The 115,343-nt window shown below is 66.5% G+C and carries 93 protein-coding genes, 2 pseudogenes and 2 riboswitches (2 of these 97 only partly in view); of the genes and pseudogenes, 31 read left to right on the top strand and 64 right to left on the bottom strand.

The window, feature by feature from the left end:
* From M9902_RS01580 to rpsF, 6 genes are all read right to left on the bottom strand, one after another.
* Positions 1-1,376: the 5' portion of a wax ester/triacylglycerol synthase family O-acyltransferase gene (locus M9902_RS01580; protein ID WP_297172277.1), read on the bottom strand. It extends 124 nt beyond the left edge of the window; the window shows 1,376 of its 1,500 coding nt (coding positions 1-1,376); its start codon is at positions 1,374-1,376; its stop codon lies off the left edge, out of view.
* Between the two features lie 109 nt (positions 1,377-1,485).
* The gene (gene alr / locus M9902_RS01585; protein WP_297220718.1) at positions 1,486-2,613 is read right to left on the bottom strand and encodes an alanine racemase; all 1,128 of its coding nucleotides are present in this window, start codon (positions 2,611-2,613) and stop codon (positions 1,486-1,488) included.
* Positions 2,614-2,681: 68 nt separating this feature from the next.
* Positions 2,682-4,100, bottom strand: coding sequence for a replicative DNA helicase (locus M9902_RS01590; protein ID WP_297172283.1), 1,419 nt, complete (start codon positions 4,098-4,100; stop codon positions 2,682-2,684).
* 255 nt (positions 4,101-4,355) lie between these two features.
* Positions 4,356-4,811 (bottom strand): 50S ribosomal protein L9, encoded by a 456-nt coding sequence (rplI, locus tag M9902_RS01595; RefSeq protein WP_297172287.1) that lies wholly within the window; start codon positions 4,809-4,811, stop codon positions 4,356-4,358.
* A 200-nt stretch (positions 4,812-5,011) separates the two neighbouring features.
* On the bottom strand, positions 5,012-5,242 hold the full coding sequence (gene rpsR / locus M9902_RS01600; protein WP_297172290.1) for a 30S ribosomal protein S18: 231 nt from the start codon (positions 5,240-5,242) through the stop codon (positions 5,012-5,014).
* Positions 5,243-5,253: 11 nt separating this feature from the next.
* A complete protein-coding gene (rpsF, locus tag M9902_RS01605) occupies positions 5,254-5,679 on the bottom strand; it encodes a 30S ribosomal protein S6 (protein WP_297172292.1) in 426 nt (141 codons plus the stop codon).
* A gap of 272 nt (positions 5,680-5,951) precedes the next feature.
* Between rpsF and asnS the strand changes: the two genes are divergently transcribed.
* Together asnS and M9902_RS01615 are read left to right on the top strand one after the other, a co-directional pair.
* On the top strand, positions 5,952-7,352 hold the full coding sequence (gene asnS / locus M9902_RS01610) for an asparagine--tRNA ligase (protein ID WP_297220721.1): 1,401 nt from the start codon (positions 5,952-5,954) through the stop codon (positions 7,350-7,352).
* Positions 7,353-7,365: 13 nt separating this feature from the next.
* Complete coding sequence (locus tag M9902_RS01615; protein ID WP_297172299.1) at positions 7,366-7,683, top strand: hypothetical protein; 318 nt, start codon at positions 7,366-7,368, stop codon at positions 7,681-7,683.
* A gap of 94 nt (positions 7,684-7,777) precedes the next feature.
* Here M9902_RS01615 and M9902_RS01620 read toward each other — a convergent pair whose 3' ends face one another.
* Complete coding sequence (locus M9902_RS01620; RefSeq protein ID WP_297220724.1) at positions 7,778-9,700, bottom strand: hypothetical protein; 1,923 nt, start codon at positions 9,698-9,700, stop codon at positions 7,778-7,780.
* A gap of 15 nt (positions 9,701-9,715) precedes the next feature.
* Entirely contained in the window at positions 9,716-10,345 is a 630-nt protein-coding gene (locus tag M9902_RS01625; protein WP_297175555.1) for an NfuA family Fe-S biogenesis protein, read from the bottom strand.
* 136 nt (positions 10,346-10,481) lie between these two features.
* Here M9902_RS01625 and M9902_RS01630 point away from each other — a divergent pair, with 136 nt between their 5' ends.
* Positions 10,482-10,820 (top strand): 4a-hydroxytetrahydrobiopterin dehydratase, encoded by a 339-nt coding sequence (locus tag M9902_RS01630; protein ID WP_297220726.1) that lies wholly within the window; start codon positions 10,482-10,484, stop codon positions 10,818-10,820.
* 3 nt (positions 10,821-10,823) lie between these two features.
* Here the strand turns inward: M9902_RS01630 and M9902_RS01635 are convergent, their stop codons facing one another.
* Together M9902_RS01635 and M9902_RS01640 are read right to left on the bottom strand one after the other, a co-directional pair.
* Positions 10,824-11,321: an SRPBCC family protein gene (locus M9902_RS01635; protein ID WP_297220728.1), complete on the bottom strand. Its 498-nt coding sequence runs from the start codon at positions 11,319-11,321 to the stop codon at positions 10,824-10,826.
* Between the two features lie 310 nt (positions 11,322-11,631).
* Positions 11,632-12,591, bottom strand: a complete 960-nt coding sequence (locus M9902_RS01640; RefSeq protein ID WP_297220730.1) for an RluA family pseudouridine synthase — start codon at positions 12,589-12,591, stop codon at positions 11,632-11,634.
* A 453-nt stretch (positions 12,592-13,044) separates the two neighbouring features.
* On the opposite strand from M9902_RS01640, the gene M9902_RS01645 reads away from it, so the two are divergent.
* Positions 13,045-16,077 (top strand): Rne/Rng family ribonuclease, encoded by a 3,033-nt coding sequence (locus M9902_RS01645; protein ID WP_297221000.1) that lies wholly within the window; start codon positions 13,045-13,047, stop codon positions 16,075-16,077.
* Positions 16,078-16,327: 250 nt separating this feature from the next.
* Here the strand turns inward: M9902_RS01645 and M9902_RS01650 are convergent, their stop codons facing one another.
* From M9902_RS01650 to M9902_RS01660, 3 genes are all read right to left on the bottom strand, one after another.
* Complete coding sequence (locus M9902_RS01650) at positions 16,328-16,981, bottom strand: response regulator (protein ID WP_297171726.1); 654 nt, start codon at positions 16,979-16,981, stop codon at positions 16,328-16,330.
* Positions 16,982-17,104: 123 nt separating this feature from the next.
* Positions 17,105-20,464 (bottom strand): PAS-domain containing protein, encoded by a 3,360-nt coding sequence (locus tag M9902_RS01655; RefSeq protein WP_297220732.1) that lies wholly within the window; start codon positions 20,462-20,464, stop codon positions 17,105-17,107.
* Positions 20,458-21,078 carry a hypothetical protein gene (locus M9902_RS01660; protein WP_297220734.1) on the bottom strand — a complete coding sequence of 207 codons (621 nt, stop codon included), beginning with the start codon at positions 21,076-21,078 and terminating at the stop codon, positions 20,458-20,460. Before M9902_RS01660 ends, M9902_RS01655 begins: the two co-directional genes overlap by 7 nt.
* Positions 21,079-21,107: 29 nt before the next feature.
* Here M9902_RS01660 and M9902_RS01665 point away from each other — a divergent pair, with 29 nt between their 5' ends.
* Positions 21,108-21,551 carry a hypothetical protein gene (locus M9902_RS01665; RefSeq protein ID WP_297220736.1) on the top strand — a complete coding sequence of 148 codons (444 nt, stop codon included), beginning with the start codon at positions 21,108-21,110 and terminating at the stop codon, positions 21,549-21,551.
* 183 nt (positions 21,552-21,734) lie between these two features.
* Here M9902_RS01665 and M9902_RS01670 read toward each other — a convergent pair whose 3' ends face one another.
* Positions 21,735-24,074 (bottom strand): TonB-dependent receptor, encoded by a 2,340-nt coding sequence (locus M9902_RS01670; protein WP_297220738.1) that lies wholly within the window; start codon positions 24,072-24,074, stop codon positions 21,735-21,737.
* Between the two features lie 158 nt (positions 24,075-24,232).
* Between M9902_RS01670 and M9902_RS01675 the strand changes: the two genes are divergently transcribed.
* From M9902_RS01675 to M9902_RS01690, 4 genes are all read left to right on the top strand, one after another.
* Positions 24,233-25,636 carry a GntP family permease gene (locus tag M9902_RS01675; protein WP_297173472.1) on the top strand — a complete coding sequence of 468 codons (1,404 nt, stop codon included), beginning with the start codon at positions 24,233-24,235 and terminating at the stop codon, positions 25,634-25,636.
* A gap of 50 nt (positions 25,637-25,686) precedes the next feature.
* A complete protein-coding gene (locus M9902_RS01680) occupies positions 25,687-26,985 on the top strand; it encodes a hypothetical protein (RefSeq protein ID WP_297220741.1) in 1,299 nt (432 codons plus the stop codon).
* A gap of 31 nt (positions 26,986-27,016) precedes the next feature.
* Complete coding sequence (dinB, locus tag M9902_RS01685) at positions 27,017-28,108, top strand: DNA polymerase IV (protein WP_297220743.1); 1,092 nt, start codon at positions 27,017-27,019, stop codon at positions 28,106-28,108.
* 67 nt (positions 28,109-28,175) lie between these two features.
* A complete protein-coding gene (locus M9902_RS01690; protein ID WP_297220746.1) occupies positions 28,176-28,361 on the top strand; it encodes an oxidoreductase-like domain-containing protein in 186 nt (61 codons plus the stop codon).
* A gap of 36 nt (positions 28,362-28,397) precedes the next feature.
* Here M9902_RS01690 and M9902_RS01695 read toward each other — a convergent pair whose 3' ends face one another.
* From M9902_RS01695 to clpS, 3 genes are all read right to left on the bottom strand, one after another.
* On the bottom strand, positions 28,398-29,081 hold the full coding sequence (locus M9902_RS01695) for a 4'-phosphopantetheinyl transferase superfamily protein (RefSeq protein WP_297220748.1): 684 nt from the start codon (positions 29,079-29,081) through the stop codon (positions 28,398-28,400).
* A 10-nt stretch (positions 29,082-29,091) separates the two neighbouring features.
* Complete coding sequence (clpA, locus tag M9902_RS01700; protein WP_297173459.1) at positions 29,092-31,371, bottom strand: ATP-dependent Clp protease ATP-binding subunit ClpA; 2,280 nt, start codon at positions 31,369-31,371, stop codon at positions 29,092-29,094.
* A 120-nt stretch (positions 31,372-31,491) separates the two neighbouring features.
* Positions 31,492-31,815, bottom strand: a complete 324-nt coding sequence (gene clpS / locus M9902_RS01705) for an ATP-dependent Clp protease adapter ClpS (protein ID WP_297173457.1) — start codon at positions 31,813-31,815, stop codon at positions 31,492-31,494.
* Between the two features lie 55 nt (positions 31,816-31,870).
* Here clpS and M9902_RS01710 point away from each other — a divergent pair, with 55 nt between their 5' ends.
* From M9902_RS01710 to hflD, 3 genes are all read left to right on the top strand, one after another.
* On the top strand, positions 31,871-32,341 hold the full coding sequence (locus M9902_RS01710) for a hypothetical protein (protein WP_297220751.1): 471 nt from the start codon (positions 31,871-31,873) through the stop codon (positions 32,339-32,341).
* A gap of 135 nt (positions 32,342-32,476) precedes the next feature.
* Positions 32,477-33,604, top strand: coding sequence for a tRNA 2-thiouridine(34) synthase MnmA (gene mnmA / locus M9902_RS01715; RefSeq protein WP_297220753.1), 1,128 nt, complete (start codon positions 32,477-32,479; stop codon positions 33,602-33,604).
* 5 nt (positions 33,605-33,609) lie between these two features.
* Positions 33,610-34,224: a high frequency lysogenization protein HflD gene (hflD, locus tag M9902_RS01720; RefSeq protein ID WP_297173445.1), complete on the top strand. Its 615-nt coding sequence runs from the start codon at positions 33,610-33,612 to the stop codon at positions 34,222-34,224.
* Between the two features lie 273 nt (positions 34,225-34,497).
* On the opposite strand, the gene M9902_RS01725 is transcribed toward hflD, so the two are convergent.
* The 3 genes from M9902_RS01725 to M9902_RS01735 all read right to left on the bottom strand — a co-directional run bounded on the left by M9902_RS01725 (position 34,498) and on the right by M9902_RS01735 (position 35,871).
* On the bottom strand, positions 34,498-34,839 hold the full coding sequence (locus tag M9902_RS01725; RefSeq protein ID WP_297173442.1) for a hypothetical protein: 342 nt from the start codon (positions 34,837-34,839) through the stop codon (positions 34,498-34,500).
* Positions 34,840-35,211: 372 nt separating this feature from the next.
* Entirely contained in the window at positions 35,212-35,616 is a 405-nt protein-coding gene (locus tag M9902_RS01730; protein ID WP_297173439.1) for a type II toxin-antitoxin system VapC family toxin, read from the bottom strand.
* 6 nt (positions 35,617-35,622) lie between these two features.
* Positions 35,623-35,871 (bottom strand): AbrB/MazE/SpoVT family DNA-binding domain-containing protein, encoded by a 249-nt coding sequence (locus tag M9902_RS01735; RefSeq protein WP_297173437.1) that lies wholly within the window; start codon positions 35,869-35,871, stop codon positions 35,623-35,625.
* Between the two features lie 154 nt (positions 35,872-36,025).
* On the opposite strand from M9902_RS01735, the gene acnA reads away from it, so the two are divergent.
* Positions 36,026-38,776, top strand: a complete 2,751-nt coding sequence (acnA, locus tag M9902_RS01740) for an aconitate hydratase AcnA (protein ID WP_297173435.1) — start codon at positions 36,026-36,028, stop codon at positions 38,774-38,776.
* Positions 38,777-38,850: 74 nt separating this feature from the next.
* Here the strand turns inward: acnA and M9902_RS01745 are convergent, their stop codons facing one another.
* Positions 38,851-39,309: a nuclear transport factor 2 family protein gene (locus M9902_RS01745; RefSeq protein WP_297220757.1), complete on the bottom strand. Its 459-nt coding sequence runs from the start codon at positions 39,307-39,309 to the stop codon at positions 38,851-38,853.
* 119 nt (positions 39,310-39,428) lie between these two features.
* Between M9902_RS01745 and M9902_RS01750 the strand changes: the two genes are divergently transcribed.
* A complete protein-coding gene (locus tag M9902_RS01750; RefSeq protein ID WP_297173429.1) occupies positions 39,429-41,108 on the top strand; it encodes an AMP-binding protein in 1,680 nt (559 codons plus the stop codon).
* A 57-nt stretch (positions 41,109-41,165) separates the two neighbouring features.
* Here the strand turns inward: M9902_RS01750 and M9902_RS01755 are convergent, their stop codons facing one another.
* Complete coding sequence (locus M9902_RS01755; RefSeq protein ID WP_297173427.1) at positions 41,166-41,831, bottom strand: rhomboid family intramembrane serine protease; 666 nt, start codon at positions 41,829-41,831, stop codon at positions 41,166-41,168.
* Positions 41,832-41,872: 41 nt separating this feature from the next.
* Positions 41,873-42,217, bottom strand: coding sequence for an MGMT family protein (locus tag M9902_RS01760; protein WP_297173424.1), 345 nt, complete (start codon positions 42,215-42,217; stop codon positions 41,873-41,875).
* Between the two features lie 44 nt (positions 42,218-42,261).
* On the opposite strand from M9902_RS01760, the gene M9902_RS01765 reads away from it, so the two are divergent.
* Entirely contained in the window at positions 42,262-42,672 is a 411-nt protein-coding gene (locus tag M9902_RS01765; protein WP_297173420.1) for a hypothetical protein, read from the top strand.
* Between the two features lie 10 nt (positions 42,673-42,682).
* Here M9902_RS01765 and M9902_RS01770 read toward each other — a convergent pair whose 3' ends face one another.
* Positions 42,683-43,804 carry an inorganic phosphate transporter gene (locus M9902_RS01770; RefSeq protein WP_297173417.1) on the bottom strand — a complete coding sequence of 374 codons (1,122 nt, stop codon included), beginning with the start codon at positions 43,802-43,804 and terminating at the stop codon, positions 42,683-42,685.
* A 17-nt stretch (positions 43,805-43,821) separates the two neighbouring features.
* On the bottom strand, positions 43,822-44,448 hold the full coding sequence (locus M9902_RS01775) for a pit accessory protein (RefSeq protein ID WP_297173481.1): 627 nt from the start codon (positions 44,446-44,448) through the stop codon (positions 43,822-43,824).
* 218 nt (positions 44,449-44,666) lie between these two features.
* On the opposite strand from M9902_RS01775, the gene M9902_RS01780 reads away from it, so the two are divergent.
* A complete protein-coding gene (locus M9902_RS01780; RefSeq protein WP_297220760.1) occupies positions 44,667-45,986 on the top strand; it encodes a hemolysin family protein in 1,320 nt (439 codons plus the stop codon).
* A 15-nt stretch (positions 45,987-46,001) separates the two neighbouring features.
* Here the strand turns inward: M9902_RS01780 and M9902_RS01785 are convergent, their stop codons facing one another.
* The 3 genes from M9902_RS01785 to M9902_RS01795 are packed head-to-tail and all read right to left on the bottom strand — an operon-like array spanning position 46,002 to position 49,916.
* Positions 46,002-48,128 carry an EAL domain-containing protein gene (locus tag M9902_RS01785; protein WP_297220763.1) on the bottom strand — a complete coding sequence of 709 codons (2,127 nt, stop codon included), beginning with the start codon at positions 48,126-48,128 and terminating at the stop codon, positions 46,002-46,004.
* Positions 48,125-49,060 carry a phosphate/phosphite/phosphonate ABC transporter substrate-binding protein gene (locus M9902_RS01790; RefSeq protein ID WP_297173409.1) on the bottom strand — a complete coding sequence of 312 codons (936 nt, stop codon included), beginning with the start codon at positions 49,058-49,060 and terminating at the stop codon, positions 48,125-48,127. The genes M9902_RS01785 and M9902_RS01790 overlap by 4 nt, the downstream gene beginning before the upstream one ends.
* Positions 49,061-49,097: 37 nt before the next feature.
* Entirely contained in the window at positions 49,098-49,916 is an 819-nt protein-coding gene (locus M9902_RS01795; protein ID WP_297220764.1) for an RNA methyltransferase, read from the bottom strand.
* Between the two features lie 92 nt (positions 49,917-50,008).
* Here M9902_RS01795 and M9902_RS01800 point away from each other — a divergent pair, with 92 nt between their 5' ends.
* A complete protein-coding gene (locus M9902_RS01800) occupies positions 50,009-50,875 on the top strand; it encodes an inositol monophosphatase family protein (protein ID WP_297220768.1) in 867 nt (288 codons plus the stop codon).
* A 287-nt stretch (positions 50,876-51,162) separates the two neighbouring features.
* Here M9902_RS01800 and secF read toward each other — a convergent pair whose 3' ends face one another.
* From secF to M9902_RS01835, 7 genes are all read right to left on the bottom strand, one after another.
* Complete coding sequence (secF, locus tag M9902_RS01805; RefSeq protein ID WP_297173074.1) at positions 51,163-52,125, bottom strand: protein translocase subunit SecF; 963 nt, start codon at positions 52,123-52,125, stop codon at positions 51,163-51,165.
* A 13-nt stretch (positions 52,126-52,138) separates the two neighbouring features.
* On the bottom strand, positions 52,139-54,007 hold the full coding sequence (gene secD, locus M9902_RS01810; RefSeq protein ID WP_297173071.1) for a protein translocase subunit SecD: 1,869 nt from the start codon (positions 54,005-54,007) through the stop codon (positions 52,139-52,141).
* Between the two features lie 61 nt (positions 54,008-54,068).
* On the bottom strand, positions 54,069-54,410 hold the full coding sequence (gene yajC, locus M9902_RS01815; protein ID WP_297173068.1) for a preprotein translocase subunit YajC: 342 nt from the start codon (positions 54,408-54,410) through the stop codon (positions 54,069-54,071).
* 144 nt (positions 54,411-54,554) lie between these two features.
* A complete protein-coding gene (tgt, locus tag M9902_RS01820; RefSeq protein WP_297220772.1) occupies positions 54,555-55,679 on the bottom strand; it encodes a tRNA guanosine(34) transglycosylase Tgt in 1,125 nt (374 codons plus the stop codon).
* Between the two features lie 231 nt (positions 55,680-55,910).
* The gene (queA, locus tag M9902_RS01825) at positions 55,911-56,951 is read right to left on the bottom strand and encodes a tRNA preQ1(34) S-adenosylmethionine ribosyltransferase-isomerase QueA (RefSeq protein WP_297220774.1); all 1,041 of its coding nucleotides are present in this window, start codon (positions 56,949-56,951) and stop codon (positions 55,911-55,913) included.
* A gap of 87 nt (positions 56,952-57,038) precedes the next feature.
* Complete coding sequence (locus tag M9902_RS01830) at positions 57,039-57,392, bottom strand: PDZ domain-containing protein (RefSeq protein ID WP_297220776.1); 354 nt, start codon at positions 57,390-57,392, stop codon at positions 57,039-57,041.
* Between the two features lie 6 nt (positions 57,393-57,398).
* A complete protein-coding gene (locus M9902_RS01835; RefSeq protein WP_297220778.1) occupies positions 57,399-57,830 on the bottom strand; it encodes an Lrp/AsnC family transcriptional regulator in 432 nt (143 codons plus the stop codon).
* A gap of 134 nt (positions 57,831-57,964) precedes the next feature.
* Between M9902_RS01835 and M9902_RS01840 the strand changes: the two genes are divergently transcribed.
* Both M9902_RS01840 and upp read left to right on the top strand, forming a co-directional pair.
* Positions 57,965-59,458 carry an aminotransferase class III-fold pyridoxal phosphate-dependent enzyme gene (locus M9902_RS01840; RefSeq protein WP_297220780.1) on the top strand — a complete coding sequence of 498 codons (1,494 nt, stop codon included), beginning with the start codon at positions 57,965-57,967 and terminating at the stop codon, positions 59,456-59,458.
* 73 nt (positions 59,459-59,531) lie between these two features.
* Positions 59,532-60,164, top strand: a complete 633-nt coding sequence (gene upp / locus M9902_RS01845) for a uracil phosphoribosyltransferase (protein WP_297220782.1) — start codon at positions 59,532-59,534, stop codon at positions 60,162-60,164.
* A 117-nt stretch (positions 60,165-60,281) separates the two neighbouring features.
* On the opposite strand, the gene M9902_RS01850 is transcribed toward upp, so the two are convergent.
* From M9902_RS01850 to rsmD, 5 genes and pseudogenes are all read right to left on the bottom strand, one after another.
* Positions 60,282-61,169 (bottom strand): MBL fold metallo-hydrolase, encoded by an 888-nt coding sequence (locus M9902_RS01850; RefSeq protein ID WP_297220784.1) that lies wholly within the window; start codon positions 61,167-61,169, stop codon positions 60,282-60,284.
* A 366-nt stretch (positions 61,170-61,535) separates the two neighbouring features.
* Positions 61,536-63,182, bottom strand: a pseudogene (gene ggt / locus M9902_RS01855) (gamma-glutamyltransferase); the annotation flags it as partial.
* Positions 63,183-63,345: 163 nt separating this feature from the next.
* A complete protein-coding gene (locus M9902_RS01860) occupies positions 63,346-63,834 on the bottom strand; it encodes a hypothetical protein (RefSeq protein ID WP_297220786.1) in 489 nt (162 codons plus the stop codon).
* A 58-nt stretch (positions 63,835-63,892) separates the two neighbouring features.
* Entirely contained in the window at positions 63,893-64,393 is a 501-nt protein-coding gene (gene coaD, locus M9902_RS01865; protein ID WP_297173038.1) for a pantetheine-phosphate adenylyltransferase, read from the bottom strand.
* Between the two features lie 8 nt (positions 64,394-64,401).
* On the bottom strand, positions 64,402-65,013 hold the full coding sequence (rsmD, locus tag M9902_RS01870) for a 16S rRNA (guanine(966)-N(2))-methyltransferase RsmD (protein ID WP_297221005.1): 612 nt from the start codon (positions 65,011-65,013) through the stop codon (positions 64,402-64,404).
* A gap of 253 nt (positions 65,014-65,266) precedes the next feature.
* On the opposite strand from rsmD, the pseudogene ftsY reads away from it, so the two are divergent.
* From ftsY to M9902_RS01890, 4 genes and pseudogenes are all read left to right on the top strand, one after another.
* Positions 65,267-66,115: pseudogene (ftsY, locus tag M9902_RS01875) on the top strand (signal recognition particle-docking protein FtsY); the annotation flags it as partial.
* Positions 66,116-66,177: 62 nt separating this feature from the next.
* Positions 66,178-67,392: a hypothetical protein gene (locus M9902_RS01880; RefSeq protein WP_297220789.1), complete on the top strand. Its 1,215-nt coding sequence runs from the start codon at positions 66,178-66,180 to the stop codon at positions 67,390-67,392.
* Between the two features lie 68 nt (positions 67,393-67,460).
* Entirely contained in the window at positions 67,461-68,537 is a 1,077-nt protein-coding gene (mutY, locus tag M9902_RS01885; RefSeq protein ID WP_297221007.1) for an A/G-specific adenine glycosylase, read from the top strand.
* The gene (locus M9902_RS01890) at positions 68,534-68,806 is read left to right on the top strand and encodes an oxidative damage protection protein (protein WP_297220790.1); all 273 of its coding nucleotides are present in this window, start codon (positions 68,534-68,536) and stop codon (positions 68,804-68,806) included. The genes mutY and M9902_RS01890 overlap by 4 nt, the downstream gene beginning before the upstream one ends.
* Positions 68,807-68,849: 43 nt before the next feature.
* Here M9902_RS01890 and M9902_RS01895 read toward each other — a convergent pair whose 3' ends face one another.
* On the bottom strand, positions 68,850-69,257 hold the full coding sequence (locus tag M9902_RS01895) for a DUF6491 family protein (protein ID WP_297220792.1): 408 nt from the start codon (positions 69,255-69,257) through the stop codon (positions 68,850-68,852).
* Positions 69,258-69,586: 329 nt separating this feature from the next.
* On the opposite strand from M9902_RS01895, the gene thrA reads away from it, so the two are divergent.
* The 3 genes from thrA to thrC are packed head-to-tail and all read left to right on the top strand — an operon-like array spanning position 69,587 to position 74,324.
* A complete protein-coding gene (gene thrA, locus M9902_RS01900) occupies positions 69,587-72,073 on the top strand; it encodes a bifunctional aspartate kinase/homoserine dehydrogenase I (protein ID WP_297220794.1) in 2,487 nt (828 codons plus the stop codon).
* Complete coding sequence (locus M9902_RS01905; RefSeq protein ID WP_297220796.1) at positions 72,070-72,996, top strand: homoserine kinase; 927 nt, start codon at positions 72,070-72,072, stop codon at positions 72,994-72,996. The genes thrA and M9902_RS01905 overlap by 4 nt, the downstream gene beginning before the upstream one ends.
* The gene (gene thrC, locus M9902_RS01910) at positions 72,993-74,324 is read left to right on the top strand and encodes a threonine synthase (protein WP_297220798.1); all 1,332 of its coding nucleotides are present in this window, start codon (positions 72,993-72,995) and stop codon (positions 74,322-74,324) included. Before M9902_RS01905 ends, thrC begins: the two co-directional genes overlap by 4 nt.
* Positions 74,325-74,732: 408 nt before the next feature.
* Here thrC and M9902_RS01915 read toward each other — a convergent pair whose 3' ends face one another.
* Both M9902_RS01915 and M9902_RS01920 read right to left on the bottom strand, forming a co-directional pair.
* Positions 74,733-76,265 carry an RHS repeat-associated core domain-containing protein gene (locus tag M9902_RS01915; RefSeq protein WP_297220800.1) on the bottom strand — a complete coding sequence of 511 codons (1,533 nt, stop codon included), beginning with the start codon at positions 76,263-76,265 and terminating at the stop codon, positions 74,733-74,735.
* 182 nt (positions 76,266-76,447) lie between these two features.
* Positions 76,448-80,599: an RHS repeat-associated core domain-containing protein gene (locus tag M9902_RS01920; protein ID WP_297220802.1), complete on the bottom strand. Its 4,152-nt coding sequence runs from the start codon at positions 80,597-80,599 to the stop codon at positions 76,448-76,450.
* A gap of 349 nt (positions 80,600-80,948) precedes the next feature.
* On the opposite strand from M9902_RS01920, the gene M9902_RS01925 reads away from it, so the two are divergent.
* Positions 80,949-82,958 (top strand): M2 family metallopeptidase, encoded by a 2,010-nt coding sequence (locus M9902_RS01925; RefSeq protein WP_297220804.1) that lies wholly within the window; start codon positions 80,949-80,951, stop codon positions 82,956-82,958.
* A 37-nt stretch (positions 82,959-82,995) separates the two neighbouring features.
* Positions 82,996-83,093, top strand: a riboswitch (glycine riboswitch).
* A gap of 1 nt (position 83,094) precedes the next feature.
* A riboswitch (glycine riboswitch) is annotated at positions 83,095-83,219 on the top strand.
* Between the two features lie 36 nt (positions 83,220-83,255).
* The gene (gene gcvP / locus M9902_RS01930) at positions 83,256-86,156 is read left to right on the top strand and encodes an aminomethyl-transferring glycine dehydrogenase (protein WP_297220806.1); all 2,901 of its coding nucleotides are present in this window, start codon (positions 83,256-83,258) and stop codon (positions 86,154-86,156) included.
* A gap of 263 nt (positions 86,157-86,419) precedes the next feature.
* Here gcvP and M9902_RS01935 read toward each other — a convergent pair whose 3' ends face one another.
* From M9902_RS01935 to rlmE, 14 genes are all read right to left on the bottom strand, one after another.
* A complete protein-coding gene (locus M9902_RS01935; RefSeq protein ID WP_297220808.1) occupies positions 86,420-89,092 on the bottom strand; it encodes a M1 family metallopeptidase in 2,673 nt (890 codons plus the stop codon).
* 142 nt (positions 89,093-89,234) lie between these two features.
* On the bottom strand, positions 89,235-89,903 hold the full coding sequence (locus M9902_RS01940; protein ID WP_297220810.1) for a hemolysin III family protein: 669 nt from the start codon (positions 89,901-89,903) through the stop codon (positions 89,235-89,237).
* 106 nt (positions 89,904-90,009) lie between these two features.
* A complete protein-coding gene (locus M9902_RS01945) occupies positions 90,010-91,302 on the bottom strand; it encodes an adenylosuccinate synthase (protein ID WP_297173497.1) in 1,293 nt (430 codons plus the stop codon).
* A 336-nt stretch (positions 91,303-91,638) separates the two neighbouring features.
* Positions 91,639-91,827 carry a DUF2065 family protein gene (locus M9902_RS01950; RefSeq protein WP_297173499.1) on the bottom strand — a complete coding sequence of 63 codons (189 nt, stop codon included), beginning with the start codon at positions 91,825-91,827 and terminating at the stop codon, positions 91,639-91,641.
* Between the two features lie 105 nt (positions 91,828-91,932).
* Positions 91,933-92,799 (bottom strand): protease modulator HflC, encoded by an 867-nt coding sequence (hflC, locus tag M9902_RS01955; protein ID WP_297173501.1) that lies wholly within the window; start codon positions 92,797-92,799, stop codon positions 91,933-91,935.
* Positions 92,796-93,869, bottom strand: a complete 1,074-nt coding sequence (gene hflK / locus M9902_RS01960) for an FtsH protease activity modulator HflK (protein WP_297221009.1) — start codon at positions 93,867-93,869, stop codon at positions 92,796-92,798. The genes hflC and hflK overlap by 4 nt, the downstream gene beginning before the upstream one ends.
* Before the next feature lie 41 nt (positions 93,870-93,910).
* Positions 93,911-95,227: a ribosome rescue GTPase HflX gene (gene hflX, locus M9902_RS01965; RefSeq protein ID WP_297221011.1), complete on the bottom strand. Its 1,317-nt coding sequence runs from the start codon at positions 95,225-95,227 to the stop codon at positions 93,911-93,913.
* A gap of 72 nt (positions 95,228-95,299) precedes the next feature.
* Positions 95,300-95,587 carry an RNA chaperone Hfq gene (hfq, locus tag M9902_RS01970; protein ID WP_297173504.1) on the bottom strand — a complete coding sequence of 96 codons (288 nt, stop codon included), beginning with the start codon at positions 95,585-95,587 and terminating at the stop codon, positions 95,300-95,302.
* A gap of 80 nt (positions 95,588-95,667) precedes the next feature.
* Positions 95,668-96,720 carry a tRNA (adenosine(37)-N6)-dimethylallyltransferase MiaA gene (miaA, locus tag M9902_RS01975; protein WP_297221013.1) on the bottom strand — a complete coding sequence of 351 codons (1,053 nt, stop codon included), beginning with the start codon at positions 96,718-96,720 and terminating at the stop codon, positions 95,668-95,670.
* A gap of 73 nt (positions 96,721-96,793) precedes the next feature.
* Complete coding sequence (putP, locus tag M9902_RS01980) at positions 96,794-98,296, bottom strand: sodium/proline symporter PutP (RefSeq protein WP_297220814.1); 1,503 nt, start codon at positions 98,294-98,296, stop codon at positions 96,794-96,796.
* Positions 98,297-98,357: 61 nt separating this feature from the next.
* Complete coding sequence (folP, locus tag M9902_RS01985) at positions 98,358-99,251, bottom strand: dihydropteroate synthase (RefSeq protein ID WP_297220817.1); 894 nt, start codon at positions 99,249-99,251, stop codon at positions 98,358-98,360.
* 157 nt (positions 99,252-99,408) lie between these two features.
* Positions 99,409-101,523: a hypothetical protein gene (locus tag M9902_RS01990; RefSeq protein ID WP_297220819.1), complete on the bottom strand. Its 2,115-nt coding sequence runs from the start codon at positions 101,521-101,523 to the stop codon at positions 99,409-99,411.
* A 201-nt stretch (positions 101,524-101,724) separates the two neighbouring features.
* Positions 101,725-103,620: an ATP-dependent zinc metalloprotease FtsH gene (gene ftsH / locus M9902_RS01995; protein ID WP_297171049.1), complete on the bottom strand. Its 1,896-nt coding sequence runs from the start codon at positions 103,618-103,620 to the stop codon at positions 101,725-101,727.
* 30 nt (positions 103,621-103,650) lie between these two features.
* Positions 103,651-104,298, bottom strand: coding sequence for a 23S rRNA (uridine(2552)-2'-O)-methyltransferase RlmE (gene rlmE, locus M9902_RS02000; protein ID WP_297171053.1), 648 nt, complete (start codon positions 104,296-104,298; stop codon positions 103,651-103,653).
* 67 nt (positions 104,299-104,365) lie between these two features.
* On the opposite strand from rlmE, the gene yhbY reads away from it, so the two are divergent.
* The 3 genes from yhbY (at position 104,366) to rnk (ending at position 105,643) form a co-directional block, all read left to right on the top strand.
* Entirely contained in the window at positions 104,366-104,671 is a 306-nt protein-coding gene (yhbY, locus tag M9902_RS02005) for a ribosome assembly RNA-binding protein YhbY (protein WP_297220822.1), read from the top strand.
* 15 nt (positions 104,672-104,686) lie between these two features.
* Complete coding sequence (locus tag M9902_RS02010; protein ID WP_297220824.1) at positions 104,687-105,079, top strand: Mth938-like domain-containing protein; 393 nt, start codon at positions 104,687-104,689, stop codon at positions 105,077-105,079.
* Between the two features lie 135 nt (positions 105,080-105,214).
* Positions 105,215-105,643: a nucleoside diphosphate kinase regulator gene (gene rnk, locus M9902_RS02015; RefSeq protein WP_297220826.1), complete on the top strand. Its 429-nt coding sequence runs from the start codon at positions 105,215-105,217 to the stop codon at positions 105,641-105,643.
* A 19-nt stretch (positions 105,644-105,662) separates the two neighbouring features.
* Here the strand turns inward: rnk and recO are convergent, their stop codons facing one another.
* The 7 genes from recO to lepA all read right to left on the bottom strand — a co-directional run.
* Positions 105,663-106,388 (bottom strand): DNA repair protein RecO, encoded by a 726-nt coding sequence (gene recO, locus M9902_RS02020; RefSeq protein WP_297220828.1) that lies wholly within the window; start codon positions 106,386-106,388, stop codon positions 105,663-105,665.
* Positions 106,389-106,556: 168 nt separating this feature from the next.
* Positions 106,557-111,002: a hypothetical protein gene (locus M9902_RS02025; RefSeq protein ID WP_297220830.1), complete on the bottom strand. Its 4,446-nt coding sequence runs from the start codon at positions 111,000-111,002 to the stop codon at positions 106,557-106,559.
* Between the two features lie 223 nt (positions 111,003-111,225).
* A complete protein-coding gene (gene era, locus M9902_RS02030; RefSeq protein WP_297171067.1) occupies positions 111,226-112,146 on the bottom strand; it encodes a GTPase Era in 921 nt (306 codons plus the stop codon).
* Entirely contained in the window at positions 112,143-112,820 is a 678-nt protein-coding gene (rnc, locus tag M9902_RS02035) for a ribonuclease III (RefSeq protein WP_297171069.1), read from the bottom strand. Before rnc ends, era begins: the two co-directional genes overlap by 4 nt.
* Positions 112,807-113,193 carry a DUF4845 domain-containing protein gene (locus tag M9902_RS02040; protein ID WP_297171071.1) on the bottom strand — a complete coding sequence of 129 codons (387 nt, stop codon included), beginning with the start codon at positions 113,191-113,193 and terminating at the stop codon, positions 112,807-112,809. Before M9902_RS02040 ends, rnc begins: the two co-directional genes overlap by 14 nt.
* A 112-nt stretch (positions 113,194-113,305) precedes the next feature.
* Complete coding sequence (gene lepB, locus M9902_RS02045; RefSeq protein ID WP_297171113.1) at positions 113,306-114,091, bottom strand: signal peptidase I; 786 nt, start codon at positions 114,089-114,091, stop codon at positions 113,306-113,308.
* 220 nt (positions 114,092-114,311) lie between these two features.
* Positions 114,312-115,343, bottom strand: the 3' portion of a protein-coding gene (gene lepA / locus M9902_RS02050) for a translation elongation factor 4 (protein ID WP_297221015.1). It continues 762 nt past the right edge of the window; 1,032 of the gene's 1,794 nt are visible here — the last part of the coding sequence; its start codon lies off the right edge, out of view; it ends in the stop codon at positions 114,312-114,314.

The raw sequence follows: 115,343 nt of genomic DNA on the forward strand, positions 1-115,343 counted from the left end.
TCCGGATCCGGAATCAATTTGGCGTCGCTGATCAGGCCGAAGTGGACCTGGCCGCGATAGCTCAGGATCGACAGGCCCAGCCCGATCGAACCGGTCTGCGGCACCCAGAACATGATCTCGCGCAGGGTGCTGCCGGCCATGTACAGCGGCTGCTGCGGGCCGGGGACATTGGTCGCCACCGCGCTGGCCTTGCGGCTGAACAATTCCAGCGCCAGTTCCTGGAGCGGCTGCGGGGCGACCCCGAGCGCGGCCAGCAATCCGTAGGCGACGATGGCCTGGCGCGAGTGTTTCAAGTTGCACATGCACTCGGCAACGCGCTCGAGGCGGCGCAGCGGGTTGTCCTCGCCAACCGGCAGGTCGAGGAACACCAGGCCGAAGTGGTTGCCCAGCTTCTTCGCGTGCTCCAGCGGCCGCAGGTTGACCGGCACGGTGGCGCGCAGGGTCAGGCCGTCGGGGTCGTCGCCGCGCTCGATCATGTAGCTGCGCAGGGCGCCGGCCGCCGCCGCCATCAGCACGTCGTTGACGGTGCAGTCGCAGGCGCGGCCGACCGCCTTGACCTCTTCCAGCGGGATGGGTGCTGCCCAGGCCACCCGCTTGCTCACGCCCAGGCGACCGCGCAGCAGCGACGGCGGATCATCGGACAGCGACAGTGCGTGCACCAGTTCCAGCGCGATGTCGGAACCTTCCTTGGCCAGCAGGGTGGCCAGCGAAGGGTCCTGCATCATCGCCATGCCCTGCTCCAGCGCCTTGCCGCCGAGCTTCATGTAGCGTTCCATCGCGCCGACCCGGCGCGCCACCGGCGCGGCCTGTTCCTTCAGCCAGCTCTTGTCGAGGCGGGAAGCGGTGGAGGCCTCGCGGCTGGTGTCGGTGAGCGACAGCAGCACCTGCACCAGCGCGATGCCGTCGGCGTAGCAGTGGTGGATGCGTGCGACCACCGCCGACCCGCCCTGGTAGCGTTCGATCAGGTGGAACTGCCACAGCGGCTTGGTGGGGTCCAGCGGGCTGGAAGCGAGCTGGCTGACGAAGCGTTCCAGCGCGCGCTTTTCCGACGCCTTGCCGGGCTTGCCGGGCAGGCCGGACAGGCGCACGTGCCAGTCGAGGTCGAAATTGCCGTCTTCCACCCACTGCGCGCCGGCGGTGCCTTCGACCGGTTTCTGCCGGAACCGCGCATAGGCGAGGAAACGCCGTTCGATCACCTTTTTCAGCTGGGCCAGCGCCATCGGCTCGGCGAACATCAGCACGCCGGTGATCATCATCGGATTGGTCGGCCGTTCCATCCGCAGCCAGGCGGTGTCCACCTTCGACATCGGCTCGCGGCGCGGGCGTTGCGGGGTGGCGGCGGCGCTGCGGCGCGCGCGCGGTCGTGCTGTGGCCATGCCGACTCTCCTGAGACTAGCCGCGAGTGAAGCACCGGGGCGGCGCAAGGTCAACGCGGGCGGCAATGATTCCGGCGTCAGCCTCGAATCGAGCCGGCAGGCGCCGGCATCACCCGCCCCGATACTCGCGCGGGATGCGCTCGTTGAGCCGGGTCAGGATTTCGTAACCGATGGTGTCGGCCTGCAAGGCCAGATCTTCCACCCGGATCGCCGCGTCGCCCTGCTGGCCGATCAGCACCACGTCATCGCCGTTGTACGCGGTGCCGTCGGGGCCAAGGTCGACCATGAACTGATCCATGCACACGCGGCCGACGATCGGCAGCCGCCGACCGCGAATCAGCACCTGGCCGCGGTTGGACAGCGCGCGCGGGTAGCCGTCGCCATAGCCCAGCGGGATGGTGACGATGCGGGTATCGGCCGGCGGCGCCCAGGTGGCGCCGTAGCTGACCGGGCGACCGGCATGGACCACCTTGAAGTACACCACCTGCGAGAGCAGCTCCAGCGCCGGGCGGACCTCGATCGTGGGCCGCGCCTGCGGATCGGGCAGCACGCCGTACAGGAGGATGCCGGGACGCACCATGTCCAGCCAGCTGTCGGGGAAGTGCAGGATGCCGCCGGAATTGGCCAGGTGGCGGATCGGCATCGGCGCGCCCAGCCGGGTGAAGTGGGCGCAGGCGGCGTGGAAGCGTTCCAGCTGCAGCGCGGTCATCGCCGAGCCCGGGTCATCGGCGCAGGCCAGGTGCGAGTACACGCCCTTGAGCGTGCACCAGCGCGAGGCCACCGCTGCCTCGATGAACGGCGCACAGGTTTCGCTGTGCACGCCGATGCGCTCCATCCCGGTATCGATCTTCAGGTGCACCACGGCCTTGCGGCCCAGCGCCTGCGCGGCGGCTTCCACCTTGCGCAGCTTGTCGATCGAGGACACGGTGAGTTCCAGGTCGTGTTCGATCAGCTGGCCGGCCTGGCGGCCGAGGATGCCGCCCAGCACGAGGATGGGCACCGTGATGCCGGCGCGGCGCAGGGCGATGCCCTCCTCGACGAAGGCCACGCCGAATTGCCCGGCCCCCTGCGCCTGCAGATGGCGCGCCACCGGGATCAGGCCGTGGCCGTAGGCATTGGCCTTGAGGATGGCCATCACCGGCACGCCGACGCGGCCGCGGATCGCGCGCAGGTTGCCGGCCAGCGCGTCGAGATCGACCACGCTCCGCGTGGGGCGCTGGCTGACAAGATCGCTCATGGCCGACTATTCGACCACGCGCGCGGTCGCGGCGCCAGCGCAGCGGACCGCCGGCCGGCAGCGCGCCATCATTCGCCCTCGAAGCTGCCGCTGCCGTCGTGGGCGAGGTTGTCGAAGCGGGTGTACTCGCCGAAGAACTTGAGCTTGAAGCTGTCGGTGGGCCCGTTGCGCTGCTTGCCGATGATGATCTCGGCCAGGCCTTTGTCGGGCGAGTTTTCCTTGTGGTAATACTCGTCGCGGTAGATGAACACGATCATGTCGGCGTCCTGCTCGATCGCGCCGGATTCGCGCAGGTCGGCCATCACCGGGCGCTTGTCGGTGCGCGATTCCAGCGAGCGGTTGAGCTGCGACAGCGCCAGCACCGGCACCTTGAGCTCCTTGGCCAGCGCCTTGAGCGAACGGCTGATCGCGGAAATCTCGGTGGCGCGGTTCTCGCTGTTGCCGGGCACCTGCATCAGCTGCAGGTAGTCGATCACGATCAGGCCGAGGTCGTGCTCGCGCCGGAGCCGCCGCGCCTTGGCGCGCAGCACGTCGGGCGAGAGCGCCGGGGTGTCGTCGATGAAGATCCTGGCCCCCCTGAGCAGGGAAATCGCGCCATGCACCCGGCTCCAATCCTCGTCTTCCAGATCGCCCACCCGCAGCCGGGTCGCGTTGACCCGGCCCAGCGACGAAATCAGGCGCAGGGCCAGCTGCGAAGACGACATTTCCATCGAGAACACCGCCACCGCCTTCTTCGACTTGAGCGCGCCGTATTCGGCGATGTTCAGCGCGAAGGTGGTCTTGCCCATCGCCGGGCGCGCCGCCAGCACGATCAAGTCGGTGGGCTGCAGCCCGGCGGTCATCCGGTCGAACTCGGCATAGCCGGTCGGCAGGCCGGTGATGCCGCCGCCGCTGTCAGCGCGCTGCTGCAGGACTTCGAACGCCTCGCTCAGCGCCTTGTTGACCGGCACGAAATCCTGGCGCCCGTGGGCGTGGCTTTCGGCGATGGCGAACACCTCCTGCTCGGCCTTGGCCAGCAGTTCAACCGAATCGCGGCCTTCGGGCTGGAAGCCGTCATTGACAATCGTGGTGCCGACCTCGATCAGGCGCCGCTGGACCGCCTTGTCGCGGACGGTCTCGGCATAGGCCTGGATGTTCGCGGCGCCGGGGATGTTGGCGGCCAGCTCGAACAGGTAGCTGGCATCCAGCCCGTCGCCCAGCAGGCCCCGCGCATCCAGCCACTCGCGCACGGTAAGCATGTCGCAGGGCTGGCTTTTCTCGGTCAGTTCGCGAATCGCGCGGTAGATCAGGCGGTGGTCGCGGCGGTAGAAATCCTCATCGACCAGCCGGTCGGCGACCCGGTCGAACGCACCTGCATCCAGCAGCAGGCCGCCCAGCACCGCCTGCTCGGATTCGATCGACTGTGGCGGCACCCGCAGCATTTCGACCCGCGCATCGCTGCGCGAACTGAAGCTGGGGTCACGACGTGCGCCTGAACCTGCGGTCATGGGGAATTTCCGTCTCCTGGAACACCAGCGCGCCGGATTGGCGCGCCGATCGGCGTCGAAGTCCTGCATCGTAGGCGGGGATGGCCCGGGGGTGTTGCAGACAAGTCATGGGACATCCTGTGGACAACCCGTCTCACGGGCTGCGACAGGCTTCAGGCTGACGCATGCCGGGGGCGAATGGACGCTTGTCGGCGACGCCAAAACGCGAACAGGCGCCCGAAGGCGCCCGTCGCGGGGTCGGGCCGGTGGCGAGACTCAGTTCGCTTCCGGCACCACCACCACCTTGACGGCGGTCTGCACGTCGGCGTGCAGGTGCAGCTGCACTTCGAACTCGCCGACGTGGCGCAGCGGGCCTTCGCCCATCGTCACCTCGGACTTGTGCACGTCGACGCCGTACAGCTTTTCCAGCGCCTCGGCGATTTCGCGCGGGCCGACCGAGCCGTACAGCTTGCCTTCGGTCGAAGCGTTGGCAGCGACCGTCACGCTGGCACCTTCCAGCTTGGCCAGGCGCGCATTGGCGGAATCAAGGGTCGCCTGCGCCTTGGCCTCGTACTCGGCGCGGCGTTGCTCGAACTCGGCGAGGTTGGCGGCCGTGGCCGGCACCGCCTTGCCCTGCGGCACGAGGTAGTTGCGGCCGTAGCCGGGCTTGACGGTGACCTTGTCGCCCAGACCACCGAGGTTGGTGACTTTCTGCAGGAGGATCAGTTGCATGGTGTTGCTCCGTTATTCGTTAGCGACGCTTGGCGTCGCAACGGTGGCTGTCCGAATGGACGGGGTTTCGAACGTGCTGACGAACGGCTTGCGAAGGCGTGGCAAGGAGCGGGAGGGAGCGCGCACCGCAGTTGACATGGGTCAATGAGGATGCGCGCGACCGACCGGCGACACCGCCACGTCGAGCAGGCGACGCAATCTCAGACGTTGTGGTTGTCGGTGTACGGCAACAGCGCCAGAAAACGCGCGCGCTTGACCGCGGTCTGCAGCTGGCGCTGGTAGCGCGACTTGGTCCCGGTGATGCGGCTGGGCACGATCTTGCCGGTCTCGGTGATGTATTGGCGCAGGGTGTTGAGATCCTTGTAATCGATCTCGGTGACGCCCTCGGCGGTGAACCGGCAATACTTGCGGCGGCGGAAGAATTTGGACATGGTCAGGCTCCTCAGGCGGCTTCGGCGGTGTCGTCGGCACGATCGGAGTCAGAATCCGACGCACCCTCTTCGTCGCGATGGCGACGCTCGCTGCGCTCGCCGCGCTCGCCCTTCTCGTCCTTGTTCTTCATGATCGCGGACTGCTCGCTGACGGCATCGTCACGGCGCATCACCAGATGGCGCAGGATCGCGTCGTTGAAGCGGAAGCCTTCGACCAGCTCGTCCAGTGCGGCCTGGCTGGCTTCGATGTTGAGCAGCACGTAATGGGCCTTGACCAGATTCTGGATCGGGTAGGCCAACTGGCGGCGGCCCCAGTCCTCGAGGCGGTGGATCTTGCCTTCGGCGGCCTCGATCGAACTCTTGTAGCGCTCGATCATGGCCGGAACCTGCTCGCTCCGGTCCGGATGGACCAGAAACACGATTTCGTAATGACGCATGGTGGTGTCCTTGTGGATGGTGGCAAGCACTCGCCTGCCGGTCAGCCCTCGGCCACCCACCCCTTCCGCATCAATCTCAGCTCGGGGCCCGGCGCGTTCGGGCAAGGTCTCCCGCGTGCGGGAGCCGCCTATTATGGGAAATCAAGGCCTTGCATGCAAGTTTTGCGCCGCAGGCACCGTCCACGAGGTACGGTCGCGGGCGACGTCCTGCTCGCCGCCATGTGCACTCCGGTAAACTGCCTGACCCGATTGCGTGAAACGAGTTTGCAGCGATGACGACGATTTCCGTGGCCCAGGCGTTGGCCGGGCACGTGCCGGAAGGTGGCCAGGTGTCCGTGCGTGGCTGGGTGCGGACCCGCCGCGACTCCAAGGCGGGCCTGTCCTTCGTCAACGTCAGCGATGGCTCCTGCTTCGCGCCGATCCAGGTGGTCGCGCCGGACAGCCTGTCCAACTACGAATCCGAGGTGAAGCACCTGACCAGCGGCTGCGCGGTGATGTGCACCGGCACGCTGGTGAAGTCGCAGGGCCAGGGCCAGAGCTTCGAGGTGCAGGCATCGAACATCGAGGTCGTCGGCTGGGTCGAGGACCCGCTGACCTATCCGATGCAGCCCAAGCAGCATTCGCTGGAGTACCTGCGCGAGTTCGCCCACCTGCGCCCGCGCACCAACCTGTTCGGCGCGGTGACCCGCATCCGCCATTGCCTCGCGCAGGCGGTGCACCGCTTCTATCACGAGCGCGGGTTCTACTGGATCTCCACGCCGATCATCACCACCTCCGATGCCGAAGGCGCCGGCCAGATGTTCCGCGTGTCCACCCTGGACATGGCCAACCTGCCGCGCGACGGCAAGGGCAAGGTGGATTTCAGCCGCGACTTCTTCGGCAAGGAAACCTTTCTTACCGTGTCCGGCCAGCTCAACGTCGAGGCGTTCTGCCTGAGCCTGAGCAAGGTCTACACCTTCGGCCCGACCTTCCGCGCCGAGAATTCCAACACCTCGCGCCATCTGGCCGAGTTCTGGATGATCGAACCGGAAATCGCCTTCGCCGACCTCAACGATGATGCCAACCTTGCCGAGGAGTTTCTCAAGTACCTGTTCAAGGCGGTGCTGGACGAGCGTGGCGACGACATGGCCTTCATTGCGGAACGCGTGCAGAAGGACGCGATCACCCGGCTGGAAGGCTTCCTCAACGCGCCGTTCGAGCGCATCGACTACACCGATGCGGTGGCGCTGCTGCAGAAGTCCGGCAAGCAGTTCGACTTCCCGGTGGAATGGGGCCTGGACCTGCAGACCGAACACGAGCGCTGGCTGACCGAGGAACACGTCGGCCGACCGGTGGTGGTGATGAATTATCCCGAGCAGATCAAGGCCTTCTACATGCGCCTGAACGACGACGGCCGGACCGTTGCGGCGATGGACGTGCTGGCGCCGGGCATCGGTGAAATCATCGGCGGCAGCCAGCGCGAAGAACGCCTCGACGTGCTCGATGCGCGGATGGCGCAATTCGGCCTCGACCCTGCCCACTACGGCTGGTACCGCGATTTCCGCCGCTACGGCACGGTGCCGCACGCCGGTTTCGGCCTAGGCTTCGAGCGGCTGGTGGTGTATGTGTGCGGGCTGGCCAATATCCGCGACGCGATCGCCTATCCGCGCGCGCCGGGCAGCGCCGAATTCTGATCGCCGCGCCGCCATGGACGCCGACGTCATCCTGTTCCTCGCCCTGCTCGCCTTCGCGATCTCGATCGCCGGCGGAACGGCATTCGTGATCTTCTGGCCGCTGACCCTGGTGCATATCCGCGACCGCCACCCGCAAATCAAGACCCAGCTCGGGCCCGGCGCGTTCCTGCGCCCGGCGGCGTTGCTGTGGCTGCTGCGCGGTGGTTATCGCGCCACCCCCGACAGCAATCTGTCTGCGCTGGCCACCCCGGCGCGGATTTCGGTCCTCGTCATCCTGGCCGGGCTGGCGCTGGGGGGCGTGCTCTGGGTCATCGGCAAGGCGCTGGGATAAGCGGCGCCGGCGATTGATCGCCCGTCCAGCCGCCCATTGTCCGGTGCACGCGAACGCCCCGCGCAACGCACTGGCCGCTGCCCCAGCGTGATCCTCAACCCCCGGCCGGAGCCGGACTGGGCGCTGCCGGCGCGGTGGCCGCAGGGGCGGGATTGGGCGGCGTACTCGCCGGCGTCGCCGCTGCCGGCGCTGCGGGCCTGGGCGCTGGCGTGGTCGCGGCGGGCGCGGATTGCGGGCGCACTGCGGGCGCCGGTGGCGGGCGCACGCTGCCGTTGTCTTCCTGCAATTCCGGCTTGAAGGGGATGACCGGCGCCGGGCGCCCGGTGGCGGGTTGCTCGTTGACGTCGGGGTTGAACGGCAGGCAGCCGCCGCCGAGCTGCAGCATCGAGATCACGCACTTCAGGCGCAGGCGGGTGCCGGGAATCGGGATCGACATTTCCTTGATCCCGCGCCGCACCCACTCTTGCAGCAGGTTGCCTTCCGGGATCCAGTACCGATCGAAGCGGGTACCGCGGTATTCGAGGCCACGGCGCTTGAGCCAGGTGCCGGAACGGTCCAGGTCCACATCGGAATTGGCCGACCACTGATCCGGCAGGCGGACGCGGCCGTCGTCATTGAACAGGTCGCCCGCGCCGCGACCGTCCCCGGTGCCGCTGCCGCGATCACCCTGCCCGCCGCGGCCCGCATTGCCGTCGCCGCGCCCTGTGCCTGGCGCATTGCGATTGGAAGCGCCCCAATCGTCGCTGCGGGCCGCGCCCGGCCAGCCGCCGGCCGCCGCGCGCGCGCCCGGGCCGGCCCCGGCCCCGGTAGCAGAAGCACCACGGCCGCCTTGGGTTCCCGGCGCCGCGCCGTGGCCACTGCCGGCCTGGGCCTGACCGCTGCCCCCTGCGGTGCTGGCATTGCCACCGGCACCGCGGGCCGCGGAATTCCCCAGCGCGGCGGCGCCACTGCCGCTGGCGGTGCTGCTGCCACCCGGCCCGGTGCCGGACGGAATGCCGCGAATTTCCCCGGTCAAGGCCGGTACCCGCAGCTGCGCCTGCCCGCTGGCGGATGCAGGCAGCGCGCGCTCGCGAGCAAGCTGCGTGGACGGCGGCGCGAGCACTTCGATCTCGCGCACGGTTTCGCGCAATTGCTGCGGCCGCAGCTGCGGCTGCGTCTGTCGCACCTCCAACTGGCGGATCGGTTGGGCTTGCAGGGTGGTGATCGCCTCGACCTTCGCCTGCAGCTGCACCTCGCGCGGCGTCTGCTGCGGCATCGGCACGCTCAGCTCGCGCGGCGGCGGCAGCCGGAACGTTTCGGGCTGGGGTTTGGGTACCTCGCTCACCTGCAGCGGCTGGGCCGGGACGACTTCCAGCGTCGGCGCCACTTCCACCCGTTGCGGCGCCTGCGAAGCGGCCACCGCCGGCGGCGTCGGTACCGGCACCGTGTTCAATTCCGGGCGTGCGCTGGCCGCCGCCGCGGCCGCCGCCGGCGCCGCCTGGTTGGCCGTCGGTTTGCCGGACGCCGCGGCAGAGGCCGCCGCGGGCGCCGCCTGGGCCCCCTCGGTGGCCAGCGCGCCGCCGCCTTCCTGGACGTTGCCGCGACCGATGAATTCCACCTGCACCGCATCGCTGCCGCCGCCAGCCTCCTCCTCGGGTTCGGCGATCGCGAACAACTGCGAGTACATCAGCCACAGCAGCAGGGCCGCCAGGATCAGGTGCAGCACGATGTCGGCGGTGGTCGCGCCAATCCGCAGCGTGCGCTCGTCGCGCGGATCCTCGGGCCGGCTGAGCCGCAGCAGTTGGAAGAACGGGCGGACCTTGCCGCGCAGGCTCTTGGGTTGCTCCAGCGGCCGCGCGTCCAGCGCCGTCACCCAATCGCGCGAATCCGGCCGCTTCGGTGCGCCTTCGACCGGACGCATGGCATCCAGCCAGCTCTGCCAGCCGGACGGATAACCGACGCCTTCCTCGGGCGACTTGCCGGTCTTGAGCAGCCGCCTCTGGTTGAGCGCGGCGATGAGATCGGCGGCTGTCGTCACGCGTGCGAGCTTCCGTCAGGCCTGGCTGTAGGGTGAGGCGCCTGCGGGAGCCGATTTGCTCCCGCGAGAGGCATACGGGTTGGCCCCGCTGTCGTGATCCGTCACGTCCATGACTCGGGTGACGCCCGGAACCTTCATCAACAGGGTTTTCTCGACACCTTGCTTGAGGGTGATGTCGACCATGCTGCAACCGTGGCAGCCACCGCCGAAATTGAGCCGGACCACGCCGTCGGCATCGACCCCGGCCAGATTGACGTTGCCCTTGTGCATCGCCAGCTGCGGGTTGATCTCGTTGTCGATGATCCACTGCACGCGCTCGGCCAGCGGCGCGTCCGCGCCCGGCACCACGCCCTTGATCCGCGGCGCACGGATCTGCAGCTGACCGCCGGTCGGATTGGTTTCGTAATCGATCTGCGCACCTTCCAGCCAGGGCACGCTGGGGGCATCGAGCCAGAGGCTGAAGCCGGCGCAATCGACCACCCACTCGTCGCCGTTGAGCTCGTCAGGCTCGGCGAACTCCAGCCGCACATCGGCGCGCTGGGTGCCGGGATTGAGCGCAGACAGCCGCACGCCGAGCCCGGGGATTGCCTCGCGCTCGATCAGTTTGCGGAAATGCGACTGTGCGGCATCGGAAATCTGGATCAACCACAACCTCCATTCGGGCGATATTGCCCCAGACGCGCGCACCGCGCCAGCGGCACCGCACCTTCGAGGACTATTCTAGCGGCAGCCCGGTCGCCCAGTGCGACCCAGGCAGACCGAACATCGCCAGGAGCCCCCAATGACCGATCATCTCCCGCTTGACCAGGCCCACTGCATTCCGCGCCGTGGCCATGAACATCGCCTGAGCGAAGCGCAAGTGCGCGAATTGCAGGCACAGGTGGACGCCTGGGAGCTGACCGAAGACGGCCGCGCGCTGAGCAAGACCTTCCGCTTCCCCGACTACTACCACACGATTTCATTCGTGAATGCGCTGGCGCACGTGGCCAACCGCGAAGACCACCACCCCGACCTGTCGGTGCACTACGACCGCTGCGTGGTGCGCTGGTCCACCCACGACTGCGGAGGGCTGTCGGAAAACGACTTCATCTGCGCCGCCAAGGCCGACCGGCTGGCCTGAGCACTATCCCACCTGCTCGCCGTAGACCTTGCGTGCCTGCACGAACAGATCAAACGGGAACTTGATCGGCACGCCCTCCAGCGCCGCCGCCAGCATTTCCAGATGCCCCTCGAAGCCGGCGCAGGCCTTGGCAGGGTCCTCGCCTTCGGGCAGGCGCACGCGCAGGCTCAGGCGACTGCCCCCTCCCTGCGGCTGCACCTCCCAGCGCAGCGGTCGCTGCGGCTGGCCCGGGCTGCTCCACGAATATTCCAGCAGCCGCTGCGGCGCAAACGCCGTGACCCGACTATCGATGACCGTACCGCTGTCGGCAAAGTCGATCCGCACCGCGCCGCCTTCGCGCTGCTCGATGCTGCCTGGCGCCAGCCACTGGGCCAGCGAAGCCGGTTCGGTCAACATCGCCCACACCGCCGCCGCCGGATGCGCCAGCTCGCGTTCGAGGTGGCCCTCGAAGCCGGAATCGGATCGGGTGATGCGGCCGGGTGTCCATCCATCGTCGGTCATGGGTTTTCCTGTCTCATTGGCAACACCGGCAGTGTGTCACTGGCACGCCGTGGGCGCATTGACGGTGATCAGTTGTTCATGAGCCAAGGCTGAAGCCGGGCTGCCGCCGCCACTTCCGCTCATGTCCCCCGATGGCGGCTTGCTGCCGCCATCTCCTCCTTAGACTTCGCTTCAGCGGCGGCGGCAGCCCGGCTTTGTGGTTCCGCAGCAACACGGCGCGCGCCGGATCACGAGCCGCCCACGTCTGCATCACTTCCCGACAGGATCGCAAGGCCACCCGGCGAGTCGAGAACAATCGCCATCGAACAACTCACAAATCGTTCAATACGGAAACCAGGTCGGCTGCTAGCGGTGCATTGAGCAGGTAGGGCGTGCGGCCGGCGTCGAGCGCGAATTCCATCGAGGAAGCGTGCAGGAACAACCGCCGCAGTCCGGCTTTTTCGCGCAAACGATGGTTGGCCTCGGGATCCCCGTATTTGTCATCGCCGGCCACCGGGTGGCCGATGTGCTGGGCATGGACGCGAATCTGGTGGGTGCGGCCGGTAGCGATGCGGACCTCGCAATAACTCTGCCCGCCGCGCCGCTCCAGCACCCGGAATTCGCTGAGCGACGGCTTGCCGGCAGGACTGACCTGGACGTGACGCTCGCCGCCCTGGCGCAGGCCGACGTGCAGCGGCGCCTCCACCCGCATCAGCCCATCCGGCATCCGCCCGAGCAACAGCGCCAGATAGCGCTTGTGAACGCCGGCGCCGTGGTCCTCGCGCAGCAGGGCTTGCAGTTCGGTCATTGCCGCGCGCTTCTTGGCGAGAATCAGCAGGCCGGAGGTGTCGCGGTCCAGCCGGTGCACCAATTCCAGCGAGTCGCGCGGACGCAGCGCGCGCAGGGCCTCGATGGCGCCGAAGGCAATCCCGCTGCCGCCGTGACTGGCCACGCCCGAGGGTTTGTCGATGGCGAGCAGGCGCGCATCCTCGAACACGATCGCGGCCTCCAACGCCGCCAGCAGACCTTTCGGCGGTGAACGTCCGCTATCTTGCAGCGATTCGACGCGAACAGGCGGTATTCTGACTTCATCGTCCACTTCCAGCTTGCGTTCCGCCTTGGCCCGCCCTCCATTCACCCGGACCTGGCCGCTGCGCACCAGCTTGTAGATCAGTCCACGCGGCACCCCCTTGAGCTGGCCCATCAGGAAATTGTCCAGACGCTGGCCAGCGCGGTCGGCGGGCACGCGCACGGTGCGTACGGACGGGTTTTGCGGGACGGGCTGTGTCATCGGGAACTGATCTGGTACACTCGGGGGGCGATGCAAGGGTTTGATTTCGCGGGAAGTGATGGGCGCTGCATGCGCTTTCCGGCCAAAAGCCGGCCTGCCTGATGATCCCCGCCGCAGTGCCGTTGCCACCACCCTCGGGGTGGACATGTTAACGACTGCGCGGCAAGCCCGGCCATCACCGGCCTGAAGGTCGTGACGACAACGCTGAACAACGCCCCGTGCGACGCGCCCTGCCGATGGCCGGGCGGCGGTCGCCGGCCCCGCAACATCACAACAAGGATAAAGCGCTCCCGCGGTCCGCCGTGGTGTGGAAGCGCTGGAAAACTGGAAAGTCGCAAGGTCCGCGCCAAGCGCGGCCGCGGCTCATGCGGTATCCAGCAGGCGAAAACGCCCGCGGCGTTCCGCTTCCCGCCCACCGGGCGAGGAGCGCCAAGGAACGCAACAATGAAGCGAATGCTCATCAACGCCACGCAGGCGGAAGAACTGCGGGTGGCCATCGTCGATGGCCAGAGTCTGTACGACATCGACATCGAACAACCGTCGAAAGACAACAAGAAGTCGAATATCTACAAGGGCCGCATCACCCGGCTCGAACCGTCGCTGGAAGCCGCCTTCGTCGAATACGGCGCGGAACGGCATGGCTTCCTGCCGCTGAAGGAAATTTCCCGCGACTACTTCCAGGCCGGAGTCGATCCGCACAAGGCCAGCCTCAAGGAACTCCTGCGCGAAGGCCAGGAAGTCGTGGTGCAGGTGGACAAGGAAGAGCGCGGCAACAAGGGCGCGGCGCTGACCACGTTCATCTCGCTGGCCGGCCGCTACATGGTGCTGATGCCGAACTCGCCCACCGCCGGCGGCGTCTCGCGCCGGATCGAGGGCGACGACCGCGCCGAGCTGAAGAAGGCGATGGACGCGCTGTCCATCCCCGACGACATGGGCGTGATCATCCGCACCGCCGGCGTCGGCCGCGATGCCGAAGAGTTGCAGTGGGACCTCGACTACCTGCTGTCGATCTGGCGCGCAATTGCTGAAGCCGCCCTATCCAAGCCCTCGCCCTTCCTGATCTACCAGGAATCGCGCCTGATCGTGCGCGCCCTGCGCGACTACATGCGTTCGGACATCGGTGAAATCCTGGTCGATACGCCGGAGATGTACGCCGAGGCGCTGGAATTCGTCGAACAGGTGATGCCGCACAACAAGCGCAAGCTCAAGCACTACACCGACGACACCCCGCTGTTCAACCGCTTCCAGATCGAATCGCAGATCGAATCGGCCTATGAGCGCACCGTGCGGTTGCCGTCCGGTGGCGCGCTGGTGATCGACCAGACCGAAGCGCTGACCGCGATCGACGTGAATTCGGCGCGTGCCACCAAGGGCGGCGACATCGAGGAAACCGCACTCAACACCAACCTCGAAGCCGCCGAAGAAGTGGCCCGCCAGCTGCGCCTGCGCGACCTGGGCGGGCTGGTGGTGATCGACTTCATCGACATGTCGTCGAGCAAGCACCAGCGGGATGTCGAAAACAAGCTGCAGCATGCGCTCAAATACGACCGGGCGCGGGTGCAGATCGGTCGCATCAGCCGCTTCGGCCTGCTGGAAATGAGCCGCCAGCGCCTGCGCAACAGCCTCGGCGAAGCCAGCCAGGTGGTGTGCCCGCGCTGCGAAGGCCAGGGCCGGATGCGCAGCATCGAATCGCTGTCGCTGTCGATCATCCGCGTCGCCGAAGAGCACGCGATGAAGGACAACACCGGCCAGGTGCTGGTGCAGGCGCCGGTGGACATCGCCAATTTCCTGCTCAACGAAAAACGCGACGCGCTGCGCGAGATCGAGCGGCGTCACGACGCCCCGATCGTGATCGTCGCCGACGAACAGCTGCAGACGCCGCATTACGAAGTGACGCGCATTCGCAGCAATGAAATGGGCGAGGAAACCGGCCGACCCAGCTACCAGCGCGGCACGCCGCGCAAGCTCAATACCATCGCGCTGACCAAGGGCCAACTCAACATCCCGGCGCCGGTCGTCACCCGGGTCAAGCCGGCCAACCCCGCTCCGCTGCGCGATCCCAAGCCGGCACCGCTGGAAGTGGAACCGCACGGCGTGACCGTGCAAGCCGTGCCGCACGCGCAGCCCGCACAGGCACAACCGATCCCGGCCAACGGCGGCTTCTTCGGCTGGCTGCGCGGTCTGTTCGGCACGCCGTCGGAACCACCGGTCAGCGCCGAGGCCCCGGCAAGTCTGGACAAGCTGCCGCAACGTGAAGAGCGCGGCGGGCGCAGCGACCAGCGTTCACGCCGCGAGGGTCGCGGTGAAGCTGGCCGACAACAGCAGAAGCAGGCCAGGCCGCAGTCCCAGCAAAAGTCGCAGGGCGGCCGCCAGGACAACAAGCAGGCCGAACGCCAGGAACGGCAGCACGCGCCCAAGCCGGAACGCGTCGAAGCCACGGCCAAGGTCGAAAAAACCGAACACCGAAACAACAAGCCGGCGCGCCAGAATCGGCCCGGTCGCCAGGACCGTGCGGAGCCCGCGACGGCGCTTCCGGCAACGGTTGCCGCGCCTGCCAGCGCGGAAACGCCGCCGGTACCGGCACCGCAACCGCCATCTCCGGTCGCACCGGTCACGGGTCAACAGGATGACACCGCCGTCGCAGTCATTGCACAGACCGACGCCCCGACCGCCGTGGACGAGGCTGGCGATGGCAACGGCAAGCGCCGGCGCGGACGCCGCGGCGGACGCCGCCGTCGGCGGGGTGGTGATGGCGCGGGTGCCGCCCAGATTGACGTCGGCGAGCACGACGAGGCCTTGGACGTGCTTGGTCTGGACGTGAGCCAGCCCGAATTCGAGTTCAGCGATCTGGCCGCCACTGCGCCCGCGGAAGCCGACGCAACGGCATCCGCCGCTGCCCCCATTCCCGAATCGGCGCCGGCAGCTGCGGAGCCGCCGGTGAAGGCAAATGCGGCCCAGGCGAACCCGGCAGCGAGCGAGGACAGCAAGGCCGAATCGCATCCAGACCAAGCGGCGGTGCAGGCGGTCGAAGTCGAGGCGACCCCGGTCGCCGTGCAGCCGTCATCGCCGCCGACGGATACCTCTGCAGATGCAGGTGCGCAGGCCGATCCCGTCGCGGTGACGGCCCCGGTGATGGAGCCGACCCCGGCAGAAACGCCGGCCGTAGCCGTCCAGCCGACACCCGCCTCCTCGACGCCTGCAGCACCGAAGGTGCCGGCCACCAACGACACGGCCAGCGCGCTGTCGCTGGCTGCGAGCGCGAACCCGTTCGCGGTCAGCCAGAACCCGCTCCTGCAGCCCATCGCCGGCCCCGCCATGGTCGATCTGGCCGCCGCCCGGCTGCGCGCCGAGCGGCTGCGGGTCCTGTTCGAGGCAGCGCGCCAGCAGCCGGCTGCAGGTCCGGCGGCACCCGCGGCAAGCCCGACGGTCACCCCCGCGCCCTCGGTCGGCAATCCGCCGGATCCCGCGCCTCCGCACGTGCCCTGAGGCGCCGGTTTTCCGGCACAGGGTCGCTGCACGGCCAAGTCGGCTTCACCAGAAGCCGCTTGGCCGCTTGGCCGCTTGGCCGATTGGCCTCACGGAGACTTCCGGAGACCGTTGCCGCCAGTGCACGATTCCGGCGCGGGGATGTGCCCTGCGCCGGATCGGGCACCGCAGGCCTGAACCGCGGGATGCCATCCTTGGCGCGGGCCGGATGTTGGCGGCAATCATCGCAGCGCCCGCGGCGGACGAAGGCTCAGTGCATCTGCTGCGCCGGGTCGACCAACCCGTACTGACTGACCAGCCGCGCCAGCGCGATGGCATCGCGGACGCCGAGTTTGTCGTACAGATGGGTCTTGTGGGTGTTGACGGTTTTGGCACTCAGGCTCAGGCGCTTGGCGATGGCTTCCTGACGCAGGCCCTGATTGAGCATCAGCGCGATTTCCAGCTCGCGCGGGGTCAGGTTGTCGAACGGTGAGCCGGTGTCTCCTTGCAGTTGGGACAGCGCCAGCCCCTGCGCGATCGCGCTGGAAAGATAGCGTTTGCCGCGCGCCACGTCGCGCACCGCGCGCAGCAGCTCGGCGGCATCGCAGCCCTTGCCGACATAGCCGCTGGCGCCGGCTTCCAGCAATCGGCGCGGCATCGGCCCGTCCTCCAGCACCGAAATCGCGATGACCCTGGAACCGTGATCACCGCGCACGATGCGCTCGGTCAGCTCCAGCCCGCTCAGCCCGGGCAGGTGCAGGTCGCACAGGACGACGTCGGGCTTGAGCCGGCGAACTTCCGGCAGCGCCGCTTCCGCGCTGTCGGCCTCGCCCACGACTTCGATGTCGTGCTCCGCCGCAAGAATCATCCGAAAGCCGGTCCGCACCAGCGCATGATCATCCACCACGAAAACCCGGATCGGCATCGCCTTCCCCCTTCCCGATTCAACGCCATGGCGACAAGGTAGCGCGCCCGGCGCAGCCGGCCAAGCAGACAAATGCGCGACGACGGGTAGGAAAACTCCGATCCAGTGCGGACGGCCTTCACCTCAATCCGGCGGAATCACGCTGCGCTGCGCTGCCAGCATCCGATCCAGCATCGACTTCAACGCCAGCGGCCGCAGCGGTTTGAGCAGCAGCGGCAATCCGGCCTCCTGGGCGGCGACGCGCACGGCGCCGGTCTGGTCGGCGCTGAGGATCAGGCAAGGGGCAGACGCGAATTCACCGACCAGCCGCGCGTGCAGGGCCACGCCGTTGTCACCGGCGTCGAGGTGGTAATCGAAAACCCACAGGTCAAAACCGGCCTCGGTCAAGGCGGCGCGGGCGGTCCGGCCATCGAGCACGGCCAATGGCGCGCAGCCCCAGCCGCGCAGCACCGCCGCCAACGCCGCGCCGGCCTCGGGTTCGTTGTCGACGATCAGCACCCGCAGGTCGCCCAGTCCGCGCGCGGGAAGGCGTGGCTGCGGGCCACCTGCCACTCTTGGAATCGTGATCGAAAATCGGCTTCCGCGACCAACCTGGCTGGTCAACCCAACCTCCGACCCAAGCAGGTGGGCGATCCGGCGGGAAATCGCCAGGCCCAGGCCCAATCCTTGCCCGCGACCTTCGTCACCGCGGCGGAATTCCTCGAAGATCAATTCGCGCTGCGCGGGGGCAATTCCCGGGCCGGTGTCGTGGACCTCGACACGCAGCACGTCGTGCTGTCGACGCACGCCGATCAGCAGGCTGCCGCTGGCGGTGTAGCGCACCGCGTTGGCGAGGAAGTTCTGCAGCACCCGCCGCAGCAGCTGCGGATCGCTGCGCACCCAGGCGCGGGTCGGCACGAAGCGCAGGCGCAGGCCGCGTTCGCGCGCCAGCACCCGGAACTGCGCCGCCAGCGGATCGAGCACTTCGGCCAGCGGAAAGTCGCGCGGTTCCGGCACCAGCCCACCCGCTTCCAGCCGCGACATGTCGAGCAAGGTGCCGAGCAGGTCGGTGGTCGAATCCAGCGCGCCGCCGATCTGCCGTGCCAGCGCCCGCTGCGGCTCGCCGGCGTGCTGCTGCAGGGCATCGACCAGCAGGTGCGCGGCGTGCAGCGGTTGCAGCAGGTCATGCCCGATCGCAGCCAGAAAGCGACTCTTGGCATCGTTGGCATGCTCGGCTTCGCGCTTGGCCGATTCCAGCAAGGCGGTGCGCTCACCGACGCGCTGCTCGAGGGTTTCGTTGCTGCGTTTGAGGTCGAACTCGGCCTGCCGGAACGCTGTCACATCGGTGAAGGTGGCAACGAAGCCGCCACCCGGCATCGGATTGCCCCGGATTTCGACGATGCTGCCATCGCGGAACACGCGCTCGGCCAGGTGCGGGGTGCCGGCGCGCATGTGCGCCAATCGTCGCTCCAAGGCCGAGGCATCCTGCGCAGGGTCGATCCCGGCCACCTCGCGCAGCGCCCAGCGCGAGGCTTCGGCGATCGGCATGCCGACCCGGAGCATGCCGGGCGGATAGCCCAGCAATTCTTCATAGCGACGGTTCCACGCCACCAGATGCAGCTCGGCATCGACCACGCTGATGCCTTGGCTCATGTTCTCCAGCGCCGCTTCCAGCAAGCGCTGGTTGAAGCGCAGATCCTGCGAGGCCTCGCCGACGATCGCGGCCACCGTCTCCAGATCCGCACCGGGCGCATCGCGACGCGCGGCGTCCAGCAGCAGCCGCGCCGAGGCGCTGCCCAGCACCGCTGCCAGCTCGTGTTCCAGCCGCGCTTCGATCCGTGGCGCCACCGGCCCGAGCTCGGGGGCATCGCGCAGCAGGGCTTCGACGCGTTCGGCCGGCAGGAAGCGCCGCCCGGCGCTGCGCAGCGCCCCCAGATCGGCCCCGCGCGGCGGCTCGCGCCGCGGCCGCTCCCGCAGCGCCGACAGCAGCAGCGTCGTAGTGGTGCCGACAAACAGGCTGACGCCGATCGCGCGCCCCACCCGGCTCCAACCGGTCAGCCCGAACAGCGCATCCGGCGCCAGCCAGGCCTGGCCGAATGGCCCGTGTTGCAGCCAGCCCGGATCGACGCCGGCACTGGACACCAGCAGCGGCACCAGCATCACCCACAGCCAGGCCAGAAAGCCGGCCAGGATTCCCGCGCTCGCCGCCAGCGCCGGCGTCTGCGGTCGCCACACCGCAAATCCCAGCGCCGGGATCAGCGTCGCCAACGCGGAGAACGAGACCGTTCCGATGTCGGCCAGGGCCTCGCTACCGCTGACCAGACGCGCATACGCCCAGCCCAGCAGCATGATGGCGACGATGCCGCTGCGCCGCAGCAGCAGCAGACTACTGCGATGGTCGTCATCACCGCGTCCACCGGCCCAGGCACTGCGCAGCAGTCCCGGCGCGAACCAGTGGTTGCCGATCATCAGGCTCAGAGTGAGCGTGGCCACGATCACCATGCCGGTGGCCGCGCTCAGGCCGCCGAGGAAGACCAGCAGGGCCATGCCGGAGTTGCCCTGTGACAGCGGCAAGGCCAACGAAAACATGTCCGACGGCACCCGATCTCCCAGCAGAGCCGCGCCGGCGTGGGCCGCCGGCAAGGTCGGCAACGCGATCAGCAGCAGGTACAGCGGAAACTGCCAGCGCGCGGTGCGCACATCGTGCTCGTCTCGACATTCCACCACCGCGACGTGGAACTGGTGCGGCATCACGAACATCGCCATCGCGCCGAGGATCACCAGCGGCACGAAGCCGCCGGCACCTTGCGCGCCCTGCGCCACCGGCGCGCTTGTCAGTTCCGGAAGATCGCGCAAGCCCAGCCACAGGAAACCGCCCAGCGCCAGCATCGCGGCGAGCTTGAACAGCGAATCAAACGCCAGTGCCAGCACCAGGCCGCGATTGTGCTCGGCGGCGCTGACCCGGCGGGTGCCGAACAGGATCGCGAACGCCGCCATCGCCAGCGCCACGTACAGCGCGCCATCGCGCCACGGCGGCACGACCGTCGTTGCCCCGGCGTCAAAGCCGACCGTCGTCGCGGTCAGGCTCAAGGTGATCGCCTGCAATTGCAGGGCGATGTAGGGAATCAAGCCGAGCACCGCCACCAGGGTGACGATGGCGGCCAGCCACGCGTCCTTGCCCAAGCGGGTGGCGATCAGGTCGGCGATGGACGTCGCATTGCTTTCCCGCGCCAGCCGGACCAGCCGCACCATGAATGCCAGCGCCAAGGTGTAGAACAGGATCGCGCCGATGAAAGTCGGCGGCAGTGGCCAGCCGTAGCGTGCGGCCTGGGTGACGGTACCGTAGAAGGTCCACGAGGTACAGTGGACCGCCAGCGACAGCGCGTAAACATGTCGCCACTGGCGCGCAAACACGCCGGCATGGCGTTCGGCGTACAGCGCGGTGCCGAACAGCAGCGCCATCCACGCCAGCGCGGCCGCGACCACGACCGGAAGACTCAGCATCGCGCCGCCTTCATTGCTTCGTCGTGGTGTGCGTCAGTGCCGGGCATTGCCGGCGAGGATAACCCGGCGCGATTTCCGGCGCGCTGCGCAAAAACAACAGGGCCGCCTGCCTGCGTGATCGGTCCGAGCGGGCCAAGGCCATTGCGGATGGCCTGCTGTTGCTGCCGTTGCGCCGATGCCGAGCAGGAAGCGCAGCGCGGCGGGTTTGCGCTCAGTACTCCGATCGGCTTCAGGCAGGCGGCCGGCGCTGACGCCAGAAAATATCGACGCTCGTGGATGTCATTGCGGATGTCCTGTGGCCCGCGGCCGCGAATCTGCCATCGACCGCGAGGCGAACACTCTCGCGGGGCGCGGGTGGTCCGGTCGGGTTTGCCGTACTTCCGGCTTCGATTCGCGGCCGCAGGGCATAGCCTGCGAACCACCCGCACCCGCGTCAGTTTCAAATCTTCACGTCCGTTCTTCACCGCAAATCGACACGCAAACAATTTCGGCTGTCCCAGAAACTCGCCGCGCGCCAATTCATGAGGCCGCCTGCCTGCGCGATCAGGCAGGCGGCCGGCGCGAAAATATCGACCCTCCTGAATGTCCGAACGGATGTCCTGTGCCGTTGCCATCGACCGCGAGCCGAACACTCTCGCAAGGTGTGGGTGGTCCGGTCGAGTTTGCCGCTCAATACTCCGCGTCCGGCTTCGATTCGCGGCCGCAGGCCATCCATGGCCTGCTCAAACCCGACCAGACCACCCACACCTTGCGGGTTTTTCGCATTCCATGGATTGACATCGTCGTATCCGGGCTTCCCGCCAATCCAATTCACAAAGCACCTTTCACTGGCGCGGAAAAACCCGCCACGCGCACGAAGATCTTGAGGCCGCCTGCCTGCGCGATCGATTCGAGCGGGCCAGGGATGGCCCGCGGCCGCGAATCGAAGCCGGATGCGCAGCTTGAGCGGCGAAGCGAGCGCGCAGGCAGGCGGCCGGCACTGACGCCAGAAAATATCGACCCTCGTGGATGTCGGATACGGATGTCCTGTGCCGTTGCCGCCGTTGCCATCGACCGCGAGCCGAACACTCTCGCGGGGCGCGGGTAGTTCGGTCGGGTTTGCCGCTCAATACTCCGCGTCCGGCTTCGATTCGCGGCCGCAGACCATCCATGGCCTGCTCAAACCCGACCGGACCACCCACACCCTGTGGGCTTTTCGCAAGTCACAGTTTCAAATCGCCACGTCCGTTCTTCACCCCTCTCCCGCCAGAGAGGGGCTTTCGCTGCGCGATCAGAAGTTGTAGCGCAGCGAGACGTACCAATTGCGCGGCCAGCCAAAATACGCCGTCTGGATGTTGCCGACGCTGGAGAACTCCTGGCCTTCGGTCATGTAGGTCTTGTCGGTCAGGTTGCGAACCCCGGCGCGCACCTGCCAGGCTCCCTGCGGCGAATCCCACACCCCGTACAGACCGACCAGGGTGTATGCCGGCTGGCGCAGGTTCGCCCGGTTGTCCACCGACAGCCAGGTTTCCGTGCGATAGGACACGTCGCCACCGATGCTGATCATCCCGCCGTTGCTCAGGTCGAACGCGTGCTGCAAAGCAACCCGACCCGTGAAATCCGGCGAGAACGGCACGTGGTCGTGGATGTGCGGATCGTAGTCGGGCCGACTCGGATCCAGGCGCAGGTCGTTGAACTCCTTGTAGCGCGCGTTCATCCAGCTCAGCTGGCCGCTCAGGGTGGTGGACTTGCCGAGCAGCGCGCTGCCTTCGAACTCGAAGCCGTCGATCGTCATCCGCGCCGCGTTGAGCACCGGGAAGGCGAAATTCGGCACGCCGCCGCTCTGCACGATTTCCGACACCCGGGCCTGGAAGTCGCGGTAGTTGCTGTGGAAGGCCGTGAAATTGCCCATCAGGCGATGGTCGGCCGATTGCAGCTTCAGGCCGACTTCGTAGGTCCACACGAATTCGGGGTTGAAGATCGGGTTGTCCGATTCCGCCTGCGAGTTCGCGCGGCCGTTGAAACCGCCGGACTTGAAGCCACGGTTGGCGGAGAAATAGGCCATGGCCTGTTCGCTGAACTTGTATTTCAGGCTGAACGAAGGCGTGACGGCGCTCCAGCTGTGGCGGATGCCGGGGATCACCGCCTGCGGATCGGCGCTGAAGGCGCCCAGCGGCGGCCCGAAGAAGGCGCTGGTGGTGCGGAAGTAGGACTTGCGGTCGCGCGACCAGCGCACGCCGGCCGCCAGCGACCAGTGATCGTTGATGCTCCAGTCGACGTTGGCGAACAGCGCGGTGCTGGTGGTGCGCAGGTTGTCGTCGATCGTGCGCAGGAAATCGAACGGCGTGCCGAAGAAGCGCAGGAAGTCATCCGCATACGCTTCCTGATGCGAAGGCAGACGCTCGTTCAGATAGTAGGCGCCGATGATCGCCTTGACCGAATCGCTGTGGTACTGCAATTGCAGCTCCTGGCTCCACTGGCGCTGGTGGAAACCGACGAACACGTCGCCCAATTCGAACACCGAGGCATCGATGTCGATGTAGGACGCGGTATCGAGCTTGCGCCAGGCGGTGATGCTCTTGAGCAGCCAGGCGTCGTTGATGTTCCAGTTCATGATCAGCGACACGCCCTTGTGGGTCATGTCCTGGCCCTTGTCGGGGCCGAACGAGGTGCGCGCGCGGTAGTCCCACTCGCCCGTGGGCGCAAATTGCAGCACATATGGCCCCAACCCGGGAACCATGTCCACCGCGATCAGCGGCGCGGTCGGACGGCCCAGGGTCAGCGCGGCGTCCTGATCGGTGTAGTCGAAGCTGAAGGTCGCATTGAACGAATCGCTGGGTTCGAACGCCAGCTTGAAGCGGAGCGCGCGGGTATCGTCATCGTTGTAGTGGCGCCCGCTGACGGCATCGCGCACGTAGCCGTTGTTGGTGATCCAGGCGGCGGCGATGCTGCCGGCCACGGTGTCGCTGAATCGGCCGCCATAGTAGAAGCGGCCCTCGGCGCGGCCGTAGTTGCCGAGCGTGGCCTCGATGCTGCCGCCCTCGTAGTCGAACGGGTCCTTGGTGGTCAGCTTGATCGCGCCGCCGGTCGAGTTCTTGCCGTACAGCGTGCCCTGCGGGCCACGCAGCACTTCGATCTGGGCCACGTCGAACAGCGAGAACAGGGCGCCGTTGATGCGCGAGTAGTAGACGTCATCGACGTACATGCCCACGCCCGGATCGAAGGTCTGCAGCGCGTCCGGCTGGCCGATGCCGCGGATGAACACGTTGATGCTGTTGGCCGAGCCGCGGCCCTGCACGATGTTCATGTTCGGCACCGAGCTTTGCAGGCCATCGACGTTGTTGGCCTGCATGTCGCGCAGCTGGGTTTCACCGAAGGCGGTCACCGCCACCGGCACTTCCTGGATCGGTTCGGCGCGGCGACGGGCCGTGACGGTCACGGTTTCCAACTGGGTCGGCGAAGTGGGCGCCGTGATGCGCGGCTTGGCTTCCTGATCCTGGGCTTGTGCCTGCGCCTGGTCTTGCGCCGCAGCTGGCGCCGCGCCCGTCTCGGCGGCCAGGGCCGGGGCGCCGATCAACACGGTGGCGACCAATGCGCCCTGGATCGCCATGCTCAACTGCTTGCGTTTCATCTGCCCCTCCTGCGGGTGCATGTGACGGGCCACGCCATTGCGGCCGATGGCGATACGTTAAGGAACCGTTGCCGCCGGCGGCATTGGACGTTCGGGCAATGGGAGCCAGACCACATTCACAACCACACTGGGCGCCGGATTCCTGAGCGGGACAGACGATGGCGTTCCTGATCGTGTTGGCGGCGCTGTGTTTCTTGATGCTGATGGCCTACCGCGGCCACAGCGTGATCCTGTTCGCGCCCGTCGCCGCCTTGGGCGCGGTGCTGCTGACCGATCCGGCCCTGGTCGCACCGATGTTCACCGGCCTGTTCATGGACAAGATGGTCGGCTTCCTGAAACTGTATTTTCCGGTGTTCCTGCTCGGCGCGCTGTTCGGCAAGGTGATCGAAACCTCCGGGTTTTCCAAGGCCATCGTCGCCTCGACCATCAAGGTCGTCGGCGCGCAGCGCGCAATCCTGTCGATCGTGCTGGTGTGCGCCCTGCTGACCTACGGCGGGGTGTCGCTGTTCGTGGTGGTGTTTGCGGTATACCCGTTCGCGGCCGAGCTGTTCCGTCAGGGCAACATCCCCAAGCGCCTGATCCCGGGCACGATTGCTCTTGGCGCGTTCACCTTCACCATGGACGCACTGCCAGGCACCCCGCAGATCCAGAACATCATCCCCACCACCTTCTTCGGCACCAATACCTGGGCCGCGCCGTGGCTGGGCACGCTCGGCGGCGTGTTCATCCTGGTCGTCGGCCTGGCCTACCTGAACTGGCGCCGACGCATCGCCGCACGCAACGGCGAGGGCTACGGCGATCCGGCCACGCTCATCAACGAGCCGGAACCATTCACCGCGGCCAAGCTGGCCAATCCGGTGATCGCGATCCTGCCGCTGCTGGTGGTCGGCATCGTCAACAAGCTGTTGACGTTGTGGATCCCGCAGCACTACGGCGACAGCGCCAGCTTCATTCCGGCAGTGATCGGCAACCCCGCGCCAGTGGTGCAGGAAATCTCGAAAGTGACCGCGATCTGGGCGGTGGAAGGCGCACTGCTGCTGGGCATCCTGTGCGTCTTGCTGTTCGCGTGGAGGCCGGTCAAGGCAAGCTTTGCCGAAGGCAGCAAGTCGGCCATTTCCGGCGCCCTGCTTGCAGGGATGAATACCGCCTCCGAGTACGGCTTCGGCGCGGTGATCGCGGCCCTGCCCGGCTTCCTCGTGGTCGCCCACGCGTTGGGTTCGATCCCCAATCCGCTGGTCAATGAAGCCGTCACCGTGTCCGCGCTGGCCGGCATCACCGGCAGCGCATCGGGCGGCATGAGCATCGCCCTGGCGGCGATGGCCGATACCTTCATCGCCAATGCCAACGCCGCCGGCATCCCGATGGAGGTCCTGCACCGCGTCGCCGCGATGGCCTCCGGCGGCATGGACACCCTGCCCCACAACGGTGCGGTGATCACCCTGCTGGCGGTAACAGGGCTGAGCCATCGCCAGGCCTACAAGGACATTTTCGCGGTGACGATCATCAAGACCCTGGCGGTGTTCGTGGTGATCGGGATCTACTACGCCACCGGCTGGGTTTGAACCCGGTCGGATCGCTTGTCTGGACGGCTGGCTGCACGCATCATCGCGGCATGAGCGACCCTGAAAATCCACACGCCCTCTCCCATCGCACCACGCCTACCTGGGAAGTCGAACTGCTGATTTCCGGCGTGGCGGTGTTTGCGATGCTGCAATTGCCCAGCCTGCTGGATGACGCGATGTTCGCGCTCGAGCCGCGTCTGGACGTCGACTGGCGACAGATGCTGATTCTCGGCTACCTCTACGGCAAGAGCGCGGCATTGATCCTTGCCACGACCTTCGTGCTGCACCTGCTGCTGCGCGCGCGCTGGATCGCGCTTGTGGGCATGCATTCGGTCCACCCGCAGGGCATCCTGCTCGACAAGCTCCGCCTGGGACCGATCCAGAAGGCGCTGGAACGCGAGCGCGACATGCCGATGCCGGCACGCATCGAGCGCGCGGACAATCTGGCGACGACGGTATTCGCGATCGGCGTCATGCTGGCAACGATGCTGCTTGTCACCGCCGCCGGTGCCACGGCGCTGTATGCGCTGGGCGTACTGATCGCGACCCTCAGCGGCGGCTGGATCGATGCCTCACTTGCAATGCTGGCGATCTTTGCATTGATCACCTTGCCTTTCATCGCCCTGGTGCAACTGGATCGGCGCAAAGCCGCGCATTGGCTGCCCGGAAGCTGGCGATATCGGGCCGTCTCCGCCGGCTTTCGCGGCTATGCCCGCATCGGCTTCAGCCATGGCAGCAATCCGGAGATGACACTGCTTTCCACCAACCGCGGCGGAAGTCGCAAGGCCATCCTGCTGACGACGAGCGTGATGTTCGTGGCAATGGCCAGCGCTGGAATTTCTCTGGCTTTGCAGAAGCATCCGGACTGGCTTGGCAGCTATGCCTGGTTCCCGAAGTCGACCACGCGACAACTCGATTCCGCCCATTACGACGATCAGCGCAACCCGGCACGCGACTCGGCGACACCCTATGTGCAGTCGGCCGTGATCGTCGGGCCGTACCTGAAACTTGTCATTCCCTATCGCCCGCTGCGGGACGACGCCGCGATGCGTTCGACCTGCCCGTCCACCGACGCAGGCCGAACGGGAGACGCCTTGGCCAGCGCGCGCCTTGCCTGCCTGCAGGCGCTGCACGGGGTCGTTCTGGACGGCAAACCACTGGCCAGCCTGCGCTACGAGATCGCCAGCGACCCGCGTACCGACCGCCCCGCGCTGCTGGCAATGATCGACGTACGCAGCCTGCCGCCGGGCCGCCACGAGCTGCGCATCGCCCACCCGCCGCGCAGCGACCAGACCCCGGGCGATGACAATCCTGACCCGGGTTTCGACGTGATCCCGTTCTGGCGCTGATCGACAAGCCGAGCCGCCGTAAAATCCGCACGTGAGTGGGCCTTTGCAGCGCAAGATCATCCACGTCGACATGGACGCGTTCTATGCGTCGGTGGAGCAGCGCGATGCGCCGGAATTGCGCGGCCAGCCGGTGGTTGTGGCCTGGCGCGGCGCGCGCTCGGTGGTGTGCGCGGCCAGCTATGAAGCACGAACGTTCGGCGTGCGTTCGGCGATGCCGGCGTTGCGCGCGGAACGGCTGTGCCCGCAGGCCATCTTTGTGCCACCGGACTTCAGCCGCTACAAGGCCGCTTCGCGTCAGATACACGCCATCTTTGCGCGCCATACCGACCTGATCGAACCGCTGTCGCTGGACGAGGCCTACCTCGACGTCACGCTACCCAAGCGCGATCTGGGCAGCGCCACCGCCATCGCCCGTGATGTCCGCGCGGCCATCTACGCGGAAACCCGGCTCACCGCCTCGGCCGGCATCGCGCCCAACAAGTTCCTCGCCAAGATCGCCAGCGACTGGAACAAACCGAACGGCCAGTTCGTGGTGAAACCGGTGATGGTCGATGCCTTCCTCGCGCCGTTGCCGGTGGCCAAACTGCCGGGCGTGGGCAAGGTGATGCAGGGCAAGCTCGCCGAGCTGGGCATCACCACCTGCTCCGACCTGCGGCGCTGGCCGGTTGAAGCAATGGAAGCCCGGTTCGGGCGCTGGGGCCGACGGCTGCACGAACTGTCGTTCGGCATCGACGAGCGTCCGGTCGAGCCCGAACGACCGACCCTGCAAATCTCCAGCGAAGACACCTTCGCCACCGATCTGCATCTCGACGCGCTGGAGCCGCACATCCGCCGCATGGCCGCCAGCACCTGGACCGCCTATGGACGCGAATGGCAGCACCGCCCGGGCCGGCTGGCGCGCACCGTGGTGCTCAAACTCAAGACCGCCGATTTCCACATCCTCACCCGCAGCCTGACCGGCCCCGAGCCGCCCGCCAGCGAGGCAGCACTGGCTGACACCGCTTGCGCCCTGCGCGAACGCGTCGAACTTCCGGCCGCGACCCGCTATCGTCTGGTCGGCGTCGGGCTGTCGGGTTTCGTCGAACCCGACGACAGCCCGCTGCAGGATGACCTGTTCGGATGAAGTCCCGGGCCGGTCCCGACTCCGGCCGCTTATGTCGGTTTCATCCGTCGCCTGCCACACTGCTTGCATGAGCGTGGTTGTCGCCCTCGATCTTCTGGATCCAAAGCCCTTGCCGCCCGAGCGCCCGCTGGCCTCGGACTGCTGCGACAGCGGCTGCGATCGCTGCGTGCAGGACGTCTACGCCGACGAGCTGGCCGATTACGAAGCGGCGCTGAAAGCCTGGCGGGCGCGGCATCCCGAGTCCGTGGATTGAGAGGTCATCTCCCCGCTGGCAGCGACTGACAAGCTGTCAGTGCGCATAGCGCCAGCAGCGCGCCGGCTCAAGCCGGGCGCCGTGGATTTCCAGCCGCACCGGCACGCCCAGCGCCAGCGCCAGCGCGCCGCCGTGGAACGCCCAGCTGCGGGCTTCGGCACCGCCTTCATCGCATGGTTCGGGCTGAATCGTGCGCGCCTGACGCGGCCGCAGGCCCTCGCCGCTGCGCTTCACCCACGCTTCCTTCAGCGCCCAGATGGCGTAAAACCCGGCTTCGCGTTCGGGCCCCTCCAGCGCGCGCAATTCCCGCGCCTGCGCCGCGGAAAACGCCATCCGCGTCAGCGCCGCAAGGTCGCGCCCGCGCTTGGGCAGTTCCACGTCCACGCCCACCGCCACCTCGCCCAGCGCCAGCGCCAACCAGTCGCCGCTGTGGGCGATCGACAGCGACAGCGGCACCGGCGCGGCGTCCAGGTGCAGCGCGGGGCGGCCGTCGGCGAATGCGTCCAGCGTCACCCGCTTGGGCGGCACGCGCAGCCAGTGCGCGGCCAGCCGCCGCGCCATCCAGTGCCCGGCAACGAACTCGGCGCGACGCGCCCCGGCGCGCATCTTCGCCAGACGCGCCCGCTCGCCTTCGGTCAGCCAGCCCAATCCGTTCTTGTGCGCGGCGGCCGCGGCGGTGCCCAGGGCCGCGATCTGCAGCAGGACCTTGGGCTGCGCCATCGGCTTGGCCTCACTCGATGGTCGCGGGCAGCAGCTTTTCCGGCTCGGCCTGCACGTCCAGCACCAGCTCGCCACCGACCGCGTCGAGCGCCACCCGGCCACCGTTCGCCAGCTTGCCGAACAGCAGTTCGTCGGCCAGCGGGCGCTTGATCTTTTCCTGGATCAGCCGCGCCATCGGCCGCGCGCCCATCTGCGGATCGAAGCCGTTGTGGCCCAGCCACTCGCGCGCCGCCGGGGTCGCGGTCAGCACCACGCCCTTTTCGTGCAGCAGCACTTCCAGCTCGATCAGGAACTTGTCGACCACGCGCAGGATGTGGTCCAGGCCCAGCGGCTGGAACTGCACCACCGCATCCAGGCGGTTGCGGAATTCGGGCGTGAACGCGCGCCGGATCGCTTCCATCGCGTCGGTGCTGTGGTCCTGGGTGGTGAAACCAATGCTGCGCCGCGCCGCCTGCACCGCACCGGCGTTGGTGGTCATCACCAGGATGACGTTGCGGAAGTTCGCCTCGCGGCCGTTGGTATCGGTCAGGGTGCCGTGGTCCATCACCTGCAGCAGGATGTTGAACACGTCCGGATGCGCCTTCTCGATTTCATCCAGCAGCAGCACGCAGTGCGGCGTCTTCACGATCTTCTCGGTCAGCAGACCACCCTGGTCGAAACCGACGTAGCCCGGCGGCGCGCCGATCAGGCGCGAGACGGAGTGCGGCTCCATGTATTCGGACATGTCGAAGCGGATCAGCTCGATCCCCAATTGCAGCGCCAACTGGCGGGTCACCTCGGTCTTGCCGACGCCGGTGGGGCCGGCGAACAGGAAATTGCCGATCGGCTTGTCGGGCATGCCCAGCCCCGAACGCGCCAGCCGGATCGCCGAGGTCAGCGTGGCGATGGCCGGGTCCTGGCCGAAGATCACCATCTTCAGGTTGCGGTCGAGGTGCTGGAGCACGTCGCGATCGGTTGCGGACACCTGCTTGGCGGGGATGCGCGCCATCTTGGCGACGATGGTCTCGATTTCGGCCACGTCGATCACCTGCTTGCGCTGCTCGGGGCCGAGCAGCCGCTGGCGCGCGCCGGCCTCGTCGATCACGTCGATCGCCTTGTCCGGCAGCAGGCGGTCACCGATGTGCTTGACCGACAGGTCCACCGCCGCGCGGATCGCATCGTCGGCATAGCTCACCGCGTGGTGCTGCTCGTACTTCGGCTTCAGGCCTTGCAGGATCTCCACCGTTTCGGCCACGGTCGGTTCGACGATGTCGATCTTCTGGAAGCGCCGCGCCAGCGCCCGATCCTTTTCGAAGATGCCGCGGTATTCCTGGAAGGTGGTGGAACCGATGCAGCGCAGCTCGCCATTGGCCAGCACCGGCTTGATCAGGTTGGAGGCGTCCATGGTCCCGCCGCTGGCCGAGCCGGCGCCGATGATGGTATGGATTTCGTCGATGAACAGGATCGCGCCCGGCACCTTGCGCAGCGCCGCCAGCACGCCCTTCAGGCGCTTCTCGAAATCGCCGCGATACTTGGTGCCGGCGACCAGCGCGCCGAGGTCGAGCGCGTAGATCACCGCGTTTTCCAGCACCTCGGGCACCTCGCCGTCCTGGATGCGCTTGGCCAGCCCTTCGGCCAGCGCGGTCTTGCCGACGCCGGATTCACCGACATAGAGCGGATTGTTCTTGCGCCGGCGGCACAGCACCTGGATGGTGCGCTCGACTTCGTCGGCGCGCCCGACCAGCGGGTCGATCTTGCCGGCGGCGGCCAGTTCGTTGAGGTTGACCGCGAATTCCTGCAGCGGGTCGGATTTGGACTCGGCTTCCGGCGATTCGGCCTTGTTCTCGCCGTCGGCGGGCGGCGGCGCGGGCTCTTCGCCGTGCTTGGCGATCCCGTGGGAAATGTAATTGACCACGTCCAACCGGCGCACGTCCTGCTGGCCGAGGAAGTACACCGCGTGCGAATCCTTTTCGCCGAAGATCGCCACCAGCACGTTGGCGCCGGTCACTTCCTTGTTGCCCGAAGACTGCACGTGGTAGACCGCGCGCTGCAGGACGCGCTGGAAGCCCAGCGTGGGCTGGGTGTCGCGGGCATCACCGTCGGGCAGATGCGCGACCGAGGCTTCGATCGCGCTTTCCAGCTCGCCGCGCAGGCGGTCGAGGTCAGCGCCGACGGCGCGCAGCACGGCTTCGGCGGACGGGTTGTCGAGCAGGGCCAGCAGCAGGTGCTCGACGGTCATGAATTCGTAGCGCGCCTCGCGGGTGCGCTTGTAGCACAGGCCGATGCTTTGCTCGAGGTCCTTGCTGAACATGCGGTGTTCGCCTTCGGTGACGTCTGCTTCCTATGTAAGGTGGAAACGCCGCAGGGGCAAGTCCCGAATGTGACCGCGTTCACATTGCCGACATTTCTCCGGCGGAAGGATGCGGGCGGTTCAGCCGCGTTCCATGGTGCACAGCAGCGGATGCTGGCTCATCCGGGCGTACTCGTTGACCTGGGCCACCTTGGATTCGGCAATTTCGCGGGTATACACCCCGCACACGCCGCGGCCGCGGGTATGCACGTGCAGCATGACCTGGGTGGCCCGTTCCAGCCCCATCGAGAAGAACTGCATCAACACCTCGACCACGAAATCCATCGGCGTGTAATCATCGTTCAGCAGCAGCACCGTATACATCGGCGGTCGCGCCAGCTCGGGTCGCGCGGGTGCGACCACGGTGCCGCGCTCATGCTGTGGCTTGTCAGGCTGTTGTGGCATTGGCAAAGTATAAAACGCCGCCCGTGCGGCCAGCCCATTTCAACCGGAGTCCACCATGCGCCTGCTTGCCCTGTCCCTTGCCTGCCTGCTCCCGCTGGCTTCGCTTCCCGCCGCGGCGGCCGACGCCTCGGTGGAGGCGCGCCTGACCGCGCGTGGCCTGAAGTACACCATCGACGACGACGGCGACTACAAGGTGATCCTCAATTTCTCCGAAGAAGGCCGCACCCAGCTGATCTACGTGTCCGGCGGCACCGAGGACGTCAGCGGCCTGAGCATCCGTGAGGTGTTCGCCCCGGCCGCAAACATCAAGACCGACGGCCTCACGGCCGAGATGGCGATGGACCTGCTGCGCGAGAGCCGCACCAAGAAGATCGGCGCCTGGGAAATTGCCGGTGATTACCTGTATTACGTGATCAAGCTCCCGGACAGCGCCAACGCGCAGGAGCTGAATGCCGCGATCCGGGTCGCCGGCTCGATCGCCGATGACAAGGAAATCGAGCTGTCCGGCGACGCCGATCGCCTCTGAGCAGGGGGCACAACGGATGGCGCAGCGGGCGCCGGAGGTCACCGTCGCGGTGGGTGCGGCCCGCGACGGTCGGCTGCCGTGCGTCGAGGCGCGGGTCGACGGCCGCGATCCGCCGGCCCTGCTGGACGCCCTGCCATGACCGGCACCCGGATCATCGTCGGCATCTCCGGCGGCGTGGACTCCTCGGTGGCCGCTTTGCTCCTGCAGCAGGCCGGGCACGAGGTCACCGGCGTGTTCATGTCCAACTGGGCCGACGATGGCAGCGGTGAATGCCGGGCCGAGGACGACCGCCGCGACGCGGTGGCGGTGTGCGGCCTGCTGGGCATCCCGATCCGGTTTCGCGATTTTTCCAGGGAATACTGGCACGAGGTGTTCCAGCACTTCCTCGACGAATACGCGGCCGGCCGCACGCCCAACCCCGACGTGGCCTGCAACCGCGAAATCAAGTTCAAGCACTTTCTCGACGCCGCCCACGCGCTCGGGGCCGACGCCATCGCCACCGGCCACTACGCGCGGGTGGCACGCGGCGCGGACGGCCGTTTCCGGCTGCTGCGCGCGCTGGACCGCAGCAAGGACCAGAGCTATTTCCTGCACCAGCTCGGCCAGACGCAGCTGGCCTTCACCCGCTTCCCGCTGGGCGAACTGCACAAGGATGCAGTCCGGCGGCTGGCCGCCGCGCGCGGGTTGGGCACGGCGACCAAGCGCGATTCGACCGGCATCTGCTTCATCGGCGAACGCGATTTCCGGGCCTTTCTCGCCCGCTACCTGCCCAGCCGGCCGGGGGACATTCGCACGCCGGACGGGGTCCGGCTCGGCGCGCATCCGGGCGTGTGTTATTTCACCATCGGCCAGCGCGAAGGCCTGAACATCGGCGGCGTGCGCGGCCGCCCGCAGGCGCCCTGGTTCGTGGTCGGCAAGGATGTTGAACGCAACGTCCTGTACGTCGACCAGGGCCACGACAGCCCGTGGCTGCTGTCGCGCAGCCTGCGCACCGGAGTTGCCCACTGGGTCGCGGGCGCGGCGCCTTCCCGCCAGTTTTCCTGCACCGCCCAGACCCGCTATCGGCAGCCCGATCAGGCCTGCGAAGTGGAAGTACAAGATGACGGCACGCTCGCGGTGCGCTTCACGCAGCCGCAGCGGGCGGTGACGCCGGGACAGGCACTGGTGCTCTACGCGGGCGATAATTGCCTGGGCGGCGCGGTGATCGCATCCACCGATGCGCCCGCGCCTGACGCAAGCCGGGCTGTCACAAGCCAAGGATAACCCGCATGACCACAACGAGCATCGACGACCGCGTGCTGGCACTGGCCGGCCTGCTGCAGGCGCTGGCGCAGGTGCGGCGCATCGCCGACACCGGCCAGTGCGAGAGTCGGCAGGTCGAAACCGCGCTCGACAGCGTGCTGCGGATCGACGCCGCCGACACCGAATCGGTGTACGGCAGCGCCGGCAATCTGCGTACCGGGCTGCAGCAACTGCGTGACTACCTGGCCCACGGCAACAAGGACGAGGCGCTGGGTCGCCTGGTGCTGGCGGTCATGCAGCTGGAGCGCAGGTTCATCCGCAACGGCGACATGGCCAGCGAGGTGCAGCAGGGGCTGCGCAAGCTGGAACCGACTGGGGCCACACGCGGCAGCGCCGACCCGGAAACGGTCGCGCAACTGGCCAAGCTCTATGCCGACACCATCAGCAGCTTGCGACCGCGGGTGATGGTGCAAGGCAACCCGCACTACCTCGGGCAGGCCGGCGTGGTTGCGGAGATTCGCGCCTTGCTGCTGGCGGCACTGCGCTCAGCCGTGCTCTGGCGCCAGCTCGGCGGCAGCCTGTGGGACTTCGTGTTCCAGCGCCGCGCCATGGCGGCCGCCATCGACGCGCGGCTGGGCTGAGGCCGCAGGCGAAAGCCGTTCGCCGCCGGGCCCCCACCCGGCGCTTCGCGCCACCTTCTCCCGGAGGGATAAGGGAATACGCCTGCGAGTCCCCGGAGAGAAGGAAAACGGAACCGCAAATTCGGCAGGTGCGGCCCCACCCGAGCCTGCGTCATCCGCAGGCTTTCAGGATCGCAAACGGAAAAACCACCCCCGGCTGCACAGCAGCGCAATGGGTGGCTCACCGAAAAACCCGGGCAACGCCGTCCTGGCATTGCCCGGGGTCCGATCGGATCAGTCGGTGTAGGTGTATTCGCCGATTTCGCAGACGTTGACCTTGCCGCGCGTGGCTTCATTGCCGTTGCTGAAGACCGCCTTGAAATCGAAGATGCAGGCGCCGGTACCGTCGTCGATGTTGATCCGCACCGACTTGCCGGAACGCACGACCCGATCGCCGAGGATGTCCTCTTCCCAGTCGCTGGTCGACGACCGCGACGCGTAGAAGCGCACCATCGTGTAGCTGGTGTGGTTCTTGATCACGACGTGACGGTCGGCGGCACTCGCCTGACCCATGGAAGCCAGCGCGACCATCCCGGTCATGCAGGCCGCCAGCACCGTGGAACGAATGGAAATCATTTGATGGTTCTCCGCTGATTGAAGTTGGGGCGCTGGACACCCCGGCAAGCCTCTGCCGGTTCAGGCCCGTGCGGCCTCGTCGCCGCCGGAACCCAGTGTCCGTGTTTGGTGGATTCCCTGGAATCCCCCATCCGAGGGATATGGCCCCGATCATTCCTCGAATTCAGGCTAGCACAGGAATCAACGAAACAAGGGGGGCATTCCGGACAGGGATTGCGGGCGAAGTCTTCAGCCCGAATTCACCTCCGTGACAGCCGTCACGAACGCGCTGTTGCGCCCATCCGGGGCCCGCCGAATCGAGGCGAATCAAAGCAAGGCCCGATTCCGGACCAGGCAAATTCCGGGCCTGGACCGGCACCGGCCGCCCCCGCCTCAGGCGCCGGGAACGATCAGCTTCAGACCTTTGAAGTAGTCGCGGAAAAACCCGGCATCGCGGGTGATCAGCGCGTCACATTGCAACAACGCGTGGGCCCCGACCAGAAAGTCGGCCACCAGCCGCTCGCGGCTGCCGCTGCGGGCGCGGAAGCGCTTGAGCATGTGGCCGGCGCGCATCGCCGCCCCTTCGCTGGCCGGCAGAAAGCGGATGCCGAGCACCGCCAGCGGCTCCATCAGGCTCACCGAGGTGTCCAGCACCGCCTGCACCTCGGCCACCACCGCCTCGCACACCACCACGTCGTCCCGCGCCAGCGCGTCGCCCAGGCAGGCCTCGGCGGCTTCAGCGTGGCAAGGATCACCGACCAGCAGGTCGATCAGAACCGGGGAATCCAGCGCGATCACGGCCGTTCACCCCTTTCCGTGGCCACCCGGTGCGCGGCCGCGCAGGGCGCGCATGGCCGCGTCGGTCGATTCCAGCCCATCGACCAGCCGGAATTTGCCGCGCACCTTGCGCAGCGCCTCGCTGGCATCCTTGCGCAGCAAGATCCGGCCGCCGTCGAGCTCGACCTTGAGCACGCTGCCCTTGGCCAGGCCGAGCGCGTCGCGCACCGGCTTGGGCAGGGTCACCTGGCCGCGCTCACCGACGATGACATCCATCGCACACGCTCCCTTGGGTGAAGTACGCACGAAGCATACATACTTTTTTTGTCATATCATACCCGTGCCCGGATCCTGCCGACCCGCCACCACGTCACCGTTCGGTCACGTCGGCAGTTCTACACTTCCCGCGTCCACGCCACGGAGCAAATCCATGCACGATTCCTTCGCCAGCCACGACCAGCTCGAGGTCAACGGCAAGTCCTACACCTACGCCAGCCTCGCCAAGCTGGGCCAGCGCTTCAACATCGCGCGGCTGCCGTATTCGATGAAGATCCTGCTGGAAAACCTGCTGCGCCACGAAGACGATGTCACCGTGCACGCCTCCCACATCGAGGCGGTCGCCAACTGGAAAGCCAGCGACCTGCCCTCTACCGAAATCGCGTTCATGCCGGCGCGCGTCATCCTGCAGGATTTCACCGGGGTGCCCTGCGTGGTGGACCTGGCGGCGATGCGCGACGCGGTGGTCAAGCTCGGCGGCAAGCCCGAGCAGATCAATCCGCTGATTCCCTCGGAGCTGGTGATCGACCACTCGGTGCAGGTCGACGTGTTCGCCACGCCCGACGCGCTGGACGTCAACGGCCGGATCGAGTTCGAACGCAACAACGAGCGCTACGGTTTCCTGCGCTGGGGTCAGAAAGCCTTCGGCAACTTCAAGGTGGTGCCGCCCAGCACCGGCATCGTCCATCAGGTCAACCTCGAATACTTGGCGCGGGTGGTGATGGAAAGCGAGATCGACGGCAAGCTCTGGGCTTACCCGGACACCCTGTTCGGCACCGACAGCCACACCACCATGGTCAACGGCCTGGGCATCCTCGGCTGGGGCGTGGGCGGGATCGAGGCCGAGGCGGCGATGCTCGGCCAGCCCAGCTCGATGCTGATCCCGCAGGTGGTCGGCTTCAAGCTCACCGGCAAGCTGCCGGAAGGCGCCACCGCCACCGACCTGGTCCTGACCGTGGCGCAGATGCTGCGCCAGCACGGGGTGGTCGGCAAATTCGTCGAGTTCTACGGCGACGGCCTGCAGCACCTGCCGCTGGCCGACCGCGCCACGATTGGAAATATGTCACCCGAATACGGCGCCACCTGCGCGATCTTCCCGATCGACGCCGAATCACTGAACTACCTGCGCCTGTCCGGCCGCAGCGAAGAGCGCATCGCCCTGGTCGAGGCCTATGCCAAGGCGCAGGGCCTGTGGCACGAACCCAGCACCCCGACCGCCAGCTACAGCTCGACCCTGGAACTGGACATGGGCACCGTGCAGCCCTCGCTGGCCGGCCCCAAGCGTCCGCAGGACCGCGTGCTGCTGTCGGACATGAAGGAATCCACCCGCAAGGTCATCAGCCAGCTCACCGCGGCCCGCGACCAGCGCAACGGCGATGTCTCCAACTTCGTTGCCGAAGGCGGCGGCGCGGCGGTCGGCAACGAGCAGATCGGCAAGGGCCTGGCCGACATCACCATCGACGGTCAGCACGTGCGGATCAAGGACGGCGCGGTGGTCATTGCCGCGATCACCTCCTGCACCAACACCTCCAACCCGGCGGTGATGATCGCCGCCGGTCTGCTGGCGCGCAACGCCGCGGCCAAGGGCCTGACCCGCAAGCCGTGGGTGAAGACCTCGCTGGCGCCCGGCTCGCGGGTGGTGACGGACTATCTTGAAAAGGCCGGCCTGCAGAAGGAGCTGGAGAAGATCGGCTTCTACACCGTCGGCTACGGCTGCACCACCTGCATCGGCAACTCCGGTCCGCTGCCGGTCGAAGTCAGCGCCGGGGTCGCCTCGGGCGACCTGTGCGTGGTCTCGGTGCTGTCGGGCAATCGCAACTTCGAAGGCCGCATCCACGCCGAAGTGAAGATGAACTACCTCGCCAGCCCGCCGCTGGTGGTGGCCTACGCGCTGGCCGGCAGCACCGGCATCAACCTGACCACCGACCCGCTGGGCACCGGCAGCGACGGCCAGCCGGTCTATCTGAAGGACATCTGGCCGACCAGCAAGGAGATCCACGACACCATCGCCGCGACCATCGACCCGGAGATGTTCAAGAAGAACTACGGCGACGTGTTCAAGGGTGACGCGCGCTGGAACGCGATTCCCTCCCCGGACGGCCAGCTGTACGCCTGGGACGGTGCCTCGACCTACATCAAGAATCCGCCCTACTTCGATGGCATGACGATGGAAGTCGGCCACGTCGCCGACATCCACGGCGCGCGCGTGCTCGGGCTGTTCGGTGATTCGATCACCACCGACCACATCTCGCCGGCCGGCAGCATCAAGAAGGATTCGCCGGCGGGCCGCTTCCTGATCGAGCGCGGCGTCACCCCGGTCCACTTCAACAGCTACGGCAGCCGCCGCGGCAACGATGACGTGATGGTGCGCGGCACCTTCGCCAACATCCGCATCAAGAACCAGTTCTTCCACGGCGAGGAAGGCGGCAACACCCTGTACTTCGGCAGCAACCCGCCGGAGAAGCTGTCGATCTACGACGCGGCGATGAAGTACAAGGCCGACGGCACCCCGCTGGTGGTGATTGCCGGCAAGGAATACGGCACCGGCTCCAGCCGCGACTGGGCCGCCAAGGGCACCTTGCTGCTGGGCGTGAAGGCGGTGATCGCCGAGAGCTTCGAGCGCATCCACCGCAGCAACCTGGTCGGCATGGGCGTGCTGCCGCTGCAGTTCAAGGACGGCGAAAACGCCGCGACCCACGGCCTCGACGGCACCGAGATCTACGCCATCACCGGCCTGGACGACGGCCAGTCCAAGACCGCCACCGTCACCGCCACCCGCGCCGACGGCAGCCACAAGGCGTTCGAAGTCGACGTGCGCCTGCTGACCCCGAAGGAAGTGGCCTACTACCGCCACGGCGGCATCTTGCAGTACGTCCTGCGCGAGCTGGCGGCGAAGAAGGGTTGAGGCGCAGCAGCTGGCGCGCGCGGCGCGCTCCCACGGCCCGGGCAGCCGGGTGTGGGGGCGTCAGGCCGCGCGCTCTACAACTTCGGCTTCCAACTGGCGCTGCGCAGCAGCCAGTCGCTGCCGTCGCGGTGCCAGCCGGTTTCAACCTCGAACACCTGCCCGTCCTGCGGCACCAACCCGCCGCTGCCGGCGGTTGCCAGCACGGTGAAACGCGCCACGGCATCGTCATCGCCGCGCAGTTCCACGCTGACCGGCCCGATCCGGCCGGTGACGTTGCGGTATTGCAGGAAGATCCCGGCCGCCATCCGCCGCGCGCCGCGCTTGTCCAGGCCGTCGTTGCCGACGAAATCCTCGGCCAGCAGGTCACTGACCTTGCCGGCGTCCCTGGCGTCGATGGCGGCCTGCATCGCCGCAATCTGCGCCCGCACCGCCTGTTCCGGCGGCGGGCCGCCACAGCTGGCCAGCGCCAGCGCCATCAACAGCACCAGCAGCAGCGCGCACAGGCCGCGTGATCGGCTTCGCAACTTCCACATCGCCCCGTCTCCCGCCCGCAAGAGTCGCCTTGTCACGCACGAAAGGCTATGCTCAAATCGGTTTGGGCACCATACGCTGGCGCATTGCGCGCGCCGATCACGATCTTGGGGAGATGCACATGAGTTCCGAACGTCCTTGGCTGGCCCATTACCCGGCCGGTGTACCGGCGGAAATCGACCTGAACGAGTTCGCGTCGATCACCGACGTATTCGATTCGGCGCTGAAGACCTACCGTTCGCGCACCGCCTTCATCAACATGGGCAAGGGCATCAGCTACGACCAGCTCGATCGCCTCAGCCGCGATTTCGCCGGCTACCTGCTGGGCGAACTCAAACTCAAGAAGGGCGACCGGGTTGCGGTAATGATGCCCAACTGCCTGCAATACCCGATCGCGGTGTTCGGCATCCTGCGTGCCGGCCTGATCGTGGTCAACGTCAACCCGATGTACACCGCGCGCGAGCTCAAGCACCAGCTGTCCGACGCCGGCGCCAGCGTGCTGCTGGTGCTCGACAACTTCGGCAACGTGGCGCAGGAAGTGCTCGAACAGATGCCGCAGGTGAAGGCGATCACCACCGGCCTCGGCGACATGCTGGGTTTCCCGAAGGGAGCCATCGTCAACTTCGTCCTGAAGTATGTGAAGAAGATGGTGCCCGACTACAGCATCAGCGGCGCCATCCGTTTCAAGGACACCCTCACGCTCGGGCGGATGCACCAGCTTCCCGAGGTGCGCAACGCGCCGGAGGACCTGGCCTTCCTGCAATACACCGGCGGCACCACCGGCGTGTCCAAGGGCGCGATGCTGACCCATCGCAACCTGGTCGCCAACATGCAGCAGGCCTCGGCCTGGGTGCAATCCAACGTCCGCCCGGGCGAGGAACTCATCATCACCGCGCTGCCGCTGTACCACATCTTCGCATTGACGGCGAACTGCCTGGTGTTCCTGAAGCTCGGCGGCACCAACCTGATGATCACCAACCCGCGCGACATGCCCGGCTTCATCAAGGAGATCAAGACCTCCGGGTTCACCGCGATCACCGGCGTCAACACCCTGTTCAACGGCCTGCTCAACACTCCCGGCTTCAACGAGGTCGATTTCTCCAAGCTGCGGCTGACCCTCGGCGGCGGCATGGCGGTGCAGCGCGCGGTCGCGGACAAGTGGAAGTCGGTCACTGGCTCGACCCTGGCCGAAGCCTACGGCCTGACCGAAACCTCGCCGGCGGTATGCATCAACCCGCTCGACCTGCGCGAATACAACGGCTCGATCGGCATGCCGGTGCCGTCCACCGATGTCTGCATCAAGAGCGATGACGGTGCCGTCCTGCCGATGGGCGAGATCGGTGAACTCTGCGTCAAGGGCCCGCAGGTGATGAAGGGCTACTGGCAGCGCCCGGAAGAAACCGCGAAAGTCATGGACGCCGACGGCTGGCTGCACACCGGCGACATGGCCAAGATGGACGCGCAGGGCTATTTCTACATCGTCGACCGCAAGAAGGACATGATCCTGGTCTCCGGCTTCAACGTCTATCCGAACGAAGTCGAGGACGTGATCGCGATGATGCCGGGGGTACTGGAAGTGGCGGCAATTGGCGTGCCCGACGACAAATCCGGCGAGGCGGTGAAGGTGTTCGTGGTCAAGAAGGACCCGGGCCTGACCGCCGACCAGGTCAAGGCGTTCTGCCACGACAACATGACCGGCTACAAGCGCCCGAAGTTCATCGAGTTCCGCAACGACCTGCCCAAGAGCCCGGTTGGCAAGATCCTGCGCAAGGAGCTGCGCGATCCGCCGAAAACGGCTTGATCCTGTGGCGCGGTTGCGAAAAAGGCCGGCGATGCCGGCCTTTTTCATGGCAATGCCTCAGCGCACGATGCGCATCCCCGGCCCGCGCCGCCCGCCGCCGAACGGCCCCTGACCGCGCCAGTGACGGATCAGCAGCCAGCCGAACAGCATCCCGCCCAGGTGCGCGAAATGCGCGACGCCGGGCTGGAACCCGGTGAAGCCCGCGGCCAGTTCGAAGATGCCGTACAGGATCACCAGGGTGCGCGCCTTCATCGGGATCGGCGGGAACAGCAGCATCACCCGCTGGTTCGGGAACAGCATCCCGTAGGCCAGCAGCAGGCCGAACACGCCACCGGACGCGCCGATCGACGGGATCGGCATGCTGCCGCTGGCGAGCATCCAAGAGCTGGTGATGAGCTGGCAGATGCCGGCGCCGACGACGCAGACCAGATAGAAGGTCAAAAACCGCTTCGGACCCCAGACGTATTCCAGCGGCGCGCCGAACATCACCAGCGCCAGCATGTTGAAGGCCAGGTGCCAGAAACTGCCGTGCAGGAAGGCATAGCTGAGCAGCTGCCAGGGCATGAACGACGGTGCCATCAGGGCCGGGTCGTAGACCGAGCCGCCCCAGGGCCACAGCATCAGGCTGATCATCGCCTCGTTGCCCAGCGCGAACTGCAGGGCAAACCCGGCGATGTTGGCGATCAGCAGCGCCTTGGTGATGCGGGGAATGTCGAACGCCATCCTTGCGGAACCCGGTCTTCGTTGCAGTGCATCATACCGGTTCAGCGCGGTGCCCAGAGGGCCGCATCCAGCGTTTCCGCGTCCGCGTCCATCCGCACCCGGCCATTGCGGACCGCCACGCCCTCGGCGCGCAGGCGCTTGGCCTGCTCGCGCCAGGGCCGGGTTCCCGGCGCAAAGGCAATCCGGCCGTCCGAACGCAGGATCCGGTGCCAGGGCAACTCCGGGGCATCGCTCTCTCCGAGCACCCGGGCCACCAGCCGCGCCCGTCCCGGCAGTCCGGCGCGGCGCGCGATCCCGCCATAGCTGGCCACCTGCCCGGCCGGGATCGCGCGGATGGCGTCGAGGATGCGCTGCTGTGGGGAACGCGTGCCTGCGGGGAGGTCCATGATCGGGTTAGCATAACGCCCTCCCCCGCAGGCCCGCTTTCACGATGAACCACTTCGAACAGATCCATCAGCACCTGATTTCCGCCGGCTACCACATGCTGCTGGAGGAAGATGGTCTGGCCTGCGTCGAGCTGTCGCTGCGCCAGGGCCAGCGCCATCAGGCCATCTTCCTGACCGAGCTGCAGAACGACGATGGCCGCCGCTTCCTGCGCGTGAGCACCTCGATCGCCCCGATCACCGGGCTGGACGCGCGCAAGGCCCTGATCTTCAACTGGGAAAGCCGGGTCGGCTTCCTCGCGATCGGCGAGCTGGACGGCGTGCGCTACCTGCAATTGTGCGAAAACCGTCCCTACGACAGCCTGCTGCCGGCCGAAATCGACCGCCTGATCCTGGAAATCGGCGGCATCGGCGACGCCATGGAACTGCGGCTGTCGGCCGGCGGGGATCTGCTGTAAGCGCCCGTCTTCAAACCCAGCCGACGAGCATCAGGCCCCGATAAAACAGCCAGGCCACGGTGGCCGAGGCCGGGATCGTCAGGATCCAGGCCCAGACGATGCGCTCGATCGTGCCGAGCTTGAGTCGGCGCGGATTCTTGGCGAAGCCCACGCCCATGATCGCGGTGGACACCGTGTGCGTGGTCGAGACCGGCATGCCGAAATGCGCTGCCGCCATCAGCACCGTGGCCGAGCTGGTATCCACCGCAAACCCGTCCAGTGGATGCAGCTTGACCATCTTGTGGCCGAGGGTCTTGATGATGCGCCAGCCGCCGGAGGCGGTGCCCGCCGCCATCACCAGCGCGCAGGTGACGATGATCCAGTCCGCCACCGTCGCCCCGGAGGACTGCTCGGGGTGCATGAAGGCGAGCCAGCCCGGCAGGTCGTCCAGCGCGCCCGAGGCCTGCGCTCCGATCAGCGTCAGCGCGATCACGCCCATGGTTTTCTGCGCATCGTTGTGGCCGTGGGCGTAGCCCATGTATGCCGCCGACATGATCTGCAGCTTGCCGAAGCCGGCGTTGATCCAGCGCGGCCGGGCAATCCGCCGCAGCCAGCCGCCGCTGCGCTCCATCCCGAAGATCAGCGCCCACAGCACCACCATCAACGTGAAGCCCAGCAGAAAGCCGGCCAGCGGCGAAGTCACCATCGGCACCAGGACCTTCCACACCAGGCCCTTGCTCTGGGTCCAGCTGGCCGCACGCTCGGCCCACAGCAATGCGTTCCAGTCCATGTGCGAAGCCGACAAGGCCGCGCCGCACAGTCCGCCAATCAGGGCATGCGAAGACGAGGACGGCAGGCCGAACCACCAGGTCACGAGGTTCCAGGCGATCGCGCCCAGCAGCGCGCACAGCATCAGCTGGGAAGTGGCATCCACCACGGCCGTGTTCACGATCCCGGTGGCGATGGTTGCGGCGACGGCAGTGCCGGTCAAAGCGCCGATCATGTTCATCACGGCCGCCATCACCACCGCCTGCCCGGGGCTAAGCACCTTGGTGGCCACCGACGCCGCGATCGAATTGGCGGTGTCGTGGAAGCCGTTGATGAATTCGAAGATCAGCGCGGCGGCGATCACCACCAGGACCAGGGTCAGCATCATTGGCCAGTGCCCCGTCAGCTGTTCTTCAGGACGATCTGGTAGGCGACCACGCCGGCCTCGCGGCAGCGGTCGATCGCCTTCTCCAGGATTTCGAAGAATTCCTTGAGCAGGAACATCTGCAGGCTGTCGAGCTTGCCGGAATAGATTTCCCGATACAGCTCCAGCATCAGGCGGTCGGCCTCGTTTTCGATCGAACGCAGCTTCTCGTTGAGCGCGGTCATGCGGTCGAGGTTCATGTGCTCGAGCTGGTCCACCATTTCCACCACGACGCCAGCGGCCTGCTCCAGCATCGCCGCGCGCGGCGCGAAATCGATGTGGCCCAGGTGCTGGACCGCCAGCGCGTAGCGGTCGGCGAACTTCTCGATCTGCTTGGGAATCTTGTGCAATGCCGAGCCCAGCGCCTCGATGTCCTCGCGCTCGATCGGGGTGATGTAGCTGTCCACCAGCGCCTGGCTGATCTTTTCGGCGGCGGTGCGCTCGCGCAGGCGGGCCAGCTTGAAGGCATCCAACGCCGGCTGGCGGTCGGCCTCCTTCATCATCGCGTGCAGGGCCTTGGCGCTGTCCAGCGCAGCGGCCGCCGCGTCGTCCAGCAACGCATAGAACTGGGTTCCGGAACCGAAGATGGTTTGCAGGGAAAACATCGTGACTTCCACGTCGCCTGAGGGCATTGCGGCACAGCCTAATCGTCGAATGTGACGCATTCATGACACGAAACGCCTGTTATGATGCCCCGGCGTCACCCAGCCATGGCCCACGACCCGACCCATCTTCCGCGCTTTGCCCGGCGGCCCCTTGTCGCCCATCCGGCCGCTCGCATGCGGTCAAGCGGCAATGCGCCTCCCGTCCCCGGTATCCGTCCGTGCTGGAACTGCTGATCGTCCTTGCCTTGATCGTGCTCAACGGCTTCTTCGCGCTGTCGGAGATGGCCGTCGTCACTTCGCGCAAGGTGCGCCTGAAGCAACGTGCGGAAACCAGCCGCGGCGCGCGCACCGCTCTGGAACTGGCCGAGCGCCCGGAACGCTTCCTGTCCACGGTCCAGGTCGGCATCACCAGCATTGTCATCCTGACCGGCATGTACGGCGGCGACGCCATCGGCCAGCACATCGGCCGCTGGCTGGCCACCCACGTGCCGACCCTGGGTCGCTATTCCGAGACCATCGGCACGGTGTTGGCGGTGAGCCTGATCACCTACCTGAGCATCGTCCTGGGCGAATTGATTCCCAAGCGGCTCGCGCTGCTGGCGCCGGAACGCCTCGCTTCCGTGGTGGCACCACCGATGCGCTGGCTGGCGTGGATTTCGAGCCCGGTGGTCTGGCTGCTGAGCATCACCGTGCGCGCAGTCCTGACCCTGTTCCGGCTCAATGGCCATGGCGGAAGCCATGTCACTGAAGAAGAGATCCAGCTGCTGGTCAGCGAAGGCCACGAGCAGGGCGTCATCGATCTCGACGAACGCAACATGGTCAACCGGGTGATGCGGCTGGGCGATCGCACCGCCGACAGCCTGATGACCCCGCGCACCAGGATCACCTGGCTGGACACGACGGCGAGCCTGCAGGAAAACCTCGCGGTCATGCTGGAACACGCCTATTCGCGCTACCCGGTCCATCGTGGCAGCGACGCCGACGTGGCTGGCATCCTCGAGGTCAAGACCCTGCTCGACGAACTCGGCCGTCCCAAGCCCGCGTTGTTCAACGACGTCAGGCCGGCGCTGTTCGTCTCCGAATCCACCCACGCGATGAAGCTGCTGGAACTGCTGCGCGAGGACCAGCAGACGATGGCGCTGGTGGTCGACGAATACGGCGACATCCAGGGCATGGTGACGGTCGCCGACATCGTCGATGCGGTGATCGGGCGCCTGCAGGCCGGTGGCGACGCCACCGACGGCGAGGCGCTGGTGGTCGAACGCGAGGACGGCTCGCTGCTGGTGGATGGCGGGCTGCACATCGACGAACTGCGCGAGCTGACCGGCGAGCGCATTCCTGATGCCGACGACATGGAGTTCCACACCGTCGCCGGACTGGTGATTGCCCACTTCGGGCGCATTCCGCGGGTCAGCGAATATTTCCGGGTCGGCCAGTGGCGGATCGAGGTCGTCGATCTCGACGGCCCCCGGGTCGACAAGCTGTTGTTGCAACGCGACGCGTCGGTGCCCGCGCCGGGCCCGGCCGGCGAAGGCTGAACGTGAACCCGGCGATCAACCGAGCAGGCGGGTGAAGTCGGCCGCAGCCAGCGGCTCGCTCAGCCAGAAGCCTTGCACGTAATCCCCCTGGCGCTCGCGCAGCAGGTCGTACTGGCCGCGCTGCTCGACACCCTCGGCCACCACGATGATCCCCAGCGAATGCGCCATCGCCATGGTGGCGCTGGTCAGGGCCAGATCGCCCGCGTCATCGAGCAGATCGACGATGAAGCTGCGGTCGATCTTCAACCCGTCCACCTGCACCCGGCGCAGGTGGTTGAGGCTGGAATACCCGGTGCCGAAATCATCCAGCCAGACCCGCACCCCGAGATTGCGCAGCCGCGACAGCAGGTCAGCGGCGTGGGCAACATCTCGGATCACCGCGGTTTCCGTCACTTCCAGATGCAGCCGATCGGCAGGCAATTGGCTGAGTTGCAGGGCTTCGACCACCTGCGCGAACAGGCCCACGTTGCGCAGCTGGCGCCCGGACACATTGACCGACACGAACGGTCGAGACCCGTCCGCCAGCCGCGGCCAGTCCGCGGCCTCGGTGCAGGCCGTGCGCAGGACGCGCTCGCCGATCTCGTCGATCAGGCCACTTTGCTCCGCCACCGGCACGAACACGTCGGGCGAAATCGCCCCCTCCACGGGATGCGCCCAGCGCAGCAGCGCCTCGGCGCCCATCAGCGCGCGGTCGTGGGTGCGGTAGATCGGCTGATACACCACCGACAGCTCGCCACGGTCCCACGCACCGCGCAGATCCTGCTCCAGCCGCAGGCGTCGCATCGCATCCTCGTCCACCGACCGACTGTAGAAGCGATAGCAGTTCTTGCCGGCAAACTTGGCCTGGTACATCGCGATGTCGCCGCACTTCATCAGCTGCGATGCGTTGACCGCATCGTCGGGGAAGATCGCCACCCCCACCGAAGTCCCCAGCACCAGCCGCCGTCCATGCAACAGCAGCGGTGACGCGAGGTTCTGCACCAGCGCCTCGGCCAGGCGGGTTGCAATCTCATCCATCGCCTCACCGGGAGTCGGCTCAAGCAGGATCACGAATTCATCGCCGCCGAGGCGGGCGACCAGCGCACCGACCGCGCCGATCGTGTTCACGGCCTGCTCGATGCGGGACGCGGTCTGCACCAGCACGTCGTCGCCGGCTTCATGACCGAGGGTGTCATTGATGCTCTTGAAATCATCGAGATCACAGAACAACAGCGCGAGCTGCCCGCCCGTCCCGTGCAGCTCGCGCAGGCGCTGGTCAAGCGCGGTTCGAAACGCCAGCCGATTGGCCAGGCCGGTCAGTGCGTCACTGTAGGCAGCGCGGCGCATGTCGCGGTCGTGGCGCGCCACGCTGTCGCGCATGTGCCCGAAAGCACGGGTCAAATCGCCCAGTTCATCATCGCGGCGGGTCGCGGGGATCGGCGCGGTGAAATTGCCCTGTTCGATCTCGCGGGCAGCATCGGCCAGGGCCTGGATCGGACCGACCAGCATGCGCTGCAGGGCCACCGCCCCGAGGATGCAGACCACGCCGAGGCCCGCGCACATCGCCAGCAGCCACAGCAGGCTGATCCTGTTGACGCTGGACAGGCGTTCGCGAAGTCCGAGCAGGGTTTGCTCTTCGGACTGTGCGGCGGCATCCATCGAATAGCCGATGCGAACGCCCCCAAGCCGCTCATCGCCGACGAATATCGGACTGGAAACGTCCAGCATCGCGCCCGTTTGTTGCACGAGCATGGCCTTGGCGGCAACGACCTTGCCGGCCAGCGCGTCCCGCATCGGCCGGCCATAGGCGGGAATGTCACCCGAACCATCGTGCAGGATGCGGCCTTCGGGATCGTAGACCAGCACGTAGGCAACCCCGGGGGACCGCAGGGCATCGCGGGCCTGGTCGCCCACGTCCTCGAGATCGAAGTAGTACAGCGGATTGGTCAGCGCATCGGCGAGCTGCCGCACCTGCGCCTGGCCGCTGTCCCGCAGCTGCTGGAGCAGCAGCGCATGGGTGCTCTGGCGCGCGATCTCGACGGTCTCGCGCTCGTCGTGGGTCTGTCGAAACCACAGCGCCAGCGTCAGTATCAGCATCAGCAGCAGCAGCCCTGCCACCGCGCTGCCGAAGCGCCATTGCAGGCTCGAACGGCGCGGATTCACTCGACCTCCCGGCGCAGCCGCTGCACGCCGCGCGCCAACCGCCGCAGCGCGGCCCGGTCCGTCTCGTCGATCGGCACGAAGCGGGTCGTTCCCATGAATTTTCGCAACGCCACGGCCGCCGCGGGATCGTTGGCGGCCTCCAGCAGAAGCTCGCGCAGGCGTGCTTCCACGCGCGGATCCATGCCGCTGCGCGCCAGCATCAACGCCCGCGGCACGTCTTCACTGCGGCCGATGATCCGCAGGTCCGGCAGGTAGGCCCGGGGCACGCGGTGTGGATCGATCCAATCGAGGTTGCTGAGCACGCCGGCATCGACCAGCCGCTTGTGCACCCAGGTCGTGATGTTGAGTTCGGTGCGCGCGTACAGATAGCCCACCCGATCCCGGGCCGGTTTGTCGGTCGGGGACAGCAGGGGTTCCAGTGATTCGCCCTCGGCGAGCAGGTGGCTCGCCGGCAGGTAGTAGGCGCTGGTCGAATACGGGCTCTGGAAGGCCACGCTGTGCCCGCGCAGGTCGGACAGTGACTCGATCGGGCTGTCCTGGCGCACGAAGAACAGGCTGTGATAGCGCAGCACCCCGTCCCGTTCGCTGATCAAGAAGGTGTGGGCAACGCCGCGGTCTTCCAGCACCGAGGCGTTGCCGGCGGTTTCGTTGATCAGATCCACCCGACCGCGCCGCAGGTAGCTCGACATCTGCTGCAGATCGCGCGCCATCAGGATCCGGCCGCTGCGGATCCCGACCTCGCGCAGACGCGGCACGAGGTAGTCAAGCAGCGGCTTGAGCTCTTCGAAGTGCGCCTTCGGGTTGTCGCTGATCCGCCCCAGGACCAGTACGCCGGCATCGGGATCTTCGGGCACGCTCTGGGCAGCGGCGACGGGAACAAAGGCGACGAGCAGGCAAAGCAGGCAAACGAACGTCCGCAGAACTCGACCCATGGCAGATGTTCGGCCTCCTTCGGGCAACCCCGCAAGCCTACAAGATTTCGTCCCGCATCGTGCGATCGCCGGCCAGCCGCGCCATCCGCTCGGAATCGGCGAGGATGCCGTGCAGCAGGCGGACTTCGGCGGCGTCGAGGTTGGCGCGCAGGTACAACCGGCGCAGCTTGCGCATGGCCGAGTCCGGCGCGCGACCCTTGTGGAAATCGATCGCGTCCAGGGTAGTGGCGAGGTGTTCGAACAGGCCTTCGAGCTGGGCATGGGTCGCCGCATCGGCGCTTGGCGGGGGCGTGCGCAGCGCAGCGCCGCTTCCGCCCGCCTCGCCTCCGCTGTCGTGACTGGCAGCATCGAGCAGCGCGCAGCGCAGTTCATAACTCAGCACCTGCACCGCCGCCGCGAGATTGAGCGAGCTGAAGTCGGGATCGGAAGGGATGTGCACGGCACCGTTGCACAGCGCCATTTCCTCGTTGTCGAGGCCGCTGCGCTCGCGCCCGAACACCAGCGCCACCGGCCCGCTGGCCGCCGCGACCACCGCGCGGGCGGCGGCGGCGCGCGGATGCATCGGTTCCAGCTGGATGCGCCGGCTGCGGGCGGTGCAGCCCAGCACCCAGCGGCAGTCGGCCACCGCCTCGGCCAGGGTGGCGAACACCGGCGCTGCCGCGATCAGGTCGTCGGCGCCCGCAGCCATCGCCTGGGCATCACGGTCGGGGGCCTTTTCCGGCGCCACCAGCACCAGCTGGCGCAGGCCCATGGTCTTCATCGCCCGCGCCGCCGAACCAATATTGCCGGGGTGTTGGGTGCCGACCAGCACGATCCGGAGGTGGTGCGCGAGCGGCGCCTGCGATGATGCTTCCATGCGCCAATGGTAAACTTTCCGCCCCGGACCCGAGCCGGGCCTGCTCTTTTCCGCCACCGTCCCGTTCGCCTTCGCCTCCGAGGCCCGTTGTCATGCAAAAACCGATCGTCAGCGTCATGGTCAAGGCGGCACGCGCAGGCAGCGGTGTGTTGTTGCGCGGGATGAACAAGCTCGATGCGATCAACGTGATCGAGAAAGACCGTCTCGACTACGCCAGCGAACTCGACCAGCAGGCCGAGCAAGCGATCATCCGCGAGCTCAAGCGCGCCCACCCCGATGCGTCGTTCCTCGGCGAGGAAGGTGGCACCCAAGGCCGTGGCGGCAGCCTGTTCGTGATCGATCCTCTGGACGGCACCAGCAATTACCTGCGCGGGTTTCCCCACTGGTGCATTTCAATTGCGCTGGTCGAAGGCGGGGTGGCGCAGCACGGGGTGGTGTTCGATCCGCTGCGCAATGAATTGTTCCTCGCCAGCCGCGGCGCGGGCGCGATGTTGAACGACCGCCGCATCCGCGTCAACGAGCGCAAGGACCTGACCGGCGCAGTGCTCGCGACGGGCTTTCCCCCCCGCGACCGCGCCCAGGCGGCGGCGCGGCTCGACTGCGTGCGCCGGCTGCTGGCCGACGCCGAGGACATCCGCCGGACCGGCTCGGCCGCGCTGGATCTGGCCTATGTGGCCAGCGGCCGACTCGACGGTTATTTCGAAGCCGGCCTCAGAATCTGGGACATCGCCGCCGGCCAGCTGCTGGTGCGCGAAGCCGGCGGCCGTCTCTGCGACTTCCGCGGTGCGCAGCCGGGCCGGATTGATCCGGCAGCCGGCGGCGGCAGCCACGAGGTCATGGCAGGCAGCATCAAGCTGGTGGATGCGCTGCTGAAATCCGTGATTCGGGATTCGGGATTCGGGATTCGGGATTCGGGATTCGGGATTCGGGATTCGGGATTCGGGATTCGGGATTCGTGATTCGTGATTCGTGATTCGTGATTCGTGATTCGTGATTCGTGATTCGGGATTCGGGATTCGGGATTCGGGATTCGGGATTCGGGATTGGACAGCCATTCGGCTGTCAGTAGCGGCGGGATTGGACAGCCATTACGGCTGTCAGAAGCGGCAGGATTGGACAGCCATTCGGCTGTCAGAAGCGGCGGGGTTCGGGAAAGCGGCGGGACTTTTGCGTGGTCGGCGACGCCTGACCTTCCCGCATTGCGGCGGGAAGGGAGGATTGCTGCTTGCGACCGGCGACGCGCCGCTTACGGCCGGCGCGCCAGCTCGGCGTGGTCCTTGGCCTTGGGCATCAGGTCCTGCTTGGTCACCTTCAGGCCGCCGATGGTCAGCAGGGCGCAGGAGATGTAGATCGAAGACAGGGTGCCGATGACGATGCCGATCATCTGCGATTCAGCCATCCCGCGCAGTGAGTCCCCGCCGAAGATGTACAGGGCAAGCGCGGTCAGGAACGCCACGAACGAGGTGATCACGGTACGCGACAGGGTCTGGTTGACCGACTTGTTCAGGATCTCGGTCGGCTCCGAGCGCAGCGAACGGAAGTTCTCGCGCACGCGGTCGAATACCACGATGGTGTCGTTGATCGAGAAGCCCATCACCGACAGGATGCCGGCCAGCACGTTGAGGTCGAACTCGTGGCCGCTGACCGCAAACCAGCCGGCGCAGACGATGACGTCATGCATGGTGCCGATGGTTGCCGCGACCGCGAACTTCTTCTCGAACCGCATCGAGATGTACAGCAGGAACCCGACGATGACGAAGATCACCGCGTACATGCCGTTCAGCGCCAGGTCCTTGCCGACCTCGGCGCTGATCACCGAGCTGCTGCGCTTGGTCGCGGGGTTGCCGGCCAGCGACGCCGCCCTGGCGACCGCATCACCGATGCTGGCCGCCTTGTCGCTGGTGCCTTCCTTCTTGTCGTCGGTCTGCAGGCGCACCAGCAGGTCGTGGTCGCTGCCGAAGCTCTGCACTTCGGCGCCGTGGAAACCGGCCGCCTCGAGCTGTTCACGCACCCGGTCGACGTTCGGTGCCTGCGCATAGCGCAGCTCGACGCCGATACCGCCGGTGAAATCCAGCGAGAAGTTGAAGCCGCGGGTGCCCATCGCCACCAGCGAGACCAGCATCAGCAGGGCCGCCACCGACAGCGACACCCAGCGCATCCGCATGAAATCGATGTTGCTGTCGTACGGGAACACATTGAAATGTTTCATGGCCTGTGCTCCTTCAGATCGAAACCGACTTCGGCTTGCGCTTGCCGCCGTAGATCGCGGTGGCGATGCCGCGCGAGACCGAGACCGCGGTGTAGGCCGAGGTGATGATGCCGAGCATGGTGGTCATGCCGAACCCCTTCAGCGGGCCGCTGCCGAAGGCGAACATCGCCAGTCCGGCCAGGAACGCCGTGACGTTGGCATCGAGAATGGTCCCTGAGGCGCGGTCGTAGCCTTCGGCAATGGCTTTCTGCGGCGGCAGCCCGATCCGCAATTCCTCGCGTATTCGTTCGTTGATCAGCACGTTGGCGTCCACCGACATGCCCACCGTCAGCGCGATGCCGGCAAGGCCGGGCAGGCTCATGGTCGCCCCGATCATCGACATCAAGGCAAACACCATGACCAGGTTGATCAACAGCGCCAGGCAGGTGACCAGGCCGAACACCCGGTAATAGACGAGGAAGAACCCGAGCGCGAACAGGAAGGAGTAGGTCACCGCCTTGAGGCCGCGATCGACGTTCTCCCTGCCCAGGCTCGGGCCGATGGTCCGTTCATCGACGAAGTCCATCGGCGCCGCCAGCGCGCCGGCGCGCAGCAGCAGCGCCAGGTCGGCCGCATCCTTCATGCTGTCCAGGCCGGTGGTCTGGAACTCCTTGCCCAGCGTGCCCTGGATGGTGGCCACCGAGATCACCTGCTCGCGGGTGCGGGTACTGCGCACTTCGCGACCATCGACCATCTTCACTTCGGGGATGCGCTCGATGTAGACCACCGCCATCAGCTTGCCGACGTGGGCGCTGGAATAGTCGAACATGCGCTGGCCGCCGGCCGCGTTCAGGCGCACCCGCACCGCGGGAGTGCCCGACTGCGAATCGAAGAACGAGGACGCGGTCTGGAGCTGTTCGCCGGAGGCGATCACGCGCTTGTTGAGCAGGACCGGGGTCGGCTTGCCGTCCGGGCCCAGCTCCTTGCGGTAGTAGATGCGCGCCTCCGGCGGAATGTTGCCGGTATCGCGGGCCTCGATCGCATTGCCCTCGACCACGCCGCGGTACTCCAGCGTGGCAGTCGCACCGAGGATGCGCTTGGCTTGCGCGGTGTCCTGCACGCCCGGCAGCTGGATCGCGATGCGGTCGGCGCCCTGGCGCTGGATGATCGGCTCGGCGACGCCCAATTCGTTGATGCGGTTGCTCAGGGTGCCGATGTTCTGCTGCACGGCATCGGCAAGGGCCTTGTCCAGTTCGGTTTGCGGAATCTGCACCCGAATGGTGTCGCCCTCGGCACTGATCTGGTAGGTCGGCATGCTGGTGGCGATCAGGCGCTCTGCCGCATTCGGATCCTGGCCGGCGCTCAATTTGGCGATGACCGTGTTGTTGGCCGCCGGCTCCACCGAGATGTAGCGGATGCGGTTGTCACGCAGCACGCCGCGGATGTCCTCGGCGGCCGATTCGAACAACTTCCGCATGGCCGCATGGCGGTCGACCTGCATCAGGAAGTACACGCCACCCTGCAAGTCCAGACCAAGCAGCATGGGCTTGGCGCCAAGAGCCGCCATCCAGTCCGGCACCGTCGAAGCCAGGTTCAATGCCACCACATAGTCGCTGCCGGCGAGCTCGCGCAGCGCTCCGGCCGCGCGCGACTGATCGTCCGCCGATGCCAGGCGCACCAGCAGATTGCCGTCCTTCTGGACTTCGATCTCCTTGGGTGTGAGGTTCGCCGTCTTCAGCGCCGCCGCGACGCGGGTCTGGAAGGCGGCATCGATGCGCGCCCCGCGGTTGGCGGTGATCTGCACCGAAGGGTCCTGCGGATACATGTTCGGCACCGCGTAAAACGCGCTGAGAATCAGGACAATCGCGGCAATGAAGTATTTCAGGCGGCTGTAGACGAGCATCGGCAAACCTCAGTTGGCGGCAGACGCCAAACCTTCGAACATCAGTGGATCGTTGGGCGGATCAGGCGGATTTCAGGGTGCCCTTGGGCAGGACGTTGGAGATTGCGCCCTTCTGGACCCGCAGCTGCACACCGTCGGCGACTTCCACCGTGATGAAGCTCTCGCTGATCGCCGCCACGGTGCCGGCGATGCCGCCGCTGGTGATGACCTCATCGCCCTTGTGCAGTTTTTCGAGCATCTGCCGGTGCTCTTTCTGCCGCTTCATCTGCGGCCGGATCATGATGAAGTACATGATCGCGATCAGCGCGAGGAAGAACAGCGAAGAGGACAGCATGCTGTCGGGCTGGCCGGAACCGGCGGACTGGGCGTGGGCGACCGGGATCAGGAAATCAAGAGGATTCATGGGGTGTCCGGGAAGATCAACAAAGGGCCGGAAACGGCCAGCCGCGCATTATGCCATGTCGGGCCGCTCCCTTCTCCCGCACGCTTGCAGAAGCTGCCCGAAGAACCTGCCCCCGCGAAGGCGGGGGCGGATGAGGGGGCAGCCTCAGGCGCGCCGGGCCGCGTGGAAAGACTCGCGGAATGCCGCAAAAGTTCCCGCTTCGATCGCATCCCGCATCTGCGCCATCAAGCGCTGGTAGTAGCGCAGGTTGTGCAGGGTGCCCAGCATCGGCGCCAGCATTTCGTTGCAGCGGTCGAGGTGGCGCAGGTAGCTGCGGCTGAAGCCGCCCGCGCAGGCCACGCAGTCGCAGCCCTCCTCGATCGGCCGCAGGTCGTGTTCGTACTGCGCATTACGCACCCGGATCACGCCGGTACTGGTGAAAAAATGACCATTGCGGGCATTGCGGGTGGGCATCACGCAGTCGAACATGTCGACCCCGCGCGCCACCGCCTCGACCAGATCTTCGGGGCGGCCCACGCCCATCAGGTAGCGCGGCCGGCCTTCGGGCAGCTGCGGGCAGGTGTGGTCGAGCATGGCATTGCGCTCGTCCTCGGTCTCGCCGACCGCGAGCCCGCCGATCGCATAACCATCGAATCCGATCTGCTTCAGCCCGTCCGCCGATCGCGTGCGCAGGTCGCGATGGACGCCGCCCTGGACGATGCCGAACAGCGCTGCGTCATTGCCCTCGTGGGCATTTCTGGAGCGCTCGGCCCAGCGCAGCGACAGTTGCATGGATTGGTCGATCAGGCGCTTGTCGGCCGGCTGGCCATCGATATTCACCGGCGGGCACTCGTCGAAAATCATCACGATGTCGCTGCCCAGCACCTTCTGGATGTGCATCGATTCCTCGGGCCCCAGGAACACCTGGCGGCCATCGGTGGGCGCGGCGAAGGTGACTCCGGCCTCGGTGATCTTGCGCCGGTGCGCCAGCGAGAACACCTGGAAGCCGCCGGAATCGGTCAGGATCGGCCCGTCCCAGCGGGCGAAGCCGTGCAGGCCGCCGTGCGCTTCGATCACCTCCAACCCGGGACGCAAATAGAGGTGGAAGGTATTGGCGAGAATGATCTGCGCGCCGAGGTCGCGCACCTGCTGCGGCAGCACGCCCTTGACCGAGCCATAGGTCCCCACCGGCATGAACGCCGGGGTTTCGATGACGCCGCGCGGAAAGCTGATGCTACCGCGGCGAGCGCTGCCGTCGGTGTTCAGCAGATCAAAGGACATGCGGCTCATGCGAGGCCTCCAGAAAGTCGGAAGCATGGCCCGCGGGCGGCCGGGGCTTCGTAAAGCGCGCCATGGATGGCGCGAGGCGGCGCATCGAACACGGACGTTCGCATGCGCCGGGGAGAAGCCCCGGCCGCCCGGAGGTCATGCTGAGGCGGACGCCGGGATCCATTTTGGCCCTGCCTATTCTCTGGAAGCGGAAATGGATTCCGGCCTTCGCCGGAATGACGAATGAAAAACTCATGCAGCCTGCTCCGCCGGCCACAACAACATCGCATCGCCATAGCTGAAGAACCGATAGCGCTCGCGCACGGCGTGGCCGTAGGCGCTGAAGATCCGCGACTTGCCGGCGAAGGCCGACACCAGCATCAGCAAGGTGCTTTCGGGAAGGTGGAAATTGGTCATCAGGCCGTCGATGGCGCGGAAACGGTAGCCGGGATAGATGAAGATCCGGGTATCGCCGGTGAACGGTTGCAAGCGCCCATCGCCACAGGCACTTTCCAGCGCCCGCACCACGGTAGTGCCCACCGCGATCACCCGGCCACCGGCAGCGCGGGTGCGCATCACCTGTCCGACCAGCGCTTCGCTGACGTGGATCCATTCGCTGTGCATGTGGTGGCGCTCGACATCATCCACCCGCACCGGCTGGAAGGTCCCGGCACCGACGTGCAATGTCACATAGGCGAATGCGATGCCACGTTCCTGCAGCGCATCGAGCAAGGCCGGATCGAAGTGCAGGCCGGCGGTGGGCGCCGCCACCGCGCCGGTTTCGCGTGCGAACACGGTCTGGTAGCGCTCGGCATCGGCCGCGTCCGGCGCACGCGTGATGTAGGGCGGCAGCGGCATCTGGCCGACCCGCTGCAGCCACGTCTCCAGCGACGCATCGACGTGGAAGCGCAGCGTCCAGAAACCGTCTTCCGCACGCGCCAGCACCTCGGCCTCACCGCCTGCATCCAGCGCGATCCGGCTGCCGATCTGCGGCGGTTTGCTCACGCCCAACTGCACCAGCGCCTGCGCATCCGGGCGCAGCCGTTCGATCATGATCTCGACCCGACCGCCGCTGGCCTTGTGTCCGAACAGCCGCGCCGGAATCACCCGGGTGTCGTTGAACACCAGCAGATCTCCGGCGCGCAGCAGCGTCGGGAGGTCGCGGACATGGCGATCCTCGAACTTCCCCGCACCCGGCGGAACCACCAGCAGGCGGCTGGCCGAACGCTGCGCCAGCGGCGCCTGGGCGATCAAATCGGGCGGCAGGCCGTAGTGGAAATCGGAGGTCTTCAAGCGTTGCGGACTTCTGGAAACGAGCGCGTCATTGTAAGAGGCACACAGCGCGCCGCCGAAGGACTACCACCACCTCTCGGCGAGGCGCTACCCGGCGACCATGCTGACGGAGAGCCGCTTGCCGCCACGCAGCACCGTCATGCGGACGCTGTCGCCGGTCCGGATGGCCGCCATGGCCTTGAACAGCTTTCTTCCCGACTGCCCGGTCACGGTCATTCCGTTCAACGACTCGATGATGTCGCCAGACATCAGGCCCGCCCGCATCGCAGGGGAGTCTTTCTCGACGCCGTTGATGACCAGGCGATCCATCCTGGCGTCGAAAGTGGTGCGCTGGGCCGTGAACGCCACCGTCAAGCCGAGACGACCTTGCCCGGCCGATGCGGATATCGAAATGACGAACAGCGTCAGAATCAACAGGCATTTTTTCCAGAAGTCGGACATGGCGGGCTACCGCTCGAACTTGGTCGACAGGATGATCGAGGTATTGGTGCGCTCGACCCCGTCGATCGCGCCGATGCGGTCGGTCAGCACGTCCATTTCGCCGACGCTGGCGGTGGTCGCCAGCGCAATCAGGTCGTGGCCGCCGCTGATCGAATACAGCACGCGCACTTCGTGCATGCCGCGCAGGGCCTTCACCGCCATCGCCATCTGGCGCGGACGCAGGGTGATCAGGATGTGGGCGCGGATGCGGCTTTGCTCGAGCTCTTCATCGATCCGCACCGTGTAGCCGCGAATCACGCCCTGATGTTCGAGCCGGGCGATGCGATTTTGCACCGTGGTGCGCGACAGCCCGAGCTTGCGCGCGATGTCGGCGGTTGAGGCGCGCGCGTTCTCGCGCAGCACGGCCAGCAGCAGTTCGTCGGCGGCGGAAATCGGCATATCGGCGAAGCATACCGGCACATCGCCCGAATTGCCCGTCGAAGCGGTCGAATCCGACCTGTTTTTCGACCGGGAACTGTTGATAATAATGGGTTGAACAGTGGATTTGCGGCACCAGCCGGAAAGGAGAACCCATGAGCCTGATCGACACCCTCGCCCCCCTGCGCGCGCACGGCAAGGCGCGCACCACCGGCCTCGACGACGCCACCGTGCTCGAGTTCGCGGCACGCGATCCGCAGCTGGGCGCAGCCATCGCCGCCGCCGCGGACGAATACGCGCACGTACGCGCCGAATTCCCGGAATTGCTGGAGATGGACGAAGCCGCGCAGGCGCACGAAGTCCAGTCCGGCTTCGTCAATTTCTACGCCGAAGATGCCGCCAACCCCTACGTGGCCTTGACCGCGCGCGGCCCGTGGCTGGTGACGCTCAAGGGCGCGGTGCTGTATGACACCGGCGGCTACGGCATGCTCGGCTTCGGCCACACGCCGGAGGCAGTGGCCGCCGCAATGGCCAAGCCGCAGGCGATGGCCAACATCATGACCCCGAACGTCTCGCAGCTGCGCTTTGCCCGCGCGATGAAGCGCGAGATCGGCCAGACCCGGGGCGGCTGCCCGTACGTCTCCTTCATGTGCCTGAACTCGGGTTCGGAATCGGTGTCGCTGGCTTCGCGCATCGTTGACGCCAATGCCAAGACGATGACCGATCCGGGCGCGCGCCACGCCGGCAAGACCATCAAACGGCTGGTCGTGAAGGGCGCCTTCCACGGCCGCACCGAAGCGCCGGCGCTGTACTCGGATTCCAGCCGCAAGACCTACGTCCAGTATCTGGCCAGCTTCCGCGGCGAGGATTCGGTGCTGACCGTGGCCCCCTATGACATGGACGCCCTGCGCAAGGTGTTCGCCGACGCCGAAGCCAACGGCTGGTTCATCCAGGCGATGTACCTGGAACCGGTGATGGGCGAAGGCGATCCGGGCCGCAGCGTGCCGGTGGCGTACTACAACCTCGCCCGCGAGCTGACCGCCGCACACGGCAGCCTGCTGCTGGTGGATTCGATCCAGGCCGGCCTGCGCGCCACCGGCTACCTGTCGATCGTCGATTACCCCGGCTTCGAGGGCGTCACCCCGCCGGACATGGAAACCTATTCCAAGGCGCTCAACGCCGGCCAGTACCCGCTGTCGGTGCTCGCCGTCACCGAACGCGCCGCCGCCATGTACAAGCGTGGCCTGTACGGCAACACCATGACCGCCAACCCGCGTGCGCTGGACGTGGCCTGCGCCGTGCTCGGCCAGATCACCCCGGCCCTGCGCGCCAACATCCAGCAACGTGGCCGCGAAGCCATCGCCCTGCTGGAAGCGCTGAAAGCCGAACTCGACGGCCAGATCACCAAGGTGCAGGGCACCGGTCTGCTGTTCTCCTGCGAACTGACCAAGCAGTTCAAGGGCTATGGCGCCGGCTCCACCGAGGAATGGATGCGCGAGCGCGGCATCGGCGTGATCCACGGTGGCGAGAATTCGCTGCGCTTCACCCCGCGCTTCAACGTCAGCTCCGAAGAGCTGAAGCTGGTGGTGGCGCTGGTCAAGCGCGCCATCCTCGAAGGTCCGCGCGTGGAGCAGGCCGAAGCCGCCTGAACCTGACAGCAGGAACTACCACCAACGAGGCGGCCACTGGCCGCCTCGTTCATTTCTCGGCTAGTCTGCACGCATGAAAACCGTCGTCGTCGACCATCCGCTGGTCCGCCACAAGCTCGGCAAGCTGCGCGATATCGCGACCGACCCGGTGCACTTCCGCCTGCTTGCCGGTGAAATCGCGGTGCTGCTGGCACTTGAAGCCACCCGCGACCTGCCAACCGAGCTGGTCGAGGTGCAGACATGGGCCGGCCCCCTGCAGGTCGAACGCGTGCGCAGCGAGGCGCTGACCCTGGTGCCGATCCTGCGCGCCGGGCTGGGGTTCCTGCCCGGCGTGCAATCCCTGCTGCCGGCCGCGCCGGTCAGCGTGATCGGGCTGCGCCGCGATGAGACCACGCATCGCCCGGAAGGCTATTACCAGCGTCTGGCAGACCACATGGAGCGGCGCACCGCCTTGCTGATCGACCCGATGCTGGCCACCGGCGGCAGCGCAGCGGCGGCGATCCAACTGCTCAAGGGCGCCGGCTGCACGCGGATCAAATGCCTGTTCCTGGTCGCCGCGCCGGAAGGCCTGCAAGCGCTGGAGGCAGCGCACCCGGACATCGAGGTCTACGTGGCGGCGATCGACGAGCGCCTGGACGAAAACGCCTACATCCGCCCCGGCCTGGGCGACGCCGGCGATCGCTTGTTCGGAACGCCGGTGGATTGAGCAGTCACCGCGTGAGGGCTCTCTTCCGCAAGCACCCTCACCCGCCCTTCGGGCACCTTCTCCCGCAAGCGGGGGAGTGCGGTGCATGGCCCCAAAGGTTTCCCCCGCGCCCGGCTCTCAGCCCAACGCCATCGCCCGCAGCTCCGCCTGCGCGTTGACCGCGCTGAACCGCCCTTTCTCGTCCTTGGCCACCCGCGCCAGCGCATGCCCGGCGTCGTGGGTGAAAAACAGCCCGACCTCGCGCGCCAGCATGTCTTCGAGGAAGGCGGTTTTCTCGTCGATCAACTCCTCGGCACAACGGTCGTAGCCCATCGTGATCGGCACGTGCACCCACGGGATGCCGGGAATCAGGTCGGCGCAGAACACCACGCCGCCGTGGGCAGCGCCATCCACGAGTCGCGGTCCCAATACTTCCGCCAGCAGCAGCCCCGGCGTGTGGCCGTCGCTGTGGTGGAAGCGCACCGATTGCCCCAGCGCCTTGCAGAAATCGCCCTCCACCAGTTCCAGCCGTCCACTGGCTTCCAGCAGGCCCGGCACTTCCGGGATGAAGCTGGCGCGGTCGCGCGGATGCGGACGGCGCGCACGCTGCCAGTGTTTTGCGCCGACCACGAAGGTGGCATTGGGAAACAGCAACCGCAGCGGCTGGCCATCTTCCCACGCCGCCAGCAGCCCGCCGACGTGGTCGAAATGCAGATGCGAGAGCACCACCACATCGATGTCCTCGTGGCCGAAGCCGGCCTTGGCCAACGACTCCAGCAGCGCGTGATGGTCTTCGACCACGCCGTAGCGTTCGCGCAGCTGCGGCGGGAAAAACGCGCCAATGCCGGTATCGAACAGCACGGTCTTGCCGTTGATGGGCGATGCCAGCAGCGCCCGACAGGCCAGATCGATGCGGTTGCGTTCGTCCACCCGCACCCACCGCTCCCACAGCGCACGCGGCGCATTGCCGAACATCGCGCCGCCGTCGAGCTTCTGGGTATTGCCTTCGATCGACCAGAGTTTCATGGCCGAAGTGTACGCCGGCCGGTGAAACCCTCGTTGACAACCAATATGTGCCGACAGCAGCAATAAACCCATAGGGCCGCCTGCCTGCGTGATCGGTTCGAGCGGGCCAGGGATGGCCCGCGGCCGCGAATCGAAGCCGGACGCGAAGCTTGAGAGGCGAAGCGATCATGCAGGCAGGCGGCCGGCGCTGACGCCAGCGCAAATCCGTCAGTCACTCAGGGAGAGCGTCCTGCCGCCGTCGTTGCGTGGGATCGGACGGACAGCGGGGCAAGTGCAGGCACAGGCGCAGGCTGCGGGTGCCCCACTCGGGTTCGCCGCTCACGCAGGCAGACGGCCGGCGCTGACGCCAGTGCAAACAAACGCCCCTCAGGGCGAAACCACTACCTCAGCCTTGCCCACCGGATTGCGCGGATCGCTGCCACCCAGCAGGACATTGCGGACGCGATCCCATTCCACCGTCTGCATGTTCCCCCAGACATGGCTGGAACCGCGCCCGCCGGCGGCTTCATCCGGCGGCAGGTCCAGGGTGTGGCCCATCGCCCGCAATGCCGTCGCCGCGGCCGGGGAAATCGCACCGGGTTCGGCATCGATCACGTCCGGCAACCATTGGTGGTGATAGCGCGGCAGCGCGGCGACCTGCTGCGCATCGAGGCCAGCGTCATAACCGAGGATACCGAGCAAGACCATGGTGATGATCCGGCTGCCGCCCGGCGTACCCAGCACCACCACCTTGTCCGGGGATTCCATGAAGGTCGGCGTCATCGAACTGAGCATGCGCTTGCCGGGCTTGGGCGCGTTGGCCGCATAGCCCATCACCCCGAAGGCATTCGGCGTGCCCGGCTTGAGCGCGAAATCGTCCATCTCGTCGTTGAGCAGCACACCGGTACCGGACGCCACCAGCCCGGAGCCGTACAGCAGGTTCACCGTCTGGGTGGCACCGACGCGATTGCCTTCGGCATCGATGATCGAAAAATGCGTGGTTTCCTCATCCTCCAGCGGCGTCGGCTGGCCGGACAGCAGATTGCTCGGCGTGGCCTTGTCCGGATTGATCGAAGCGCGCAGCCCGGCGGCGTAGGCGGGGCTGGTCAGCAGCGCCTGCGGCACCTGCACGAAATCCGGATCGCCGAGGTAGAACGTGCGGTCGCGGTAGGCGCGGCGCATCGACTCCACCACCAGATGCACCCGCTGTGCCTCCGGCATTGTCTTCAGATCGTAGGGTTCGAGGATCTGCAACATCTGCGCCAGCGCGATCCCGCCCGAGGACACCGGCGGCGCCGTCACGATGTTCCAGTCATGAAAACGGAAACGGATCGGCTCGCGTTCCTTCACCGAATAACCGGCAAGTTCAGCAGATGTCCACTGCCCACCTTCCGCATTGACCGCCGCGACAAGTTGACGCGCCACCCGGCCGCGATAGAACCCGTCGAAGCCCTGCTCCGCCAGCAATTCCAGCGTCGCCGCCAGGTCTGGTTGACGGAAGATGTCACCCTCGGCGATCGGTTTGCCATTCGGCGAGAACAGTGCCCGCGTGCCCGGATAGCGATCCATGACCGCGCGCCGCTGCTGGTAGCCGCGCGCCATCCGCGCATACACCGGGAACCCTTCGCGGGCGAGCTTGATCGCCGGTGCCAGCGACTGCTTCAGCGGCAGACGGCCATAACGCTGGGCAACGTGGACCAGGAGCGCTGGCAAACCGGGAATCCCCGCCGACCACGGGCCGTTTTCGGCGCGATCGGGATCCAGGTTGCCGGCACGATCGAGGAAGCGCTCGGGCGTGGCCGCTGCCGGTGACGTCTCGCGGCCATCGATGAACACGTCGCGACCGCTCTTTGCATCATGCAGCAGCCAGAAACCGCCGCCGCCCAGGCCCGAGCTGATCGGCTCGACCACCGACAGCACCGCCGACACCGCCACCGCCGCGTCGAAAGCGTTGCCGCCTTCGCGGATGATCTGCGCACCGGCATCGGTGGCGGCCGCGTGGGCACTGGCAATCACCGCACCCGGCGGGTGCGCGGGTTCCGTCCGCGCCGGACCAGTCACTTGCGCAGCCACCGCAAGCAACGGCAGCAGCAAACCGAGCGCCGCCACCGCCAGCCGCAGCCCGAGCCGGGAACCGCGGCCAGTCAAGGTTCGCGCCTGCGTCAGCACGCCGCTCCGACGAAATCCGCCGCAGCCGTCACTTGGCTTCAATGAAAATGTAGTTGACGCCGGCCGCGCTCACCGCTGCCTTGGCCCGGTCGTTGAGCTCAGGGGTGCCGATGAACACCACCTTGACGCCTTTCATCGTTCCCTGCGGCACCTCCGGAAAGGCCGCTTCCATCATCTCGACTTCCTTGTCCGGTGCCGGTGAAGCAAACACCAGCATGTTGCCTTCGATGATGCCGCGGCTCAGGTCTTCCTTGAGCTTGCCGAGCTGCCGTTCATACAGACCGGCAAAATCCTCGGTGGTCGCCGCCGGCAGGAAGTAAACGAACGGGCTGCCGCTGATGCCGTCCATGTGGGGCGTCAGCTTGTAATTCAGATAGGCGATCCAGTCGGCCTGTTTGTCGCTACCGGGCAAGGCAACCGGCGTCGGTTCCTGGGCTTGCGGGGCTTCATGCTTCTTGCAGGCCGCAAACGGCAGCATGAGACAGGCGATGATGAGCAGGCGAGTCAACATGTTCATGATGTTCCCTCTGTCTTGGGTACTGGCTGGCAGGTTGGCGGAGTGAAAGCGACGGTGGTCATGCCTGATCCTCCCGTCGCCGCGCTTCGAGCGCCGCGGAAACCGCGGCGGGTACAAAGCCGGATACGTCGCCGCCCAGTCGCGAAATTTCCCGCACCAGCGACGACGAAATGAAACCGTATTGCTCGGCCGGGGTCAGGAACAGCGTCTCGACCTCCGGAATCAGGTGGCGATTCATGCTCGCCATCTGGAACTCGTATTCGAAATCCGACACCGCACGCAGCCCGCGCAGCAGGATGCCACCGCCAACCTCGCGCATGAAATGCGCCAACAGCGAATCGAACCCGCGCACCTCGACGTGGGCATGGTGCGCAAGCGCCTGCCGCGCCAGCCCGATCCGCAGCTCCATGGGCAGGGCCGGCCCTTTGCCGGGACTGGCGGCGACGCCGACGATCAACCGCTCGAACAGCGGCGCCGCCCGATTCACGAGATCGATATGCCCGTTGGTGATCGGGTCGAAAGTTCCGGGATAAACCGCAATGCGGGTTGCCGCTGTCATGGTGCCGGTCAGTCCTCTCGATTCGGCATTGCCCCGAGTTTACCCCGCCTGAACAACGCATAGCGAACTTCGCGGGTGCGTTTTTCGCGATGCAGTGCCCATTCCTGACCAGGGTCAGGCGATTGCCCGGCCGGACTTTCAATATATAACCAGGCTGTGGAAGCCAGCTTCGTCGTCAATTCGGGCAGGATCTGCGCCCAAAGTGCGGCTTCAAACGGCGGATCGACAAAGGCGACATCGAACCCCGGGCCCTGCCACTGCGCCAGAAACCGGCGTGCATCCTCCCGGTGGACAGCCACCTGCTCCGTCGCTTCCAGCCTGTTCACCACCGTTTCCAGCGCCTGCGCCAAGTCGGGATCCAATTCAACCAGATCCACCCGCGCCGCGCCGCGGGAGGCCGCCTCCAGCCCCAGCGCCCCGCTGCCGGCAAACAGGTCGAGCACGCGCGCGTCTTTCAACTCGAATTGCAGCCAGTTGAACAGGGTTTCCCGAACCCGATCGGATGTCGGCCGCAGGCCGGGGCTGTCGGCCACCGCCAGCCGCGTCCCGCGCCAGCGGCCGCCGATGATCCGGACCGTGCCAGGGCCTGCATGCGCGGATTTGGAGTGACGTTTGTTCATCCAGTGTGGGATCTGTCGAATGCTAGGATGACGGCCATTTTCGGACATTCCGGGATTCATGGTCAGCTGGTTCCGCCGCAAGCCCTCCGAGCCACCCGCGCCAGCCGCCGAGGGCAGCCAACGGCACGCCGCGATGGTGACCGACTCCACGGCCGCCCCTCCGCACGAGATCGCGCCCGCCGCCGCCGGCAAACTCGGCTGGATGCAGCGGATCGGCAAGCTGCTCAATACCGACGTGGCCGAGCTGCTGGGCCGCAACCCCATCCTCGACGATGATCTGCTCGACGAGATCGAGACCGCGCTGATCACCGCCGACGTCGGGGTCACCGCCAGTACCGAAGTGGTCGAGGCGCTGCGCAAGCGGATGCAGGCGCGCGAATTCGCCGATGCGCGGGCGCTGCTGGCGGCCCTGCGCGCCGCACTGGTGGCCTTGCTGGTTCCGGTGGCGAGGCCGCTGGCCATCGACACCAGTCGCAAACCGTTCGTGATCCTCACCATCGGCGTCAACGGCGTCGGCAAGACCACCACCATTGGCAAGCTGGCGCGGCGCTTCAAGGACGAAGGCCACAGTCTGATGCTGGCCGCCGGAGACACCTTCCGCGCCGCGGCGGTCGCGCAGCTGCAAGCCTGGGGTGAACGCAACGACGTTGCCGTGGTGGCGCAGGGTCAGAACGCGGATGCCGCCTCGGTCGCCTTCGATGCCCTGCAGGCTGCCAGATCGCGTGGCACCGAGGTACTGATCGCCGATACCGCCGGCCGCCTGCACACCCAGGGCGGGCTGATGGACGAACTTGCCAAGGTCGCCCGCGTGCTGAAGAAGCTCGATCCGGACGCGCCGCACGAGGTGTTGATGGTGATCGACGGCACCACCGGCCAGAACGCGATCAACCAGCTGCGCAAGTTCAACGAAAAGATCCCGGTGACGGGATTGGTGGTGACAAAGCTCGACGGCACCGCCAAGGGTGGCGTGGTGTTTGCGCTGGCGCGCGAGTTCGGCATCCCGATCCGCTTCGCCGGCATTGGCGAGCGCCCGGAAGACTTGCGGGTATTCGATGCCAACGCTTTCGTTGACGCCATGCTGCCGGAGTCACTGGGCGGGTGAACGCCACGGCGGCGCCAAAGCCCGTCCGCCGGCGCTGGCTGCGGCTGGCGGTGAGGCTAACGGTGCGACTGGCCCTCGCCTTGGTGATCTTGGCGCTGATCGCCGGCTGGCTGCTGCAACCGCAGCGCGCCGGTCCGTTTTTGCTGAAGCGGATCGGCCTGGCGCTGAACCTTGAAATCACCGCGCGATCCTTAGATTACCGCCTGCGCGGCACGCCGCAAATAGTGTTGGTCGACTTGGTAGCCCGCCGCCCCGGCGACACGCCGCTGCTGCGTGCCAAACGCGTGTTCGTGTCGTTGCCGTGGCGCACCCTGCGCACGGGTGGCGATGACTTCACCGTGCGGCGCATCGAACTGGATGCGCCAGTGCTTGATCTTCCGGCCCTGCAGCGTTGGCTGGCCACGCGCCCGCCCAGCGGCCCCGTTCGCATCCCGAGGCTGACCAATGGATTGCGGGTTCGCGACGGCCGCATCGACAACGATGACTGGCGCATCGATGGCCTCGCCATCGACCTGCCGACCCTGCACCCGGAGCATTCCGCGCAGGCAAGGGTGCGCGGCCGTTATCTCGATGCCCCGATCTCGATTCCAGCCGACCTGTCCATCACCGTCGCCCAGCCCAGCGGTCTGCTGGCCGGTACGCCCACCCAGGTGACCGGTCGCGGCCAATTGACCTTGGTCGAAACCGACGGCTGGCGCGTGCCGGCGCAGGTGGTCCTGAGTGGGCCGCTGCGGATCAGCAAGGATTCGGCGCTGCTGCAACCGGCCAAGCTCGGTATCGCTGCGCACTATGAATCGGGTGCGACGCGTGCTCCGTTCCGGCTGGGCCTGTACGGGCCGATGGCCTTCAACAACGCGCTCTGGCGCTTCGTGCCGGTGACGGTTGTGCTGGCGGGCGAAGGCGCGATCCCGTCCGCGCAGGCCCGCGGCAGCCTGTCGGTGGGACGCAGCCTGACGCTGCATCTGGACGGCGAACTGGCCGCGTGGCCGCAGGCATGGCCGACGCTGCCGGCGCCGCTGTCGGCATCGAAATCTTCCCTGCCCTTTGCCCTGGATTACAAGGGCGCGCCGGCTTTCTCGGATCCCGCATCGCTGTCTTTGCGGCGTGACGCCACCGCGCTGGCGTTGCAGGTTCGCGTGCCGGAAATCCTGACCTGGCTGGACGCCGCGAGCACCGGATCGCCGCTGCCGCCACTGGCCGGCAAGCTGACGGCCCCACGCATCGAATTCGATGGCGCGACGCTGGAAGGCGTCGAAATCGAAATGAGCGTCGAATGAGCAGGCAGGCGAACAAGGCCGCTGCGGCGTCTGCGGATCAACCGTGCATGCGGCGCGCGACGCGGGCGATGCCTTGCCCTCCGGTTTCGACCAGCGATGCGAGCAACGTCATCCCCGAACGCCTGCTGGAGTGGTTCGATCGCCACGGTCGCCACGACCTGCCCTGGCAGCATCCGCGCACGCCCTATCGGGTCTGGCTGAGCGAGGTCATGCTGCAACAGACGCAGGTATCGGTGGTCATCGACTACTTCAACCGCTTCGTCACCGCCCTGCCCGATTTGCCCGCCCTTGCAGCAGCGCCGCAGGATCAGGTGCTCGCGCTCTGGTCCGGGCTGGGCTACTACGCCCGCGCCCGCCACCTGCACACGGCGGCGAAACTGTGCGTGCAGCGCCACGCGGGCGAACTGCCGCGCGACATCGACGCACTGCTGGCCCTGCCCGGCATCGGCCGCAGCACCGCCGGCGCGATCCTGTCGCAGGCCTGGAATGATCCGGCGCCCATCCTCGATGGCAACGTCAAACGTGTGCTCTGTCGCGTATTCGGTATCGACGGCTGGCCGGGTACGCCCGCCGTGGAGAAGCAACTATGGTCGATTGCCGAAACGCTGCTGCCACGGGAACGCCCGGCCGACTGGACCCAGGCCCAGATGGACCTGGGCGCCACCGTCTGCACCCGCGCCAACCCCGACTGCAAGGCCTGTCCGCTGCGCGAAGCCTGCGTCGCCCGCGCACAGGGCCGCACGTCGGAGTTGCCCGCGCCGCGAGTCGCCCAGCCGTTGCCTCTGCGCGAGGCGCACATGCTCATCCTGCACGATGGCGACGGCCGCGTGCTGCTGGAGCGGCGCCCGCCGGTCGGGCTGTGGGCCTCGCTGTGGTCGCTGCCCGAGCAGCCCGATCTGGAACAATCACGGCGCTGGTACCACCGCCACTTCCAGTCCGGTTTCGACCACGCCCAGCCGCTGCAGCCGCTGCTGCACGGCTTCAGCCACTACAAGCTGAAAATCCAGCCGCTCGTGATCGCTGTCAACGTCGAACGTGCCGTCATCGCCGACAATGGTCAACTGCGCTGGACCACGCCCGCCGAACTGTCCGGGCTCGGCCTGCCCGCCCCCGTGCGCAAGCTGCTGCAGGAGCCCAAGGCATGACGCGCAAGATCCACTGCGTCGTCGACGACATCGAGACCGAAGGATTGGACTACCCACCCTGGCCCAGCGCGGCCGGGCTGCGCGTCTACCGCGAGGTCGGCAAGCCGGCGTGGAAGCGCTGGCTGGCCCACCAGACCATCCTGATCAACGAATACCGGATCCATCCGATGAACCCGGAGCAGCGCGCCTTCCTGGAACGGGAGATGCTCAAGTTCCTGTTCGAAAACAGCGTCCACATGCCGCCGGGCTACGTTCCGAAGGACGATTGAGCGATCCGGCAAACAGTGCGCAATCCGCGGCGATTTCGCGTGCTCAGCGCTGTTCGCGCAGCCGCTGTTCAGCCGCGCGCAGCGCCGACAGGTCTACCGGGCGGATTTCCTCGATCCGGCAGCTCAAGGTGGATCCGACCACTTCCACCATGTCGAAGCGTGACAGCACGATGCCGCCGGATGGGGAGACCCGCAGGGCATTCCCGCTGCGGTTGAATCGCAGGCACGGCCCCGACAGCGTCAACAGCCAGCGCTGGCCCGGCCGCAGGTCAAGTGCAACGTGCTGGTCATCAACCCGGTCCCAGCCGACCGGAGTGGTGTAATTGACCCGCTGCACCGGTTCGCCGGAGTGCTCCTGGTACATGGCCAGACGCTGGCTGTCGGTGAGGTTGTAGCTGGCGCACGCCGACAAGCCCAAGGCCATCATCGCGGGAATCATCCAGGTTTTCATGCCACGTCTCCATCCGGCGGGTGGTCAAATCATCCGCGCTCGATCCCCAACGGCAGCTTAGCCATGAGGGGCGCACGCGCAATCCGCCGTCACTGTTTTCCACGCATTCATCATTTCCGCGCCAGCCGCTTGACAGCCCGTGTCGCAGTGCAGCACAGTCTGCCCATGTTCCGTCGCATGACCACCACCACGACCACCACCACCGGCACCCCGCCGGTGCGGTCGCTCATGCCTGGATAAGTCTTCACCACCAGACATCGGCCCCGCAGCGTAGAGGCGGGGCGCGGATCCCGAACTCGAGCGCAGCGCGGGCCTCCACCGGAGGCTCCATGGATTCTCTCGCGTCCGCACCCATCCTCGTCAGCTGCCGTGCGCACAAGTTCGGCGGCAGCTCCATGGCCGATGCCGGCTGCATCCGCCGCGTCGCCGACCTGCTGCTCGCAGACGCCTGCCCGCGGCAAATCGTGATCACTTCCGCCATGCAGGGCACCACCGATGCGCTGGTTGCACTGGGCCGCGCGGCCACGGCCGGTACCGACTGGGCAACTGGCCTGCACGCCGTTCGCAGGCGCCACCTCGAAACCGCGCAGGCGCTGCTCCAACAGCCGGAACCGGCGCAGGCGCGGATCGACGCGCTGTGCGATGAACTCTCCGACCTGCTGCGGGCCGCCGCGCTGCTGCGCCAGCCCGGCCCCACCGCGCTGGCCCGGATCCACGGCATGGGCGAACTGCTGTCCACCAGCCTGCTCAACGCCCACCTGCGTGAACGCGGGGCCGACTACGCGCTGCTGGACGCACGCGAGGTGCTGCGTGTTCGTCACACCGAGCTGGGCGCGGTGGTGGACCACGCAGCCAGTGCCGCCCTGCTGTCCGACTGGCGCACGCGCAACCCGCAGCCGCGCGTCAATGTGACGGGCTTCATCGCCAGTGACGAGGGCGGACTGCCGACCACCTTGGGCCGCAATGGCAGCGATTATTCGGCGGCGATTTTCGCCGGGCTGTTCGAGGCCGACGAGCTGAACATCTGGTCGGACGTGGACGGCGTGCTGTCCGCCGACCCGCGCCTCGTGCCGGAAGCGGTAACGCTGCCGACGATGAGCTACAGCGAAGCCTGCGAGCTGGCCTATTTCGGGGCCAAGGTCATCCATCCACAGGCGTTGGCACCGGCGATCGCGCGCGGCCTGCCGATCCGCATGCGCAACACCTTCGCCCCCGACCAGCCCGGCACCCGCATCGACGCCTGCGGCGAACCGTCCGGTTCCGGCCCGGTCAAGGGCTTGACCTTGAACCACGACCTCGCGCTGGTCTGCCTCGAAGGCGCCGGGCTGATCGGCGTGCCCGGCACCGCCGAGCGCACCTTCGGCGCGCTGCGCGCCGTCGGGGCGTCGGTGGTGATGATTTCGCAAGGCTCCTCGGAACATTCGATCTGCTGCGTGGTGCACGCCGAACAAGCGCAGGCGGCACGCGCGGCGCTGGCCGCGGCGTTCGACCGCGAACTGGCCGGCGGCCAGGTGCATGGCGTCACCGCCTGCACCGGCATCAGCGTGCTGGCCGCGGTCGGCGACGGCATGGCCGGAACCCCGGGCGTGGCCGCGCGCCTGTTCGACGCGCTGGCGCGGGCGCAGGTCAACGTGCGCGCGATCGCCCAGGGCGCATCGGAGCGCAACATCTCGGTGGCGATGAGTGCGGAAGATGCCACCCGGGCGCTGCGTGCGGTGCACGCGGCGTTCTGGCTGTCGCCGCAGACCATCGCGCTGGCCGTGATCGGCCCGGGCAAGGTCGGCGCCGCCCTGCTCGACCAGCTGGAAGCGGCGATGCCGCGCCTGCGCCGCGATGCCAACATCGATCTGCGCCTGCGCGCCCTGGCCACCCGCTCGCGGCTGTGGACGATCGAGCACGGCGACGGCAGCGGCTGGCGCGCCCGCATGCAGAGCGAACCCGAACCCGCCGATCTCGACGCCATCGCGCCGCACCTGCACGCCACCCACCTGCCGCACAAGGTCATCCTCGATTGCAGCGCCAGCGACGCCGTCGCCAGCCGCTATCCACACTGGCTGGCCGCCGGCATCCACGTCATTACCCCCAACAAGCAGGCCGGCGCCGGCTCGTTGGAACACTACCGCGGCATCCGCGCCGCCTGCTCGCACAGCGGTGCGCGCTTCCGCTACGAGGCCACGGTCTGCGCCGGCCTGCCGGTGATCTCGACCCTGCGCGATCTGCTCGACACCGGCGATGCACTCATCGCCATCGACGGCATCTTCTCCGGTACCCTGGCCTGGCTGTTCAACAAATTCGACGGCAGCCAGCCATTTTCGGAACTGGTGCGGCAGGCGCACGCGCTGGGCTACACCGAACCCGATCCGCGCGACGACCTGTCCGGCACCGACGTGGCGCGCAAACTGGTGATCCTCGCCCGCGAAGCCGGGATGGCGCTGTCGCTGGACGATGTGGAGGTGCAAAGCCTGGTGCCCGAAGAACTCCGCAGCGCCGACCGCGAGGCCTTCATGGCCGGGCTGGAAGCGCTGGATGCGCCGATGCGGGAAGCGCTGAAACAGGCGCGTGCGCAGGACAGCGTGCTGCGCTACATCGCGCGTCTGGATCAATCCGGCCACGCCAGCGTTGCGCTGCAGGCGGTTCCAACCGACCATGCCTTCGCCCACCTGCGCCTGACGGACAACTGCGTGTCGTTCACCACCCGCCGCTATCGCGACAATCCGCTGGTCGTGCAAGGCCCCGGCGCCGGTCCGGACGTCACCGCCGCCGGGGTGTTCTCCGACCTGCTGCGGCTGGCCGCCGCGCTCGGAGCCCGGCTGTGAGCGCCGCCGTCGCGAGGGCCTTCGCGCCGGGGTCGGTTGGCAACGTCGGGGTCGGCTTCGACATCCTCGGCCACAGCATCGCCGGCATCGGCGATGTCGCCAGCGTGCGCCGCATCGACACGCCCGAGGTGCGGATCGCGGCCATCCGTGGTTGCGTGACGGAACTGCCGCTGGCGGCAGCACGCAACACCGGCGGCGCCGCCCTGATCGCGCTGCGGCAGGCGCTTGACCTGCCGTTCGGTTTCGAGATCGAACTCGACAAGGGCATTCCGCTCGGCTCCGGGCTGGGGGGTTCGGCGGCCTCCTGCGTGGCCGCCCTGGTTGCTGCCAATGCCCTGCTCGACACCCCGCTGTCGGCGCAGGCACTGTACCCGCACGCACTGACCGGCGAGTCCGCCGCCAGCGGTGGCCGCCACGGCGACAACGTCGGTCCGATGTTGCTCGGCGGTCTGGTGCTGACTACGGCCACCGACATGACGCCGGTGCGCGTACCGCCGCAATGGCACGCCGCGGTGGTGCACCCGCACGCGATCCTGGAAACCCGTCGAGCGCGCGAGGCGCTGGCCGGCAGCTACGCCCTGCGCGAGTTCGTGGCGCAAAGCGCGAATCTTGCCCAAGTCCTGCTGGGCTGCGAGCGCGCCGATCCGCAGCTGGTTCGGGCCGGCCTGTCCGACGTGCTGGTGGAGCCACGGCGGGCGCCACTGATCGCGGGCTTTGCCGAGGTGAAGCGGGCGGCGCTGGAGGCCGGCGCGATGGGCGCCAGCATTTCCGGCGCCGGCCCCAGCGTGTTCGCCTGGTGTGAAAGCCTGCCGCAAGCACAGCACGTCGGCGATGCCATGCGTGCCGCCTTCGCCGCCAACGATTTGCCCAGCGACCTGCTGTTGACCCCCATCGCCGGCCCGGCCGCAAGAGTGCTGCCATGAAGGCCTACAGCACGCGGGGCCAGGCGCCCGCCATTCCCATCGCCGAAGCGATCGCCGCCGGCCTTGCCGCAGACGGCGGGCTGTATCTGCCGGAGCAATGGCCGCAGTTCAAGCCTGCCGATTTTGACGGTGTCGGCACCCTGGCCGAGATCGGGTTGCGCCTGCTGCGGCCGTTTTTCGAAGGCGGCGCGCTGGAAACCGCGCTGCCGGGAATTTGCGAACGTACGCTTGCCATCGATCCGCCGGTGGTCGCATTCGGAAACAAAAGTGACTTTTTGCTGGAGCTGTTCCACGGCCCGACCGCCGCCTTCAAGGACTACGCCGCAGGTTTTCTTGCCGGCTGCCTGTCCGCCCTGCCCGGTGGCGACCAGCCGCTGACCATCCTCGTCGCCACCTCCGGCGACACCGGCGCGGCAGTGGCAGCGGCATTCCACAATCTCCCGGGATTTCGCGTCGCCATCCTCTATCCCGACGGCCGCGTCGCCCCGCGCCAGGCCCACCAGCTCGGCAGCTTCGGCGGCAACGTGCGCGCGCTGCGGGTGGACGGCAATTTCGACGACTGCCAGCGACTGGCCAAAACCCTGCTGGCCGATACCGAGTTCCGCCGCAGGGTGCCGCTGGGCTCCGCCAACAGCATCTCGCTGGGCCGCCTGCTGCCGCAAACCAGCTACTACGCCCACGCCGCGCTGAGCCATTGGCGCAACTCCGGAACCAAGCTCAACTTCGTGATCCCCACCGGCAATCTCGGCAACGCCCTGGCCTGCGTGCTGGCGCGGCGCATGGGCCTGCCGATTGGCGCCATCGTGTTGGCCAGCAATGCCAACAGCGTGCTGCCGGAATTCTTCGCCGGCGCCGACTACGCGCCGCGGCCCGGCATCGCCACCCTGGCCAACGCCATGGACGTGGGCGCGCCGAGCAATTTCGAGCGACTGCAAGCCCTGTACCCGGATCCGGCCGAATTGCGGCAACAGCTGCGCGCCGAAGCGGTCTCCGATGCGCAAATCCGCGCCGCCATCGCGCGCAGCCTCGCGCAGCGCGGTCAGATCATCTGCCCGCACACCGCCTGCGCCGCCGAAGTGCTCGACCGCCTGCGCGCCAGGGGCGAGTCCGGCGACTGGGCCGTGGTCGCCACCGCCCACCCAGCCAAATTCCCGGACGTGGTCGAGCCGCTGATCGGCCGCCCGGTGCCCGTGCCCGCCAGCCTCGCCGCCATGCTGGCCCGGCCCAGCCACGCCGATCCCCTGCCCGACGCAGTCGAAGCGCTGAAAGTCGCGCTGCTGTCCAATGCAAAGCCGCAAAAGCCGGCATTGTCTGCCGGCGACGGTTGAAGCCTAATTGTCCCTGACACCATTATTGATTATTGCTGGAAAACCCAAACCATTCCGGCGCTTTCCTCTTAGCGAACATCAGCCATGATACAGTCAAAAATAAGTAAATCAAAAGAGGCACTCCGCCCCGTGCGTCGTATAGAAAATCAAACGCCCTACAGATAAATTTAGTTTCGCATACACGCCCAGACAAATACCAGTAGTCTACTCCAAGTCCAATTAATAGATTGAACACAAGAAATGAGATAATTAATAAGAAAAACATAATAACAATTGATATAATCAAAAATCGAAGCCTGCGCTTCAGGAATTTACTCCACTTAATCACAAAAACAATTGAAAGCCAGAGCGGGGATAAGAAAAATACATATGCAAACGCCCAAACAACAATATCCATAAAATACCCTCTTAATTATTGGGCGCTCTTTCGTTCGCATTATTAATTAGCGTGTCAATTGTTGGGTAATAATCTGCCAGCCCCGGATATTGACGGAAAGCGTCATGCAGAAAATTTCTCAGCTCACTCTCATTAAGAGGCGTACCGTCTGACAATCCAGACTGATAGCCCTTAGACTCGTACATATCCTGAAGTTGCGGATCAAATTGAGCAGCCTTTATTCTATTGCCCTTACCTTTCACATCGCACAAACCAGAGCTAAGATTGAGTCCGTCAGCTGCTTTACCTATACGACTTATCGCCCTACCCAGACTTCCAAATCTCCCTATGACTGTAGATCCGAACTCGTTGGCGTACTGAAGTGCTGTTCCTGAAAAAGTCATTCTATATCTCATTCCATTTGCCGTTCGAATTGCATATATCTCGAACAATCCAAACGGGTCAATTAAGTTAACCGAATTCCCACCTACATACTCATACGTATTCACCCCACCCGCCAGCCCAATCGGATCACTCTGCAAATACCGCCCCGCATCCGCCAGATACTCCCGATAGCCGTTGTGCCAGATGCCCGATTCGGCATCAAAGTACTGGCCGGGGAAGCCGAGGTTGATCCCGCCAATGCTGTCTTGTTTGACGCTGCGGTCGAAGGCAGTATTGCTGGCCTGCCAGACGATGGTCTTGCTGCTGTTCGTGGCCAGTTGCGGCCTGCCCAGATGGTCGTTGTGCAGGTAATAGATCTGGTTGTTTCTGACCATCGCAATCGGCTCGCCACCGTTCCAGAGATAGCTGGTCCACTGGTTGTTGTTGTTCTCCGCCAGCAATTGGTTGAACCCCGCATACGCGTAGCGGCTGGTCGTGCCGGGCTTGCTCTTGCCCATGCGCTGGTCCAATGCGTTCACGGTGTAGGTGGTCGTGGTGCCGGTGCGGGTGTGGCTGGCCAGCCGTCCGAAGGGATCATAGCCCAGGGTGTTGGCTTGGCCTGCGGCATTGGTGAACGCGGTGATGTCGCCGTTGGCATTGGTGGTGTAGCTGCGGGTCAGGCCGCTGGTCGATGATTGCAGCAGGCGGTTGCTGGTGGATGCGTAGCTGTAGGCCGTCGTATTGGCCGGGCTGGTGTTGCCCGCGTTGCTGCGGTTGCCTACCGCGTCATAGCCGAAGCTGGCGCTATTGCCGCCGGCCAGTGTGGCGCTGGTCAGCCTTGAGAGCGCATCGTACTGGTACTGCTGGCTCTGGTCGGCATCCACGCCATTGGTGATGGCGGTGATGCGATCTGCCGAATCGAAGCCGTAGGTCAGGCTTTGCAGCGGCAGGGTGTCGCGGGTGCTGATGCCGGTCAGGCGACCGTCGCTGTCGTAGTTGCTCTGCCGCCACAGGCCGTTGCCGTACAGCAGGTACAGCGGCGGGCCGAAGGCTTGATAGCCGGTGAGGTTGGCCACCGTGGTGGTGACGCCATTGACCGTGGCGGTGATCGTCGCCAGATGCCCGTCGGCATAACCATAGCCCGCGCTGATGCCGCTGGAGTTAATTGTCCCTGACACCATTATTGCGTTTTTTCGTTTATCCCATCATTCCCTATATCGACTCTTTGCAATTGCAGCCAATGCAACGGCCGCTAAGGCATACATGCCCGCCTCCAGCTGCCTTCCCAGCAGGAACATGGTTGCAGCCACTATTGCCCATCCTGCGCTTCCGGCGACAATCACTGATTTCATTGTAGAGGGTTTCATTGGAGCGTTTGGATCCCACCCAACCCGCACATGAGTCCTGCCCCTGTTTCGTATATACCAAGGACGGCACCACCCAAGCCCAATACAAATGCTCCGGCTGGATTATCGACAAAAAAGGCCGCACTCGACCCTACAGAACTAAGGAACGATACCACTGGGGATGGCTGCGGCACGTATTTCATGCATGCTACCCAATAGCCCGTAAATGTTGTCTCAGAAATCGGTGCCTTCTTTTCCTCTTCCTCAGGACACAAGCCAAACGAATCAATTCGATTGACCGGATTCCCACTGACGTAGGCAAAGGTATTGATCCCACCCCCCAGCCCAATCGGGTCGCTCTGCAAATACCGCCCAGCATCCGCCAGATACTCCCGGTAGCCGTTGTGCCAAATCCCCGATTCGGCATCGAAGTACTGGCCGGGGAAGCCGAGGTTGATTCCGCCGATGCTGTCCGTTGTGACTGTGCGGTCGAATGCTGAGTTGCTGGCCTTCCACACGATGGCCTTGCTGGCGTTGGTCGCCAGTTGCGGGCGTCCCAGGTGGTCGTTGTGCAGGTAGTAGATCTGGCCGCTTCGCACCATCGCAACCGGCTCACCACCGTTCCAGAGGTAGCTGGTCCACTGGCCGTTGCTGTTCTCGGCCAATAGCTGGTTGAATCCCGCATACACATAGCGGCTGGTCGTGCCGGGCGTGCTCTTGGCCATGCGCTGGTCGAGTGCGTTCACGGTGTAGGTTGTCGTGGTGCCGGTGCGGGTGTGGCTGGCGAGGCGTCCGAACGGATCATAGCCCAGCGTGTTGGCTTGGCCTGCCGCATTGGTGAACGCGGTGATGTCGCCGTTGGCGTTGGTGGTGTAGCTGCGGGTGAGGCCGCCGGTGGTTGATTGCAGCAGGCGGTTGCTGGTGGCTGCGTAGCTGTAGGCCGTCGTATTGGCCGGGCTGGTGTTGCCCGCGTTGCTGCGGTTGCCTACCGCGTCATAGCCATAGGTGGCGACGTTGCCGCCGGCCAGTGCCGCTTGGGTCAGCCGTGACAGGCCATCGTACTGGTACTGCTGGCTCTGGCTGGCATCCACGCCATTGGTGATGGCAGTGATGCGGTCTGCCGTGTCGAAGCCGTAGGTCAGGCTTTGCAGCGGCAGTGTGTCGCGGGTGCTGATGCCGGTCAGGCGGCCGTCGCTGTCGTAGTTGCTCTGCCGCCACAGGCCGTTGCCGTACAGCAGGTACAGCGGCGGGCCGAAGGCTTGATAGCCATCCAGCGTGGCCACCGTGGTGGTGACGCCGCCCACCGTGGCCGTGATCGTCGCCAGATGGCCGTCGGCATAACCGTAGCCTGCGCTGATGCCGCTGGGGTAGCCGATGGTGGTCAGCCTGCCCATGCCGTCATAGGCGTAGCTGGTGGTGTCGGTGACGGTGCCGGTCTTGTCCTTGCGGGTGGCGATCTGGCCCCACGGCGTGTAGGTGAAGCTGGCCGTGGTCCCCGTGCCGCCGGTCTTGACGGCAGTGCACAGCAGGCCTTTGCCGCTGGTGCAGGTGTCGTAGGTGAAGCTGCGGGTCTGGCTACCGCTGGCCTGGGTCTTGAGCCGGCCCAGTGTGTCATAGGTGTAATTGGTCAGGCTGAGGTCGGCTTTCTTCGTCTGGAGCAGTTGCCCGACCGCGCTGTAACTGAAGGTAGCGGTGCCGGTGTCCGGGCTGGTCTGGCTGAGCAGATTGCCCAGGCCGTCGTAGCTGTAGCTGGTGGCGTTGTTCCGGGCATCACGCACCTGCGCGGTCTGGCCCAGCGCGGTGTACTGGATCTGCGTGGTGCCGCCCGCCGCATCGGTGATGGCCGATACTCGACGACGGCGGTCGTGGGCGTAGCTGGTGGTATTGCCCTGCGCGTCGGTGGTCTGGTTCAGATCGCCGTTGGCGTCGTAGTGGAAGGTCGTCACTTGGCCGTGTTCGCCGTGCTGCTGGCTCAGGAACCCACCCGCATCGTAGACGTAGGTGGTGCGTTGGTGGAGGTCGGTGTAGTCGAACGGAATCGGGAAGCTATGACCGCCGTCGCGTATCCCCTGGAGCAGAGACGGCATCGGGTCTATCCATCTTCCCGTATACCGCGTGCTGCGCTCGACCGTTGTCGGCTGCGAGAGCAGGTTGTAGGTGAACGTCTGTCGCTCCGTCGTCACTTCGTTGATGGTCTCCGGATCGCCGTCTTCGGAGGCATAGCTCTTGTACACCGACGTCACGCGCCCATACACGTCATAGCCGGTGTCAACCCAGTTGCCGTCCGGCAGGGTCACCCGCACCGGACGCCCTTGGGTATCGTAGGTCGTTGCTGTCACCTGCGCTGCACCATTGACCGTGCGCGCTTCGGTCAGCACCTGCCCGCGCGCGTTGTAGGTGTACTGCGTGACCGCCCCGTTGGCCGTGGTCATCTTTCCCGGCTGGCCCAGCGCGTTGTAGTTGGCGTAGGTGACGGTATGGTTCAGGCTATTCTTCACCGTCAGCAGGTTGCCGGCGGTGTCGTAGCTGTAGGTGAGGGCATCGCCACTGCCCGCCAGCGGTCCGTCCACCGTCATGCTGGCGACCATGCCGTTGGGATGCAGGGTATAGGCGTAGCTGGTGGTCAGCGTGCCGACATCGCCGCCGCCCTGATTGCTGACGGTGACGGATTGCAGCAGGCGCGCGCGGGCGTCACCGTCGGGGTAGTAGGCATAGCTGGTGGTATTCAGCGGCTGGTTGGTGCTGCTGCCATAGACCTTGATCTGGTTCAGTCGGCCCTTGCGCACGGCATCCCAGACGTATTCGGTGATCTGCTGCTGGTCGGTCTCGCCGTTCGGGCCGATCCCGGTGGTCTTGCGGGTCAGGCGGTCGTCGGCGTCGTAGACGTACTGCGTCTGCACGCCGTACTGATCTTTCTCCGAGGTCACATTGCCATGGGCGTCGTAGAACGACTCGGCCATGCTGCCCGAGCAGGTCGGCGACGGCGGCCGCTCCACGCCGACGATCCGGCGCGCGCCGTCGGCTGCGCTGATGTAGTAGGTTGTGGTCTGGCCGAGGGCGTTGGTGACGGCGGTGGTGGTGTCCGTGTAAGCGAACGTGCTGCGCTCCACGCCGTTTTCCAGCCCCGACCACGCCACCTGCCCATCGGCCTGGTAGGCATATCGGGAATAACGCTGGCCGTTGATGGAGATGCCGGTGAGCCGGCTGGCATCACGGGAATCTTCATAGTGATAGCTGCGGGTGCCCAGATTGTCCGGATAGGTGACGCTGGCCAGATACCCGGCACCATTGTAGGTGTACGAATACACCTTGCCGTTGGGGGCGGTAATGGCGCCGACTTTGCCGTTCGTCCACGCAAACGACAGCGTGCGCCCGGAGGTGTGGGTGATCGTCGCAAGCGCACCGCTGCCGTTGTAGGCGTAGGTCAGACCGATGCCGCGTTCGTCGAGAAGCGTGAGGGGTTGCCCGGCACCGTTGAATTGCCACTGCCGTCCGTCTGGAAATTCCACACGCCAGCTTGAACCGTCCTGCACGATGCTCCTGGTTTCCGACAACCACACACCGCTCCCGGCAGGCGTGAATTTGATCGCGCTCGCACCATCGGCAAGGTAGATATTGGCCACGGCAACTTGAGAACAGGCGCGGATGCTGCCCAATGTTCCGGAGCATTGGCTGCCGTCAGCGTATTCAAACACCAGCGTGTGTTCGAAGTTGCCTGACCAACTCCTCCCAAAGACGCCGAGATACCCTTGTGACTTGCGGTAGGTGCGGAACACTGCAAGCACGCCCGAATCCGCAGGAAGGAGGATATCCGGTTCGAACATGAGCTTGTCGCCGGTGGGAATTTCGACCGGTCTCCCGGTTATCTCACATGAATCGGGCAAGGAGCTTTCCTTGACCGCGAGGGCGACTTCAACCTCGTTCTGGCGATCGCTACCAGCACCACCACTGCCCGGAAACAGGAAAGTATCGTTGAAACCGTTGGAAGAACTCCTGCCGAGCATGCGTTCGAACTCGGAGGCGTCTGATCCTTCTTCCCACCAGCAAGTTTTGATTGTCGTAACCTTACAGCCGATCGGTCTTCCGTCTACCGTCATCTGACAGACGTTCTCTTGATCGTATTCACATACTTGGTGAACCGCCACCGCCTGCCCACTTGCCAGCAACAAACCGAGGGTCAGCAGTCCCCCCCCCCCCCCATTCCCTTCCAACGCATCCCCAGTCTCCCCGTGGAGGCCGCGGACATCTCGGTCGCGGCGTGATTGATGACGTCGATTGATAACATGGCTCCACGCAAGCTGCAACACTTGACATTTCGCGTCCCGAGTGACGCAAGCCGCCTGCCATGAGCACGCTGACAACGCCGACCGGACTGCCTGTCCGTGCACGCAATCCCCACTCGACCTGCCCTCGATCTCGAACGCGGGACGAACGGGCCGCGCTCATCAAATCGAATCAACCACCGCTCCGTCTGCTAGCCTTCGGTTTTCAGCATTCCCGCCGCCGAGGAAACCCGTCATGACCCTGCGCCCCAGTCTGCTTGCCCTTGCCGTCGCCGGCGGCCTCGCCGTTGTCCTTGCTTCCTGCGGGGGCGGCGGTCCGCGCAACGCGACTACCGGCGCTGCGGCGACCAACGCCAATGAAACGCCGGAGCAGTTCATCGCCCGGGTCAATGAGGAAATGCGCGAGGTCAGCACCGAGCTCAATTCGGCACAGTGGCTGTCGAACACCTACATCAACAGCGACAGCGAGCTGATCGCCGCCAAGGCCAACGAACGCTGGCTGGCCCGGCTCAACGACTGGATCGCGCAGGCCAAGCGCTTCGAGGGGCGGCAAATGGCGCCGGAAACCGCGCGCCAGATCAAGCTGCTCAAGCTGATGACCGCGATGCCGGCGCCCAAGGATGCCAAGGAGCTGGCCGAACTGGCCCGGATCGCCAGCAAGCTGGAGGGCATGTACGGGAGCGGCAGCTACTGCACCGGCAGCGGGGCGAACAAGGACTGCCGTGACATCGGCCAGCTCAGCGAGGTGTTGGCCAGCAACCGCGACTACGCGGCCCAGCTCGACGCCTGGCAGGGCTGGCACACGGTCGGGGCGCCGATGCGCGCCGATTACACCCGCTTTGCCGAACTGGTGAACAAGGGGGCGAAGGAAATGGGCTTCGCCGACGCCGGCGAGATGTGGCGCTCGGCTTACGACATGCCGCCGGCCGAAATCGCGCAGGAAACCGATCGCCTGTGGGATCAGGTGAAGCCGCTGTACGAGCAGCTGCACTGCTACGCGCGCGGCAAGCTCGATGCCAAGTACGGCAAGGACAAGGGCGAGGTGGCCGGCCGGATGCTGCCCGCGCACCTGATGGGCAACCTGTGGCAGCAGGACTGGAGCAACCTCTGGGACATGCTCGCGCCCTACCCGGGCGCCGGCAGCCTCGATGTCAACGCGGCCTTGCAGCGCACCCAGGAATCCAATTTCGGACGCGAATTGTTCCGCGCCAGCACGCCGGGCATGCCGTCCTCCGACCGCGGTTTCCTGGCACAGCGCGCCGCCAATCTCGACACCGCCACCCAGATGATGCAGCGGGCGCAGGACTTCTACACCTCGCTGGACATGCCCGCCCTGCCCGAGAGCTTCTGGCAGAAAACCCAGTTCATCAAGCCGCTGGACCGCGAGGTGATGTGCCACGCCAGCGCCTGGGACATGAACATGCAGGGCGACGTGCGCATCAAGATGTGCATCAACCCGACCGAGGAAGATCTGACCACGATCTACCACGAGCTCGGGCACATCTATTACTACCTCGCCTACAACAAGCTGCCGCCGCTGTTCCAGAACGGCGCCAATGACGGCTTCCACGAGGCCATCGGCGACACCATCGTGCTGTCGATGACGCCGCAATACCTTGCTTCGGTCGGGCTGGTCGCAAAGCCGCAGCAGACCCGGGATGCGCTGGTCAACGCGCAGATGCGGATGGCGCTGGCGAAAGTCGCGTTCCTGCCGTTCGGTCTTATGATCGACCGCTGGCGCTGGGGCGTGTTCGACGGCTCGATCACCCCCGACCATTACAACCAGGCCTGGTGGTCGCTGAAGGCGAAGTACCAGGGAGTGGCGCCGGTGAGCCCGCGCGGCGAGGAGTTCTTTGATCCGGGTGCGAAGTACCACGTCCCGGCCAATACGCCCTACACCCGCTACTTCCTCGCCAATATCCTCGAATTCCAGTTCTACAAGGCGCTGTGCGACGCTTCCGGCTACAAGGGGCCGCTGTACGAATGCAGCTTCTATGGCAACAAGGAGGCCGGCCGCAAATACTGGGCGATGCTCTCACGCGGCGCCAGCCAGCCCTGGCAGGCCACGCTGAAGGAGCTGACCGGCAGCGAGAAGATGGATGCCGGCCCGCTGCTGGAATACTTCGCACCGCTGCAAGCGTGGCTGCAACAGCAGAATGACGGCCAGCAGTGCGGCTGGGATGCGGGCGAATCGACTCCGGCACCGGCCGCCGCGCAGGGCGACGCGCCCGCCGCAGCCGGCTGAAAACCGCCCTTCCGCCACCGGCGGGCTGTATAATTCGACCCGCACGGTGGGAGAAGCGCGCGTGATCACTGGCCACGCGGGCTGCCGAAGGCGCAACTGCCCGGAATCGCTCAGGTCCAAGACCGCCGTGCAATCACACTCTGGAGAGACCCCCGCGCATCTGAACCGTGCGCGCAGGGCGCCGAAGGGGCAAGACCGCAGCACTCGCCTTCCCTCCCCCTGGGCGATGCGGTTCAAACTCTCAGGCAAAAGGACAGAGCGGGCATCCTTTCCCGCTGCACGCGCCCGGATGCCGCCATGACCCAGCCTTCGCTTCGTTCCCTCGAACAGCACGATGCTTTCGTTTCCCGCCACATCGGCCCGAACGACGCCGAAATCGCGGCGATGCTCAAGACCCTCGGCTTCGATGCGCTGGATGCGTTCACCGATGCCATCGTCCCGGATTCGATCAAACCCACCGGCGCACTGGCGCTGCCCGAGGCGGTGAGCGAAGTCGACGCGCTGGCCCGCATCCGCGAAATCGCCGCGCGCAACCAGACCTTCCGCAGCTTCATCGGCCAAGGCTATTACGGTACCCACACGCCGAACGTGATCCTGCGCAACATCCTCGAGAACCCGGCCTGGTACACCGCCTACACGCCGTATCAGGCGGAAATCTCGCAGGGCCGGATGGAAGCCCTGATCAATTTCCAGACCATGGTGGCCGATCTGACCGGGATGGACATCGCCAACGCCTCGCTGCTGGATGAGGCCAGCGCCGCGGCCGAAGCGATGACCCTGGCCAAGCGCAGCGCCAAGTCCAAGTCCAGCGTCTTCCTCGTCTCCGGCGATACCCACCCGCAGACGCTCGAAGTGCTGGCCACCCGCGCCGAGCCGCTGGGCCTGAGCGTGGAGGTGGTGCGTTCAACCGAGGACTTTCACGCCAAGCTCGCCGCCGGCGACTATTTCGGTGTGCTGGTGTCCTACCCGGCGTCGAGCGGATGGATCGCCGAATGGGACAAGGATATCGAAACCGCCCACGGCCACGGCGCGCTGTTCGTGGTGGCTACCGACCTGCTGGCGCTGACCTTGCTGAAATCGCCGGGCGAAATGGGCGCCGACATCGTGATCGGCAGCAGCCAGCGCTTCGGCGTGCCGCTGGGCTTCGGCGGCCCGCATGCCGCGTTCATGGCCTGCCGCGACGCTTACAAGCGCTCGATGCCGGGCCGCCTGATCGGCGTCTCGATCGACGCCGAGGGCAACCCCGCCTACCGCCTGACCCTGCAAACCCGCGAGCAGCACATCCGCCGCGAAAAGGCCACCTCCAATATCTGCACCGCCCAGGTGCTGCTGGCGGTGATGGCGGCGATGTACGCGGTCTACCACGGCCCCGAAGGATTGAAGCGCATCGCCCAGCGGGTGGCGCGTTATACCGCCATCCTCGAAACCGGGCTGGCGCAGCTGGGGTTCAACTGCCTCCACGCCAGCGCCTTCGACACCCTGTGCATCGACGCCGGCGCCAACAGCGCCGCATTGGCCGAGCGCGCGCGCGCGATGGGCGTCAACCTGCGCGTGCGCGGCAACGGCTCGATCTGCATCGCGCTGGACGAAACCACCACCCGCAGCGACATCGAACTGCTGTGGGAAGTGTTCGGTGAAGACCAGCCGCTGCCGTCGGTGGACGCACTGGAAGACGCGCCTGACCTGATCCCGGCCGCGCTGCGCCGCCGCAGCGCCATCCTCACCCATCCGGTGTTCAACACCTACCACAGCGAACACGAGATGCTGCGCTACCTGCGCCAGCTGGCCGACAAGGATCTGGCGATGGATCGCACCATGATCCCGCTGGGCTCGTGCACGATGAAGCTCAATGCCACCGCGGAAATGATCCCGGTGACGTGGCCGGAGTTCGCGAATATCCACCCGCTGGCGCCGGCCGAGCAGACCCGCGGCTACGGCGAGCTGATCGCCGGGCTGGAATCCATGCTGGTGGAGATCACCGGCTACGACGCGGTCAGCCTGCAGCCGAACTCCGGCGCCCAGGGCGAATACACCGGCCTGCTGGCGATCCGCGCCTATCACGCCGCGCGCGGCGAAGGGCACCGCAATATCTGCCTGATCCCGTCCTCGGCGCACGGCACCAACCCGGCCAGCGCGCAGATGGCGGGGATGCAGGTGGTCGTCACCCAGTGCGATGCCAACGGCAATGTGGATGTCGCCGACATCCGCGCCCAGGCCGAGAAGCATTCGGCCAATCTCGCCGCGATCATGCTCACCTACCCGTCCACCCACGGCGTGTTCGAAGAGGACGTGGTCGAAATCTGCGAGATCGTCCACCAGCACGGCGGGCAGGTGTATACCGACGGCGCCAACATGAACGCGCTGGTCGGCCTGGCCAAGCCCGGCAAGTGGGGCTCGGACGTGTCCCACCTGAATCTGCACAAGACCTTCTGCATCCCGCACGGCGGCGGCGGCCCGGGCGTTGGCCCGTGCGCAGTGAAGTCGCATCTGGCGCCGTTCCTGCCCGACGCGCTGGGCGCCGACGGTCTGCGCACACCGGGCGTGGGCAACGGCGCGATGGTGGCCGCCGCGACCTTCGGCAGCGCCTCGATCCTGCCGATCAGCTGGATGTACATCACCCTGATGGGCGCGGTCGGCCTGCGCAAGGCCACCCAGGTGGCGATGCTCAGCGCCAACTACATCGCCAAGCGCCTGGCCGACCACTACCCCACGCTGTACAGCGGCCGCAACGGCCTGGTGGCGCACGAGTGCATCCTCGATCTGCGCCCGCTGGAAAAGCTTTCCGGCGTCAGCGCCGAGGATGTGGCCAAGCGCCTGATCGACTTCGGTTTTCACGCCCCGACCCTGAGCTTCCCGGTCGCCGGCACGCTGATGGTGGAGCCGACCGAATCGGAATCGCTGGGCGAACTCGACCGCTTCATCGACGCCATGATCCAGATTCGCGCCGAAATCCAGGATGTGGTCGACGGCAAGCTGGACCGCGAAGACAACCCGCTCAAGTTCGCCCCGCACACCGCCGCGCAGGCCAGCGCCAGCGAATGGAAGCACGGCTACCCGCGCGAGCTGGCGGTGTTCCCGCTGGCCAGCCTCAAGCGCCAGAAATACTGGCCGCCGGTGGCACGGGTGGACAACGTCTACGGCGACAAGAACGTGATGTGCGCCTGCCCGCCGATGGACGCGTACCGGGACGAGGCGTAAGCACGGATGAGGGGCGCTTTTGGTCCTTCGCGCTCGCTACGCTCGCCGCCCCTCACCCCAACCCTCTCCCCGCAAACGGGGAGAGGGGGACAGATTCGTGACGACGCGAGGCTTGCTGCACTTTTCCGTCTCCCCACACCGCAGGGAGGCTCACCTTGTCTTTCCTTCTCCCCGCTGCGCGGGGAGGCTTGCTTGCTTTTCCTTCTCCCCGCTGCGCGGGGAGAAGGTGGCCGCAGGCCGGATGAGGGGCGGCCGGCAGCGCCTTACACCCCCTGCTGCTTCAGCCAGGCATCGATCTGCGGGCGCAGCTGCGCGCGCAGGTGGATTCGGGTCTGGATCGCGTTGATGGTGCGCTCGGCGTCGCGGCGCGAGGTCGGTGCGATGTGTGCCTCGGCAAACGCGCGGATCTTGTCGACCATCTTCAGGTCGGTCGCGGCGCGGCCCAGGCCCGGGTAATAGCGCGCCAGCGAGGTGGAATCCACCAACGCGTCCACCTGCTCGCGGTGGGCCACGGCGAAGTCGAAAGCCATGTCCGGATGCTCCCGCGACACCGAGGCGATCATGGAGGCGCCCAAGGTCGCGCCCGGCTCGTCGGTCAGCGCCAGGTCGAGCGCCCGCTGCGCCAGCGCCTTGTCCTTGGCCACCGCCAGCAGCCCGTAATACTGATCGCGCAGCATCGAGATTTTTTCCGCGCGCGCCAGCGCCAGCAGGCGTTGCCAGGTGGCGGCATCGGCGTTGTAGGCAACCATGCCCAGCACGGTGCGGCGCAGCTCGGGCGAGAGCGATTCCGGATTGACGAGGAAGGCGTCGAAGCGACGCCGCGCCTCGGCCAGCACCGTGGCATCACCCAGTCCGCCGAGAATCGAAATCAGGCTGGTCCGCAGTTGTTTGACCGAGGTCGAATCGCCATCGCGATTGTCCCATCCAAGCTGGGCGAACTTGGGCGAAAGCCGGGCGATCACGAACTTCTGGATCGCCGCCTTGCGCGCCGGATCGTCCTTGTACAGGTCATCCAGCCCACCCAGCGACCCGGCCACCATCTGCCAAAGCTCGGGCGCGGCATCCAGCGGCACCTGCAGCGCCAGATTCAGGCTGTCCGAACGCGGCTGCAAGCCGGTTTCCGAAAGCGCGGACGCATCCAGCATCACGCCCACCTGGTCCACCACCGGCAGCCGGCTGAAGTTCGCGGTCAATGCCCCGAACTGTGCCGGCGAATACAGGGTGCGGAAATACCCCGCTTGCCCGGCGTTGACCACCACCGGCGCCGCGCAGCCCGGCAGGGTCGCGCTGGCGCTGCCGTCCACCAGCACCCTGACCACCGGGCCGGCGCCCGCTTGCAGGCTCACCGGCACGCGCCAGCGCAGCGGCGACTTGTCCGGGCGATCGACGGTGAACTCACCCTGCTCCAACGTCACCACGGTCTGGCCATCACGGCACACGCTGGCGGCGCGAATCAGCGGCACGCCGGGCTGGCGGGTGAAATCGTGGGCCACCTCGATGAATCGGCGCCCGGGCGCGGCGGCGTCCATCTCCGCCCACAGGTCGTCGGTGACGGCATTGCCGTAGGCGTGCTTGCGGATATAGCTGCGCACGCCGCTGCGCCAGGCGTCTTCGCCCACATAGTCTTCCAGCATCGCGATCACCGCCGCGCCCTTGCCGTAGGTGATGCCGTCGAAGGCCTGGCTGGCCTGCTCCACCGTGGCGATCGGCTGCACGATCGGGTGGGTGGTGGCATAGGCATCGCCACCCATCGCGCCGCGGCTGGTGAACGCGGCATCGGCGCCGCCGGTATCCCACTCCGGATGCAGCTTGCGGGTGGTGCGGTTTTCCATCCACGAGGCAAAACCCTCGTTCAGCCACAGATCGTCCCACCAGCGCATCGTCACCAGATCGCCGAACCACTGGTGGGCAATCTCGTGCGCGGCGGTGGAGAACACCCGCTGCTGGTCGAAGGTATTGGAGGTGGCCGGATCGAGCAGCAGCGAGGTTTCGAAGGTGAAGATCGCGCCCCAGTTTTCCATCGCGCTGAAGAACTGGCTGCGGCCCGGTGCGGCGATGTTGTCCAGCTTGGGCAGCGGGTAGCGCACGCCGAAGTAGTCGTTGTATTCGCGCAGGATGTCGCGGCTGGATTCCATTGCGTAGCTCGCCTGTTCCACCTTGCCGCGCAGGGCGATCACGCCGATTTCAACGCCGCCATCCTCAAGGCTGAGCCGATCGAACTCGCCGACGCCCAGGAACAGCAGATAGGTGGACATCTTCGGGGTGGTGGCAAAGGTGGTGCGGGTGAGCCCATTGGGCAGCACCTGGGTCGCCTTCGCCGGCATGTTGCTGACCACCATCTCGCCGCTCGGCGCGTTGACGGTCAGGTCGAAGGTCGCCTTGAAGTTCGGCTCATCCCAGGACGGGATGAAACGACGGGCGTCGGAGTTCTCGAACTGGGTGTAGAGCGCGCGCTTGCTGCCGTTCGCGGTCGGGTAGTCGAGCGCGAAGAAGCCGTTGGCCTGGGTGCCGAGCTTGCCGGAGTATTCGGTCGCCAGGACGTAGCGACCGGGCGCCAGCGGCTGGTCGAACACGAAGGCCGCGGTCTGGTTGCCGGCATCGACATCCACCGATTTCGGCACCAGGGTCTTGCCGGCCGCCGTGGTCAGCGTGCTGTGGCTGAAGCGCATGTCCACCGCCTGCAGCACGATGCGGTCGGTCGCCGCCAGCACCTCGATGTCGATCTTCACCTTGCCATCGAAGGTCATCGCCTGCGCGTGCGGGGTGATCTCGATCGTGTAATGCGAGGGCTGCGCCGTGCGCGGAAGCTGGGTGGTGACGACCGCGGCCTGCTCGGCACCGGCGGGCATGTCGCCGGCAGATGCCGCAAAGGCTTGGCTGCAGGCAAGGCTCAACGCCATCGCGATGACGAGCGGACGAATGGCAGGACGGCGCATGGGGCTTCCGCAGGCAGTGACAGGAAAGCGATCCTCGCGCAATCCCCGCTCCGGCAACACCGCCTGAAGTCATGCCTGGCACACAAATTCACCGCGCCGTGTGGCTGCGTTCAGGGCAAACCGGAATTGATCGGTGCAGCGTTCAGACCAGATGCCGCATCACCGCGACGTAATGACACAGGCTGCCGGCCAGCACGAAGCCGTGCCAGATCGCGTGCGCACCGCGCTGCTGCGGGCGCAGGTAGAAGAAGGTGCCGCCGGTGTAGGCCAGCCCGCCAGCCAGCAGCCAGATCAGGGTTGCAGCGTCCAGCGCATGCCACATCGGCCCGATCGCCGCCACGATCAGCCAGCCCATGCCCAGATAGATGAAGGTCGACAGCCGCCGGAACCGGCCAGTGTGGAACAGCTTGAACACCACCCCGGCCAGCGCCAGCGTCCAGATCGTGCCGAACATCCACCAGCCAGTGGGGCCGCGCAGGCCGACCAGAGTGAACGGCGTGTAGGTGCCGGCGATCAGCACATAGATCGCGCAGTGATCAAAGACCTTCAGCCGCCCCTTGAGTACCGGATGCGAGATCGCGTGATAGAGGGTCGATGCGGTGTACAGCAGCAAAGTCGCGGTGCCGAACACGATCGCGCCGGCCAGCTGCCAGCCGTCACCGAAGATCGCGGTGAGCGTGACCAGCACCGCGCCGGCCGCCAGCGCCGCCGTCGCGCCGACGCCGTGGGTCAGCGCATTGGCAAGTTCCTCTCCCGCGCTCTGGAGGCGGATCCGCGGGACGGCGGGCAAAGCGGTTGTCGTCGTGTGCATCGGTGCAGCATACCATCGCGTATGGAATACCGCCTCGCGTTTACACGTACTCGCTGCTCAAGCAGGGCTCATGCACCCCGCGTCGAGGCATCCAGGACGCGCGCGATCACGCGTACGGATCGCGCAGCACCATGGTGTGGTCGCGATCCGGGCCGGTGCTGACGATGGCGATCGGGCAGCCGGCCAGCTCCTCCAGCGCGCGCAGGTAGGCGCGCGCCGCCGGCGGGAGCTTGTCCCACTCGGTGATACCGTGGGTGTTCTCGCTCCAGCCGGGGAACTCGAGGTAGACCGGCGTGCATTCCTCCCAGCCCTGCGCGTCCAGCGGCGCGTATTCGGTGCGCTTGCCGTGGTATTCGTAGGCGATGCAGATTTTCAGCTTGTCCATGCCGTCGAGCACGTCGAGCTTGGTGATGCACAGCCCGGAAATCCCGTTGATCGCCACCGCACGCTTGAGCGCGACGATGTCGATCCAGCCGCAGCGGCGCGGCCGCCCGGTGGATGCGCCATACTCGGCGCCGCGGTCGCGGATGCCCTGCCCCACGTCATCATCCAATTCGGTCGGGAACGGCCCACCGCCGACGCGGGTGGCGTAGGCCTTGGCGATGCCCAGCACGTAGTCGATCGCATCCGCCCCCACGCCGGCCCCGGCCAGCGCGCCGCCAATGGTGGTGTTCGACGAGGTGACGTAGGGATAGGTCCCGTGGTCGATGTCCAACAGCGCGCCCTGCGCGCCCTCGAACAGCACCCGCTTGCCCTGCTTGCGCAGCTCGTGGCAGATGCCGGCCACGTCCGACTTCATCGGCTGAACGTAGTGGCCGAAGGCCAGCGCTTCGTCCAGGGTCTGCTGAAAGTCGATCGGGTCGGTCTGGAAATATCTGGTCAGGACGAAGTTGTGCAGGTCCAGCGTTGCCCGCAATTTCTCGGCGAGTTGGCCCGGGTAGTGCAGGTCGGCGATGCGGATGCCGCGGCGCGCCACCTTGTCCTCGTAGGCCGGGCCGATCCCGCGTCCGGTGGTGCCGATGGCCTTGCCGCCGGCGGCCTTCTCGCGGGCCTGATCCAGCGCGATGTGATACGGCATGATCAAGGGCGCGGCCGGAGAGATCTTCAGCCGCGAACGCACTTCCACGCCCGCCGCTTCCAGCTCCTCGATCTCCTTGCGCAGCGCCGCCGGCGAGATCACCACGCCGTTGCCGATCAGACACAGCGCGCCGTCGCGCAGGATGCCCGACGGAATCAGGTGCAGCACCGTCTTCTTGCCGTTGATGACCAGGGTGTGGCCGGCGTTGTGCCCGCCCTGGAAGCGCACCACCGCGCCAATGTCCTCGGTGAGCAGATCGACGATCTTGCCCTTGCCCTCGTCGCCCCATTGCGCGCCCAACACCACGACCGACTGACCCATTTTGCAACTCCAGAATGTTCCGCCCTCAACGGGGGCGACCCGGCCCTGCGCTCGCGCGCAGGGCGTTCGAACGTGCGTGCGCCAGTGGCGCACAAGCGCACGTTCTCACCCCCACTGCGCGCCCAACACCACGACTGACTGACCCATGACCGCAACTCCTGTTTTCTGGCGGTCATCGGGACCGCTGGAAAGGGTGCGTCTGTTGCCCCATCGTCTTGCGCAAACCGCCATCGGGGCGGCCAGCGACGATGCAGCGCCAGACACGGAAAAAGCCGAGGCGGGCCCCGGCTTTCGGAAATATTACCTGAAACGGCCAGACCCCGCCCGACCGCACGTTCAGGCAGCGCGCAGCAACCACAGCGAAACCAATCCCAACGCAAGGATCACCGCACCAAATCGTCGGACCTGCGCATCGGGAAGGCCCAGCAGGTTCTCGACCGCACGCTTCCACGCGCCCGGAGCGACAAACAGAAACAGGCCCTCCAGCACGGCCACCAGACACAGGGCAGTCCAAAGATCACGCATCGTCACGGATCCACGCTTGCATGGGCGCATTCCGGGCGGACGGTCACAGCCGTCGGTCGCACCGGAAATCCAGGGGGCTCATGGCGCGCCAACCCGCCTGTCCAATCAACGATCCGCTTTCATGTACTGCAAGAACGGATCATTGCGGTCGAGCACGATCACGCTGGAGTGCTTGCCGTCGAAGGCGGCACGGTAGGCTTCAAGACTGCGCTGGAAGGCGTAGAAGGCCGGGTCGCGGTTGGCGGCCTCGGCGTACAGGCGGGTCGCTTCGGCGTCGCCTTCGCCGCGCAGCTTCTGGGCATCTCGCTCGGCTTCGGCAAGGATCACCTGGCGGTCGCTGTCGGCGCGGGCGCGCACTTCGTTGGCCTGCTCCTCGCCTTCCGCACGCAGGCGGCTGGCCACCTGCTGGCGCTGCGCGCGCATGCGGTTGTAGACGTCGTCGATGACGCGGCTGTCGGTGGGCAAGTCGATCTGCTTGATGCGCAGGTCGGTAATGCGCACACCCAGCGTCGCCGCACCTCGGTTGATCGTATCGAGCTGGCTGCGGACGATGGCGGTCCGGTCTCCCGAGACCGCCTGCTGCAGGGTGCGCGAGTTGATTTCGTTGCGCAGCGCGTCCTTGATGATCGGGGCGAGGCGATCCACCGCCGCGCCCTCGTCGCCGCCGGTGGCGCGATAGAACGCGCGCGCGTCCTCGATCTGGCCAACCGCGAAGAAATCCACGCTGACGTCCTTGCGCTCGGAGGTCAGGTAGCGCTCGGGTTCGGCCGGCAACACCTGCAGGCGGGTGTCGAAGATCCGTGCGGTTTCCACCAGCGGCCACTTGAAGTGCAGGCCCGGCTGCAAATTCACCCGCGAGATCCTGCCCAGGTGCAGCACGATGGCGGTGTGCCCTTCGCTGACCACGAACACCGAGCCGAACATCAGCACCACGGCCACCAGCAGCGCGCCCAAGCCCATCTGCAGTTTCATCGCACCACCTCCTCACGGGCCGAGGCCGGCCGGCCGCTGCGCCCGGGCCGCGCCGGATTGTCCTGGGAAGGCGCCACCTGGACCTGCGGCGAGACCAGTTCCGGCAACAGCGGCGGGGTCGCCGTGGCAGCAGTTCCCGCATTGCCCTGCATCGGCACATAGATCAGCTGGCGACCATCGCCACCCACGATCGTCGGATTCTGCGCCAGCACTTCCTGCAATGTTTCCAGCCACAGGCGCTTGCGGGTCACCTCCGGCGCGCCCTGATACTGCGCCACCAGCAGGCTGAAGCGTTCTGCGTCACCGGTGGCGCGCGCGATCTTGGCGATCTTGTAGCCTTCGGCCACGGTGCGCACCCGCGCCGCCTGGCCGCGCGCCTCCGGCACCACCTTGGCGGCGTAGGCGCGGGCTTCGGAAATCAGCCGCTCCTTGTCCTGCTGGGCGCTGTTGACGTCGTCGAACGCCGGCTTGACCTGCTGCGGCGGGCGGGCGTCGGGCAGGTTGAGCTCGGTGACGACCAGGCCGGTGCGGTAGGAATCCAGCGACTTCTGCAACTGCTGGCGGGCGACCACGGCCAGTTGCTCGCGCGCGCCCAGCACGGTGTCCAGATCGGAACGCCCCACCTGCTCGCGCACCGTGCTCAGCGTGGCCTGCTTGAGCACTTCGTCGCCATCACGGGTGCCGAACCGGTACAGCACCGGGTCAGACACCTTGTACTGCACGTTCACCGCAACCTCGACGATGTTCTCGTCGCGGGTCAGCACCGGCACCCGGTCGGAATAGTTCTTGATCTCGGTGGCGTTGATCTTGATGACGTGCTCGACCGGCCACGGCAGCTTGAAGTTCAGGCCCGGCTGCATCACCCGCGACAGCTGGCCGAAGCGCAGCACCACGCCGCGCTGTTGTTCGGTGATCAGGACCACGCTGGAAAACACCAGCCACAGCGCCACGGCAAGCGCCGCCCAGTGCAGCGGGCTGAAGCCGCCGAGGTCGGGCAGACGTCCGCCGAGCCGGCCCAACAAGCCGCCAGCGCCCGCGCCGCCGGTGTTTCCGGGACGATTCCAGGCCATCCAGGCCTTCCATGGCCCGCGCGGGCCGCTGCTTTGCGTGGTCATGTCGGCAATTCTACGGGAAGCATGGAATCCTCGTCCGCCAGCAGCCCGCGCAGCGGCGCGCCCTCCGGCAGCGCCGCCAGCCGGGCGGCATCGGCGGCGGCGAGGTCAAGCTGCAGGTGCCAACCGTCCTCGGCGTGCGCTTCGGCACGCACCGCGCCCAGCGCGTGCAGGCGCGCGCGCAGGCGCCCGGCCGCGCCCGGCAGCACCAGTTCGGTGACGATGCGTCGCAGCCCCAAGCGCGCGCCGATGGCCTCGCCCAGCAAGTCCAGCCCGCGCCGATCGCGCGCGGAGAGCCAGACCGCGGCCGGCTGGTCCTCGCGCGGGTCGATGCGCGGCAGCGCGCCTTCGATCCGGTCGATCTTGTTGAACACCAGCAGCTGCGGGAGGTCGCCGGCGCCGATCTCGTGCAGCACCGCATCCACCTGCGCCATGCGCTGATCGCGAAGTGGGTCGTCGGCATCGACCACGTGCAGCAGCAAATCGGCCTCGCGCGCTTCGCCCAGGGTGGAGCGGAACGCGGCGACCAGCTCGTGCGGAAGATCGCGGACGAAGCCCACGGTATCCGCCAGCGTCAGGCTGCCGCAGGCCAGGTCGATCCGGCGCACGGTCGGATCGAGGGTGGCGAACAATTGATCGGCGGTATAGGCCTCGGCGCCGCTGAGCGCATTGAACAGGGTCGACTTGCCGGCATTGGTGTAGCCCACCAGCGCCAGCCGCGGCAGTTCGCTGCGCACCCGAGCGCGGCGCATCTGGGTGCGCTGGACTTCGACTTTCTCCAGACGCTTCTGCAGGATCTCGACGCGCTTTTGCAGCAGCCGGCGGTCGGTTTCGAGCTGGGTCTCGCCGGGGCCGCGCAGACCGATCGAACCGCCGCGCTGGCGTTCCAGGTGGGTCCAGCCGCGCACCAGCCGCGTCGCCATGTGGCGCAGCTGCGCCAGCTCGACCTGCAACTTGCCCTCGTGGCTGCGCGCGCGCTGGGCGAAGATGTCGAGGATCAGCCCGGTGCGATCGACCACCCGCCGCTCCAGCGCCTTCTCCAGATTGCGTTCCTGCAGCGGGGTGAGCGCGTGGTTGACCAGCACCAGATCCGCGCCGCTGGCTTCGCAAACCGCCTTGACTTCATCGAGCTTGCCGGTGCCGATCAGGATCGAGGGAGTGGGCCGATCGATCCGCGCCGGCACCGAGGCGACCACGCGTGCGCCGGCAGAGCGCGCCAGTTCGGCAAATTCCTCCAGCACGTCGGGCGCGGCCGGGCCACCGGCATGCGGCTGGATCAGCAGCGCGTTTTCACCGCCGCGCGAGCGTTCGAACAATTGGGTCGGCATCGGTAAACCAGATGCGGGCGGACCGGGCCATTTGCAAGCCCGCGATACAAGCCCTCGGACTCATCCGCCCGCCGCGTCCTCGCCAAACTCGGCGTTGTCCTGCGGCATGCCGGCAATGCGCACGTTGCGCGCCGGTACCACGGTCGAGATCGCGTGCTTGTAGATCATCTGGCTGACCGTGCTGCGCAGCAGGACCACGAATTGGTCGAACGACTCGATCGTGCCCTGCAGCTTGATGCCGTTGACCAGGAAAATCGATACCGGCACGCGCTCGCGGCGCAGCGCGTTCAGAAACGGATCCTGCAAGGATTGCGGTTTGGGCTTGGGTTCCCCGTTGCTGGCGTGCATCGCTGTGTTCTTCTTGTTGGAGACGAGGTGTGGGCACTCCGACCATCACCACCCCTGCGGGCGACGGCGGAACCGGGATGTTAGCGCATGGCCGCCGGCTTGTGATCGGACAGAAATCCATCGACTGCCGCATCGATCTGCCCGCACTGGCTGGCAGGATCGAACCAGCGCACGTTCGCCAGCCCGCGCAGCCAGGTGTATTGCCGCTTCGCCAGTTGACGGGTCGCCGCAATTGCGCGCATGCGGAACTGCTGTTCCTGCGTCGCTTGGGCATCGGCGGCGTGTGGCATTGCGGACGGGAGCGCATCGCCAATCCCTACCCTCACCCCGCCCCCTACCCTCACCCCAACCCCTCTCCCGGGGGGAGAGGGGCTTTCGATGGCATCCAGATATTCCCACGCCTGTCGATAGCCGACTGCCCGCAGCGCCGGCAAATCCAGCGGCGCAGGGTGCGCGAGCAATTCCGGCAATGCGCGCAGGGCCCGGACTTCATCGAGGAAGCCCGCGTCCAGCATGGCATCGAAGCGCGCCTCGATCCGCGCATGCAGCGCACTGCGCTGCGGCGGTGCCAGGGCCAGCGTCAGCACATCCAACCAAGGTTCACCGGTACGCGCTTCGCGCTGCCAATCGCTGATCGATTTGCCGCTCAGTCGATGCACTTCCAGCGCGCGCTGGATGCGCTGGGTATCGGTGGCGTGGATGCGCGCTGCCGCCTCCGGATCGACCTGCGCCAGCTGCGCATGCAGCGCCGCCCAACCCACGCGTGCTGCTTCGTCGGCGAGTTGCGCGCGCAGCGCCGGATCGGCCGAAGGCATCGCCGACAGCCCCTCCAGCAGGGCGCGGAAATACAGCCCGGTGCCGCCGGCAAGGATCGGTCGTTTCCCGCGCTCGGCAATCGCTTCGATGGTCTGGCGCGCGTCGATGGCGAATTCCGCTGCGGAATAGACCTGCCACGGCTCGCGCAGGTCAAGCATGTGATGCGGCACCCGCGCGCGTTCCTCCAGCGTCGGCTTGGCCGCACCGATGTCGAGCCGCCGGTACACCAGCGCCGAATCGACGCTGACGATCTCGCCGCCAAGCCGCTGCGCCAGCTCCAGCGCGCAGGCGCTTTTGCCCGACGCGGTCGGGCCCATCAGCGCAATGGCGCGCAGGCGTTCGCGCGCGGCGGTCACGCGCCCGTCCCTCGCGGCAACACCCGTGCCATCTTCAATAACCGCTTTCGCGCAGGCAGGCCTGCACCTGCATGTGCCGCACCTGCACCTCACGCGAGGGCGCCGGCGACAGCAGGCTGACCAGGACGATCGCCGCGCAGGCAGCGGCAAAACCCGGAATCATTTCGTACCACCCGCTGTGGTAGATCTCGACCGCCACCAGCTTCCAGGCGATCACGGTGACGGCGCCAACAACCATCCCGGCCAGCGCGCCGGTGCGGGTCATCCGGCCCCAGAACAACGAGAACAGCACCACCGGGCCGAACGCAGCGCCAAAGCCGGCCCAGGCGTAGCTGACCAGGCCGAGCACGCGGCTGTCGGGATCGCGGGCAAGGAAGATCGCCAGCAGCGCGATTGCCAGCACCATCAGCCGCCCCACCCAGACCAGCTCTTTTTCACCTGCATGCTTGCGAATGAACCCGTGGTAGAGATCTTCGGTCAGCGCGCTCGAGCACACCAGCAGCTGGCAGCTCAAGGTACTCATGATCGCGGCGAGGATTGCCGAAAGCAGCACGCCGGCGATCCACGGATTGAACAGCGCTCCGGTGAGCACGATGAACACCCGTTCCGGGTTGACCAGCAGCGGTGCCGCCTGCTCCGGGTGCGCCGCGGCCCAGGGAATCCCGGCCAGGCCCACGGCAATCGCGCCAAACAGGCACAGCACCATCCAGCTCATCCCGATCCGCCGCGCCTGCGGGATGACGCCCAGCGAATCGGCGGCCATGAAGCGGGCCAGGATGTGCGGCTGGCCGAAATAGCCCAGCCCCCAGGCCAGCACCGAAATGACCCCGACCAGGCCACCACCGCCGACCCAGTGCAGCCGCGCCGGGTCGACCAATTCGATCCCGCGCACCGCTTCCGCCGGCCCGCCCACGCTGAGGATCACGATGACCGGCGTCACCAGCAGCGCGAACAGCATCAAGGTGGCCTGCACGGTATCGGTCCAGCTCACCGCCAGGAAGCCACCGATCAAGGTATACAGGATGGTGGCCGCCGCGCCCCACCACAGCGCCTGCGCATAGGGCAACCCGAACACGCTCTCGAACAGGCGCGCGCCGGCGACGATGCCGCTGGCACAGTAGACCGCGAAGAACACCAGGATCACCAGCGCCGACACCACCCGCAGCAGCCGCCCGTCGGCGGCAAACCGCGTGGTGAAGTAGTCCGGCAGGGTCAGCGCATCATCGGTCCGCTCGGTGTAGACCCGCAGCGGGCCGGCGACGAAGCGCCAGTTCAGCCATGCGCCGGCAACCAGCCCGATTGCGATCCATGCCTCCGACACCCCGGTCAGGTAGAGCGCACCGGGCAGGCCCAGCAGCAGCCAACCGCTCATGTCCGAGGCCCCCGCCGACATCGCCGTCACATAGCCGCCCAGCGAACGGCCGCCAAGGATGTAGTCGTCGAGATTGCGGGTGGAACGCCATGCGGCGAAGCCAATGCCGACCATCGCCAGCAGATAGATGCCGAAGGTGATCAGCAGCGGGGTGCTTGCGGTCATGGCGTGGCTCCGGTCGAATCGGCGCACTTTAGCAGCCGTGCGCGCCTTGCCTCGGCCAAGCTCACTCCGGCCAGACGATCGCGGGCGGACCCGCATCCTTGCGCGGAACCGGGACCGCCGCCACCGCATTCCAGACCTTGAGCACATCCACGGTTGCGGCCACGTCATGGGCGCGCAGCAACATCGCCCCGTTCTGCGCGGCGATCAGGTGCGCCGCCGCCGATCCGACCGCACGCTCGGCAGGCATCTTGCGCCCGGTCAACTCCCCGATGCTGCGCTTGCGCGACAGCCCCGCCAGCAGCGGAGTGCCCAGGTCGGTGAAGCGCCGCAACCCGGCCAGCAGCTGCAGGTTGTGCGCGGTGGTCTTGCCGAAACCGAAACCGGGATCGACCACGATGCGCTTGCGGTCAATTCCGGCCATTTCGGCGACGAAAATGCGCTCGGCCAGGAAGCGATGCACTTCGCCCACCACGTCGTCGTAGCGCGGCGCATCCTGCATCGTCCGCGGCTCCCCCAGCATGTGCATCAACACCACCGGCACCCGCAGTTCCGCGGCGGTCTCCAGCGCACCCTCGCGGCGCAGCGCGAACACGTCGTTGATCATGCCCGCGCCGGCGGCAACCGCGGCGCGCATCACCTCGGGCTGGCTGGTGTCGATGCTGATCGGGATCGAAGTCCGCTGCGCCAGCGCCGCGATCACCGGGATGACGCGATGCAGTTCCTCGGCCACCGGAACATCGTCAGCACCGGGCCGCGTGGATGCGCCGCCGATGTCGAGGATGCCCGCGCCTTCTTCCGCGAGTTTCAACCCATGCGCGATCGCCGCGTCCGTGCTGCAGTGCTCACCGCCATCCGCGAACGAATCCGGCGTCACGTTGACGATGCCCATCACCTTCGGCACATCGAGTTTCAGGATGCGGCCGTTGCAGTCGAGTTGGGGAGTGGTATCGAACATGGGGCTCACTGGGCGGTGGACGGGCAATGATCAGCCGATTCTCGCCCGGAATGCCGCTCGGCGGCACGGCGCATTGCAAGCGCAGTTGGTTCGAACCTCGATGCAGCAGCGCACCAGTCAATGCCGGCAAAACCACTGGCGTGATCCGGCACGGCAATCAGCCTGGCATCCCTGATCCACTGACAGGCACCGCCTGCGGTGCCCAGCGCGAATATTTGCCGAGCAATTGCCGGAATCCCGGGCTGTCGCGAATCGGGTCCCAGGCCGGATCCAGCCAGAGCATGCGCGGCGAAGTCGTCAGCCCGACACCGGCGGCCGCCAGCGCCCGTGCCAGCAGCGGCACCGCGAGATCCGCGCGGCCTGCGGCGGCAAAATGCCCGGCGTTGGCGTACAGGAGCCGCGGCCCATCGACGTGGTCATGCGCGGGATCGACCAGCGCCAGCGAACGGTTGATGGCGTCCTGTCCTTCCCGGAAGCGCCCCAGCCCGATCTGCGCGCCGCCCACGTTGCTCCACGCCCAGGCCGACTGGACCGGCGAAGCGACGCGGGTTTTCGGCATGGCTTCGGACAGGGCTTGCAGGTAGCCGGCACGGGCTCCCGCCGCATCGCCATGCAATTGCAGCAGCCGGGCCAGCAACAAGCTTCTATTGAAGTACAGGTCGAAACCACCGCTCGGGAGGGAGCGCAGCTCTGCCAGCGCTTCGTCGTTTCGATGCAGCAGGTACAGCAGATAGACCCGCATTGCCCGCACCAGCGGCGCCTCGCCCTCCAGCCTCGCCAGTGCGGCCTGGGCATCGCCGTTCATCAGGACCCCCGCCATCGCCTCTCGGGCCATGGCATCGGCGTTGTCGGGATCGATCATCCGCGCGCGCCTGGACCAGGTTTGCGCCCCTTCGTAATCCGACACCATCATCAGGGTTTCGCTCAGGGTGCTGATCAAAATGACGTTGCGAGGATCGAGTGCCAGCGCCTGCCGCAGCCGATCCAGCGCCACCTCGATCCGGCCACTCCGACGCTCAATCAGCGCCAGCGCCTCCAGCGCCTGCAGGTCGTTCGGCTGCAAGTCCAGCACAAGCTTGAACGCCGCGGTCGCGGCAACCGGATCATTGCGCCCGAAATACGCGCTGTAGCCCAGGGCCACCTGCGTCATCGGCAGTCGCGGTGCCAAGACCAAGGCTCGCTCGGCGTCCTGGTGCCCCTGCGCGTACAGCGCTTCAGTCGCGGCCTCGCCGCCGATCCTCCCCAGCATGTTCTCGGCGTAGGACTTGCGCGCAAACGCGAGCGCAAATTCCGGATCCCTGGCCACCGCCTGCCCGTACAGCGCAACGGCTTGTCCGAGGCTGTCCTTGTCGAAGTTGATGACGCCGCGATCGAGCAGGAATTCGGCGCGCAGGAACAGGTCATAGGCCTCCCGATCGTGGGTCGGAATCGCCGCGATGCGTTCGGACTCCGCTGGTGACAATCGCGCCCGCAGCGCATCCGCCACCTTCTGCGCCACCTCGCCTTCCATGCCGAAAATATTGTCCAGCGTGCGCTGGTAGCTCTCGCCCCAGATGTGGGTATCGGTCTTGGCATCGATCAATTGGACGTTGATCAGCACGTCGTTGCCGGATTTCTGCACGCTGCCCTCGAGCACCGTCGCCACGCCCAGTTCGGCGGCGACTTGCCGGAGATTTTCCGGGCGGCTGCCGTACTTCATGGTGGAGGTTCGGGAAATGACCTTGAGTTCGCCGATCTCCGAGAGCCGGGTCAGGATCAGGTCCTGCATCCCGCGGGCGAAATAGGCGTTGTCGGCATCCCGGCTGAGGTTGTCGAAAGGCAGCACCGCGATCGAGCGCGGCGACACCTGTATCGGTGCTGCCGTAGCCGCACCTGCGGCCCCGCTGCTTGCGGCCCCACGACTGGTGGCATCGCGGCGCTGCACGAACTGGTTGGTCACCAGCAGCACCACGGCCACCACCAGCACCGCGATGATCCATTTGTCGAGGCGGCGCCCGCGCGCGCCTGCCGCTGGATCGGCCGGATCCAGTTCGCTCTCGCGTTTGAGCCCCTCCGAGGTGAACTCATAGAACCAGGTGAACGCGACCCAGAATGGAAAGCCAATCGCCCCGGCCGCAACGAACCAGCGGGTCACCCAGTCCCCGAATCCGAATACCGGCGCCAGCTGCGCGATCCCCTGCGCCAGCGCCCAGATCGCACCGACGTAGAGCACGGCGGCGCGCGGCACGTTGCGGCGCTTGAGCTCGGCAAACAACCCTGCAGATCGGCCCACGCGGTGCATCCGGTTGCGCTACCGGAACAGTGTCGACGAAAGGCGGACGGCAGCGCAAGACGGACGCAACCACGACGCAACAGACATCGGCGACAGCGCCGCCAGCAGCCGGAATTGCCCTGCCCTTCGGCGCTGCCTGGGCTGCCTTGTCGGCTCACCAGGCCACCGGCACGCTTCAGCCCTGCGCCTCAGCCCTGCGCTTCAAGTCTGCGCTGCCGGCCCGCCGATCGGCGCTGCCGGCGGCGCCGCATCGTGCTTGCCGTTGGTCCGGTTCCAGCCCGCCGGCGGCGGCACCTCGCGTCCGTCCATGATCGCGTCGATCTGCGGCACGTCGATGGTTTCGTATTCCAGCAGGGTCCTGGCCATCGTGTGCAGCTTGTCGAGGTTCTCGGTCAACAGCCGGGTGGCGCGGGCATAGGCACGGTCGAGGATACCGCGCACCACCTCGTCGATCTTGCGCGCGGTCTCGTCGGAAACGCTCTTGTGCTGGGTGACGCTGCGGCCAAGGAACACCTCGTCTTCATCCTCGCCGAAGGTAATCGGGCCGAGTTCGGACAGGCCCCATTTGGTGACCATGTTGCGGGCCATCTTGGTGGCGCGCTCGATGTCATTGGACGCGCCGGTCGTCACCTTGTCTTCACCGAAGATCAACTCCTCGGCCACCCGGCCACCGTACAGCGAGGCCAGCTGGGACTCGATCGCGGTGCGGTTGTAGCTGTACTTGTCGCCTTCCGGCAGGTACATGGTGACGCCCAGCGCACGCCCGCGCGGAATGATCGTCACCTTGTAGACCGGGTCGTGCTCGGGCACCAGGCGGCCGACGATGGCGTGGCCGGCTTCGTGGTAGGCGGTCAGGGTCTTTTCCTGCTCGCTCATCGCCATCGAGCGGCGCTCGGCGCCCATCATGATCTTGTCGCGGGCCTTGTCGAAGTGGTCCATGTGGACGTCCTTCGCGTTCTCGCGGGCGGCGAACAGCGCCGCCTCGTTGCACAGGTTGGCCAGATCCGCGCCGGAGAAGCCCGGCGTGCCGCGCGCGATGGTCATCGGTTCGACATCATCGGCCAGCGGCAGTTTGCGCATGTGGACTTTCAGGATCTGCTCGCGGCCCTTCACATCCGGCAAGCCGACCACCACCTGGCGATCGAAGCGGCCCGGGCGCAGCAGCGCCGGGTCGAGCACGTCGGGGCGGTTGGTGGCGGCTATCACGATCACGCCCTCGCCACCCTCGAAGCCGTCCATCTCGACCAGCAGCTGGTTCAGGGTCTGCTCGCGTTCGTCGTGGCCGCCGCCCAGGCCGGCGCCGCGGTGGCGGCCGACGGCATCGATTTCGTCGATGAAGATGATGCAGGGCGCGTGCTTCTTGCCCTGCTCGAACATGTCACGCACGCGCGAAGCACCCACGCCGACGAACATCTCGACGAAATCCGAGCCGGAAATGCTGAAGAACGGCACCTTGGCCTCGCCGGCGATGGCCTTGGCCAGCAGGGTCTTGCCGGTGCCGGGCGGGCCGACCATCAGCACGCCGCGCGGAATCTTGCCGCCCAGCTTCTGGAAGCGGGTCGGGTCACGCAGGAATTCGACCAGTTCTCCGACCTCTTCCTTGGCCTCGTCGCAGCCGGCGACGTCGGCGAAAGTCACCTTGGTCTGGTCTTCATTGAGCATCTTGGCACGCGAACGGCCGAACGACATCGCGCCCTTGCCGCCGCCCTGCTGCATCTGCCGCATCATGTAGAACCAGAACCCGACCACCAGCGCCAGCGGCAGCACGTTCCACAGCAGCGACCAGATCGAGAACCCCGACTCCGGCGGCGCCTGGTTGATCTCGACCTTGTGTTCGATCAGGTCATTGATCAGATCGCGGTCACGGACCGGCGCGGTGGTGGTGCCTTTTTCGCCGTTGTCGCGCTCGAAGGTGATGCTGCGCTCGTTGCTGGAGATATCGACCTTCTTGATCTGGCCGGCCTCGACGTCGGCGACGAAGTCCGAGTAGACCACCTCGCGGCTGGGCGCCAGCTTGGGCGAAAAGGTCTGGAACACCATCAGCAGCACGGCGGCGACCACCAGCCACATCAGCACGTTTTTCACGAGATCGTTCATGCGTTTCCCGATTCGGCGCGCCTGCGCGCGTCACTTCATCCTGGTCAGTTTACCCGTTGCCAGCGCGTACACCTCGGGCGAGCGCTGGCGCGAGGCGGCCGGCTTGCGGATCGCCACCTTGGCGTAGCGACGCCGCAGTTCACGCACGTATTCGTCAAAGCCGGTGCCCTGGAACAGCTTGATGAGGAAATCGCCGCCCACGCGCAGCTGGCCGTCGGCAAACTCCATCGCCAACTCGGCCAGATGCATCGCACGCGGCTGATCCACGACATCCATGCCACTCTTATTGGGGGCCATGTCGGAAAGCACAAGGTCCACCGGCTGCCCGTCCAGCAGCGCCAGCAGACCGTCAAGCACCGCCTGTTCGCGAAAATCCCCGTGCAGGAAGTCCACCCCCGCCAGCGGCGGCATGGCGAGGATGTCGCTGGCGATCACCCGACCGGGTCGGTTCGGATCCAGCCGGTCCAGCTCACGCCGGACCCACTGCGACCAGCCGCCCGGCGCGGCGCCCAGATCGACCACCACCAGGCCCGGCTTGAGCAGGCGGTCGCGCTCGATCAGCTCCTCCAGCTTGTACACGGCGCGCGAGCGCATGCCTTCGGCCTGCGCCTTTTTCACGAAGGGGTCGGAAAAATGCTCCTTGAGCCAGCGCTGGCTGGATTTGCTGCGGGTGGCCATGGCCGGGCGACGCGGACGAAGACGGGGTCATGTTAACCTGCGCTTCCTGAATCCACTGCCGTGACGCATGCCAACCCAGTTGACCAACGCCCAGATCCGCTTCCTGCGCGGCCAGGCGCATGGTCTCAAGGCCATCTTGCAGGTGGGGGCCAAGGGCATCACCGACGCGCTGGCGGCCGAGGTCGATGGTGCGCTCGAACACCACGAGCTGATCAAGGTGAAAGTCGCCGCCGAAGACCGCGACCAGCGCGACGCATTGATTGATGCCCTGGTCGGACGCAGCCGTGCGGCACTGGTACAGCGGATCGGCCATACCGCAGTGCTCTATCGGCAATCCAGCGAGAAACGCCACATCGTGCTGCCGCGGGCCTGATCGAAGTCCAATACCATGCAACTGAGCTTCGAACGTCCGGATTACCAGTACGCCTTGCGCAGCGCGGGTGCCACGGGTGCGCGGGTCAACGCGCGCTGGCTGAGCACCAGCTTCGCCATTGCCCCGGACACCTTGATCGAAGACTGGTCGGTGGACGGCGCCACGTCGATGCAGGCGTCCGACCTGGACGCGCTGCTGGCACTCGCCCCGGAACTGGTCCTGCTTGGCACCGGGGCCACCCAGGTCTTTCCACCGGCCGCCGTGCTGGCCGCCTGCCTGCAGCGCGGAATCGGAATCGAGGTCATGGCCAACGCCGCCGCCGCCCGGACCTATGCCATCCTCGCCAGCGAAGGCCGCCGCGTGGTCGCCGGCTTCCTGTTCCCCCCAGAGCGTCCGCCTGTCCGCTGACGGCCGCTTGAACAAAGAGCGCCGCGATGGTTGCCGACGGCGCGTTTCGTGGCTAATGTTCCACATGAACAAGACATTCCCGCGGGCGACGCGCCAGCCGCGCCGCCCGTGCTGCTTTGCAGGAGCCAAATTTCAATGAGCACATCCAACAAGCGTCCACCCTTGCTGCTGTCCCGCCTCGACGTCGAGCGGATCGAAGCCCTGCTGGACAGCCCGCAGTACCGCAGTCTGAATACCGCGGCGCTACGCGACGAGCTCGAGCGCGCCGAGCTGGCGGAACCCGGCGCGCTGCCGGCCGATCTGATCACCATGAACACCACCGCCCTGGTCAAGGTGGTCGACGGCGAGCAGGACGCGCACCAGTACGAATTGACCTTGGTCTACCCGCGCGATTCCGACGGCAGCGGCGAGAAGGTCTCGATCCTGGCCCCGGTCGGCAGCGCCCTGCTCGGCCTGCGGGTGGGCGACAGCATCGACTGGCCAATGCCGGGTGGCCGCAGCGCGCGCCTGCACGTGCTGGCGGTGCGCTACCAGCCGGAAGCGGCGGGCGAATTGCACCGCTGAATTCGGCTCAAAGCCACAGTCAGCGCGTTTCGAGCCTGCCCAGCTCTGCCAGCAGATCCCACGACTTCAGCCCGCGTCCGCCGAGGTGGTGCAGCAGCACCGCCCGCAGCGGCAGCCGCAGGCTCGCCACATCATCCGCAGGCGGCTGCGTGTCCGCGGCCAGGGCCAGCAGTGCCAGCCCGGTGGCACCACTGCGCCAGGCGCCGGAACGCTCGCCGTCCAGACGCCGCGGACCGTACTCGGGATCGATCCGGTAGCGCGCCGCCGGGTCGATCGGCTCGCCATTCCCGGCGGTTGCATACCCTGGGCCGACCCCCAGCGCATCAAGCAGGTCGCGCTCGAAGCGGCGCAGGCTCCAGGCCAGCATTTCGCCTGAATGCAGGCGCTTGCGCACCCTGGCGTAAGCGGAATGCAGCTCCGGCTGCGGGGCCTGCCGCGGGACCAGCCGCAGGCACAGCTCATTGACGTAGAAACCAGCCAGTGCCGCTTCACCCGGCATCTGCGGTGCCGCGTCCACCGCTTCGGCCGTGGTCAGCTGCGCCAACTCGCCCTTTTGTACCGCATCGAACCGGATCGACTGCAAGGGCTGCAGGGCAGCACGGAGCGCGTGCCGCTTCGGGCCCTGCACGCCCCGTGCCACCAGCCCGACCCGGCCGTGCGTCGCGCTGAGCACCTCGACCAGCAGGCTGGTCTCGCGCCAGCGACGGGCGTGCAAGACGAAGGCGGGTTCTTGCTGGTAGCGCATGGGGCCATTGTAGGTGCCATGGGTGGAGGCAGCTCACGTCACTGACGCTGGTGAAAAGTACCGGAACTGCGATGAGGTTTGTGCATGCTGAGGCGTTGTTCTCCCGAACTCACAAACAAAAAGGCCCGGCATTGCCGGGCCTTTCTGCATTGCGATGGAACGGTTGGATTACCAGGAGTAGCGGAACGAGGCCTGGCCGCCCAGCACGCTGTCGTAGCTGCCACCGTCGGTCCAGTTGCCGCCGATCGTGAAGCCGAACCCGCCGCGCTCCACGCCCACGCCAAACTCGGCCATGAACGCGCTGCCGTTCACCCACGTGTCACCGTGGAACACCCCGCCAATGGTGTACTCGCTCGCACCGCGCGAGTTGTGCACCCAGTTCAGCGAGCCGTACGGCGTCCAGCGGAAGTCACCGCTCTCGATCTGCGTGTTGAAGTCCACGCCCACCCGACCGCGGTTGTAGTGACCGCCGCCCAGCACCAGATTCGCATACTGGCCATGGTAGGCGTCGATCTCATCCACCTGCGTCCAGGTGTACTGGATCTGCGGCACGATGTTGATGTTGCCCACCTTGAACTCGTAGCCGCCTTCCAGGCTCACCGCGTTGGTGTGCACGCGCGACTGCAGGACGCCGCCGACCGAGGTCGAGTACACGTCCGCCGCCATCTTCCGCGCCGTCAGGTCCACGTACCAGCCATTGGGCACATACCAGGTCAGGTACATGCCGAAGGTCATGCCGTCCATCCGGTTGGTGCCCACGCCCGGGTTGTCCAGACGCTGGCGCGAGTCCGCGTTGCCCAGCACCACGCCCGCGTGCAGGTTGCTCCACAGGTTCGCGTTCACGCCCACCTCGGTGCCCCAGCTCGCCTGACGGTAGTCGAAGTTCCCGCCCTGGCCGAAGTTGTGCGCGTTGTGGCCCGGGTTCACGTCGCCGGTCTCGGTGTAGTAGCGCACGTACGCGCTCATCACCTTGCCCGCGTCGCCGTACGGGTTCACGCCCAGACGCTGGCGGAACGTGCCCACCTGCGCGTTCATGAAGTTCGCCGCACCCTGCGCCGTCAGCGCCGCGATCGAACCGGTGTCGTTCAGGCCGTTCACGTCCAGATTGATCGAGAACACGTCATCCACCGTGTTGGTGGCGTCGATCGCGCTGCTGATCGTCAGGTCCACGTCGATGAAGTTCAGCGGGTAGTTGTAGTTCAGCAGGGTGCCCGGGGCGAAGTTGCTCGCCACCGAGTTGCCGGTGATCCACGCAAACGGGATCGTCATGTGCTGGGTGATCGGGAACATCGGGAAGTTCACGTTCACCGTCTGCACCGCGTTTGCCGTCATGTCACCGATCACGTACAGGCTGTCCGCCGTCAGCGCCACCTGGTTCACGTCGATGTTCAGCGAACCCACGCCGCCCAGCACCGGACCCACGGTCAGGGCGTCGTTCACGTGGTTGTCCACCATGTCGATGGTGCCGTTGTTGGTCACCGTGCCGTTCACGCCCGCATCGATGTAGTTGAACAGGCCGTTGGCGAACACCGTGCCGCCGTTCACGAACGCATTGATGCCCGCACCCATGGCGATCGTGCCCGTGTTCAGGTGAACTTCGCCGCCGGCCACGGTGAGGAACGTGTCATCGCCGTCGCCGAAGCCGATCGCCGCCTGGCTGACGATGACATCGCCCGCGTTGCGCAGGTAGTCATTGCCCAGACCGAAGTCGCTGGTGTAGGTGCCGCTGGCATCCCACACGCCGGTCGCGTTGTTGTAGAACGCATCGTCGCCGTCGAACAGATTGATCGCGCCGGTGATCGTGCCGCTGTTGTTGATGGTGTTGATCACGTTCGAGCCGTACACCGCCCAAGCCTGACCGTCCGGACCGAACGCCTGGATGGTGCCGCCGGCCGCGTTGTTCAGCGTGCTGGTGCCCAGCGGGGCTTCCATCTTGACCGCCGCCGCGAAGGTGCCAAGCACGTCCATCGTCGCCGTGATGTCGCCGCTGTTGTTCACCACCACGTCGCCAACGGCCGAGTAGGCGTTGACGCCGTAGGCGTAGTTGTAGGCCGAGACCGCGATGTTGCCGCCGTTGCTCACCGTGGTGTCGCCGCCGGCCGAACGCGCGTCGATGCCGTAGGAAACGAAGTAGGAGCTCGCCGTGATGTCGCCGCTGCTGGTCACGGTGGTGCCGCCGGCGCCGGTCGAACTGGCGAAGATGCCGTTGCCGTACTTGGCGCCACCGTCAGCGGTGATGGTGCCGCTGTTGTCGACCACCACCGTATCGCCCAGCGCCACGATGCCGTAGGCCTTGTCGCCGTACAGCGGCGCCGTCGATGCCGGGAAGCTCGTCGCCGTGATGTCGCCGGCGTTGGTGACGGTCGTCGTCCCCGTCGGCGCATTGGCGAAGATGCCGAACGCATACTTGCCGCCCGATTCGGCCAGGATGTCGCCGCTCGCCGCATTGGTCACGGTGACGTCGCCCACGCCCGCGTAGGCCGCGATGCCGTACGCGCGGCCCGCATCGCTGTGCGCGGTGATGCCGCCGGAGTTGCCCACGGTGACGTTGCCCATCACGGAGTACGCATCCACGCCGTGGCTGTAATACCCCGTTGCAAGCACGGTGCCGCTGTTGGTCACCGCGACGTCGCCGGCGGCCTGCGCCCAGATGGCCTTCGCGTAGTTGTTGGCCGAGGTGGCGGTGATCGCGCCGCTGTTGCTCACCGTGGCGTTGCCCGCCGCGGCAAAGGCGTCGATGCCGATCGCGTAGTAAGCGCCGATGCCAAGGTAAGTGCTGGTGGCGTCGATGGTGCCGGCGTTGGTGACGATGGCATCGCCGTCCGCCGAGTTCGCCAGAATGCCCAGACCCTGGTAGTAGGCCGTGCTGTCGATGCTGCCGGTGGCGGTGTTGGTGACGGTGACGTCGCCGTAGCCAGCGGCGCGGACGCCGTAGGAATAGTAATAGCCGGTCGCGGTGATGGCGCCCGAGTTGGTGACGTTCACGGTGCCGACAGCGCCAAGCAGACCATTGAGCGTGTCGACGCCGAAGGCGTTGTCGGCCGTCACGGTGATGGCGCCGCTGTTGGTGACATCCACGGTGCCGGCGAGGGTGTTGACCACCGCGTACAGGCCGATGGCTTCGCCACCGACGCCGTTGACGCTGACGTTGATGGCGCCGCTGTTGTCGATCGCGGCGCTGTCCACGCCGTAGACCTGGATGCCGCCGCCGAACATGCCGCCGGTGTTGCTGGTGGCGGTGATCGCGCCCGAGTTGGTCACGCTGACGTCGGTGCCGTAGGCGAAGATGCCTTCAACCAGACCGCCGCCCAGCGAGTTGACGGTGATCGCGCCGCTGTTGTCCACCGTCGCGTCGGTGGCCGCCGAGGCGTAAATGCCCAGCGCGCTGCCGGCCGCGCCAGTCTCCGCGCTCAGCGCGCCGGAGTTGGTGATCGTCACCTCGTCAAGCAGGCTGTAGCCGTGGATCGCGGTGGCGTCGCCGCCGAGGCTGTAGGAATCGATGTCACCGCTGTTGTCGATGACGACCGTGGCCGCGACCGAGTAGGCAAAGATGCCTTGCGAGACGCCGCCAAATGCGTAGGTATCGATCGCGCCGCTGTTGGTGACGCTGACCGCGCCGTCGGCATAGGCGTAGATACCTTGGGTGTAACTGAAGGCGTTCGTGCTGATCGTCGCATCGTTGGTGATCGTCGTGGCACCCGCATAGGACACGGCATTCAGCCCTACCGCTGGCCCAAACAGGCTGAACGCATCGATCGCGCCGTGGTTTTCGATGGAGACGTCACCCGTGCCTAGCGCATACAGACCGGCCCCGAGGGTCAACCCGTTCACCGTGATATCACCGGTATTGGTGATGAAGGTGTCGCCATCGCTCTTCGACTTGATCCCCATGGCGACCAAGCTACTGCTGGTAGCCGTGATGTCGCCATCGTTGGTGACCGTGACGCCGCCGGCACCACTGTTCAGGTGCATCCCGTACGCCCAGTTGACCGCAGTGGCACTGATATCACCGTCGTTGTCGACCGTGATTGAACCGTTGGCCGCCTTGCCGACGATGCCGACGGCCCAGCCAGCGCCGGTATTAACGGTGGTGAGATCCGAGACGTTGGTGATGCTCAGATCCGCGTAGGCATCGGCGAAAATGTTGTACGCACTGCCCGAGGTGGAATTGGCGGTCAGATTCGACCCCGCACCGTTGGTGATGGTGACATCGCCCGGCTGGGTGCCGGACGGGCCAGTGCTGATGGCCTGAATATTGATCGACCAGGCGCCGCTGTCGGTAATCGGGCTGCCATCGGGGTTGTTGATCACGATGTCACCCGGCTGGACGACCGGCGGAATCGCGGACGGATTGACCGTTGCCACCACGCCCTGCTGCTGCGGCACCAGCGACAGATCCTGCACCGCCGCAAAATCGATCGCCGCGCGTTGCAGCAGCAGCGCATGCGCCACCGGCACCTTGTGCGTGGCGGCCGCGGCGGTGCCGCTGGTGGCGCCCAGCGCCAGGGTCAGCGCCGAGGCGGCCAGCACCGAGCGCACGGCGCGGGCCATGGCTGACTGCTTGATGGTGCGGGTGTGAGCGTTCGTGCGCGTGACGTTCCGAATGTCGTTCATGTGACGCCTAATCTCCATTTTGGATGTGTTACTGCTGAAGTGGTGCTGTTGAATTGAATCCGTGACGCACTTGATGAACGAAGTGGACTTCCGCCATGGAGTTACCCCCGAAGAAGGAGTATGTGAAGGTAATGTTAAATGCAAACGCGCCCGAGAGCCAGAACCGAATAAACCCTTCAAAACTGAATACGTAGCCTATTAAGCAAGACTTCCAGACCTCGGCTCAGTCGCGATATCCCAGCGTGCGCAGCGCGGCCTCGTCATCGCTCCAGCCCGCTCGCACGCGTACCCAGGTCTGCAGGAACACCTTGGCGTCGAACAGCCGCTCCATCTGCTCACGGGCGCGGCGGCCGATTTCGCGCAGGCGTTCGCCGCCCTTGCCGATCACGATCGCCTTCTGGCCATCGCGTTCGACCCAGATCACCGCGTCGATTCGATACAGCACCCCGGACTTGGGTGATGGTTCTTCCTCGAACTTTTCCACCTCGACCGTGGTGGCATAAGGCAGCTCGGCACCAAGCTGGCGCATCAGCTGTTCGCGCAGCAGCTCGCCGGCCAGAAAACGCTGGCTCTTGTCGGTGATCTCGTCCACCCCGAAAGCAGGCTCGCCTTCGGGCATCAGCCCCAGCAGGGTCTTCACCAGGTCATCAAGACCAATGCGCTTGAGTGCCGAAACCGGGTGCACGGCAACGAATGCCCGATCCCGCGTCACCTCGGCCAGAAACGGCAGCAGCGCCGCCTTGTCCTTTGCCTTGTCCACTTGATTGACCGCCAGCACCACCGGCAGCCCGGCGCTGCGCAGGGCGTCGAACGCCAGCGCATCCTCGTCGTCCCAGCGCCCGGCCTCGATCACCAGCAGCGCCGCATCCACGCCCTCCAGCGCGCCGCGCGCCGCCCGGTTCATCATCCGGTGCATGGCCTTGCCGGAGCGCTTGCCCTGCTCGCCGTGGATGCCGGGCGTGTCGACCAGCTGCAGCTGGCCGCCCGGAAACGTGGCGATGCCCAGCAGCCGGTGGCGGGTGGTCTGCGGACGGTTCGAGGTGATACTGATCTTGGCGCCGACCAGCGCATTGACCAGGGTGGACTTGCCGACGTTGGGGCGGCCGATGACCGCGACCGCGCCGCTGCGCGGGGAGTTGCTCATGCTTCGATGTCCTTGAGGGCGGCTTCAGCCGCCTGTTGTTCCGCCGCTCGCCTCGAACTGCCTTCGCCGTAGGTGAGAATCCCGGGCTGGGCCAGGGTGCAGCTGACGCGGAACACCCGCGCGTGATCTTCGCCGCGTTCTTCCAGCAGGGTATAGGCCGGCAGCGGCTGCTGGCGCGCCTGCAGCCATTCCTGCAGGCGGGTCTTGGCATCCTTGCCCACTTTGTTCGGCGGCGGCAGCGCCGCCAGCAGCGGCGCGAACCAGGGCAACACCGCCGCCCGACAGGCCTCGAATCCGGCATCGAGGAAAATCGCCGCAACCATCGCCTCGACCGCATCGGCGAGGATCGAATCCCGGTGCCGACCACCGGACTTCATTTCGCCCGGTCCGAGCACCAGCAGATCCCCCAACTGCAGCATCCGGGCAATCCCGGCCAGCGCCGACTCGCGCACCAGCTCGGCGCGCGCCCGGGTCAGCGCGCCCTCATCGGCCTTGGGCCAGTGCCGGTACAGCGCATCGGCCATGAAGTGATTGACCAGCGAATCGCCGAGGAATTCGAGCCGCTCGTTGTGCGGGCTGCCGGCACTGCGGTGGGTCAGCGCCTGCGCAAGCAGCGCCGGATCCGAAAATCGATACCCGGCGAATGCTTCACGCAGCGGATCACTCCGCGCCACTGCCACCCGGCAGCAGCTGTTCGGCGTGGAATTTGCCGACGATGTCAAGATTCAGGAACAGCGGTTCACGCCGCTCGTAATCCACCACCATCATCCTGCCGTTGTCGTTTCGTTCGAATTTGAGCGCGCCCTTCTGCGACCGCACATATTCGGCATAGCTCATGTTCAGGCGGCGATCGAAAAAGACCCGGATCTGGTCCTTTGAAGCCGTTGCCTGATCACTGGACGAAGCAATGCCCTTGAGCGCCGATTTGACCGAATAGAATTCGATGTACATCGGAACGATCTTCATCCCGCAGTAGAGAAAAAAGATCACCAGGCACAGGGTCATCAAAAACCCCGACATCGACAAACCGCTCTGCATTCGCCTCATGGGTGAACCCTCCGTCAATTGCCTCCCCGGCTGCCGGGGTCGAGCATGTGGGCGATTGTGCACGTTTCCGGGCCAATCAGGCAAAACCCGGCGCGCCCCGCCCCGGCCAGGATCAGGGGATGCGGGCGCCGATCCGCGACCAGTCGACCTTGCGCTGGGCACTGAAATCCACGTTCAGCCAGATGATCATGGCCTTGCCGCGCAGGTTGGCCTCCGGCAGGAAGCCCCAGAAACGGCTGTCCTCGCTGTTGCCGCGATTGTCGCCCATCACGAAATACTGCCCTTCCGGCACCGTCCAGGAACCCTCGCCGATGCTGTCCACCCGCTCCAGCACGTGGTGCGGATGACCGGGAAGCTGCTCGGTCAGCAGGGTGTCGCCGGTTTCGACGCTACCCTGGCCCACGCCGGTATAGATGCCGTCCACCCGATACGGCAGCTCGCGCCCGTTGATGCTGACCTTGTGCTCACGGTAGGAAATCACGTCCCCGGGCAGGCCGATCACGCGCTTGATCCAGTCCTCACGCGGGTGGCCCGGCGGCCGGAACACCACGACCTCGCCACGCTTCGGCTCGCCGATGGACAGGAACTTGTGGTTGTTGATCGGCAGCCGCAGGCCGTAGGAAAACTTGTTGACGAGGATGAAATCGCCGACCAGCAGGGTCGGCATCATCGAGCCGGAGGGGATCCGGAACGGCTCGGCGACGAAGCTGCGCAGACCCAGCACCAGCGCCAGCACCGGGAAGAAGGCCTTGGAGTAGTCGACCAGCGGCGGGTCCTTGGGTGGCTCCTCCCCGATCGCCTCGGCCAGCCGGCGCTTGGCGAAGAACAGCCTGTCGATCAACCAGATCAGTCCGGTCAGGAGGGTCGCCAGCACCAGGATCGTTTCGAACCACACCATCATGCGTTTGTCTCCAGATAGCCTTGCGGTGCCTCTGCGTTGCGCTCAATCCCCTGTGGGAGCACGCCGAAGGGGTGCGAGCTGCCACACATATCATCGCGCCCCTTCGGTGCGCGCCTGCATACCTCATCACGCCCCTGCGGCGGACGTCCAATTCCCTGTGGGAGCACACCGCAGGGGTGCGACATGCCACATATCATCGCGCCCCTTCGGTGCGCTCCTACTTGTCGTCTACTTGCAGCACGGCGAGGAAGGCTTCCTGCGGGATCTCGACGCGACCCACCATCTTCATCCGCTTCTTGCCTTCCTTCTGTTTCTCCAGCAACTTCTTCTTGCGGGTGGCGTCGCCGCCATAGCACTTGGCCAGCACGTTCTTGCGCAGCGCCTTGACCGTGGTGCGGGCGATGATCTGGCCGCCGATCGCGGCCTGGATCGCGACGTCGAACATCTGCCGCGGGATCAGTTCCTTCATCTTCTCGCACAGCTCGCGCCCGCGGCGGTCGGCGTGGCTGCGATGCACGATGATCGACAGTGCATCGACGCGATCGCCGTTGATCAGGGTATCCACGCGCACGAACGGGCCGGCGTCGAAGCGCAGGAAGTGGTAGTCCAGCGAGGCATAGCCTCGGCTGGCGGATTTGAGCTTGTCGAAGAAATCCAGCACCACCTCGGCCATCGGCAGCTCGTAGCTGATCTGCACCTGGCTCGCCATGTAGGTGATGCCCACCTGCACGCCGCGCTTGTCTTCGCACAGCTTGATGATGCCGCCGACATAATCGGGCGGGGTGAGGATGTTGGCGCGGATGATCGGCTCGCGCACTTCCTCGACCTGGTTGACCGGCGGCAGCTTGGCCGGGTTGTCCATGTCGACGATGCTGCCGTCGGTCTTGAGCACTTCATAGACGACGGTCGGCGCGGTGGTGACGAGATTGAGGTTGTATTCGCGCTCCAGCCGCTCCTGCACGATTTCCATGTGCAGCATGCCGAGGAAGCCGCAGCGGAAACCGAAGCCCATCGCCTCGGACGACTCCGGTTCGAAGCGCAGCGCGGCATCGTTCAGGCGCAGCTTGTCCAGCGCTTCGCGCAGGTCAGGAAAATCCTCGGCATCGACCGGGAACAGGCCGGCGAACACGCGCGGCTGCATTTCCTGGAAGCCGGGCAGCGGATGCGGCGCGGGGTCACCGGCCAGGGTCAGCGTGTCGCCCACCGGCGCGCCGTGCACGTCCTTGATGCTGGCGGTGATCCAGCCCAC

This window comes from Thermomonas sp., assembly GCF_023953935.1.
Classification (GTDB): Bacteria; Pseudomonadota; Gammaproteobacteria; order Xanthomonadales; family Xanthomonadaceae; genus Thermomonas.

What these genes read in the sequence shown, in the direction of transcription:
- alr (WP_297220718.1), bottom strand. Translation starts at nt 2,613, where the DNA reads ATGAGCGATCTTGTCAGCCAGCGCCCCACGCGGAGCGTGGTCGATCTC.
- M9902_RS01590 (WP_297172283.1), bottom strand. Translation starts at nt 4,100, where the DNA reads ATGACCGCAGGTTCAGGCGCACGTCGTGACCCCAGCTTCAGTTCGCGC.
- rplI (WP_297172287.1), bottom strand. Translation starts at nt 4,811, where the DNA reads ATGCAACTGATCCTCCTGCAGAAAGTCACCAACCTCGGTGGTCTGGGC.
- rpsR (WP_297172290.1), bottom strand. Translation starts at nt 5,242, where the DNA reads ATGTCCAAATTCTTCCGCCGCCGCAAGTATTGCCGGTTCACCGCCGAG.
- rpsF (WP_297172292.1), bottom strand. Translation starts at nt 5,679, where the DNA reads ATGCGTCATTACGAAATCGTGTTTCTGGTCCATCCGGACCGGAGCGAG.
- asnS (WP_297220721.1), top strand. Translation starts at nt 5,952, where the DNA reads ATGACGACGATTTCCGTGGCCCAGGCGTTGGCCGGGCACGTGCCGGAA.
- M9902_RS01615 (WP_297172299.1), top strand. Translation starts at nt 7,366, where the DNA reads ATGGACGCCGACGTCATCCTGTTCCTCGCCCTGCTCGCCTTCGCGATC.
- M9902_RS01630 (WP_297220726.1), top strand. Translation starts at nt 10,482, where the DNA reads ATGACCGATCATCTCCCGCTTGACCAGGCCCACTGCATTCCGCGCCGT.
- M9902_RS01635 (WP_297220728.1), bottom strand. Translation starts at nt 11,321, where the DNA reads ATGACCGACGATGGATGGACACCCGGCCGCATCACCCGATCCGATTCC.
- M9902_RS01640 (WP_297220730.1), bottom strand. Translation starts at nt 12,591, where the DNA reads ATGACACAGCCCGTCCCGCAAAACCCGTCCGTACGCACCGTGCGCGTG.
- M9902_RS01645 (WP_297221000.1), top strand. Translation starts at nt 13,045, where the DNA reads ATGCTCATCAACGCCACGCAGGCGGAAGAACTGCGGGTGGCCATCGTC.
- M9902_RS01650 (WP_297171726.1), bottom strand. Translation starts at nt 16,981, where the DNA reads ATGCCGATCCGGGTTTTCGTGGTGGATGATCATGCGCTGGTGCGGACC.
- M9902_RS01655 (WP_297220732.1), bottom strand. Translation starts at nt 20,464, where the DNA reads ATGCTGAGTCTTCCGGTCGTGGTCGCGGCCGCGCTGGCGTGGATGGCG.
- M9902_RS01660 (WP_297220734.1), bottom strand. Translation starts at nt 21,078, where the DNA reads ATGGCAACGGCACAGGACATCCGTTCGGACATTCAGGAGGGTCGATAT.
- M9902_RS01670 (WP_297220738.1), bottom strand. Translation starts at nt 24,074, where the DNA reads ATGAAACGCAAGCAGTTGAGCATGGCGATCCAGGGCGCATTGGTCGCC.
- M9902_RS01675 (WP_297173472.1), top strand. Translation starts at nt 24,233, where the DNA reads ATGGCGTTCCTGATCGTGTTGGCGGCGCTGTGTTTCTTGATGCTGATG.
- M9902_RS01680 (WP_297220741.1), top strand. Translation starts at nt 25,687, where the DNA reads ATGAGCGACCCTGAAAATCCACACGCCCTCTCCCATCGCACCACGCCT.
- M9902_RS01690 (WP_297220746.1), top strand. Translation starts at nt 28,176, where the DNA reads ATGAGCGTGGTTGTCGCCCTCGATCTTCTGGATCCAAAGCCCTTGCCG.
- M9902_RS01695 (WP_297220748.1), bottom strand. Translation starts at nt 29,081, where the DNA reads ATGGCGCAGCCCAAGGTCCTGCTGCAGATCGCGGCCCTGGGCACCGCC.
- clpA (WP_297173459.1), bottom strand. Translation starts at nt 31,371, where the DNA reads ATGTTCAGCAAGGACCTCGAGCAAAGCATCGGCCTGTGCTACAAGCGC.
- clpS (WP_297173457.1), bottom strand. Translation starts at nt 31,815, where the DNA reads ATGCCACAACAGCCTGACAAGCCACAGCATGAGCGCGGCACCGTGGTC.
- M9902_RS01710 (WP_297220751.1), top strand. Translation starts at nt 31,871, where the DNA reads ATGCGCCTGCTTGCCCTGTCCCTTGCCTGCCTGCTCCCGCTGGCTTCG.
- mnmA (WP_297220753.1), top strand. Translation starts at nt 32,477, where the DNA reads ATGACCGGCACCCGGATCATCGTCGGCATCTCCGGCGGCGTGGACTCC.
- hflD (WP_297173445.1), top strand. Translation starts at nt 33,610, where the DNA reads ATGACCACAACGAGCATCGACGACCGCGTGCTGGCACTGGCCGGCCTG.
- M9902_RS01725 (WP_297173442.1), bottom strand. Translation starts at nt 34,839, where the DNA reads ATGATTTCCATTCGTTCCACGGTGCTGGCGGCCTGCATGACCGGGATG.
- M9902_RS01735 (WP_297173437.1), bottom strand. Translation starts at nt 35,871, where the DNA reads ATGGATGTCATCGTCGGTGAGCGCGGCCAGGTGACCCTGCCCAAGCCG.
- acnA (WP_297173435.1), top strand. Translation starts at nt 36,026, where the DNA reads ATGCACGATTCCTTCGCCAGCCACGACCAGCTCGAGGTCAACGGCAAG.
- M9902_RS01745 (WP_297220757.1), bottom strand. Translation starts at nt 39,309, where the DNA reads ATGTGGAAGTTGCGAAGCCGATCACGCGGCCTGTGCGCGCTGCTGCTG.
- M9902_RS01750 (WP_297173429.1), top strand. Translation starts at nt 39,429, where the DNA reads ATGAGTTCCGAACGTCCTTGGCTGGCCCATTACCCGGCCGGTGTACCG.
- M9902_RS01755 (WP_297173427.1), bottom strand. Translation starts at nt 41,831, where the DNA reads ATGGCGTTCGACATTCCCCGCATCACCAAGGCGCTGCTGATCGCCAAC.
- M9902_RS01760 (WP_297173424.1), bottom strand. Translation starts at nt 42,217, where the DNA reads ATGGACCTCCCCGCAGGCACGCGTTCCCCACAGCAGCGCATCCTCGAC.
- M9902_RS01765 (WP_297173420.1), top strand. Translation starts at nt 42,262, where the DNA reads ATGAACCACTTCGAACAGATCCATCAGCACCTGATTTCCGCCGGCTAC.
- M9902_RS01770 (WP_297173417.1), bottom strand. Translation starts at nt 43,804, where the DNA reads ATGCTGACCCTGGTCCTGGTGGTGATCGCCGCCGCGCTGATCTTCGAA.
- M9902_RS01775 (WP_297173481.1), bottom strand. Translation starts at nt 44,448, where the DNA reads ATGTTTTCCCTGCAAACCATCTTCGGTTCCGGAACCCAGTTCTATGCG.
- M9902_RS01790 (WP_297173409.1), bottom strand. Translation starts at nt 49,060, where the DNA reads ATGGGTCGAGTTCTGCGGACGTTCGTTTGCCTGCTTTGCCTGCTCGTC.
- M9902_RS01795 (WP_297220764.1), bottom strand. Translation starts at nt 49,916, where the DNA reads ATGGAAGCATCATCGCAGGCGCCGCTCGCGCACCACCTCCGGATCGTG.
- M9902_RS01800 (WP_297220768.1), top strand. Translation starts at nt 50,009, where the DNA reads ATGCAAAAACCGATCGTCAGCGTCATGGTCAAGGCGGCACGCGCAGGC.
- secF (WP_297173074.1), bottom strand. Translation starts at nt 52,125, where the DNA reads ATGAAACATTTCAATGTGTTCCCGTACGACAGCAACATCGATTTCATG.
- secD (WP_297173071.1), bottom strand. Translation starts at nt 54,007, where the DNA reads ATGCTCGTCTACAGCCGCCTGAAATACTTCATTGCCGCGATTGTCCTG.
- yajC (WP_297173068.1), bottom strand. Translation starts at nt 54,410, where the DNA reads ATGAATCCTCTTGATTTCCTGATCCCGGTCGCCCACGCCCAGTCCGCC.
- tgt (WP_297220772.1), bottom strand. Translation starts at nt 55,679, where the DNA reads ATGAGCCGCATGTCCTTTGATCTGCTGAACACCGACGGCAGCGCTCGC.
- M9902_RS01830 (WP_297220776.1), bottom strand. Translation starts at nt 57,392, where the DNA reads ATGTCCGACTTCTGGAAAAAATGCCTGTTGATTCTGACGCTGTTCGTC.
- M9902_RS01835 (WP_297220778.1), bottom strand. Translation starts at nt 57,830, where the DNA reads ATGCCGATTTCCGCCGCCGACGAACTGCTGCTGGCCGTGCTGCGCGAG.
- M9902_RS01840 (WP_297220780.1), top strand. Translation starts at nt 57,965, where the DNA reads ATGAGCCTGATCGACACCCTCGCCCCCCTGCGCGCGCACGGCAAGGCG.
- upp (WP_297220782.1), top strand. Translation starts at nt 59,532, where the DNA reads ATGAAAACCGTCGTCGTCGACCATCCGCTGGTCCGCCACAAGCTCGGC.
- M9902_RS01850 (WP_297220784.1), bottom strand. Translation starts at nt 61,169, where the DNA reads ATGAAACTCTGGTCGATCGAAGGCAATACCCAGAAGCTCGACGGCGGC.
- M9902_RS01860 (WP_297220786.1), bottom strand. Translation starts at nt 63,834, where the DNA reads ATGAACATGTTGACTCGCCTGCTCATCATCGCCTGTCTCATGCTGCCG.
- coaD (WP_297173038.1), bottom strand. Translation starts at nt 64,393, where the DNA reads ATGACAGCGGCAACCCGCATTGCGGTTTATCCCGGAACTTTCGACCCG.
- rsmD (WP_297221005.1), bottom strand. Translation starts at nt 65,013, where the DNA reads ATGAACAAACGTCACTCCAAATCCGCGCATGCAGGCCCTGGCACGGTC.
- mutY (WP_297221007.1), top strand. Translation starts at nt 67,461, where the DNA reads ATGCCTTGCCCTCCGGTTTCGACCAGCGATGCGAGCAACGTCATCCCC.
- M9902_RS01890 (WP_297220790.1), top strand. Translation starts at nt 68,534, where the DNA reads ATGACGCGCAAGATCCACTGCGTCGTCGACGACATCGAGACCGAAGGA.
- M9902_RS01895 (WP_297220792.1), bottom strand. Translation starts at nt 69,257, where the DNA reads ATGAAAACCTGGATGATTCCCGCGATGATGGCCTTGGGCTTGTCGGCG.
- thrA (WP_297220794.1), top strand. Translation starts at nt 69,587, where the DNA reads ATGGATTCTCTCGCGTCCGCACCCATCCTCGTCAGCTGCCGTGCGCAC.
- thrC (WP_297220798.1), top strand. Translation starts at nt 72,993, where the DNA reads ATGAAGGCCTACAGCACGCGGGGCCAGGCGCCCGCCATTCCCATCGCC.
- M9902_RS01915 (WP_297220800.1), bottom strand. Translation starts at nt 76,265, where the DNA reads ATGGTGTCAGGGACAATTAACTCCAGCGGCATCAGCGCGGGCTATGGT.
- M9902_RS01925 (WP_297220804.1), top strand. Translation starts at nt 80,949, where the DNA reads ATGACCCTGCGCCCCAGTCTGCTTGCCCTTGCCGTCGCCGGCGGCCTC.
- gcvP (WP_297220806.1), top strand. Translation starts at nt 83,256, where the DNA reads ATGACCCAGCCTTCGCTTCGTTCCCTCGAACAGCACGATGCTTTCGTT.
- M9902_RS01935 (WP_297220808.1), bottom strand. Translation starts at nt 89,092, where the DNA reads ATGCGCCGTCCTGCCATTCGTCCGCTCGTCATCGCGATGGCGTTGAGC.
- M9902_RS01940 (WP_297220810.1), bottom strand. Translation starts at nt 89,903, where the DNA reads ATGCACACGACGACAACCGCTTTGCCCGCCGTCCCGCGGATCCGCCTC.
- M9902_RS01945 (WP_297173497.1), bottom strand. Translation starts at nt 91,302, where the DNA reads ATGGGTCAGTCGGTCGTGGTGTTGGGCGCGCAATGGGGCGACGAGGGC.
- M9902_RS01950 (WP_297173499.1), bottom strand. Translation starts at nt 91,827, where the DNA reads ATGCGTGATCTTTGGACTGCCCTGTGTCTGGTGGCCGTGCTGGAGGGC.
- hflC (WP_297173501.1), bottom strand. Translation starts at nt 92,799, where the DNA reads ATGAAACTGCAGATGGGCTTGGGCGCGCTGCTGGTGGCCGTGGTGCTG.
- hflK (WP_297221009.1), bottom strand. Translation starts at nt 93,869, where the DNA reads ATGGCCTGGAATCGTCCCGGAAACACCGGCGGCGCGGGCGCTGGCGGC.
- hfq (WP_297173504.1), bottom strand. Translation starts at nt 95,587, where the DNA reads ATGCACGCCAGCAACGGGGAACCCAAGCCCAAACCGCAATCCTTGCAG.
- miaA (WP_297221013.1), bottom strand. Translation starts at nt 96,720, where the DNA reads ATGGGCCCGACCGCGTCGGGCAAAAGCGCCTGCGCGCTGGAGCTGGCG.
- putP (WP_297220814.1), bottom strand. Translation starts at nt 98,296, where the DNA reads ATGACCGCAAGCACCCCGCTGCTGATCACCTTCGGCATCTATCTGCTG.
- folP (WP_297220817.1), bottom strand. Translation starts at nt 99,251, where the DNA reads ATGTTCGATACCACTCCCCAACTCGACTGCAACGGCCGCATCCTGAAA.
- ftsH (WP_297171049.1), bottom strand. Translation starts at nt 103,620, where the DNA reads ATGAACGATCTCGTGAAAAACGTGCTGATGTGGCTGGTGGTCGCCGCC.
- rlmE (WP_297171053.1), bottom strand. Translation starts at nt 104,298, where the DNA reads ATGGCCACCCGCAGCAAATCCAGCCAGCGCTGGCTCAAGGAGCATTTT.
- yhbY (WP_297220822.1), top strand. Translation starts at nt 104,366, where the DNA reads ATGCCAACCCAGTTGACCAACGCCCAGATCCGCTTCCTGCGCGGCCAG.
- M9902_RS02010 (WP_297220824.1), top strand. Translation starts at nt 104,687, where the DNA reads ATGCAACTGAGCTTCGAACGTCCGGATTACCAGTACGCCTTGCGCAGC.
- rnk (WP_297220826.1), top strand. Translation starts at nt 105,215, where the DNA reads ATGAGCACATCCAACAAGCGTCCACCCTTGCTGCTGTCCCGCCTCGAC.
- recO (WP_297220828.1), bottom strand. Translation starts at nt 106,388, where the DNA reads ATGCGCTACCAGCAAGAACCCGCCTTCGTCTTGCACGCCCGTCGCTGG.
- M9902_RS02025 (WP_297220830.1), bottom strand. Translation starts at nt 111,002, where the DNA reads ATGAACGACATTCGGAACGTCACGCGCACGAACGCTCACACCCGCACC.
- era (WP_297171067.1), bottom strand. Translation starts at nt 112,146, where the DNA reads ATGAGCAACTCCCCGCGCAGCGGCGCGGTCGCGGTCATCGGCCGCCCC.
- M9902_RS02040 (WP_297171071.1), bottom strand. Translation starts at nt 113,193, where the DNA reads ATGAGGCGAATGCAGAGCGGTTTGTCGATGTCGGGGTTTTTGATGACC.
- lepB (WP_297171113.1), bottom strand. Translation starts at nt 114,091, where the DNA reads ATGGTGTGGTTCGAAACGATCCTGGTGCTGGCGACCCTCCTGACCGGA.